Source organism: Streptomyces sp. ISL-12, from assembly GCF_018614415.1.
Taxonomy (GTDB): domain Bacteria; phylum Actinomycetota; class Actinomycetes; order Streptomycetales; family Streptomycetaceae; genus Streptomyces.
Map to the genome: position 1 here is coordinate 1 of NZ_JAGGOO010000041.1, position 85,271 is coordinate 85,271.

Annotated in this window: 73 protein-coding genes and 1 riboswitch; of the genes, 41 read left to right on the forward strand and 32 right to left on the reverse strand. The window is 72.5% G+C overall.

Features of this window, described 5'->3' with window-relative positions:
• Positions 1-13: 13 nt before the first annotated feature.
• From moaA to J7I94_RS12080, 3 genes are all read right to left on the reverse strand, one after another.
• Entirely contained in the window at positions 14-1,003 is a 990-nt protein-coding gene (gene moaA, locus J7I94_RS12070) for a GTP 3',8-cyclase MoaA (protein ID WP_215167046.1), read from the reverse strand.
• Between the two features lie 158 nt (positions 1,004-1,161).
• Positions 1,162-2,787, reverse strand: a complete 1,626-nt coding sequence (locus J7I94_RS12075) for a cation acetate symporter (RefSeq protein WP_215167047.1) — start codon at positions 2,785-2,787, stop codon at positions 1,162-1,164.
• Positions 2,784-3,140, reverse strand: coding sequence for a DUF485 domain-containing protein (locus J7I94_RS12080; protein WP_215167048.1), 357 nt, complete (start codon positions 3,138-3,140; stop codon positions 2,784-2,786). Before J7I94_RS12080 ends, J7I94_RS12075 begins: the two co-directional genes overlap by 4 nt.
• 294 nt (positions 3,141-3,434) lie before the next feature.
• On the opposite strand from J7I94_RS12080, the gene J7I94_RS12085 reads away from it, so the two are divergent.
• The 7 genes from J7I94_RS12085 to J7I94_RS12115 all read left to right on the forward strand — a co-directional run bounded on the left by J7I94_RS12085 (position 3,435) and on the right by J7I94_RS12115 (position 10,983).
• Positions 3,435-4,949 carry a S8 family serine peptidase gene (locus J7I94_RS12085; RefSeq protein WP_215167049.1) on the forward strand — a complete coding sequence of 505 codons (1,515 nt, stop codon included), beginning with the start codon at positions 3,435-3,437 and terminating at the stop codon, positions 4,947-4,949.
• 85 nt (positions 4,950-5,034) lie between these two features.
• Positions 5,035-6,045 carry a CopD family protein gene (locus J7I94_RS12090; protein ID WP_308114549.1) on the forward strand — a complete coding sequence of 337 codons (1,011 nt, stop codon included), beginning with the start codon at positions 5,035-5,037 and terminating at the stop codon, positions 6,043-6,045.
• Positions 6,046-6,151: 106 nt separating this feature from the next.
• A complete protein-coding gene (locus J7I94_RS12095) occupies positions 6,152-7,138 on the forward strand; it encodes a DEDDh family exonuclease (RefSeq protein ID WP_215167051.1) in 987 nt (328 codons plus the stop codon).
• A 114-nt stretch (positions 7,139-7,252) separates the two neighbouring features.
• Positions 7,253-7,486, forward strand: a complete 234-nt coding sequence (locus J7I94_RS12100) for a hypothetical protein (protein ID WP_215167052.1) — start codon at positions 7,253-7,255, stop codon at positions 7,484-7,486.
• A 60-nt stretch (positions 7,487-7,546) separates the two neighbouring features.
• Positions 7,547-8,362, forward strand: coding sequence for an SURF1 family protein (locus J7I94_RS12105; RefSeq protein ID WP_215167053.1), 816 nt, complete (start codon positions 7,547-7,549; stop codon positions 8,360-8,362).
• A 75-nt stretch (positions 8,363-8,437) separates the two neighbouring features.
• Positions 8,438-10,222, forward strand: coding sequence for a glycoside hydrolase family 15 protein (locus J7I94_RS12110; RefSeq protein ID WP_215167054.1), 1,785 nt, complete (start codon positions 8,438-8,440; stop codon positions 10,220-10,222).
• Positions 10,223-10,227: 5 nt separating this feature from the next.
• Positions 10,228-10,983: an SDR family oxidoreductase gene (locus J7I94_RS12115; RefSeq protein ID WP_215167055.1), complete on the forward strand. Its 756-nt coding sequence runs from the start codon at positions 10,228-10,230 to the stop codon at positions 10,981-10,983.
• Positions 10,984-11,381: 398 nt separating this feature from the next.
• Here the strand turns inward: J7I94_RS12115 and amaP are convergent, their stop codons facing one another.
• From amaP to J7I94_RS12140, 5 genes are read right to left on the reverse strand one after another with little or no spacing between them, the layout of a single operon-like run.
• The gene (gene amaP, locus J7I94_RS12120; protein ID WP_215167056.1) at positions 11,382-11,969 is read right to left on the reverse strand and encodes an alkaline shock response membrane anchor protein AmaP; all 588 of its coding nucleotides are present in this window, start codon (positions 11,967-11,969) and stop codon (positions 11,382-11,384) included.
• On the reverse strand, positions 11,966-12,616 hold the full coding sequence (locus J7I94_RS12125; RefSeq protein WP_215167057.1) for a DUF6286 domain-containing protein: 651 nt from the start codon (positions 12,614-12,616) through the stop codon (positions 11,966-11,968). The genes amaP and J7I94_RS12125 overlap by 4 nt, the downstream gene beginning before the upstream one ends.
• Positions 12,613-12,996: a hypothetical protein gene (locus tag J7I94_RS12130; RefSeq protein WP_374198379.1), complete on the reverse strand. Its 384-nt coding sequence runs from the start codon at positions 12,994-12,996 to the stop codon at positions 12,613-12,615. The genes J7I94_RS12125 and J7I94_RS12130 overlap by 4 nt, the downstream gene beginning before the upstream one ends.
• On the reverse strand, positions 12,993-13,178 hold the full coding sequence (locus J7I94_RS12135; RefSeq protein WP_215167059.1) for a hypothetical protein: 186 nt from the start codon (positions 13,176-13,178) through the stop codon (positions 12,993-12,995). Before J7I94_RS12135 ends, J7I94_RS12130 begins: the two co-directional genes overlap by 4 nt.
• Positions 13,179-13,215: 37 nt before the next feature.
• Positions 13,216-13,701, reverse strand: coding sequence for an Asp23/Gls24 family envelope stress response protein (locus J7I94_RS12140; protein WP_215167060.1), 486 nt, complete (start codon positions 13,699-13,701; stop codon positions 13,216-13,218).
• An 88-nt stretch (positions 13,702-13,789) separates the two neighbouring features.
• Here J7I94_RS12140 and J7I94_RS12145 point away from each other — a divergent pair, with 88 nt between their 5' ends.
• On the forward strand, positions 13,790-14,509 hold the full coding sequence (locus J7I94_RS12145; RefSeq protein WP_215167061.1) for a nucleopolyhedrovirus P10 family protein: 720 nt from the start codon (positions 13,790-13,792) through the stop codon (positions 14,507-14,509).
• A gap of 166 nt (positions 14,510-14,675) precedes the next feature.
• Here J7I94_RS12145 and J7I94_RS12150 read toward each other — a convergent pair whose 3' ends face one another.
• The 3 genes from J7I94_RS12150 to J7I94_RS12160 all read right to left on the reverse strand — a co-directional run bounded on the left by J7I94_RS12150 (position 14,676) and on the right by J7I94_RS12160 (position 17,805).
• Positions 14,676-15,467 (reverse strand): enoyl-CoA hydratase/isomerase family protein, encoded by a 792-nt coding sequence (locus tag J7I94_RS12150; RefSeq protein WP_215167062.1) that lies wholly within the window; start codon positions 15,465-15,467, stop codon positions 14,676-14,678.
• 146 nt (positions 15,468-15,613) lie between these two features.
• Positions 15,614-15,835 carry a helix-turn-helix domain-containing protein gene (locus J7I94_RS12155; protein WP_003976983.1) on the reverse strand — a complete coding sequence of 74 codons (222 nt, stop codon included), beginning with the start codon at positions 15,833-15,835 and terminating at the stop codon, positions 15,614-15,616.
• A 371-nt stretch (positions 15,836-16,206) separates the two neighbouring features.
• The gene (locus J7I94_RS12160; RefSeq protein WP_215167063.1) at positions 16,207-17,805 is read right to left on the reverse strand and encodes an ABC-F family ATP-binding cassette domain-containing protein; all 1,599 of its coding nucleotides are present in this window, start codon (positions 17,803-17,805) and stop codon (positions 16,207-16,209) included.
• A gap of 162 nt (positions 17,806-17,967) precedes the next feature.
• On the opposite strand from J7I94_RS12160, the gene J7I94_RS12165 reads away from it, so the two are divergent.
• Positions 17,968-18,363, forward strand: coding sequence for a VOC family protein (locus tag J7I94_RS12165; RefSeq protein ID WP_215167064.1), 396 nt, complete (start codon positions 17,968-17,970; stop codon positions 18,361-18,363).
• 18 nt (positions 18,364-18,381) lie between these two features.
• Here the strand turns inward: J7I94_RS12165 and J7I94_RS12170 are convergent, their stop codons facing one another.
• The 3 genes from J7I94_RS12170 to J7I94_RS12180 form a co-directional block, all read right to left on the reverse strand.
• The gene (locus J7I94_RS12170; protein ID WP_215167065.1) at positions 18,382-19,794 is read right to left on the reverse strand and encodes a hypothetical protein; all 1,413 of its coding nucleotides are present in this window, start codon (positions 19,792-19,794) and stop codon (positions 18,382-18,384) included.
• 208 nt (positions 19,795-20,002) lie between these two features.
• Positions 20,003-21,121 (reverse strand): alpha/beta fold hydrolase, encoded by a 1,119-nt coding sequence (locus J7I94_RS12175; protein WP_215167066.1) that lies wholly within the window; start codon positions 21,119-21,121, stop codon positions 20,003-20,005.
• A gap of 341 nt (positions 21,122-21,462) precedes the next feature.
• Positions 21,463-22,134, reverse strand: a complete 672-nt coding sequence (locus J7I94_RS12180) for a class II aldolase/adducin family protein (protein ID WP_308114550.1) — start codon at positions 22,132-22,134, stop codon at positions 21,463-21,465.
• A 256-nt stretch (positions 22,135-22,390) separates the two neighbouring features.
• Here J7I94_RS12180 and J7I94_RS12185 point away from each other — a divergent pair, with 256 nt between their 5' ends.
• The 10 genes from J7I94_RS12185 to cobI all read left to right on the forward strand — a co-directional run bounded on the left by J7I94_RS12185 (position 22,391) and on the right by cobI (position 36,197).
• A complete protein-coding gene (locus tag J7I94_RS12185) occupies positions 22,391-23,149 on the forward strand; it encodes a lysozyme (protein WP_215167068.1) in 759 nt (252 codons plus the stop codon).
• 132 nt (positions 23,150-23,281) lie between these two features.
• A complete protein-coding gene (locus tag J7I94_RS12190; RefSeq protein WP_215167069.1) occupies positions 23,282-24,580 on the forward strand; it encodes an inorganic phosphate transporter in 1,299 nt (432 codons plus the stop codon).
• A 55-nt stretch (positions 24,581-24,635) separates the two neighbouring features.
• Entirely contained in the window at positions 24,636-24,857 is a 222-nt protein-coding gene (locus J7I94_RS12195) for a hypothetical protein (protein ID WP_215167070.1), read from the forward strand.
• 311 nt (positions 24,858-25,168) lie between these two features.
• Positions 25,169-25,242, forward strand: a riboswitch (cobalamin riboswitch).
• A gap of 122 nt (positions 25,243-25,364) precedes the next feature.
• Entirely contained in the window at positions 25,365-26,321 is a 957-nt protein-coding gene (locus J7I94_RS12200) for a cobalamin biosynthesis protein (RefSeq protein WP_215167071.1), read from the forward strand.
• Positions 26,318-27,826 (forward strand): cobyric acid synthase, encoded by a 1,509-nt coding sequence (locus tag J7I94_RS12205; RefSeq protein ID WP_215167072.1) that lies wholly within the window; start codon positions 26,318-26,320, stop codon positions 27,824-27,826. The genes J7I94_RS12200 and J7I94_RS12205 overlap by 4 nt, the downstream gene beginning before the upstream one ends.
• Positions 27,823-31,479 carry a cobaltochelatase subunit CobN gene (cobN, locus tag J7I94_RS12210; protein ID WP_215167073.1) on the forward strand — a complete coding sequence of 1,219 codons (3,657 nt, stop codon included), beginning with the start codon at positions 27,823-27,825 and terminating at the stop codon, positions 31,477-31,479. Before J7I94_RS12205 ends, cobN begins: the two co-directional genes overlap by 4 nt.
• A complete protein-coding gene (locus J7I94_RS12215; RefSeq protein WP_215167074.1) occupies positions 31,476-33,485 on the forward strand; it encodes a putative cobaltochelatase in 2,010 nt (669 codons plus the stop codon). The genes cobN and J7I94_RS12215 overlap by 4 nt, the downstream gene beginning before the upstream one ends.
• A complete protein-coding gene (gene cobO, locus J7I94_RS12220) occupies positions 33,485-34,093 on the forward strand; it encodes a cob(I)yrinic acid a,c-diamide adenosyltransferase (protein ID WP_215167075.1) in 609 nt (202 codons plus the stop codon). Before J7I94_RS12215 ends, cobO begins: the two co-directional genes overlap by 1 nt.
• Positions 34,090-35,469: a cobyrinate a,c-diamide synthase gene (locus J7I94_RS12225; protein ID WP_215167076.1), complete on the forward strand. Its 1,380-nt coding sequence runs from the start codon at positions 34,090-34,092 to the stop codon at positions 35,467-35,469. The genes cobO and J7I94_RS12225 overlap by 4 nt, the downstream gene beginning before the upstream one ends.
• Positions 35,466-36,197, forward strand: a complete 732-nt coding sequence (gene cobI / locus J7I94_RS12230) for a precorrin-2 C(20)-methyltransferase (protein WP_215167077.1) — start codon at positions 35,466-35,468, stop codon at positions 36,195-36,197. The genes J7I94_RS12225 and cobI overlap by 4 nt, the downstream gene beginning before the upstream one ends.
• 14 nt (positions 36,198-36,211) lie before the next feature.
• Here the strand turns inward: cobI and J7I94_RS12235 are convergent, their stop codons facing one another.
• Positions 36,212-36,940, reverse strand: a complete 729-nt coding sequence (locus J7I94_RS12235) for a ZIP family metal transporter (protein WP_215167078.1) — start codon at positions 36,938-36,940, stop codon at positions 36,212-36,214.
• An 86-nt stretch (positions 36,941-37,026) separates the two neighbouring features.
• On the opposite strand from J7I94_RS12235, the gene cobM reads away from it, so the two are divergent.
• From cobM to cobC, 4 genes are read left to right on the forward strand one after another with little or no spacing between them, the layout of a single operon-like run.
• Positions 37,027-37,881 carry a precorrin-4 C(11)-methyltransferase gene (gene cobM / locus J7I94_RS12240; protein ID WP_215167079.1) on the forward strand — a complete coding sequence of 285 codons (855 nt, stop codon included), beginning with the start codon at positions 37,027-37,029 and terminating at the stop codon, positions 37,879-37,881.
• Positions 37,878-39,569 carry a precorrin-3B C(17)-methyltransferase gene (gene cobJ, locus J7I94_RS12245; RefSeq protein ID WP_215167080.1) on the forward strand — a complete coding sequence of 564 codons (1,692 nt, stop codon included), beginning with the start codon at positions 37,878-37,880 and terminating at the stop codon, positions 39,567-39,569. The genes cobM and cobJ overlap by 4 nt, the downstream gene beginning before the upstream one ends.
• Before the next feature lie 43 nt (positions 39,570-39,612).
• A complete protein-coding gene (locus J7I94_RS12250) occupies positions 39,613-40,518 on the forward strand; it encodes a sirohydrochlorin chelatase (RefSeq protein ID WP_215167081.1) in 906 nt (301 codons plus the stop codon).
• The gene (gene cobC, locus J7I94_RS12255) at positions 40,508-41,584 is read left to right on the forward strand and encodes an Rv2231c family pyridoxal phosphate-dependent protein CobC (RefSeq protein ID WP_215167082.1); all 1,077 of its coding nucleotides are present in this window, start codon (positions 40,508-40,510) and stop codon (positions 41,582-41,584) included. Before J7I94_RS12250 ends, cobC begins: the two co-directional genes overlap by 11 nt.
• A gap of 518 nt (positions 41,585-42,102) precedes the next feature.
• Here the strand turns inward: cobC and J7I94_RS12260 are convergent.
• On the reverse strand, positions 42,103-43,194 hold the full coding sequence (locus tag J7I94_RS12260) for an amidohydrolase family protein (RefSeq protein WP_215167083.1): 1,092 nt from the start codon (positions 43,192-43,194) through the stop codon (positions 42,103-42,105).
• A gap of 215 nt (positions 43,195-43,409) precedes the next feature.
• Between J7I94_RS12260 and J7I94_RS12265 the strand changes: the two genes are divergently transcribed.
• The 5 genes from J7I94_RS12265 to thpD all read left to right on the forward strand — a co-directional run bounded on the left by J7I94_RS12265 (position 43,410) and on the right by thpD (position 48,096).
• The gene (locus J7I94_RS12265; RefSeq protein WP_215167084.1) at positions 43,410-44,513 is read left to right on the forward strand and encodes an aminotransferase class V-fold PLP-dependent enzyme; all 1,104 of its coding nucleotides are present in this window, start codon (positions 43,410-43,412) and stop codon (positions 44,511-44,513) included.
• Between the two features lie 315 nt (positions 44,514-44,828).
• Positions 44,829-45,341 (forward strand): diaminobutyrate acetyltransferase, encoded by a 513-nt coding sequence (gene ectA, locus J7I94_RS12270; RefSeq protein ID WP_215167085.1) that lies wholly within the window; start codon positions 44,829-44,831, stop codon positions 45,339-45,341.
• A 66-nt stretch (positions 45,342-45,407) separates the two neighbouring features.
• Positions 45,408-46,679 carry a diaminobutyrate--2-oxoglutarate transaminase gene (gene ectB / locus J7I94_RS12275; RefSeq protein ID WP_215167086.1) on the forward strand — a complete coding sequence of 424 codons (1,272 nt, stop codon included), beginning with the start codon at positions 45,408-45,410 and terminating at the stop codon, positions 46,677-46,679.
• A 69-nt stretch (positions 46,680-46,748) separates the two neighbouring features.
• Positions 46,749-47,177, forward strand: coding sequence for an ectoine synthase (locus J7I94_RS12280; protein ID WP_215167087.1), 429 nt, complete (start codon positions 46,749-46,751; stop codon positions 47,175-47,177).
• A gap of 7 nt (positions 47,178-47,184) precedes the next feature.
• Positions 47,185-48,096, forward strand: a complete 912-nt coding sequence (gene thpD / locus J7I94_RS12285) for an ectoine hydroxylase (RefSeq protein ID WP_215167088.1) — start codon at positions 47,185-47,187, stop codon at positions 48,094-48,096.
• Between the two features lie 72 nt (positions 48,097-48,168).
• On the opposite strand, the gene J7I94_RS12290 is transcribed toward thpD, so the two are convergent.
• From J7I94_RS12290 to J7I94_RS12305, 4 genes are all read right to left on the reverse strand, one after another.
• Positions 48,169-49,212, reverse strand: coding sequence for an aminotransferase class V-fold PLP-dependent enzyme (locus tag J7I94_RS12290; RefSeq protein ID WP_215167089.1), 1,044 nt, complete (start codon positions 49,210-49,212; stop codon positions 48,169-48,171).
• Between the two features lie 5 nt (positions 49,213-49,217).
• Complete coding sequence (locus tag J7I94_RS12295; RefSeq protein ID WP_215167090.1) at positions 49,218-49,994, reverse strand: DsbA family oxidoreductase; 777 nt, start codon at positions 49,992-49,994, stop codon at positions 49,218-49,220.
• Positions 49,995-50,113: 119 nt separating this feature from the next.
• On the reverse strand, positions 50,114-50,722 hold the full coding sequence (locus J7I94_RS12300; protein ID WP_215167091.1) for a DUF1349 domain-containing protein: 609 nt from the start codon (positions 50,720-50,722) through the stop codon (positions 50,114-50,116).
• Positions 50,723-50,759: 37 nt separating this feature from the next.
• Entirely contained in the window at positions 50,760-51,380 is a 621-nt protein-coding gene (locus tag J7I94_RS12305) for a hypothetical protein (protein WP_251075032.1), read from the reverse strand.
• A 233-nt stretch (positions 51,381-51,613) separates the two neighbouring features.
• Here J7I94_RS12305 and J7I94_RS12310 point away from each other — a divergent pair, with 233 nt between their 5' ends.
• Together J7I94_RS12310 and J7I94_RS12315 are read left to right on the forward strand one after the other, a co-directional pair.
• Positions 51,614-53,356 (forward strand): histidine kinase, encoded by a 1,743-nt coding sequence (locus tag J7I94_RS12310; RefSeq protein WP_215167092.1) that lies wholly within the window; start codon positions 51,614-51,616, stop codon positions 53,354-53,356.
• Positions 53,357-53,511: 155 nt separating this feature from the next.
• Entirely contained in the window at positions 53,512-54,174 is a 663-nt protein-coding gene (locus tag J7I94_RS12315) for a response regulator transcription factor (protein ID WP_215167093.1), read from the forward strand.
• 3 nt (positions 54,175-54,177) lie between these two features.
• Here the strand turns inward: J7I94_RS12315 and J7I94_RS12320 are convergent, their stop codons facing one another.
• Positions 54,178-55,707, reverse strand: coding sequence for an aldehyde dehydrogenase (NADP(+)) (locus J7I94_RS12320; RefSeq protein WP_215167094.1), 1,530 nt, complete (start codon positions 55,705-55,707; stop codon positions 54,178-54,180).
• Positions 55,708-55,810: 103 nt separating this feature from the next.
• Here J7I94_RS12320 and J7I94_RS12325 point away from each other — a divergent pair, with 103 nt between their 5' ends.
• The 3 genes from J7I94_RS12325 (at position 55,811) to J7I94_RS12335 (ending at position 58,612) form a co-directional block, all read left to right on the forward strand.
• A complete protein-coding gene (locus J7I94_RS12325) occupies positions 55,811-56,584 on the forward strand; it encodes an IclR family transcriptional regulator (RefSeq protein ID WP_215167095.1) in 774 nt (257 codons plus the stop codon).
• A gap of 3 nt (positions 56,585-56,587) precedes the next feature.
• Positions 56,588-57,061 (forward strand): GNAT family N-acetyltransferase, encoded by a 474-nt coding sequence (locus J7I94_RS12330; protein WP_215167096.1) that lies wholly within the window; start codon positions 56,588-56,590, stop codon positions 57,059-57,061.
• A gap of 93 nt (positions 57,062-57,154) precedes the next feature.
• Positions 57,155-58,612: a penicillin-binding protein 2 gene (locus J7I94_RS12335; protein ID WP_215167097.1), complete on the forward strand. Its 1,458-nt coding sequence runs from the start codon at positions 57,155-57,157 to the stop codon at positions 58,610-58,612.
• Here the strand turns inward: J7I94_RS12335 and J7I94_RS12340 are convergent, their stop codons facing one another.
• The 3 genes from J7I94_RS12340 to J7I94_RS12350 all read right to left on the reverse strand — a co-directional run bounded on the left by J7I94_RS12340 (position 58,613) and on the right by J7I94_RS12350 (position 60,596).
• Positions 58,613-59,080: a hypothetical protein gene (locus J7I94_RS12340; RefSeq protein ID WP_215167098.1), complete on the reverse strand. Its 468-nt coding sequence runs from the start codon at positions 59,078-59,080 to the stop codon at positions 58,613-58,615.
• Between the two features lie 323 nt (positions 59,081-59,403).
• Complete coding sequence (locus J7I94_RS12345) at positions 59,404-59,874, reverse strand: NUDIX domain-containing protein (protein WP_215167099.1); 471 nt, start codon at positions 59,872-59,874, stop codon at positions 59,404-59,406.
• 2 nt (positions 59,875-59,876) lie between these two features.
• On the reverse strand, positions 59,877-60,596 hold the full coding sequence (locus J7I94_RS12350; RefSeq protein WP_215167114.1) for a helix-turn-helix domain-containing protein: 720 nt from the start codon (positions 60,594-60,596) through the stop codon (positions 59,877-59,879).
• Positions 60,597-60,878: 282 nt separating this feature from the next.
• On the opposite strand from J7I94_RS12350, the gene J7I94_RS12355 reads away from it, so the two are divergent.
• Positions 60,879-61,121 carry a hypothetical protein gene (locus tag J7I94_RS12355; RefSeq protein WP_251075050.1) on the forward strand — a complete coding sequence of 81 codons (243 nt, stop codon included), beginning with the start codon at positions 60,879-60,881 and terminating at the stop codon, positions 61,119-61,121.
• On the forward strand, positions 61,109-61,354 hold the full coding sequence (locus J7I94_RS12360) for a hypothetical protein (protein WP_215167100.1): 246 nt from the start codon (positions 61,109-61,111) through the stop codon (positions 61,352-61,354). The genes J7I94_RS12355 and J7I94_RS12360 overlap by 13 nt, the downstream gene beginning before the upstream one ends.
• 191 nt (positions 61,355-61,545) lie before the next feature.
• Here the strand turns inward: J7I94_RS12360 and J7I94_RS12365 are convergent, their stop codons facing one another.
• The gene (locus tag J7I94_RS12365; RefSeq protein WP_308114551.1) at positions 61,546-62,049 is read right to left on the reverse strand and encodes an SUKH-4 family immunity protein; all 504 of its coding nucleotides are present in this window, start codon (positions 62,047-62,049) and stop codon (positions 61,546-61,548) included.
• Between the two features lie 14 nt (positions 62,050-62,063).
• Positions 62,064-69,752, reverse strand: a complete 7,689-nt coding sequence (locus J7I94_RS12370) for a polymorphic toxin-type HINT domain-containing protein (protein ID WP_308114552.1) — start codon at positions 69,750-69,752, stop codon at positions 62,064-62,066.
• A 565-nt stretch (positions 69,753-70,317) separates the two neighbouring features.
• Here J7I94_RS12370 and J7I94_RS12375 point away from each other — a divergent pair.
• Entirely contained in the window at positions 70,318-73,845 is a 3,528-nt protein-coding gene (locus tag J7I94_RS12375; protein WP_215167102.1) for an FG-GAP-like repeat-containing protein, read from the forward strand.
• Between the two features lie 69 nt (positions 73,846-73,914).
• Here the strand turns inward: J7I94_RS12375 and J7I94_RS12380 are convergent, their stop codons facing one another.
• Both J7I94_RS12380 and J7I94_RS12385 read right to left on the reverse strand, forming a co-directional pair.
• Positions 73,915-74,388, reverse strand: coding sequence for a DUF3237 domain-containing protein (locus J7I94_RS12380; RefSeq protein WP_215167103.1), 474 nt, complete (start codon positions 74,386-74,388; stop codon positions 73,915-73,917).
• A gap of 14 nt (positions 74,389-74,402) precedes the next feature.
• Entirely contained in the window at positions 74,403-74,942 is a 540-nt protein-coding gene (locus tag J7I94_RS12385; protein WP_285442553.1) for a phenolic acid decarboxylase, read from the reverse strand.
• A 125-nt stretch (positions 74,943-75,067) separates the two neighbouring features.
• Here J7I94_RS12385 and J7I94_RS12390 point away from each other — a divergent pair, with 125 nt between their 5' ends.
• The 5 genes from J7I94_RS12390 to J7I94_RS12410 all read left to right on the forward strand — a co-directional run bounded on the left by J7I94_RS12390 (position 75,068) and on the right by J7I94_RS12410 (position 80,524).
• Positions 75,068-75,607, forward strand: coding sequence for a MarR family winged helix-turn-helix transcriptional regulator (locus tag J7I94_RS12390; protein WP_215167104.1), 540 nt, complete (start codon positions 75,068-75,070; stop codon positions 75,605-75,607).
• A gap of 187 nt (positions 75,608-75,794) precedes the next feature.
• On the forward strand, positions 75,795-76,373 hold the full coding sequence (locus J7I94_RS12395) for a SigE family RNA polymerase sigma factor (RefSeq protein WP_215167105.1): 579 nt from the start codon (positions 75,795-75,797) through the stop codon (positions 76,371-76,373).
• A gap of 2 nt (positions 76,374-76,375) precedes the next feature.
• Entirely contained in the window at positions 76,376-77,230 is an 855-nt protein-coding gene (locus tag J7I94_RS12400; RefSeq protein WP_374198380.1) for a hypothetical protein, read from the forward strand.
• A gap of 89 nt (positions 77,231-77,319) precedes the next feature.
• Positions 77,320-78,150 (forward strand): pectate lyase, encoded by an 831-nt coding sequence (locus J7I94_RS12405; RefSeq protein ID WP_215167107.1) that lies wholly within the window; start codon positions 77,320-77,322, stop codon positions 78,148-78,150.
• Positions 78,151-78,328: 178 nt separating this feature from the next.
• Positions 78,329-80,524, forward strand: a complete 2,196-nt coding sequence (locus J7I94_RS12410; RefSeq protein WP_215167108.1) for a family 43 glycosylhydrolase — start codon at positions 78,329-78,331, stop codon at positions 80,522-80,524.
• A gap of 2 nt (positions 80,525-80,526) precedes the next feature.
• On the opposite strand, the gene J7I94_RS12415 is transcribed toward J7I94_RS12410, so the two are convergent.
• The 4 genes from J7I94_RS12415 to J7I94_RS12430 are packed head-to-tail and all read right to left on the reverse strand — an operon-like array spanning position 80,527 to position 85,212.
• Complete coding sequence (locus J7I94_RS12415; RefSeq protein WP_215167109.1) at positions 80,527-81,639, reverse strand: chondroitinase-B domain-containing protein; 1,113 nt, start codon at positions 81,637-81,639, stop codon at positions 80,527-80,529.
• Positions 81,640-81,676: 37 nt separating this feature from the next.
• Entirely contained in the window at positions 81,677-82,849 is a 1,173-nt protein-coding gene (locus J7I94_RS12420; protein ID WP_215167110.1) for a dienelactone hydrolase family protein, read from the reverse strand.
• A complete protein-coding gene (locus J7I94_RS12425) occupies positions 82,836-84,113 on the reverse strand; it encodes a polysaccharide lyase family 1 protein (protein WP_215167111.1) in 1,278 nt (425 codons plus the stop codon). The genes J7I94_RS12420 and J7I94_RS12425 overlap by 14 nt, the downstream gene beginning before the upstream one ends.
• A complete protein-coding gene (locus J7I94_RS12430; RefSeq protein ID WP_215167112.1) occupies positions 84,106-85,212 on the reverse strand; it encodes a pectinesterase family protein in 1,107 nt (368 codons plus the stop codon). The genes J7I94_RS12425 and J7I94_RS12430 overlap by 8 nt, the downstream gene beginning before the upstream one ends.
• Positions 85,213-85,271: the final 59 nt, after the last annotated feature.

Genomic DNA, 85,271 nt, shown 5'->3' on the forward strand with positions numbered 1-85,271 from the left:
CAAACGACAGGCCCTAGCCGCCTATCGCCGACATCGGCCGGTCCGGCTGGACGAAGGACGGGTCGTCGAGGCCGGCGCCCGCCTTCTTGCCCCACATGGCGAGCTTCCAGACGCGGGCGATCTCCTCGTCCGGGGCGCCCGAGCGCAGGGCCGCGCGCAGGTCGGTCTCCTCGCGGGCGAACAGACAGGTGCGGACCTGGCCGTCGGCGGTCAGGCGGGTGCGGTCGCAGGCGGCGCAGAACGGGCGGGTGACGGAGGCGATGACGCCGACGCGGTGCGGGCCGCCGTCCACGAGCCAGCGCTCGGCGGGGGCCGAGCCGCGCTCCTCGGAACCCTCCTCGGTCAGCTCGAAGCGGGTGCGCAGCGAGGCCAGGATGTCACCGGCGGTGACCATGCCCTCGCGCTTCCAGCCGTGCTGGGCGTCCAGCGGCATCTGCTCGATGAACCGCAGCTCGTAGTCGTGCTCCACGGCCCAGGCGAGGAGGTCGGGGGCCTCGTCGTCGTTGAGGCCCGGCATCAGGACCGAGTTGACCTTCACGGGCGTCAGGCCGGCCTCGCGGGCGGCGTGCAGGCCCTCCAGGACGTCCTTGTGCCGGTCACGGCGGGTGAGGGTCTTGAAGACGTCCGGGCGCAAGGTGTCCAGGGAGACGTTGACCCGGTCCAGGCCCGCCGCCTTCAGGGCCGCCGCCGTGCGCTTGAGGCCGATGCCGTTGGTGGTGAGGGACGTCTGGGGGCGCGGGTCGAGGGCGGCGACGCGCTCCACGATGCCGACCAGGCCGGGGCGGAGCAGGGGCTCGCCGCCGGTGAAGCGGACCTCCGTGACACCCAGCGAGGTGACCGCGATGCCGACGAGGCGGACGATCTCGTCGTCCGTGAGCAGGTCGGGCTTGGCCAGCCACTGCAGGCCCTCCTCGGGCATGCAGTACGTGCACCGCAGGTTGCAGCGGTCGGTCAGCGAGACCCTCAGGTCCGTGGCCACTCGGCCGTAGGTGTCGATGAGCACGTGGGGCCCCTCCCTCGACGCGGATCGGCGGGACACTTGCGTCTCCCGACACCTGCGAGCCTACGCGACCCCGGTGACATCGACGGCGACCGGAAGCCACGAGGCGCGTGCGGGCCCCGTCGTAGGAGGCTACGACGGGGCCCGCGCGCAGGGGGTCGTCAGTGGGCGCCGGTGCCGGTCAGGGACCGGACCTCCAGCTCCGCGTACTTGCCGGTGTCCGGCTCCTCCTTGGACAGGACGGTGCCGAGGAAGCCCATCAGGAAGCCGAACGGGATGGAGATGATGCCCGGGTTCTTCAGCGGGAACCAGGCGAAGTCGACGTCCGGGAACATGGAGGTGGCGTCGCCCGAGACGACCGGCGAGAACAGCACCAGACCGACGGCGACGACCAGACCGCCGTAGATCGACCACAGCGCGCCCTGGGTGGTGAACCGCTTCCAGAAGAGGCTGTAGAGGATGGTCGGCAGGTTGGCGGAGGCGGCGACCGCGAAGGCCAGGGCGACCAGGCCGGCCACGTTCAGGTCGCGGGCGAGGGCGCCGAGCGCGATGGAGACGATGCCGATGAAGACGGTCGCCCAGCGGGCCGCCCGCATCTCCTCCTTCTCGGTGGCCTGGCCCCGGCGGATGACGTTGGCGTAGATGTCGTGCGCGAAGGACGAGGACGAGGCGAGGGTGAGGCCCGCGACCACGGCGAGGATGGTCGCGAAGGCCACCGCCGAGATGGTGGCGAGCAGGATCGCGCCCCAGGCCGAGTCGACGCCGCCGACGTGCAGGGCGAGCAGCGGGGCCGCCGTGTTGCCGGACGGGTTGGAGTCGGTGATCTCCTTCTGCGAGATGAGCGCCGCCGCGCCGAAGCCGAGCGCGATGGTCATCAGGTAGAAGGCGCCGATGATGCCGATCGCCCAGTTCACGGACTTACGGGCGGCCTTGGCGTTGGGCACCGTGTAGAAGCGGATCAGGATGTGCGGCAGGCCCGCGGTGCCGAGCACCAGGGCGATGCCCAGGGAGATGAAGTCCAGCTTGGTGGTGCCGGTCGCGCCGTACTGGAGGCCGGGCTCCAGGAAGGCGGCGCCCTTGCCGCTGTTCTCGGCGGCCTTGCCGAGCAGGTCGGAGATGTTGAAGTCGAACTTCAGCAGCACCAGGAAGGTGATCAGGATGGTGCCGCCGATCAGCAGCACGGCCTTGACCATCTGGACCCAGGTGGTGCCCTTCATGCCGCCGATGGTGACGTAGACGATCATCAGGACGCCGACCAGGGCGACGATGAGCACCTTGCCGGCGTCGGAGGTGATGCCGAGCAGCAGCGAGACGAGGACGCCGGCGCCCGCCATCTGGGCCAGCAGGTAGAAGATCGAGACGACGATCGTGGAGGTGCCGGCGGCGGTGCGCACGGGGCGCTGGCGCATGCGGTAGGCGAGGACGTCGCCCATCGTGTAGCGGCCGGAGTTCCGGAGCGGCTCGGCGACCAGCAGCAGGGCCACCAGCCAGGCGACCAGGAAGCCGATGGAGTACAGGAAGCCGTCGTAGCCGAAGATGGCGATGGCGCCGGCGATGCCGAGGAAGGACGCGGCGGACATGTAGTCCCCGGAGACCGCGAGGCCGTTCTGGAAGGCGCTGAACTGACGGCCGCCCGCGTAGAAGTCGGCGGCGTCCTTGGTCTGCCGCCCGGCCCAGACGGTGATGACGAGCGTCGCGACCACGAAGACCGCGAACAGCGTGATGATCAGCGGCCGGTGCTCACTGGCCTCGTTGGCCGCCAGGAAGAACTGCGGTGTGGTGCTCATGCGCCGCCCTCCATCCGGGACTTGATGGCCTCGGCCTTGGGGTCGAGCTTCGCGGCGGCGTGCCGCGAGTACCACCAGGCGATGAGGAACGTGGTGAGGAACTGGGCGATGCCGAAGACGAACGCGACGTTGATGTTGCCGAAGAGCTTGCTGCCCATGAAGCCGCCCGCGTAGTTGGAGAGCAGCACGTAGAGCAGGTACCAGGCGACGAAGGCGATCGTCAGCGGGAAGGCGAAGGAGCGGAAGGAGCGGCGCAGTTCACCGAACTCAGCGCTCTGCTGCACCTCGGCGAACTCCTCGGGGGAAGGGAGTCGGTGGTGCTCTTGCGAGGGGGGCGGTGCGTCGGTGGCCACGGAGTCTCCTCGTAGGACGGACATGACTGCTGTACCTATCGGTGTGGGAGCGCTGATCGTGCTCGTGCTCCCTGCCCAACGACACGGCGCGGCCCTGGGCCCGGTTCATCGCCCGGGCCACTTTCCGAAGTAACTCCCGGCCGGTCATTGCTGGCCAGCGGCTCCGGGGGATAACTTCGCTCTGCACCACCCGACATGTACCTGCCCGGACGCCCTCGGCCGGGACGGCTTTCTTCAGGGCACCCGCACCACGTGCACCGTCCGCACCACGGAAGAGACTGGAGAGTTCCGTACATGACCGCGTCTCACTCGCGTCACCGCCGCGCGCTGGCGATCCCGGCCGGACTGGCCGTGGCGACGGCCCTCGCGTTCCTGCCCAACGTCCAGGCCACCGCCGCCGAGTCCGGGTCGGCCGCCGCCGACGCCACCTCGCTCAGCTACGTCGTCAACGTCAAGCCGGGCAAGGCCCCTTCGGCCGCCGTCAAGCGCGCGATAGCCGAGGCCGGCGGCACCATCGTCACGTCGTACGACCGGATAGGCGTCATCGTCGTCCACTCGTCGAACCCGGACTTCGCCAAGAGCGTCCGCACGGCGCGCGGCGTGCAGTCGGCCGGTGCCACCCGCACCGCGCCGCTGCCCTCGGCCGCGACGACGGACGTGGGTACGCCGAAGGTGCTGAGCGCCACGGAGGCCGCCGCGGCCGAGGCCGTCGAGGGCCAGGACCCGCTGGAGCCCCTGCAGTGGGACCTGCCCGCCATCAAGGCCGACAAGGCGCACGAGAAGTCGCTGGGCAGCAGCAAGGTGACCGTCGCCGTCATCGACACCGGCGTGGACGACACCCACCCGGACATCGCCCCGAACTTCGACCGCGCCGCCTCCGTCAACTGCGTGTCGGGCAAGCCGGACACCACCGACGGCGCCTGGCGGCCCTCCGCGGAGGAGTCCCCGCACGGCACGCACGTCGCCGGTGAGATAGCCGCCGCGAAGAACGGCGTCGGCATGACGGGCGTCGCGCCCGGCGTGAAGGTCTCCGGCATCAAGGTCTCCACGACCGCCGGATTCTTCTACACCGAGGCCGTGGTCTGCGGGTTCATGTGGGCGGCCGAGCACGGCGTCGACGTGACCAACAACAGCTATTACACCGACCCGTGGTACTTCAACTGCAAGGACGACCCGGACCAGAAGGCGCTGGTCGAGGCCGTCAAGCGGGCCTCGTCGTACGCGGAGAAGAAGGGCGCGGTCAACGTCGCCGCGGCCGGCAACGAGGAGTACGACCTCGCCGCCGACGAGATCACCGACCCGTCCTCCCCCAACGACACCACGCCCTCCGAGCGGGTGATCGACCCGTCCGAGTGCTACGACATCCCGACCCAGCTGCCCGGCGTCGTCACCACCGCCGCGACCGGTGCCAAGGGCATCAAGTCGTCCTTCTCCAACTACGGTCTCGGTGTCATCGACATCGCCGCGCCCGGCGGCGACTCGACGGCGTACCAGACGCCGGCGGCGCCCGCCACCAGCGGTCTGATCCTGGGCACGCTGCCCGGCGGCAAGTGGGGCTACATGGCCGGTACGTCGATGGCGTCGCCGCACGTCGCGGGCGTCGCCGCGCTCATCAAGTCGACGCACCCGCGGGCCACGCCCGCCCAGGTGAAGGCCCTGCTGTACGCGGAGGCCGACGCGACGCCCTGCACCAAGCCGTACGACATCGACGGCGACGGCAAGGTCGACGCGGTCTGCGAGGGTCCGAAGAACCGCAACGGCTTCTACGGCCGGGGCACGGCGGACGCGCTGGACGCGGTGACCAGGTAGGCACCGGGCCGCGGGGGCGTCGGGGCGTACTCCCGGCCTGCCTCTGGACTTGCCCGGTTGTGGGATGACTGGTGAAGATCCTGAGGTGACCTTGATACGACCCGCGTCCCCGTCGGCCGGTGCCCGGGGGCGCCCGCGCCCGGGTCCCGGCACCGGCCGGGCCGTGGCCGTGCTCGCCCTCGTGGCGCTGGCCGCGCTCATACCCCTGCTCGGTCCCTCCCCGGCGCTGCACGGCACAGGGGAGGCCGAGGCGCCCGGCACCGGCGGCATCGCCCTGCTGCGCGGGGTGCTGTTCGCGGCGCTCGCCGTCCCCCTGGGCGAACTGTTCGCCGGCCGGCTGGCCCGTTCCCTGCGCGGCGCTCCCCCGCCCGTGCCCCGCAGTTGGTCGGCGCCCGCGGCCGTGGTCGGTTTCGTGGCCGCGCTGGGGCTCGCCTCGGTGGTGGCCACCGGCAACCTGGTGCCGGACGGCCTGGCCGAGATCGACGTGGGCGGGCTCTACTCCTCGCGCGACGGCAAGCTCGCGCTGCTGGAGGTCAACGCGTTCCTCGTGGCGGGCCTGTGCGCCGCCTCCGGCCGGCCGGGCACCCAGGTGTGGCCGCTGGCCGCGGTGGTGGCGGCGGAGGCCCTGCGCGCGCATCCGCCGACCGAGCCGGGCCCGCTGCTGGGCTCCGGTCTGACCCTGCTCCACCTCACGTGCGCCTCCCTGTGGGTGGGCGGTCTGCTGCACGTACTGCGGGTGCTCGGCCGGTGGCGGGGCGCGGAGGCGGGCCCGGCACTGCTGGGGCTGTACGCGCGCGTGGCGGCCGTTCTGCTGGCCGTCATCACGGCGACGGGGGTGTGCAGTTCGCTGCGCCGGATGCCGGCGGGCACGATCCTGGACCAGTTGACGGACACCGCCTTCGGGCGGGTGCTGGTCGCCAAGGTGCTCCTGGTGGCGGCCGTCGCCGCGCTGGCCCTGTGGGCGCGGATCCGGCTGGGCCGGGCGGCGGACCCGCTGGCGGCCTGCTCTCCCGCGCGCGCGGAGGTCGCCGTCCTGGGCGTGGTGGTCGCGGTCTCCGGACTGCTGACGGCGCTTCCGGTGCCGATCCGCTGGTGACGGACCCGGCGGGCGCGCGGAGTTGACGGGGTGCCCGGTCACCCCGAGGGGTGACGGGACCCCTGCGGGACGGCACTGTCAGTCGTGGCCCGTATCCTCTGGGACCATGCTCGAAGACCAGACGACGGCGGTGTCCTCCCCCACGGTGTGGCCGGCCGCGTATCCGCGGGGGTACGCGGTCGTCGACGTGGAGACCACCGGCCTGGCCCGCGACGACCGCATCATCTCGGCGGCCGTCTACCGGCTCGACGCCCGCGGCGAGGTCGAGGACCACTGGTACACGCTGGTCAATCCGGAGCGGGACCCGGGGCCGGTGTGGATACACGGGCTGACGAGCGAGGTGCTCGAAGGGGCGCCGCTCTTCCGGGACGTCGCCGAGGAGTTCGCGGCCCGGCTGGACGGGCGGGTGCTGGTCGCGCACAACGCGGTCTTCGACTGGCAGATGATCGCCCGCGAGTACGCGCGCGCGGAGCGCGAGGCGCCGGTGCGCCAGCGGCTGTGCACCATCGCGCTCTCCAAGGAGCTGGCGCTGCCGCTGCCCAACCACAAGCTGGAGTCGCTCGCCGCGCACTTCGGCGTGGTGCAGCAGCGGGCGCACCACGCGCTGGACGACGCGCGGGTGCTGGCGGAGGCGTTCCGGCCGAGCCTGCGCGCCGCGGCGGCCGGCCGTGTCAGGCTGCCGCTCCAGGAGTGCCGGCCGCTGACCGAGTGGGCGGACCGCCCTGCGCCCCGCATCGGCGCCCAGGCGGGCTCCGGCGGCTACCGGCCGACCAGTTGGCGCCCCGCCCGCAAGAGGCCCGCGTGCCCCTATCCCAACCCGGGGCGGTACGAAGACGGCAAACCGCTCAAGCAGGGCATGCGGGTCGCCTTCTCGGGTGACACGTCCGTCGAGCGGGACCTGCTGGAGGACCGCGCGACCGAGGCCGGTCTGCATGTCGCGACCAGCCTGTCCCGGCTGACCAGCCTGCTGGTCACCAACGACCCCGACTCGGGCACGTCCAAGGTGGTCAAGGCCCGGCAGTTCGGGACGCCGGTGGTGGACGAGGCGGCGTTCGGCCAGTTGCTGCGGGACGTCGAGCCGGCCGACGAGTGACTCGTACAGGCGTGTGACGTCGCTCGGGTGAATGCCGGACGAGACGGGTGAAAGCCGGGCGACTCGCCCGGCGTCCGCTCGCCCGCGCCACGGCGACGGCTCACCCTGTGGCCCATGGCGACATGTGAAGTCTGCGGCAACAACTACGGCATGAGCTTCGAGGTCCACGCGCAGGGAGCGGTGCACGTCTTCGACTGCTTCGCCTGCGCGATCCACCGCATGGCCCCCATCTGCGAACACTGCCGGGTGCAGATCATCGGGCAGGGCGTGGAGGTCGAGGGCCACTGGTTCTGCGGCGCGCACTGCGCCCGCTCGGAAGGGAGGACGGGGGTCATCGACAAGGTGTGACGGGCCCCGGATCCCGCACCCGCCTGCCGACGCCCCACGACCGAGTTGTACGGTCGTGGGGTGTACCGCTTCCTGTTGTCCCGGCAGTGGGTGATCCTCACGCTGATCGCCCTGCTCCTCATCCCCACGATGATCGAGCTGGGCTTCTGGCAGATGCACCGCTACGAGGAGCGCACCGCCCGCAACGACCTGGTCGCCGAGGCGCTGCACGCCGACCCGGTACCGGTGGAGCGGCTGACCTCCCCCGGCAAGAAGATCACCACGGACGAGCGGTACCGCTCCGTGACCGCGACCGGCCGCTTCGACACCGCCGACGAGGTCGTCGTCCGCCGCCGCACCAACGCCGACGACGAGGTCGGCTACCACGTGCTCACCCCGTTCGTCCTGGACGACGGCAAGGTGCTGCTGGTCAACCGGGGCTGGATCGCCGCGGACGGCCCCAGCCAGACCGAGTTCCCGAAGATCCCCGCGCCGCCCTCCGGCGAGGTCACCGTCACCGGCCGGATGATGCCGGACGAGACGACCGAGGCCAGCGGCATCAAGGACCTCGAAGGGCTGCCGGACCGGCAGATCATGCTCATCAACAGCGCGCAGCAGGCCGAACGCCTCGACGCCCAGGTCCTCGGCGGGTACGTCGTCCTGACCGCGCCGAAGCCCGAGGACGGCACCCCGGAGCTGATCGGCGAGCCCGGCGACGAGGACGCCGCGCTGAACTTCGCGTACGCCATCCAGTGGTGGCTGTTCTCCGCAGCCGTCCCGGTCGGCTGGTGGTTCCTGGTCCGCCGCGAGGCCCGCGACCGGGCGACGGACGCCGGGGACGCGGGGGACGCCGAGGACACCGACGACACCTCGGAGGCGGAACCGGCGGCGGTGTAGCGCGCCGGGTCCCTCGGCGGCGCGGCGGGGCGCGGCGCCTTGATTGCCGTACACCCTCCTGGGAAGACGGAACCCGTGCACTCCCGTATCGAGGACTACGCGATCATCGGCGACGAGCAGACCGCGGCGCTGGTCTCCACGGACGGCTCCGTGGACTGGCTGTGCCTGCCCCGCTTCGACTCCGCCGCCTGCTTCGCCCGGCTGCTCGGCGACGAGGACAACGGGCACTGGCGCATCGCCCCGAAGGACGCCGGGCGCTGCACCCGGCGCGCCTACCGCACCGACACCCTGGTCCTGGACACCGAGTGGGAGACCGCCGACGGCGCGGTCCGGGTGACCGACCTGATGCCGCAGCGCGACCGCGCCCCCGACCTCGTCCGCGTCGTCGAGGGGCTCAGCGGCGAGGTGACCGTGCACAGCGCGCTGCGGCTGCGCTTCGACTACGGCTCCGTCGTCCCGTGGGTGCGCCGCGCCGACGGGCACCGGGTGGCGGTCGCCGGTCCGGACTCGGCGTGGCTGCGCAGCGAGCCCGAGGTGCACACCTGGGGCGAGGACTACGGGACGCACTCCGAGTTCACCGTCGCGGCCGGCGAGAAGGTCGCCTTCGTCCTCACCTGGCACCCCTCGCACGAACCCCGGCCCCCGCTGATCGACCCGTTCGAGGCGCTGGAGCACAGCGTCGCCGACTGGCGGGCCTGGGCCGCGCGCTGCCGCTACGACGGCCCGTACCGGGACGCCGTCGTCCGCTCACTGATCACCCTCAAGGCGCTCACCTACAAGCCGACCGGCGGCATCGTGGCCGCGGCCACCACCTCGCTGCCGGAGGAGCTGGGCGGCGTACGCAACTGGGACTACCGGCACTGCTGGCTGCGCGACTCCACCCTCACCCTGGGCGCCCTGCTGGCCGCCGGTTACACGGACGAGGCGGAGGCGTGGCGCGACTGGCTGCTGCGCGCGGTGGCCGGCTCCCCGGCGGACCTCCAGATCATGTACGGCCTGGCCGGTGAGCGACGGCTGCCCGAGTCGGAGCTGCCGTGGCTGTCCGGCTTCGAGGGGTCGCGGCCGGTGCGGATCGGCAACGACGCGGTGAACCAGCTCCAGCTGGACGTGTACGGCGAGGTCATGGACACCCTGGCGCTGGCCCGGGCGGCGGGGATGCCGCCCGTGGCGCAGGTGTGGGAGCTGCAGCGCGCCCTGATGGAGTTCCTGCGCACCGCGTGGCGCCAGCCGGACGAGGGGCTGTGGGAGGTGCGCGGCGGGCGCCGCCAGTTCGTGCACTCCAAGGTGATGACGTGGGTCGCGGTGGACCGCGCGGTGCGCACCCTGGAGGAGGAGCCCGGGCTGGGCGGCGACCTGGAGGGCTGGCGCGCGCTGCGCGAGGAGATCCACCGCGAGGTCTGCGAGAAGGGCTACGACCCCGACCGCAACACGTTCACCCAGTACTACGGCTCCCGCGAGCTGGACGCCGCGCTGCTGTTCATTCCCCGCGTCGGCTTCCTGCCGCCGGACGACCCCCGGGTGACCGGCACCATCGACGCCGTCTCACGGGAGCTGACCCGCGATGGTCTGGTACGGCGGTACAGCACCTCGGGCAGCACGGTGGACGGGCTGCCGGGCGACGAGGGGACCTTCCTGGTGTGCTCCTTCTGGCTCGCGGACGCCCTGCTCATGGCGGGCCGGACCAAGGAGGCCCGAGAGCTGTTCGAGCGGCTGGCGGAGCTCGCCAACGACGTGGGCCTGCTGGCCGAGGAGTACGACCCGGTGGCCGGCCGGCAGCTCGGCAACTTCCCGCAGGCGTTCAGCCACATCGGCCTCGTGCACACCGCCCTCGCCCTGGCCGGTGCGGAGGAGGCAGGATAGGCGGCATGGATCTTGGACTGAAGGACCGGGTGTACGTCGTCACCGGAGCCACCCGGGGCCTGGGCAACGCCACCGCGCGCGCCCTGGTCGCCGACGGGGCGAAGGTGGTCATCAGCGGCCGGGACGAGAAGGGCGTCGCCGACGCGGCGGCGGCCCTCGGCCCGGGTGCCGCGGGCGTGGCCGCCGACAACGCCGACCCGGAGGCGGCGGGACGGCTGATCGCCACCGCCCGGGAGCGCTTCGGGCGGTTCGACGGCGTGCTGATCAGCGTGGGCGGGCCGCCCGCCGGGTTCGCCGCCGACATCACCGACGAGCAGTGGCAGGCGGCGTTCGAGTCGGTCTTCCTCGGCGCGGTGCGGCTGGCCCGGGCGGCGGCGTCCGAGCTGGGCGAGGGCGGGGTCATCGGCTTCGTGCTGTCCGGCTCGGTGCACGAGCCGATCCCGGGGCTGACCGTCTCCAACGGGCTGCGGCCGGGGCTGGCCGGGTTCGCCAAGTCCCTCGCCGACGAACTGGGCCCGCACGGCATCCGCGTCGTGGGCGTGCTGCCGGGCCGCATCGACACCGACCGGGTGCGTGAACTGGACGGCCTCTCCGCCGACCCGGTGGCGACCCGCACCGCGGCCGAGTCCCGCATCCCGCTGCGCCGGTACGGCACGCCCGAGGAGTTCGGCCGCGCGGCGGCGTTCCTGCTGTCGCCGGCCGCGTCGTACGTCACGGGGGTCATGCTGCCGGTGGACGGCGGGGTACGGCACGGGTTCTGAGGGGCCGTGGACGCCGACCGGCCGGGGCCGGCTGAGGCGGCTCGGCCGGCCTGTCTCTGCTGAGTCGTTCGCGCCGGCCGATTCGGCCGGCCCGGCTCGGCTGAGCCGTTTGCGCCGGCCGATCCAGCTCCCCCGTCTTGGCCGGTCCGTCTTGGCCAGTTCGTCTTGGCCGGTCCCTCTCGGCTAGTTCGTGTCGGCCGGTCCGAGCCGGTCCGTCTCGGCCGGTCCGTCTCCGTCGGTCCGTCTCCGCTAAGGCTTCTCTGCCAGCCCGATCGGCTGAGGCATCTCCGCCGGCCCGTCTCGGCTGACCCGTCTCGGCTGACCCGTCTCGGCCGGGCCGCTTCCGCCGGCCCGTCCCAGCTGAGCCGTCTCCGCCGGCCCGTCTCCGCTGCCCCGGCTCAGCTGACCCGTTCCGCCCGGTGGCCGACGCCCTTGAGACGGACCTCCGTCGGGAGGGTGTCGAGGCCGGCCGAGGCGCGGGCTCGGGCGAGTGCGCCGGTGGTGAGGGCGTCGAGGGCGGTGCCGGGGTCGACGTGCGGTTCGAGGCGGAGCCGTACCCGGGCGCGGGGTGCGCCGCGGCGCCCGGTGAGCCGTACGTCGGCCCGGTCGACGCCGTCCAGCCGGCCGGCCTCCGCGGCGAACGCGTCCTCCAGGGCCCGGCCGCGCAGCACGGCGCCCTCGCCGTCGCCGGTGTCGACGAGGACCTCGGCGAGCCGGCGGCGGCGCACCACCGCGACCAGCCACCACAGGGCGAGCAGCAGCAGGACCGCCAGCGCGGCGATGACCACCGGCCACCACCAGCCGGCCTCCCGCCATCTGGTCCGCTCGGCGTCGCTGAGCAGCACGTCGTGACGCCCGTCGTGGATCCACCAGGAGGGCGCCGGCGCCCCGAACCCGACGGCGAGCACCGAGCCGCCGAGGGCCAGCAGGACGAGGCCGGCGAGCGCCAGCAGTACCCGGTTCACGGTTCTGAGCACGGTGGTCACCCCTTCCGTCCGGGCCGCCGCACCTTCACCGACAGGCGGGGCTGCCGGGCCAGGCCCAGCCCCCGCACCGTGTCGCCGAGCGCGGTGTCCAGATCGGCGCGTACGTCGTCCAGTTCACGGAAGTGCGACACCGCGCGCACCTTGACCTTGGACCGGCGGGTGCGGACCTTCGCCGACTGCACCCCGGCGACCTCCACGGCCCGGTCGCGCAGCACCGTCGCGGCGGCGTCCCGGTGCAGTCCGGCGCGGACGTCGGGGCGGGTGCGGCGCATCGGCAGGACGGACCGCAGGCCGGGGGTGAGGGCCAGCAGGAGCAGCCAGAGGCCGAGAGCGGCGGCGATGCCCGCGCCGACCAGGACCCAGGTGTCGTCCAGGGACCGTCGCGCGAGCTGCCGGGCCAGTTCTCGGCGCCAGCTCATGCCGGGCCGGTCGGCGCGCACGGCGACGATGTCGTACAGGAAGAGACCGGTGAGGGCGAGGAGCAGCAGGGCGACGAGGCCGGCGGGCCGGCGCCGCGCCGACCAGAACCGGTGGGCCCGGCCGGTCCTCTCCGCCGGCGGTTCCGGCGGCGGGCCGGGCTCCTTCTCCAGGACCGGCGGCCGGGCGGTGCTGCCCTGGGGCTCAGCGGGCTCAGCGGGTTCGCTCATCGCGTCCTTCCCTCGGCCGCGCCGTACTCCGCCGCCGGGTGCAGCCGTTCCACCCGCACGGTGACCTCCGGCACCTTCATGCCTGTCAGCGTGCTCACCCGCTCGGCGACCCGGTGCCGTACGTGGCCGCAGCGGGCTCCGACGTCGCAGGGGTAGTCGAGTTCGAGGTGGACGCGGACCCGGGCGGCGCCGTGGCGCACCACGACGCTCGCGTGCGGGCGCGCGGCGTCCGGCGGCAGCTCGCCCACCGCTTCGCGCGCCGCCTGGGCGGCCACCTTGGCGACGACCCGGTCGGTGATCCGCGTGGCACCGCGCTCGCCGGGCGGGACGGCGTCCCCTGCCGCGCGCGGCTCAGCGGCGGCGCTGCTCACGCCGGTCACCGCCGGCGGTCGTCACGGCGGCGGAAGAAGTCGCCCAGTTCCATATCGCCCTCCAGGAACCGGCCGACGACGAAGCCGACGGCGCCCAGGGCCGCCACCAGCAGGAAGGCCCCGAATCCGCCGAAGTACCCGGCGAAACCCAGCGCCATGCCGGCGATCATGCCGACCACGGCCATGCTCATGGTGCGCTCTCCTCAGTCCGGGACGGTGCGGGCCGGGTCACTGGATCCGCGGCTCCGGCTGCTCCTCGTCCGCTTCGTCCGGCAGTTTGACGTCGCTGACCGCGATGTTGACCTCGACGACCTCCAGGCCGGTCATCCGCTCCACCGCCGCGACGACGTTCTCCCGCACGTCGCGGGCGACGTCGGCGATCGCCACTCCGTACTCGACGACGATCTCCAGGTCGAGCGCGGTCTGCTTCTCGCCGACCTCGGCCTTCACGCCGCGCGTCACGCCCGACTTGGACCCGCCGGGCACCCGGTCCCGTACGGCGCCGAAGGTGCGCGACATGCCGCTGCCCATGGCGTGCACACCCGCCACGTCGCGGGCCGCCATGCCGGTGATCTTCTCCACCACGCCGTCGGCGATGATGGTCCGGCCGCGGCTGCCGGGGTCCCCGCCGCCGCGCCTGACCGACTGTCCCTTGCCCAGGCCCTCGGCCCCGATGTCCTGTCCGGGCCGGTTGCGCTCCGTGGTCTCACTCATCACCGTACGTCCCTTCCGGTCGTCGTCCTGTGACCCACGTTAAGCGTGGTTGCGCACTCGCGCGCCAGGGATGCGGCAGGCTGGAGGAATGACGACGGCCGACCGGTGGGCACGGACAGTTCGGGAGCAGTTGGGGCTGGGCAGGTTCCTGCCCTTGGGCACTCCGGCGGACGGGGCCTGGATCGCCGAACGGGCGGCGCGCGAGGTGCTGCTGACCGCGGTGGCCGGCCTGCCGGGCGTACGCCTGGACCGGCTGCGCCTCGCGCTCGCCGACCCCGAGGCCGCGCCCGAGCCCGCCGTACCGGCGCCGCCGAGCGCCCTGCCGCCGGGGCCGCTGCGGATGACGGCCGACCTGGCGGCGACCGCGGCCGATCCCCTGCCGGTCACGGCCGACCGGGTCCGCGCCACCCTGGCCCAGGCGGCGTCGCTCCGGCTCGGCCTGACGGTCGGCGAGGTGGACCTGCGGGTGACCGCGCTGCTCGACACGGATCCGGAACCGGAGCGGCGGGCGGCTCCGCCGGAACGGCAGCCGGAGGCGGGGGCCGGGCAGGACAGCGACGAGGAGCGGGCGGGCCGGGCCGTGCTGGCGGTGGCGGGCGTGACCCGGCTGACCGGTGCGCTCGGCCGTTCCGTGCACGTGTCCGCGCCGGAGCAGGGCGCGGTGCTGCCGCGGCGGCACGTGCGGGTGGAGTGCGCGGTGGGCGCGGAGCACCGCACGGTGGAGGTGGCCCGGCGCGTGCGCGCCGCGGTGGCGGACGCGTTGGCCGACCGGCCGTCCGTGGCGGTGCTGGTGACTGCCGTCGACTGACGCGGAGTCCGGTTGTCGGGTCCGGTTGTCGGGTCCGGTTGTCGGGTGCGGGTGCGTCGTGGCTGGTCGCGCAGTTCCCCCCGCCACTGAGGGATGTCCGGCGCACGCGCCCTTCAGGGACCCGTCACTCGCGGCTGGTCGGGCAGTTCCCCGCGCCCCTGAATGCCTACTCGCCGAGCCCTGCCAGGTCCCGCAGTCGGCGGGACTGGGCCGCGCGTTCGGCGGTGCGCTGGGTTTCCAGGTCTCGGGAGAGGGCGCCCTGGAGCAGGGCCTTGGTCTCGATCACCGCGTCGCGCGGCGCGGCCAGGACGGCCGACGTCAGGTCGCTCACGGCGTCCGCCAGTTGGTCCGCGGGCACGGCGAGGCTGGCCAGCCCGCTGCGCACGGCCTCCTCGGCCAGGACGAACCGTCCGGTCACGCAGATCTCCAGGGCGCGCGCGTACCCGACCAGGCCGACGAGCGGATGGGTGCCCGTCAGGTCGGGGACGAGACCGAGCGAGGTCTCACGCATGGCGAACTGCACGTCGTCGGCGACCACCCGCAGGTCACAGGCGAGGGCGAGCTGGAAACCCGCCCCGATGGCGTGCCCCTGCACGGCGGCGACGGACAGGATGTCGCTGCGCCGCCACCAGGTGAACGCCTCCTGGTACTCGGCGATGGCCGCGTCCAGTTCGGCGTCGCTGCCGCGCGCGAGGTCCAGGAACGACGGTTCGCCGTCGAAGCCCTCGGGCGTGAACGCCTGCCGGTCGAGCCCCGCCGAGAACGACTTGCCCTCGGCCCGCAGGACTACGACCCGCACGGAGCCCGGCAGTCGCCGCCCCGCCTCGGTGAGCGCCCGCCACAGAGCGGGGCTCTGCACGTTGCGCTTGGCCGGGTTGGTCAGCGTCACCGTGGCGATCGCGTCGTCGACGGTGAGCCGTACGCCGTCCTGGTCGAGTACGGGGTCCTGTGCAGCCATGAGGCGCCTCCGATGGGTGCGGTCGGCCTGTGTGCCGTACGGAGACCCGTACAGCGCACTTAAGTGACTGCACAGTAACCACCCGGTCGGTCATACCTCCGACCGGGTGGCCACCATCGAAGAGCCGAGGGGCCGCCCGGGGTGAATCAGGCCGACGTGGCCTTCTTGCCCCGGGTCGCCCCGCCACGCCCTCGCAGCGTGACGCCCGACTCACTGAGCATGCGGTGCACAAAGCCATACGAGCGGCCGGTCTCCTCGGCCAACGCCCGGATGCTCGCACCGGCGTCGTACTTCTTCTTCAGGTCTGCCGCGAGCTTGTCGCGCGCGGCGCCGGTCACCCGGCTGCCCTTCTTCAGAGTCTCGGCCACCCGTGCCTCCTCATGGGAAGTGCGCTCTGGTTCTCCTCATGATCACCCCTCCGGGCCCTGATGGCCACCCATTCGGCAAGGTCGATGAGACAAGGTTGTGACGACAGGAGCGCGTCCCCACAAGCGGAATCACGAATTCCAAGATCTCGCGTCCGTACACCCGAACGGGTTCCCCGGCGAAGTTCCTGGTCAGAAAGGTGGAACGGCCGAGCCCCCGGGGACGGGTGACTCGGCCGTGAAATCGATGTATGACACACCTCGGTACGAGGAGATCTCACACAGATGGTGGATCACGGATCGGCCGAATGATCCATACGCCGTGGATCATCCGTTCGATCAAGCAAGGAGGACGGTCGGAGAAAAGACGACGATCAGGCCAGGGCGACGAGATCCGCGTAGTCGGCGCCCCAGAGGTCCTCGACGCCGTCCGGCAGCAGGATGATCCGCTCCGGCTGGAGCGCCTCGACGGCGCCCTCGTCGTGGGTGACGAGGACGACGGCGCCCTTGTAGGTGCGCAGCGCGCCGAGGATCTCCTCGCGGCTGGCCGGGTCGAGGTTGTTGGTGGGCTCGTCGAGCAGCAGCACGTTGGCCGAGGAGACCACCAGGGTGGCCAGGGCCAGACGGGTCTTCTCACCGCCGGAGAGGACTCCGGCCGGCTTGTCGACGTCGTCGCCGGAGAACAGGAACGAGCCGAGCACCTTGCGGACCTCGACCAGGTCCATGTCGGGCGCGGCGGAGCGCATGTTCTCCAGGACCGTGCGCTCGGGGTCGAGGGTCTCGTGCTCCTGCGCGTAGTAGCCGAGCTTGAGGCCGTGGCCCTCGACCACCTTGCCGGTGTCGGGCTGCTCGACCCCGCCCAGCAGGCGCAGCAGGGTCGTCTTGCCGGCGCCGTTGAGGCCGAGGATGACGACCCGGGAGCCCTTGTCGATGGCCAGGTCGACGTCGGTGAAGATCTCCAGGGAGCCGTACGACTTCGACAGGCCCTCGGCGGTCAGCGGGGTCTTGCCGCAGGGCGCGGGCTCGGGGAAGCGCAGCTTGGCGACCTTGTCGGACTGCCGGACCGCCTCCAGGCCGCTGAGCAGCTTGTCCGCGCGGCGGGCCATGTTCTGCGCGGCGACCGTCTTGGTGGCCTTGGCGCGCATCTTGTCGGCCTGGGAGTGCAGGGCGGCGGCCTTCTTCTCGGCGTTGGCGCGCTCGCGCTTGCGGCGCTTCTCGTCGGCCTCGCGCTGCTGCTGGTAGAGCTTCCAGCCCATGTTGTAGACGTCGATCTGGGAGCGGTTGGCGTCCAGGTAGAACACCTTGTTCACGACCGTCTCGACCAGGTCGACGTCGTGGGAGATCACGATGAAGCCGCCGCGGTAGGTCTTGAGGTAGTCGCGCAGCCAGATGATCGAGTCGGCGTCGAGGTGGTTGGTCGGCTCGTCGAGCAGGAGCGTGTCGGCGTCCGAGAAGAGGATGCGGGCCAGCTCGATACGGCGGCGCTGACCGCCGGAGAGGGTGTGCAGGGGCTGGCCGAGCACCCGGTCGGGCAGGTTGAGCGCGGCGGCGATGGTGGCGGCCTCGGCCTCGGCGGCGTACCCGCCCTTGGTGAGGAACTCCGTCTCCTGGCGCTCGTACTGCCGCAGGGCCTTCTCGCGGGTGGCGCCCTGGCCGTTGGCGATGCGCTGCTCGTTCTCCCGCATCTTGCGGATCAGGACGTCCAGGCCGCGGGCGGAGAGGATGCGGTCGCGGGCGAGCACGTCGAGGTCGCCGGTGCGCGGGTCCTGCGGGAGGTAGCCGACCTCGCCGGAGCGGGTGATGGTGCCGGCGGCGGGGATGCCCTCACCGGCCAGGCACTTGGTGAGGGTGGTCTTGCCGGCGCCGTTGCGGCCGACCAGGCCGATGCGGTCGCCCTTGGCGACGCGGAAGGTGGCGCTCTCGATGAGGACACGGGCACCGGCGCGCAGCTCGATACCGGAGGCGGAGATCACGGACAGACTCCAGGGCGGGTTGGGGGCGGGAGGGGCGGCTGAGGACGTGCCCGCCGTCTAATGCGCGAGGAGAATGGCCATGGGGCCAGTCTAACGGTGCCGTGCAACCACTTTTTCCTGCGTTGTCGGTGGCCGGTACCAGGCCACGAGGGAGTGATCGGTATGGCGGGCGGTATCTTTCCGACGTTCCTGTACAAGGACGCCAAGGCGGCGATCCGCCAGCTCACGGAGGCGTTCGGCTTCACCGAGCTGGCGGTGTACGAGGGCGAGGGCGGCAAGGTGGCCCACGCCGAGCTGGCGCTGGGCGGTGCGGCGGTGGTGCTCGGGTCGAAGGGCACCGGCAGCCGTTTCGACGAGCTGATGAAGGACGCCGGCCCGACCGGGGTGTACGTCGTGGTGGAGGATGTCGACGCCCACCACCGGCGGGCCGTGGAGCACGGCGTGGAGATCCTGATGCCGCCGACCGACCAGGACTACGGCTCGCGGGACTACCTGGCCCGCGACCTGGAGGGCAACATCTGGAGCTTCGGCACGTACGCGCCGGAGACACCGGCCTGAGACACGGGGCGGCGCCGTTCAGCTGCCCCCGGTGTGCACCTGGAAGGCGGCCCGGCGCACGGCCTTGGCCAGCGCCGGGTCGGGGTGCGCGGCGGCCAGCGCCACCAGGACCTGCACGGTCCGGGGGTGCCCGACGGCCCGTACCTCGTCCAGCAGCATCGGGACGGTGGGCTGGATCGCGGACTCCAGGTGGCGTACGAGCATCGGGGCCTCGCCGTGGTCGGCGACGGCGGCGGCGGTGTCGACCCACAGCCAGGTGGCCTCCTGGCGGGTGAGCACCTCGTGCGCGTCCTCCGGGTCGGCGCCGTCGTGCTCGGCCAGCCACAGCAGGGCGTACGGCCGCAGCGTCGGCTCGTCGGCCACGGCCCGCACGTCGGGTTCGGCGGGGGCGCCGACCACGCGCAGCGCCTCGAAGGCCAGGCCGCGCAGCAGGGCGTCCTCGCCGCGGGCGGCCTTGAGGAGTTCGGTGACGGCGCTGCCGACGGGGCGGGCGGCGAGCCAGGCGCGGTACTCGGCGCGGGCCGCGTTGGGGCGGAGCTGGGCGCAGCCGCGGAGCATGTCCTCGGCCGCCTGCTCGATGTTGCCGGCGGGGCTCTGCGCGGCCACGCAGATCTGCTCCAGCTTGACCCAGACCGCCCAGTTGCCGAGCGGGGTGAGGGTGGCCTGTCCGTCGCCGTAGGTGAGGGCGCCGACGGAGGCGAGGGCGCCGAGGGCCCAGTCCAGGAGCGGGTCGAGCGGGGTGTCGTCGTCCTCCGGCTGCTCCGGCTGCTCGGGCAGGTCCGGCCGGGGGCCGTCGTAGGGGACCTCGCAGCGCTCGGTGCGCAGTTCGGTGACGCGCTGCTGGAGGAGGTCGAGGAGCTGGGCGACGGGTACCGGTCCGGCGGACAGCTGGAGGAAGGAGAGCACCTGGGGCATGGCCGAGACGACCTCGGCGACGGCGGCGGGCTCCTGGCCGGCGGGCTCGGGGTGGGCGAGCGACCAGGCGTCGAAGAGGGCGACCCAGCCGCGCAGTACGGCGCTGTCGTCGCGGTCCCAGGCGCGCAGCCGCCAGCCGGGGCGGGCGCTGTCGCCGTGCACCTCGACCAGTCCGGCGAGCCGGGCGATGTCCCAGTCGGCCTGCACCTGAGCCGTGGTCAGGCCCAGTTCCCGGCCGGCGAGTTCGGCGGAGGTGACGGAGAGGGTGGCCTTGCCGTCGGTGGTCCCGCACGCGCGGCCGGGACCGAGGGCGGTGTCGGCCCAGCGGGCGACGCGGGCCGCGTCGGCCAGGACGGAGCGGGCCATGCGGGCCAGCTCCGACCGTGCGGGGGTGCCCTCCGGAGGGCGCGGCGCGGTGCGGCGCGGTGGCCGCTGGTTCATCGCTCTGGGGGCGGCGGCCAGGGGTCGCGGGCGGACGAGTCGGAGCCTGGAGTCGCGCGGGATACGGGACGTCACGGGTGCAGTCTTCCGGTTGACGGTCCGAAAACCCAAACGGAACGGCTCGACGGGGCACGGACAAGTCCGGTACGGGGGTTCGCGGGCCTGGAGACAGGGGGGGCCGCGGGGGTCGGGGATCCCGGTAACGGAAGAGGCCGGGAGGGGGCGGAAGGGAACGGAAAAGGTCGGAACAGGGCGCCGAACGAGCGAGAGAGCCGCGCGAGGGCTACATCAGCGGGGTCAGGAAGCGGCGCAGGGCCTCTTCGTACCTGTCGGGAGCGGCGTTCCACATCGCGCCGTGCGAGGCGTGCGGGACGGTGTGGAGGGCGACCAGGCGGGGGTGGGCGTCGGCGAACCGGCGGGAGAGCTGCCAGGGGGCGACGCTGTCGGCCGGGCCGTGGAAGACGAGGGCCGGGACGTCGAGGCGGTCGGGGCCGGCGGCCCGCGCGGAGTCGAGTCCGGTGCGGCCCTGAGCGGCGCGGACCGCGAGCGGCAGCAGCGCGCCCGGGGTGCGGCCGGCCGCGGCGAGGGCGCGCAGGGTCGTCTGCCAGTCGAGGACCGGGGAGTCGAGGACCAGCCCGGAGATCCGGTCGCGGTGCGGGGAGCGCGTGGCGGTGCGCAGGGCCATGGTGGCGCCGGTGGACCAGCCGAGCAGGACGACCTTGCGGGCGCCGTGGCCGACGGCGTACCGGACGGCGGCGTCCAGGTCGTGCCACTCCGTCTCGCCGAAGTGGCGCAGGCCGCCCGGCGGGCGGGGAGCGCCGGCGTCGCCCCGGTAGGCGAGGGCCAGGAGTGGGAACTCCAGGCGGTTGAGGAGGCCCATGAGGTTCAGGGCGTGCTCCCGGGTGGTGCCCAGGCCGTGCACCGCGATGATCCAGGTGCCGCGGGCGCCCGGCAGGAACCAGGCGGGCAGCGCGCCGAGGTCGCCGGGGACCTCGACGTCGGTGTGGGCCAGGCCCAGGGCGGTGCCCGGGTCGCCGACGTACAGGTTGGCGGTGAGCCAGGCCTTGTCGCCGGGTCCCAGGGTGCCGTGCGTGACGCGTTCGAGGCGGCGTACGACGGTGTCGGCCGGGTGCTGGGCGCCGGGCAGGACGGGGCCCACGACGGCGTGCGAGCCGTCGCCGGCCAGTCCGTACCGGCCGGGCCGCAGCGTGGCCAGGTGCCGGGTGAGGGTGATCTGTCCGGCGGCGGTGCCGTGCACCGTGAGCCGGGGCTCGGTGGGCAGGGGCCGGCCGGGGGTCGCCTTGAGGGCGGCGTCGCTGGCGAGGCGGCCGGCGGCGACGCTCGCGGCGCCGGCTGCCAGGGCCGCGGTGACGGCGGCGGTCGTTGCGGTGACGGTGCGCACAGCTCCCAGTTTCCCGGCGTGCTCCGCCGTAAGCCACCGGAAGGACGGCTCGGGGTGACGGACGGGTCACCCGCACCCGCCACCCGGCCGTACGGCCCCGGCCGTCACCGCGTCCCGCCACCTCCGGCCCGCCCTCCCGGCCGCCACCGCGTCCCGCCACCTCCGGCCCGCCCTCCCGGCCGCCACCGCGTCCCGCCACCTCCGGCCCGCCACCCAGCCGCCACAATGTCCCGCCACCCCCGGCCTCGCCGCCCCGGCCGCCACAACGTCCCGCCACCCCAGCCGCCACCGCATCCCGCCACCCCGACCCACCGCCCCGCCCAGCCTCCCGGCTCGCCGCCTCAGCCCCGCTGCCCGTAGCCGCGCAGCCGCTCCGCCACCTCCGCGACCTGCTCCTCCGTCAGCAGGGACGGGGTCAGGCCGGGGACGGCGGAGGCGGTCAGCCACAGGCGGCACATCCACTCGAGCTGGGCGGTGCGGTCGTATGCCTGGTCGAGGGAGGAGCCGTACGTGATCGTCCCGTGGTTGCGCAGGAGGCAGCCGGACCGGCCGTCGAGGGCGCGGAGCATGTTCTCGGCCAACTCGTCGGTGCCGTACGTCGCATATGGGGCAACCCGGACGGGTCCGCCGAGGGCCGCGGCCATGTAGTGCACCAGCGGCAGCGCCGGTACGAGGGTGGAGACGGCCGTCGCGTGCACGGCGTGGGTGTGGACGACCGCGCGGGCGTCGGTGTGCCGGTAGACCGCGAGGTGCATGGGCAGTTCGCTGGTCGGGACGAGCGTGCCGAGCACCTGTCGCCCGTCCGGGTCCACGCCGGTGACGTCGTCCGGCGTGAGCCGGTCGTACGGCACGCCCGAAGGCGTGACCAGCACGGTGTCGCCGACCCGGACCGAGACGTTGCCGGAGGTGCCGACCACCAGTCCGTCGGCGACCGTGCGCCGGGCGGCGGCCACCAGCGCCTCCCAGGCGCGCGCCTCCTCCGGGCGTACACATCTCCCCCGCGGCTCCCGCACGACCCCGCCTCCTCCCGGGCGTCCCGTACGCCCCAGTGGTCCCGCCGCCGACCGGCGCTGCGGCGATCCTGCCAGGCGGGTCGGCAAGCCGGGGCACTGTAGGGCGGAAGCCGGGCCTCCGGGAGGGGGCGTATCGCGGCACATCACCCCTGCTTCCCTCTTGGCCGGGGATCGGTGAGCGTTCGATGATCTTCGAGTACGCTCGGGCTGGTTTGTCATGCACGTTGCCATTTTCGGGGGAATTCCGGGGGGAATCATGGCCCGTGACCACGCCCACCTCATACCGTCCCGCCGCGGCCGGCTGCTCGCGGCCTGCGCCGCCGCGCTCGCCCTCGGCGGGACCGCGCTCACCGAGGCGCCCGCCTCGGCCGCGACCGGCCGGCCGAAGGGACACGACGTCTCGTCCCACCAGAAGACCGTCGACTTCGGCCGGGCCAGGGCGAAGGGCGCGACGTTCGCCTACGTCAAGGCCACCGAGTCGCACACCTACCGCAACCCCTACTTCGAGGAGCAGTACGACGGCGCGCGCCGGGCGGGCCTGATCCGCGGCGCCTACCACTTCGCGCTGCCGCACAGGTCCTCGGGCCGCGCACAGGCGGCGTACTTCGTGCGCCACGGCGGCGGCTGGCGCGCCGACGGCCGCACGCTGCCGCCCGCGCTGGACATCGAGTACAACCCGTACGACAAGAACAAGAAGTGCTACGGGCTGAGCAAGGCGCGGATGACGGCCTGGATCGACTCGTTCAGCGACGAGGTGAGGCGGCTCACGGGCCGCCGGCCGGTGATCTACACCACCACGCACTGGTGGAAGACGTGCACCGGGAACAGCCGCGCCTTCGCCGCGGACCACCCCCTGTGGATCGCCCGCCACGACGCGCCGAGCGCGGGTGAACTGCCGGCCGGCTGGGCGTCGTACACGTTCTGGCAGTACGACAACGCCGGTCCGCTGCCGGGCGACCAGAACGTGTTCAACGGGTCCCTCGCCCGGCTGAAGACGTTCGCCACGGGCGGCTGAGGCCGGAGGGGGTGCGGACAGGGGGCGGTGACTCCGATTCCGGACACCACCGCGCCCCTCCCAGTTCATCTTCCGTTCACCCTGGTTACCTACGTTCGACCAGCCAATGACCTCGAACGATTGCCTGGGTAAATGGAAAGCTTCTCGCTGATCCTCGCGATTGTGGTGGTGACCGCACTCGCGTTTGATTTCACGAACGGTTTCCACGACACCGCGAACGCGATGGCGACGACCATTTCGACCGGTGCGCTCAAGCCCAAGATCGCGGTGGCCATGTCCGCCGTACTGAATCTGGTGGGCGCCTTCCTCTCCGTGGAGGTCGCCAACACGATCTCCAAGGGTCTCGTCGACGAGACCGGCATCCGTCCCGAGGTCATCTTCGCCGCCCTGGTCGGCGCGATCCTCTGGAATCTGCTGACCTGGCTGGTCGGGCTGCCGTCCAGCTCCTCGCACGCCCTCATGGGCGGTCTGATCGGCGCCGCGATCGCCTCGGCGGGGGTCGGCGCGGTCCACGGCGACGTCCTCGTCACCAAGGTGCTGCTCCCGGCGATCGCCGCTCCCGTGGTGGCGGGCATCGCGGCGCTGGTCGCCACCCGGCTGATGTACCGGCTGGGCCGCAAGGCCGACGGCAAGGCCGCCGACAAGGGCTACCGCGTCGGCCAGATCGCCTCGGCCGGGCTGGTCTCGCTGGCGCACGGCACCAACGACGCGCAGAAGACGATGGGCATCATCACCCTCGCCCTGGTGGCGGGCGGCGCCCTCACCCCCGACTCCGACCCGCCCCTGTGGGTCATCCTCTCCGCGGGCCTGGCCATCGCGCTCGGCACCTACCTCGGCGGCTGGCGGATCATCCGCACCATGGGCAAGGGCCTGACCGACCTCCAGCCGCAGCAGGGCTTCGCCGCCCAGACCAGCGCGGCGACGGTCATCCTGGCCTCCTCCCACCTGGGCTTCTCGCTCTCCACCACGCACTCCGTCTCCGGTTCGGTGATGGGCGCCGGCCTCGGCCGCAAGGGCGGTGTGGTGCGCTGGTCGACGGCGACGCGGATGTTCGTCGCCTGGGGGCTGACGCTGCCGGCCGCGGCCCTGGTCGCCGCGCTCGCCGAGTGGGTCTGCGGACTGGGCGACTGGGGCACGGCGCTCGTCGCGGTGCTGCTGGTCGCGGCCAGCTTCGCGATCTGGCGGATCTCGCGGCGCGAGGTCGTCGACCACACCAACGTCACCGACGCGGAGGGCGGCGTCCCGGAGCCGGCCGGTGTGGTGACCGCCGCGGTGGCCGCCGTGGCGCCGCCCCCGGCGGGCACCCCGGCCGACGGCCTTCCGGCGACCGAGGGGCTCGCGGTGACCGACGGGCTCTCGGCCACCATCCCGGCCCAGCCGTCCGAGGCCCCCGACGCCCCGGCCGCCCGTTCGGCCGCCACCCCCGTCTGATCCGGTCCCGTCCGGACATCAGGAGAAAACCGGACATCAGGAGAAGAGAAGCACGATGAAGATCGACTGGGCAGCCCTCGGCTCCGTCTTCGGGGTCGGCCTCGTGGCCACCGTCGCCCTGGTGGCCCTGTTCACCCTCGGCATCGCCGGCCTGTCCCGCCAGGAGCGGGCCGCGGAGCGGGGCGGCTCCGCGGGCCTCGCGGTCACCGGCGCGTACGTCTGCTTCGCGGCGTGCGCGGCGGCGGTGGCGTACGGGATCTATCTGATCGTGGCCTGACGCGCCCTCCCCCGCCTCCCTTGTCGCCGCCCTGCCGGGCGCCCTACGGGTGCTTCCGGCAGGGCGGCTTCGCGTCCGCGCCCCGCGCATAAAGGACATGGCGGGCGGGCGGACCGGGGCATCTCCAGCCGGAACGGCGCATGCCGCCCGAGGGAGCGGTTTCCCGGCAAGCCGCTCCCGTGGACCGCGCGGCGTGGCAGCGGTCCCCTCCGCGGTGTGGGCCTCAGCACACTCCCCCCGTGCAGGTCAACGGCAAGTTGACGGGCGTTCTCGGCCCGTGGTGGACTTCCGGGGCCATGTACGGCGGCAGGAGAGGAAGCCCGGTGCGAATCCGGCGCGGTCCCGCCACTGTGACCGGGGAGCACTCCCCGGGAGTCAGGAACTCTCACCGCCGGTCTCGTCGAACCAGGGCGTGGACACCCTGAGTGAGGACATAACGCGATGCTCGGCTGCCGTTCGGAACGCAGGCCCGGTTCCCCCTCCCCCCGTGTGACCGGCTGAGCTCCCGTGCGTGCCGGACGCGTCTTCGCGTACGGCGCCGCCGCCGGCCTCCTCGGTGACCTGCTCCTCGGCGACCCCCGCCGCGGGCATCCGGTCGCCGTGTTCGGCCGCGCCGCCGGTGCCGTGGAACAACTGCTGTGGCGTGACCACCGGGGCCTGGGCGCCCTGCACACCGCCGTGTGCGCCGGTGGCGCCGTCGCCCTCGGCGCCGTGGCCGCCCGTGCCGTACGCCCCTGCCCCGCCGCCTCCGTCGCGCTGACCGGCGCCGCCACCTGGGCCGTGGTCGGCGGGACCTCGCTGGCGCGGGAGGCGTCCGCGATCGGGCGGGCGCTGGAGGCCGGGGACGTGGCAGGGGCGCGGGCCCGGCTGCCGCACCTGTGCGGGCGGGACCCGCAGGCCCTGGACGCCGACGGGATCGCCCGGGCGGTGGTGGAGTCCGTCGCCGAGAACACCTCCGACGCGGTGGTGGGCGCCCTGGTGTGGGGCGCCGTGGCCGGGGTCCCCGGGCTGCTCGGCTTCCGTGCCGTCAACACCCTCGACGCCATGGTCGGGCACAAGTCGCCCCGCTACCGGCGCTACGGCTGGGCCTCGGCCCGGCTCGACGACGTCGCCGGCTGGCCGGGCGCCCGGCTGACCGCCGTACTGGCCACGGCGGCCGGAGGCGACCCGCGGGGTGCCGTACGGGCCTGGCGGGCCGACGCCGGCCGGCACCCGAGCCCCAACGCCGGGCCGGTCGAGGCGTCCTTCGCGGGCGCCCTCGGGGTGCGGCTGGGCGGGACGCTGTCCTACGGCGGCCGGGTGGAGCACCGGCCCGTCCTCAACGGAGCCGAAGGACGCGCCGTGCGGGTCGCCGACATCGACCGGGCGGTACGGCTGTCCCGGCGCGTGAGCTGGCTCGCGCTGGGCGTGTGCGCGGGCGCACGGATCGTGGGAGCGCGACTGAGGAAAGGACGTACGGCATGAACGGCGGTCTGCTCGTCGCCGGTACCACCTCCGACGCCGGGAAGAGCGTCGTGACCGCCGGGATCTGCCGGTGGCTGGTGCGGCAGGGCGTGAAGGTGGCGCCGTTCAAGGCGCAGAACATGTCCCTCAACTCGTTCGTGACGCGGGAGGGCGCCGAGATCGGGCGGGCGCAGGCCATGCAGGCGCAGGCGTGCCGCGTGGAGCCGACCGCGCTGATGAACCCCGTCCTGCTGAAGCCGGGCGGCGAGCAGAGCAGCCAGGTGGTGCTGCTGGGCAAGCCGGTCGGCGAGATGAGCGCCCGCGGCTACCACGGCGGGCGGCAGCAGCGGCTGCTCGGCACCGTGCTGGAGTGCCTGGCCGAGCTGCGGGGCACGTATGACGCGGTGATCTGTGAGGGGGCGGGCAGTCCGGCCGAGATCAACCTGCGCCGGACCGACATCGTGAACATGGGCATCGCCCGGGGTGCCGGGCTGCCGGTGCTGGTGGTCGGGGACATCGACCGGGGCGGTGTCTTCGCCTCCTTCTTCGGCACCGTCGCGCTGCTGGCGCCCGAGGACCAGGCGCTGGTCGCCGGGTTCCTGGTGAACAAGTTCCGGGGCGACGTCTCGCTGCTGGAGCCGGGGCTGGAGATGCTGCGCGGGCTCACCGGGCGGCCGGCGTACGGCGTGCTGCCGTACCGGCACGGGCTCGGCATCGACGAGGAGGACGGGATGGCGGTGTCGCTGCGCGGCGCCGTCCGGGAGTCCCGGGTCACCGCCCCCGTCGGCGAGGACGTGCTGCGGGTCGCCGTCTGCGCGGTCCCCCTCATGTCCAACTTCACGGACGTGGACGCGCTGGCCGCCGAGCCGGGCGTCGTGGTGCGGTTCGTGGACCGGCCGGAGGAGCTGGCCGACGCGGACCTCGTCGTCGTGCCGGGGACGCGGGGGACGGTCAGGGCGCTCCAGTGGCTGCGGGAGCGGGGGCTGGCGGACGCTCTGCGGCGCCGGGCCGCCGAAGGACGGCCGGTGCTCGGTGTCTGCGGCGGGTTCCAGCTCCTCGGCGAGCACATCGAGGACGACGTCGAGTCGCGCGCCGGGCACGTCGACGGGCTCGGAGTGCTGCCCGTGCGGGTGCGGTTCGCCCGCGAGAAGACCCTCACCCGGCCGGTGGGCGAGGCCCTCGGCGAGCACGTCGAGGGGTACGAGATCCACCACGGAGTCGCCTCCGTGAAGGGTGGCGAGCCCTTCCTGGACGGCTGCCGGGTCGGGCAGACCTGGGGCACGCACTGGCACGGTTCCCTGGAGTCGGACGCGTTCCGGCGGGCGTTCCTGCGCGAGGTGGCCGCCGCCGCGGGCCGCCGCTTCGTACCGGCCCCCGACACCTCGTTCGCCGCGCTGCGCGAGGAGCAGCTCGACCGGCTCGGCGACCTGATCGAACAGCACGCGGACACGGACGCGCTGTGGCGGCTCATCGAGTCCGGCGCGCCACAAGGACTGCCTTTCATTCCACCGGGAGCGCCCGTATGAGCACTGTCTTGTTGTTGTCGACCGCCGACACGGATCTGCTGGCGGCCCGCGCCGCCTCCGGTGCCTCGTACCGGATCGGCAACCCCACCCGGGTCGACGTCCGGGAGGAGCTGCCCGCGCTGGTCGACGGCGCGGACCTGGTCGTCGTACGGCTGCTCGGCGGGAAGCGGGCCTGGGAGGACGGGCTGGCGGCGCTGAAGGCGTCCGGGCTGCCGACCGTGCTGCTCGGCGGGGAGTCCGTGCCGGACGCGGAGCTGATGGCGGAGTCGTCGGTGCCGGCCGGCGTGGTGGCCGAGGCGCTGCGCTACCTGGTCGAGGGCGGCCCGGACAACCTCACCCAGCTCGCCCGGTTCCTCTCCGACACCGTGCTGCTGACCGGCGAGGGCTTCGACGAGCCGCGGAAGATGCCGGAGTACGGCGTGCACGGCGACCGCCCGTACGCCGAGGGCCGCCCGACGGTCGGCGTGCTCTTCTACCGGGCCCACGAACTGAGCGGCAACACCGCCTTCGTGGACACCCTGTGCGACGCGATCGAGGCGAAGGGCGCCAACGCGCTCCCCGTGTACTGCGGTTCGCTGCGCGGCGCGGACGCCGGGCTGTACGAGCTGCTGGGCCGGGCCGACGCTCTGGTCGCCACCGTCCTCGCGGCCGGCGGCACGCACGCCTCGCAGGCGTCGGCCGGCGGCGACGAGGAGGCGTGGGACATCGGCGCGCTCGCCGACCTGAACGTGCCGGTGCTGCAAGGGCTCTGCCTCACCTCGTCGAAGGCGGCCTGGGAGGCGTCCGACGCCGCCCTCTCCCCCATGGACGCGGCGATGCAGGTCGCCATCCCGGAGTTCGACGGGCGCCTGGTCACGGTGCCGTTCTCCTTCAAGGAGCAGGGACCGGACGAGGTGCCGGTGTACGTGGCCGACCCCGAGCGGGCCGGGCGGGTCGCCGGGATCGCCGTACGGCACGCGGCTCTGGGGCACAAGGCGAACGCGGAGAAGAAGCTGGCGCTGGTCTTCACGGCGTACCCGACCAAGCACTCGCGGGTCGGCAACGCGGTGGGTCTGGACACGCCGGCGTCGGCGGTGCGGGTGCTGGACGCGCTGCGGGAGGCGGGGTACGCGGTCGACGGGTACCCCTCCGGCGGCGACGAGCTGATCCACCGGCTGATCGAGGCCGGCGGCCACGACGTGGAGTGGCTGACGGAGGACCAGTTGGCGGCGGCGCCCGCGCGGGTGCCGCTGGCGGACTACCGGGCGTGGTTCGAGACGCTCGACCCGTCGCTGAAGGACGCGATGCTGGAGGCGTGGGGCGAGCCGCCGGGCTCGCTGTACGTGGACGGCGACGACATCGTGCTGGCGTCCCTCCAGTTCGGGAACGTGGTCGTGATGATCCAGCCGCCGCGCGGCTTCGGGGAGAACCCGATCGCGATCTACCACGACCCCGACATGCCGCCGTCCCACCACTACCTGGCCGCCTACCGCTGGCTGGACCACACCTTCGGCGCCGACGCGATCGTGCACATGGGCAAGCACGGCACGATGGAGTGGCTGCCGGGCAAGGGGCTCGGGCTGAGCGCCGGGTGCGCGCCCGACGCCGTACTGGGCGACCTGCCGCTCATCTACCCGTTCATCGTCAACGACCCCGGCGAGGGCACCCAGGCCAAGCGGCGCGGCCACGCCACGGTCGTCGACCACCTGGTGCCGCCGATGGCCCGCGCCGACACCTACGGCGACCTGGCCAAGCTGGAGCAGCTGCTCGACGAGTACGCGCTCGTCTCCGACCTGGACCCGGCGAAGGCTCCGGCCGTGCGGGCGCAGATCTGGACCCTGGTCAAGGCGGCGGAGCTCCACCACGACCTGCACGTGGACGACCAGCCGGACGACGACGCGTTCGACGAGTTCGTCATGCACATCGACGGCTATCTGTGCGAGATCAAGGACGTGCAGATCCGCGACGGTCTGCACATCCTGGGCGGCGGCCCGGTCGGTGAACCGCGCGTCAACCTGGTCCTCGCCGTGCTGCGCGCCTCCCAGGTCTGGGGCGGCCAGGCCAACGCCCTGCCCGGTCTGCGGGCGGCGCTGGCCGCGCACTTCGGTCTGGTGGAGAAGGAACTGCTGGCCGAGCCCGGCGCCCCGGTGAAGGTGCCGGTGGAACTGACCGGGCTGGTGGACGGCCCGGCCAGGACCGGCGCCGACGCGATCGACCTGCTGGAGCAGCTCTGCCGGCGGTTCGCGGAGGGCATGGAGGAGCGGGACTGGACGGTGGCGGCCGTCCCCGGTCTGGTGCGGGAGGCGCTGGGCACCGAACTGCCCGACGCGGTCGCCGTGCTGGAGTTCGCCTGCGTCGAGGTCGTGCCGCGGCTCGCCCGCACGACGGACGAGATCGGGCACATCCTGCGGGCGCTGGAGGGCGGTTACGTGCCGGCGGGGCCGTCCGGCTCGCCGACCCGCGGGCTGGTCAACGTCCTGCCGACCGGCCGGAACTTCTACTCCGTCGACCCCAAGGCGATCCCGTCCCGGCTGAGCTGGGAGGTGGGGCAGTCGCTGGCGGACTCCCTGGTCCAGCGGTACCTGACGGACACGGGCGCGTACCCGAAGTCGGTCGGCCTGACCGTGTGGGGCACGTCCGCGATGCGCACCCAGGGCGACGACATCGCGGAGATCCTGGCGCTGCTGGGCTGCCGCCCGGTGTGGGACGACGCCTCGCGCCGGGTGACCGGCTTCGAGGTGGTGCCGGTGGCCGAGCTGGGCCGGCCGCGCATCGACGTCACGGTCCGTATCTCGGGCTTCTTCCGGGACGCGTTCCCGCACGTGGTGGGGCTGATCGACGACGCGGTACGGGCGGTGGCGGAGCTGGACGAGCCCGCCGACGCCAACTACGTACGGGCGCACGCCGACGAGGACACCGCCGAGCACGGCGACCGGCGGCGCGCGACGGCCCGTGTCTTCGGCTCCAAGCCGGGGGCGTACGGGGCGGGTCTGCTGCCGCTGATCGACGCCCGCAACTGGCGCTCCGACGCGGACCTCGCCGAGGTGTACGCGGTGTGGGGCGGCTACGCCTACGGGCGGGGGCTGGACGGGCGGGCGGCCCGGGGGGACATGGAGACGGCGTTCCGGCGGATCGCCGTCGCCGCCAAGAACGTCGACACCCGCGAGCACGACCTCGTCGACGCCGACGACTACTTCCAGTACCACGGCGGCATGGTGGCGATGGTCCGGCACCTGACGGGCGCGAGCCCCGAGGCGTACGTCGGTGACTCCGCCACCCCCGACCAGGTGAAGACGCGGACGCTGGGCGAGGAGACCCACCGCGTGTTCCGCGCCCGCGTGGTCAACCCGCGCTGGATGGCTGCGATGCGGCGGCACGGCTACAAGGGCGCCTTCGAGATGGCGGCGACCGTGGACTACCTGTTCGGGTACGACGCCACGGCCGGGGTCGTGGACGACTGGATGTACGAGAAGCTCAGCGCCGAGTACGTCTTCGATCCGGAGAACCGGGACTTCATGCGGAAGTCGAATCCCTGGGCCCTGCGCGGGATCACGGAACGGCTGCTGGAGGCGGCCGACCGGGGGCTGTGGGCCGAGCCGGACGCTCAGACGCTGGAGCGGCTGCGTGCCACGTATCTGGAGCTTGAGGGCGACTTGGAGGGTGACGACCAGTGACCACGACCCCGTTCCCGTTCACGGCCGTCGTCGGCCAGGACGACCTGCGCCTCGCGCTGCTGCTGAACGCCGTGTCCCCGGCGGTCGGCGGAGTGCTGGTGCGCGGCGAGAAGGGCACCGCCAAGTCCACGGCCGTGCGGGCGCTGGCGGCGCTGATGCCGGGGGTGGACGTCGTCTCCGGGTGCCGTTTCTCCTGTGACCCCGACTCCCCCGACCCGGCCTGCCCGGACGGGCCGCACCAGCCGGGGGCGTTCGAGCCGCGGCCGGCGCGGATGGTGGAGCTGCCGGTCGGGGCCTCCGAGGACCGGCTGGTCGGCGCGCTGGACATCGAGCGGGCGCTCTCGGAGGGCGTGAAGGCGTTCGAGCCGGGGCTGCTGGCCGACGCGCACCGGGGAATCCTGTACGTCGACGAGGTCAACCTGCTCCACGACCACCTGGTCGACCTGCTGCTGGACGCGGCGGCGATGGGCGCCTCCTACGTCGAGCGCGAGGGCGTCTCCGTGCGGCACGCCGCGCGGTTCCTGCTGGTCGGGACCATGAATCCGGAGGAGGGCGAGCTGCGGCCGCAGCTCCTCGACCGGTTCGGGCTGACCGTCGAGGTCGCCGCCTCCCGCGAGCCCGACCAGCGGGTGGAGGTCGTCCGGCGGCGGCTCGCCTACGACGACGACCCCGACGGTTTCGCGGCCCGCTGGGCCGACGAGGAGGCCGCCGTACGGGCGCGGATCGCGGCGGCGCGGGAGCTGCTGCCGTCGGTGCGGCTCGGGGACGGGGCGCTGCGGCAGATCGCGGCGACCTGTGCGGCGTTCGAGGTGGACGGGATGCGGGCCGACATCGTGATGGCGCGCACGGCGACCGCGCTGGCGGCGTGGGCGGGGCGGACCGAGGTGCTGGCGGAGGACGTGCGGCAGGCCGCGCTGCTGGCCCTGCCGCACCGGCGGCGGCGCAATCCGTTCGACGCGCCGGGGCTGGACGAGGACAAGCTCGACGAGACGTTGCAGGAGTTCGGGGACCAGGACCAGGGCGACGGGGACGACGATCCCGACGGGCCCGGCGGTCCGGGCGGGGGCGGTGGGCAGCCGGCTCCCGAGGACGACGGTCCGCAGGGCGGTGACACCGCCGCGCGGCCCGAGGCCGGGGAGGGCGGCGAGCCGCAGCCGTCCGGTGGCGGAGCCGGCGAGCAGCAGCCCGCGCGGGCCGCGGAGCCGTTCCGTACCAAGGTGCTGAGCGTGCCGGGGCTGGGCGAGGGTGCCGCCGGGCGGCGTTCGCGCGCGCGGACCGAGCACGGGCGGACCACCGGGGCCCGGCGGCCCCGGGGCGCGCTGACCAAGCTGCACCTGGCCGCGACCGTGCAGGCCGCGGCGCCGCACCAGCGGGCGCGCGGCCGGTCGGGGCCGGGGCTGGTGATCCGGCGGGACGACCTGCGGCAGGCGACGCGGGAGGGCCGTGAGGGCAACCTCGTGCTGTTCGTGGTGGACGCCTCCGGGTCGATGGCCGCGCGGCAGCGGATGAGCGCCGTGAAGGGGGCCGTGCTGTCGCTGCTGCTCGACGCCTACCAGCGGCGGGACAAGGTGGGGCTGGTGACCTTCCGGGGAACGGCGGCCGACGTCGCGCTGCCGCCGACCTCGTCGGTGGACGCGGCGGCGGCCCGTCTGGAGTCGCTGCCCACGGGCGGGCGCACGCCGCTCGCGGCCGGGCTGCTGCGCGCCCACGAGGTGCTGCGCGTGGAGCGGCTGCGGGACCCGGCGCGGCGGGCGCTGGTCGTGGTGGTGACCGACGGACGGGCGACCGGTGGTCCGGAGCCGGTGGCGCTGGCCGGGCGGGCGGCGCGGCTGTTCGCGGCCGACGGCGTCGCCTCCGTGGTCGTGGACTGCGAGGCGGGGCCGGTGCGGCTGGGGCTCGCCGGGCAGCTCGCGGGCGAGCTGGGCGGTACCGCCGTGACGCTGGACGAGCTGCGGGCGGACTCGATCGCCGGGCTGGTCAAGGACGTGCAGAGGAGGGCGGCCTGATGCCGCAGGGACAGCCGAGTGTGATTCCGGACGACGGTCTGACGACCCGTCAGCGGCGCAACCGGCCGCTGGTCGTCGTGCACACCGGGATCGGCAAGGGGAAGTCGACCGCCGCCTTCGGGCTGGCGCTGCGGGCCTGGAACCAGGGGTGGCCGATCGGGGTGTTCCAGTTCGTCAAGTCGGCGAAGTGGAAGGTCGGCGAGGAGAACGCGCTGCGGGTGCTGGGCGCCAGCGGCGAGGGCGGCTCCGTGGACTGGCACAAGATGGGCGAGGGCTGGTCCTGGGTCCAGCGTGACACGCACGGCGACAATGCGACCAACGAGGAGAAGGCCCGCGAGGGCTGGGAGCAGGTCAAGCGGGACCTGGCCGCCGAGACGTACAAGCTGTACGTGCTCGACGAGTTCGCCTACCCGATGCACTGGGGGTGGGTGGACACCGACGAGGTGGTGCAGGTGCTGCGGGACCGGCCCGGTACCCAGCATGTCGTGATCACCGGGCGGAACGCGCCGGAGAAGCTCGTGGAGTTCGCGGACCTGGTCACCGACATGTCCAAGGTCAAGCATCCGATGGACGCCGGGCAGAAGGGGCAGAGGGGCATCGAGTGGTGACCTCCTCCGTTCCCCGGCTGGTCATCGCCGCGCCCTCGTCGGGGAGCGGCAAGACCACCGTCGCCACCGGGCTGATGGCCGCGTTCGCCGCGCGGGGGCTCGCCGTGTCCCCGCACAAGGTCGGGCCGGACTACATCGACCCCGGGTACCACGCGCTCGCCACCGGGCGCGTGGGGCGCAATCTCGACGCCTACCTGTGCGGTGCGGAGCTGATCGCCCCGCTGTTCCTGCACGGGGCCGCCGGGTGCGACCTCGCGGTCGTCGAGGGCGTGATGGGGCTGTACGACGGCGCGTCGGGGGAAGGGGAGCTGGCGTCCACCGCGCACGTGGCCAAGCTGCTGCGGGCGCCGGTCGTGCTGGTCGTCGACGCGTCGGCGCAGGCGCGGTCGGTGGCGGCGCTGGTGCACGGGTTCGTCTCCTGGGACCCTCAGGTGCGGGTCGGGGGCGTGATCCTGAACAAGGTCGGGTCGGACCGGCACGAGGCTGTGCTGCGGGAGGCGTTGCAGTCGACCGGGGTGCCGGTGCTGGGGGCGCTGCGGCGGGCCGCGCCGGTCGGGGTGCCGTCTCGGCATCTCGGGCTGGTGCCGGTCGCCGAGCGGGGGAGCCAGGCTGTCGAGGCCGTTGACTCGATGCGGGTGCTGGTGTCCCAGGGATGTGATCTGGACGCCCTTGAAGCGCTCGCCCGGTCCGCCGGGCCCCTGCCAGGGGGCTCCGCCCCCTGGACCCCCGGGCCTTCGCCCACCCACCGCCCGACTCGGCCGACTGAAAAGCCGAGCCCCCGCGTCGCCGTCGCCGGCGGGGCCGCGTTCACGTTCTCCTACGCCGAGCACACCGAGCTGCTCGCCGCCGCCGGGGCGGAGGTCGTGCCCTTCGATCCGCTGCGGGACGAGGAGTTGCCCGAGGGGACGGACGGGCTGGTGATCGGCGGGGGCTTCCCCGAGGTGTACGCCGCCGAGCTGTCCGCCAACGAGCCGCTGCGGAAGTCGGTCGCGCGGCTCGCGGAGCGCGGTGCTCCGGTCGCCGCCGAGTGTGCCGGGCTGCTGTACCTGTGCCGGGAGCTGGACGGGACGCCGATGTGCGGGGTGCTGGACGCCACCGCGCGGATGGGCGAGCGGCTGACGCTGGGCTACCGGGACGCGGTGGCCGTATCCGACAGCGCGCTGGCCGCCGCCGGGACGCGGATGCGGGGGCACGAGTTCCACCGGACGGTGGTCGAGCCGGGGGCCGGTGCGGCTCCGGCGTGGGGGACGCGGGCGCCGACGCGGCGCCTGGAGGGTTTTGTACAGCGGGGTGTGCACGCGAGCTATCTGCACACGCACTGGGCGTCCGAGCCCGGTGTCGCCCGTCGGTTCGTGGAGAGGTGCCGGACGTCATGAGCAACACGCTGACCGGAGTGGGAGTCGGTCCCGGCGACCCCGAGCTGGTGACCGTCAAGGGGGTCAACGCGCTGCGGGCCGCCGAGGTCGTCGTCGTACCCGTGATGGACACCGGCGAGCGGGGGCGGGCCGAGGCGACCGTCCTGCACTACGTGGGGCGGGAGAAGATCCGCCGCGTGGTGTTCGCGCTCAACGAGCGCAGTGACCGGGCGCGGCGGGAGGCCGCCTGGGACGCGGCCGGGGAGACGGTGGCCGGGCTGCTGCGCTCCCACGGCTCGGTCGCCTTCGCGACCATCGGCGACCCCAACGTGTACTCGACGTTCACCTACCTCGCCCAGACCGTCGCCGCGGCCGTGCCGGGGACGGTCGTGGAGACCGTGCCCGGGATCACCGCCATGCAGGACCTCGCGGCGCGGTCCGGGGCCGTGCTGACCGAGGGGACCGAGCCGCTGACGCTGGTGCCGGTCACCGCGGGGGCCGCCGTGCTGAAGGACGCGCTGAACGGGCCGGGGACGGTCGTGGCGTACAAGTTCGGGCGGCAGGCGGCCGAGGTGGCCGAGGCGCTGCGGGAGACCGGGCGGCTGGACGACGCCGTGTGGGGGTCGGCGCTGGGGCTGGAGGAGGAGTCGATCCGGCCGGCCGCCGCTCTCGACGGCACTCCCCTGCCGTATCTGTCTACGCTGATCGCGCCCGCGCGGCGGGACGGCGGCCGGGGCGGGAAACTGTGACCGGCGGGCCCGCGCTACTCGGCGATGCCGACCACCAGCCAGATGAACCCCGCCCCGGCGACCGTGCACAGCAGGGTCGAGCGGGCGGGGTGCTCGTGGTGGGCCTCGGGGAGGATCTCGGCGGCGGCGAGGTAGAGCAGGACGCCGCCGAAGAGGCCGAGATAGGCGCCGAGGGCCTGTTCCGGGATGGTGAACAGGAGGGTCGAGGCCGCGCCGAGCACGGGGGCGCAGGCGTCGGCGACCAGCATGGCGACGGCGCGGCGGCGGGCGTTGCCGTAGAGGCTGGTGAGTGTGTAGGTGTTGAAGCCGTCCGCGAAGTCGTGGGCGATCACCGCCAGGGCGACCGCCGTGCCCATGCCGCCGCCGACCTGGAAGGCCGCGCCGATCGCCACGCCGTCCATCGCGCTGTGCCCGACCATCGCCGCGGCGGCCGTCAGGCCCACCTCGGGCGCGCGGTGACCGTCCTCCTCGGCGCCGTGCGCGGCGCGGCGGGCGGCCAGCAGACGTTCCACCAGGTGGGCCAGGAGAAAGCCGGCGACGAACAGCAGCAGGGCCTCCGGTACGCCGAACACCTCGCGGCCGGCCGCCTCCAGCGCCTCCGGCAGCAGGTCCAGGCCGACCACGCCGAGCATCAGGCCCCCGGCCAGGCCCAGCACCAGATGGCGGCGGTCGGTCACGCGCTGTGCCGTCCAGCCGCCGGCCAGCGTCATCAGGAACGCGCCGAGCGCGACGAAGACCGCCATGTGCCCTTGCTATCCGATCGTCCCGCGTCCCCGCGCGTCCGACAGCCGCAACCGCAGTAAGTATGAGTAGGAGAGGACCCGATTCCATGGCCGATGCCGATGCCCCCGCCGGCAAGGTGACCTTCGTCGGTGCCGGCCCCGGTGCCGCCGATCTGCTGACGTTCCGTGCCGCGCGCGCCATCGCCGAGGCCGATGTCGTGATCTGGGCGGCCAGCCTGGTGCAGGCCGAGGTGCTGGAGCACGCCCGGGAGGGCGCCGAGGTGCTCGACTCCGCGACGATGTCGCTGGAGGACGTCGTCGCCGTCTACGAGCGGGCCCACCGGGACGGTCTGGCCGTGGCCCGCGTGCACTCCGGCGACCCGGCGCTGTGGGGCGGCACGCAGGAGCAGCTCGACCGGTGCGCGGCGATCGGCATCGCGACCGAGATCGTGCCCGGCGTGTCGTCGTTCTCCGCCGTCGCCGCGCTCGCGGGGCGGGAGCTGACCATCCCGGAGGTGGCGCAGTCCGTCATCCTCACCCGGCTGGGCGGCGGCAAGACGCCGATGCCGCCCGGGGAGGAGGTCCGGGAGTTCGCCCGGCACGGCACGACCATGGCGGTGTTCCTGTCGGCCGCCCGCAGCGGGCAGCTGGTGCGGGAGCTGCTGGAGGGCGGCTACCCGACGGACACGCCGGTGGTCGTCGCCTACCAGGCGACCTGGCCGGAGGAACTGGTCGTGCGGTGCACGATCGGCACGCTGGAGGAGACGGTCAAGGAGCACAAGCTGTGGAAGCACACGCTGTTCCTGGTCGGTCCGGCCCTCGACGCGCGCGGCACCCGCTCGCACCTCTACCACCCGGGTCACTTCCACGGCTTCCGCAAGGCCGACCCCGAGGCCCGCAGGGCGCTGCGCGGCCGGAAGACCGACGACGCCCCCACCCGTACCGAAGGAGTCCCCCAGTGATCGGCCTTGTCTCCGCCACGGCGGCGGGTGCGGCGGCCCGCGACCGGCTGGCCGCCGCGTGGCCCGGGCGCACCCGTGTCTACGAGGGTCCGGTCGCGGACGCCGTACGGGCCGCGTTCGCGGAGTGCGAGCAGCTCGTGTGCTTCCTGGCGACGGGGGCCGTGGTGCGGCTCGTCGCGCCGCTGCTGGCGGACAAGCGGACCGACCCGGGCGTGGTCTGCGTGGACGAGGCGGGACGGTTCGCGGTGTCGCTGCTCGGCGGTCACGGCGGCGGCGCCAACGGCCTCGCCGCCGAGGTGGCCGGGGTCCTGGGCGCCGAGCCGGTGGTGACGACGGCGACGGACGCGGTGGGCGTACCGGGCCTGGACACCCTCGGGCTGCCCGTCGAGGGCGATGTCGCCGGGGTGACCCGGGCCCTGCTGGACGGGGAGCCGGTGGCGCTGCGGGCCGAGGTGTCCTGGCCGCTGCCGCCGCTGCCGCTGGCCGCCGAGGGGGCGTACACGGTGCGGGTGACGGACCGGCTGGTCGAGGAGACCGCCGGGGAAGTGGTCCTGCGTCCGCCGTCGCTCGTCGTCGGGGTCGGGGCGTCCCGGGGCGCGCCCGCCGAGGAGGTGCTCGGTGTCGTCGAGGGCGCCCTGCGCGAGGCCGGGCTCTCCCCCGCGTCCGTGGCCCGGATCGCCACCGTGGACGCCAAGGCGGACGAGCCCGGCATCGTGGCCGCGGCGCGGCGGCTCGGGGTGCCCCTCGTGACCTACCCGGCCGGGGAACTGGCCGGTGTCGAGGTGCCCCACCCCTCCGACGCGCCGCTCGCCGCCGTCGGCACCCCGTCCGTCGCGGAGGCCGCCGCCCTGCTGCACGGCGGTGAACTCCTCGTCCCCAAGCGGAAGTCGGAGCGTGCGGACGGCCGGCCGGCGATGGCGACCTGTGCCGTCGTACGGCGTCCCGGGCGCGGGCGGCTCGCGGTGGTCGGGCTCGGTCCTGGCGCCCGGGACCTGCTCACCCCGCGCGCGGCGGCCGAGCTGCGGCGGGCGTCGGTGCTGGTCGGTCTCGACCAGTACGTCGACCAGATCCGCGACCTGCTGCGGCCCGGCACCCGGGTGCTGGAGTCGGGGCTCGGCGCCGAGGAGGAGCGGGCCCGCACCGCCGTCGAGGAGGCCCGGCGCGGCCACGCCGTCGCGCTGATCGGCAGCGGCGACGCGGGCGTGTACGCCATGGCCTCGCCGGCGCTGGCCGAGGCGTCCGACGACATCGACGTGGTCGGGGTGCCGGGGGTGACGGCGGCGCTGGCGGCCGGTGCGGTGCTGGGCGCGCCGCTCGGCCACGACCACGTCTCCATCAGCCTGTCCGACCTGCACACGCCGTGGGAGGTCATCGAGCGCCGGGTGCGGGCGGCGGCCGAGGCCGACCTGGTGGTGACGTTCTACAACCCGCGCAGCCGGGGCCGCCACTGGCAGTTGCCCGAGGCGCTGGCGATCCTGGCGGAGCACCGGGAGCCGGCGACGCCGGTCGGGGTGGTGCGCAACGCCTCCCGCGCCGACGAGTCGGCCCGGCTGACGACGCTGGCCGCCCTCGACCCGGCGACCGTCGACATGATGACGGTCGTGACGGTCGGCAACACCGCCACCCGGGAGATCGCCGGGCGCATGGTGACGCCGCGCGGCTACCGGTGGCAGGAGAGCGCCCGATGACCCCCGAACCGCTTCACTTTTCCCGATTCCTTGAGGAGACGTTGTGACCACCCCGCCCGCCCTGCTCATCGCCGGACACGGCACCCGGGACGACGCCGGGGCCGAGGCGTTCCGGGACTTCGTGCGCGAGCTGGGCCGCCGCCACCCCGAACTGCCCGTCGCCGGCGGGTTCATCGAGCTGTCCCCGCCGCCGCTGGGCGACGCGGTCGCCGAGCTGGTGGAGCGGGGGGTGCGTCGGTTCGCCGCCGTGCCGCTGATGCTGGTCTCCGCCGGGCACGCCAAGGGCGACATCCCGGCGGCGCTGGCCCGCGAGAAGGAACGGCACGCCGGGATCTCGTACACCTACGGCCGTCCGCTGGGTCCGCACCCGGCGCTGCTGCGGGTCCTCGAGCGGCGGCTGGCCGAGGCGATGGACCCCGGCTGGGACCCGGCCGAGGTGACGGTGCTGCTGGTCGGGCGGGGGTCGACGGACCCGGACGCCAACGCCGAGGTGTTCAAGGCGGCGCGGCTGCTGTGGGAGGGCCGGGGGTACGCGGGCGTGGAGACGGCGTTCGTGTCGCTGGCGCAACCGGATGTGCCGGGCGGCCTGGAGCGGTGCGCGCGGCTCGGCGCGCGCCGGATCGTGGTGCTGCCGTACTTCCTGTTCACCGGCATCCTCCCGGACCGGGTCAGGTTCCAGACCGAGGAGTGGGCCGGCGCGCACCCGGAGACCCAGGTGCGTTCGGCGGACGTCATCGGGCCGGAGCCGGAGCTGCTCGACCTGGTGTGGGAGCGGTACGAGGAGGCGGTGCGCGGTGATCTGCGGATGAACTGCGACTCGTGCGTGTACCGCATCGCGCTGCCGGGCTTCGAGGACAAGGTGGGGGCGCCGCAGCAGCCGCACTTCCACCCCGACGACGACGGCCATCACCACCACGGCCACGGGCACGCGCACTCCCATGCGCACTGAGGGGACCGTGCCCGCCGGGCGCGGCCACGACCTGCGCCACCACGGCGACGCCGAGGTCCGGGGCGACGGGGCCGCGCTGGTGGACCTCGCCGTCAACGTCCGCGCGGGCACCCCGCCGGCCTGGCTGCGCGAGCACCTCACGGCCTCGCTCGGCAAGCTCGCGGCCTACCCGGACGGCCGGGCGGCGCGGGCGGCGGTGGCGGCGCGGCACGGGCTGCCGGTGGAGCGGGTGCTGCTGACGGCGGGCGCGGCGGAGGCGTTCGTGCTGCTGGCGCGGGCGCTGAAGGTGCGCCGGCCGGTCGTGGTGCACCCGCAGTTCACGGAGCCCGAGGCGGCGCTGCGGGACGCGGGGCACACGGTGGACCGGGTGCTGCTGCGCGCCGGGGACGGCTTCCGGCTGGACGCGGCGGCCGTGCCCGAGGACGCCGACCTGGTGGTGGTCGGCAACCCGACCAATCCGACGTCGGTGCTGCACCCGGCCGGTGTACTGGCCGGGCTGGCCCGGCCGGGACGGACGCTGGTGGTGGACGAGGCGTTCATGGACGCGGTGCCGGGCGAGCGGGAGGCGCTGGCCGGGCGCGCGGACGTGCCCGGTCTGGTGGTGCTGCGCAGCCTCACCAAGACCTGGGGGCTGGCCGGGCTGCGGATCGGGTACGTGCTGGCGGCGCCGGACGTCATCGGCGAACTGGAGCGGGCGCAGCCGTTGTGGCCGGTGTCCACGCCCGCGCTGGCGGCGGCCGAGGCGTGCGTGGGGCCGCGGGCCCTGGCGGAGGCCGCGCACGCCGCCCACCACGTCGCCGCCGACCGGGACCGCCTGGTCGCCGGGCTGAAGGAGTTCGCCGGGCGGGGGCTGCGGGTGGTGGAACCGGCCGAGGGGCCCTTCGTCCTGGTACGGCTGCCGGGGGCCGCCGACGTACGCCGGCGGCTGCGGGACCTCGGGTACGCGGTCCGGCGGGGGGACACGTTCCCGGGGCTGGACGAGGAGTGGCTGCGGCTGGCGGTACGGGACCGGGCGACGACGGACGGCTTCCTGCGGGCGCTGGACCGGGCGGTCGGGCGGGGCTGAGCGGGGGCGTCGGAGGGGGCCGTCCGCTCCCGAGGCCGGCAACGAGCTGATCCCGAACGCAGGGCGATTGCCGCTACCGTGCACGCGCATCCGTGCAGTTCCCGCCAGCGCTCACGAAACGCTCCCCGTGGCTCGCGGAGGGCCTCGCCGGCTCTGGTGCCGAGGACCTTGAGATCCTCAGGTCCGGCAGGCCCGGGCCCTCGCAGGCAGTTCATCGCGTCCGGGTTCTCGTCGCCCTCGGGCTCGGCCCACTCCAGTCGGACAGCGCCGCGGCCAAGCCGACGCGGTCCCTGACACGGACACGGTCGAAGCCGGGCTTCCGTGGCTTGAGGGCATCCATGAAGTGAGTGCTCGCGGGTCGCCCGCCCGGCCGAGTCCGGCGAGGTCGCGGGCGGAGATCACGCGGGCCCCGGCATGCTCGGCCGTATCGAAGTACGCCACCCGTTCGGGGACGTCGTCGCCGAGCCCGACCATCTGGTCGTACTGCTGGCGGATCAGCTTGCGCAGTCACCGGGGAGTCACCCCACGACCCGCCCGTTCACCACCACCCGCGCCGGCGCCCCCAGCACCCGCACATCCGCCCGGGGGTCGCGTTCGTACACCACCAGGTCGGCCGGGGCGCCCTCCCGCAGGGCGGGGCGGCCGAGCCAGGCGCGGGCCGACCAGGTGGCGGCCGAGAGGGCGGTGAGCGGTGGGATGCCGGCCGTGACCAGTTCCGCGACCTCCGCCGCCACCAGCCCGTGCGGCAGCGTGCCGCCCGCGTCCGTGCCGACGTAGACCGGGATGCCGGCGTCGTGGGCGTCGCGGACGGTGTCGTAGCGGCGGGCGTGCAGCCGGCGGAGGTGGGCGGACCAGCGGGGGAACTTGGCCTCGCCGCCGGCGGCCAGGTCCGGGAAGGTCGCGATGTTGACCAGGGTGGGGACGATCGCGACGCCCCGGGAGGCGAACAGCGGGATCAGGTCGTCCGTGAGGCCGGTGGCGTGTTCGACGCAGTCGATGCCCGCCTCCACCAGGTCGCGCAGGGAGTCCTCGGCGAAGCAGTGCGCGGTGACGCGGGCGCCCAGGCGGTGGGCCTCGGCGATGGCCGCCTCCACCGCGCCGCGCGGCCAGCAGGCCGACAGATCCCCGAGGTCGCGGTCGATCCAGTCGCCGACCAGCTTGACCCAGCCGTCGCCGCGCCGGGCCTCCCGGGCGACGTAGGCGGGCAGGTCCTCGGGCTCCACCTCCCAGGCGTAGTTGCGGATATAACGGCGGGTGCGGGCGATGTGCCGCCCGGCCCGGATGATCTTCGGCAGGTCCTCGCGGTCGTCCACCCAGCGGGTGTCGGAGGGCGACCCCGCGTCCCGCAGCAGCAGCGCCCCCGCGTCCCGGTCGGCCAGCGCCTGCCGCTCGGCGACGTCGGCGGGGACCGCCCCGTGCCGGTCGAGGCCGACGTGGCAGTGGGCGTCGACCAGGCCGGGCAGCGCCCAGCCCTCGACGGTACGGACGTCCCGGGCGCCGGCCGGACGGTCGTAGGAGACCCGTCCGTCGATCACCCACAGCTCGTCGCGGACCTCCTCCGGTCCCACGAGCACCCGGCCCTTCACGTGCAGCACCGCGCCATCGCTCATGCCCCGCAGCCTAATCAGCCCTCTCCCCGGGCCCGCCGTGCGGTCGGGGGACCAGTCACCGCCGTAGCGGAAGCCAGGGTTCCGGGCGTGACCGTGTCGCAACGGACGGGCTCCGGCGCGAGTCGGGAGGCATGCCGCGGTTACCCTCGACCCGTACGCCCGCGTACGCCCACCCGTACGCAGTGACCCTGTGCTGTAGTGAAGAGAGCGCCACCGTGACCAACCCCTTCCTGGACCTCCCCCCGCTGAGCGCCGGCCGTTTCGCCGCGATCGAGGACCGCGTGGCGCGGCTGCTCGGCACCGCACAGGACGTGGTGATCACGCAGGGCGAGGCGCTGCTGCCGCTGGAGGGCGCGATCCGCGGGACGGCCGGGCCGGACACCGTGGCGCTGAACGTGATCACGGGACCGTACGGGCAGACCTTCGGCGACTGGCTGCGGGACTGCGGCGCGACGGTGCACGACCTGGCGGTGCCCTTCCACGAGGCGGTGACGGCGGACCGGGTGCGGGAGGCGTTCGCCGAGCACCCGGAGATCGGCTTCGTGTCGCTGGTGCACGCCGAGGCGGCGACCGGGAACACCAACCCGGTCGCGGAGATCGGCGCGGTGGTGAAGGAGCACGGCGCGCTGTTCTACCTGGACGCCGTGGCCTCCGTGGGCGCCGAGCCCGTACTGCCGGACGCCTGGGGCGTGGACCTGTGCGTGATCGGGGCGCAGAAGGCGATGGGCGGTCCGGCCGGGGTGTCGGCGGTGTCGGTGAGCGAGCGGGCCTGGGCGCGGATGGCGGCGAACCCCGGGGCTCCGCGCCGCTCGTACCTCTCCCTCCTGGACTGGAAGGAACGCTGGATCGACGGCGGGCGCACGGCGCTGCCGCACGCTCCGGCGCAGTTGGAGATGCTCGCCCTGGAGGCGTGCGTGGAGCGGATCGAGGCGGCGGGCCCGGCATCGGTGATGGCGCGGCACGCCTCGGCCGCGGCGGCCACCCGCGCGGGCGCCCTGGCGCTGGGCGGGGGCCTCACGCCGTACGTGCGCGCGGCGCGCGACGCGGCGCCGGTCGCCACGACCCTGCGGGCGCCGGCCGGCCTGGACGCCTCGGAGCTGGTGGCGCGGGCCCTGGAGTCGAACCCGGCACTGCCGCTGGCCGCGGGCGGCGGCGCCCTGGCCAAGGAGATGATCCGGGTCAACCACTACGGGCCGCACGCGACCCGCGGTGCCGTCCGCGGCTGTCTGGACGCGCTCGGCACCGCACTGGCCGAGAAGGGTCTGCCGACCGATCCGGAAGGCGCCCACCGGGCCGCCGAGGGCGCCTGGCAGGCGTAACGGGAACTGAATTCGGGATTCCTTCGGGGAGATAATCAAAAACAATTCAGAATTCTTTCCAGGGCAGCTTCCCATATTCTTCTGCCCGCTTTCCCGAGGGCTAAACACTAAGATTTCGCGAACACTTCCGCCGGGTTACCTGATTGTGACCCGTTACACAAGCGGTCCGTTTCGCCCCATAAGTCCCGGGCAAATCACCCCAAAACCCGGGCTCCTCGCGCGATCACTCGCGCCCGCGTGATAACACATACCCTCGCCATCCGTAACCCCGTCCGGCGATGCAATTTTGAATTTCCCTGGGTAAGTTCAATTTGCATGACTGCCGCACAAGCAGACCTGCACATCGATCGCCCGAGAGTGGCGGACGGAGCCGCGCTGTGGCGTATAGCGAGGGATTCGAAGGTCCTGGACCTGAACTCCTCCTACGCCTATCTGCTGTGGTGCCGTGACTTCGCCGCGACCTCGGCCGTCGCCCGCGCGGCGGGCGGCGAGGCGGTCGGGTTCGTCACCGGCTATGTGCGGCCGGACCGTCCCGGCACCCTGCTGGTCTGGCAGGTGGCGGTGGACGAGGCGTACCGCGGTCGCGGACTGGCCGCGAAGCTGCTCGACGGTCTGGTCGCGCGCACCGTGACGGAGCAGGCGCTGACCACGCTGGAGACGACCATCAGCCCGGACAACCTCCCCTCCCGACGGCTGTTCACCTCGTTCGCCGAGCGCCACGGCGCCGCGCTGGAGCGAGAGACGCTGTTCGACGCCGGTCTGTTCCCCGACGGACCGCACGAGCCCGAGGTCCTGTACCGCATCGGCCCCCTGTCAGCGGCCCGCTGACACCGGACCCCCACCGACTTCGACTTCCCTCACCTCACCCCTCACCGCACCGAGGAGCGATTCGTCGTGACCATCACCCAGCCCGACCTGAGTGTCTTCGAGACCCTGGAGTCCGAGGTACGCAGCTACTGCCGCGGCTGGCCCACCGTCTTCGACCGCGCGCACGGCAGCCGCATGTACGACGAGGACGGCCACGAGTACCTCGACTTCTTCGCCGGAGCCGGGTCGCTCAACTACGGGCACAACAACCCCGTGCTGAAACGGGCGCTGATCGACTACCTGGAGCGGGACGGCGTCACGCACGGTCTCGACATGTCGACCACCGCCAAGCGCCGCTTCCTGGAGACCTTCCAGAACCTGGTGCTGCGCCCCCGTGACCTGCCGTACAAGGTCATGTTCCCCGGCCCGACCGGCACCAACGCGGTGGAGGCCGCGCTGAAGCTGGCCCGCAAGGTCAAGGGCCGCGAGGCGATCGTCTCCTTCACCAACGCCTTCCACGGCATGTCGCTGGGCTCGCTCGCCGTGACCGGCAACGCCTTCAAGCGGGCCGGCGCCGGCATCCCCCTGGTGCACGGCACCCCGATGCCGTTCGACAACTACTTCGACGGCACGGTCGAGGACTTCCTGTGGTTCGAGCGGCTCCTGGAGGACCAGGGCTCGGGCCTGAACAAGCCCGCCGCCGTGATCGTGGAGACCGTGCAGGGCGAGGGCGGCATCAACGTGGCCCGCCTGGAGTGGCTGCGCGCGCTCGCCGAGCTGTGCGAGCGGCAGGACATGCTGCTGATCGTCGACGACATCCAGATGGGCTGCGGCCGGACCGGCGCCTTCTTCTCCTTCGAGGAGGCGGGCATCACCCCGGACATCGTCACCGTCTCCAAGTCCATCAGCGGCTACGGCCTGCCGATGTCGCTGTGCCTGTTCAAGCCCGAGCTGGACGTCTGGGAGCCGGGCGAGCACAACGGCACCTTCCGCGGCAACAACCCCGCCTTCGTCACCGCGACCGCCGCCCTGGAGGCCTACTGGGCCGACGGCTCCGCGATGGAGAAGCAGACCCGGGCCCGCGGCGAGCGGATCGAGCAGCACCTGATCTCCATCACCGAGGAGAACCTCGCCGACGTCAAGGAGTACCGGGGCCGCGGCCTGGTCTGGGGCCTGGAGTTCCACGACAAGGACCGCGCCGGCCGCGTCGCCAAGCGCGCCTTCGAGCACGGGCTGCTGATCGAGACGTCCGGCCCGGAGAGCGAGGTCGTCAAACTGCTCCCGGCCCTCACCGTCACCCCCGACGAGCTGGACGAGGGCATGAAGACCCTCGCCCGAGCCGTCCGCGAGACCGTCTGAGACGGTTCCGCGCCCCCTGTAACACCCCGTATCACCCTGTAACACCCGAGTAGGAGGCATCGCCACACCGTGATCGTCCGTTCCTTCGACGAATTCAAGGGCACCGACCGGCACGTCAAGTCCGAGGGCGGGACCTGGGAGAGCACCCGCATCGTCCTCGCCAAGGAGGGCGTCGGCTTCTCCGTCCACGAGACCATCCTGTACGCGGGTACGTCGACGGACATGTGGTACCAGAACCACATCGAGGCCGTCGTCTGCACCAAGGGCGACGCCGAGCTGACCGACCGCGAGACCGGGAAGACGTACCACATCACGCCCGGCACCATGTACCTCCTCAACGGCCACGAGCGGCACACGCTCAAGGTCAAGGAGGACTTCCACTGCATCTGCGTGTTCAACCCGCCCGTGACCGGACGGGAGGACCACGACGAGAACGGCACCTACCCTCCCCCAGAGCCGGAGGCCTGGGGGGACCCCCAGCTCACCGAGGAGGTGTGAGGAACCCGTGACCGCGACCACCGAGAACGCCGCGACCACCGTCACCGATCTCTACCCCACCCGGGGCGTCACCGAGGTGGCCACCCCCCGGCAGGACCCGGTCGTCTGGGGCGCGCCCGACGCGCCCGGGCCGTTCGGGCCGGGCGACCTGCAGTCCTTCGAGCGCGACGGCTTCTTCGCCATCGACCAGCTCATCACGCCGGACGAGGTCGCCGTCTACCGGGAGGAACTGGACCGCCTGGTCACCAGCCCGGAGATCCGCGCCGACGAACGCTCCATCGTCGAGCCGCAGTCCAAGGAGATCCGGTCCGTCTTCGAGGTGCACAGGATCAGCGAGGTCTTCGCGCGGCTCGTACGCGACGAGCGGGTCGTGGGCCGCGCCCGGCAGATCCTCGGCTCGGACGTCTACGTCCACCAGTCGCGGATCAACGTCAAGCCGGGCTTCGGCGCCAGCGGCTTCTACTGGCACTCGGACTTCGAGACGTGGCACGCCGAGGACGGTCTGCCGCGGATGCGCACGGTGTCGGTCTCGATCGCGCTCACCGAGAACTACGACACCAACGGCGGGCTCATGATCATGCCGGGGTCGCACAAGACGTTCCTCGGGTGCGCGGGCGAGACGCCGAAGGACAACTACAAGAAGTCGCTGCAGATGCAGGACGCGGGCACGCCCTCCGACGAGGGGCTGACCAAGATGGCCTCCGAGTACGGCATCAAGCTGTTCACCGGCAAGGCCGGCTCGGCGACCTGGTTCGACTGCAACTGCATGCACGGGTCCGGGGACAACATCACCCCGTTCCCCCGCTCCAACGTCTTCATCGTGTTCAACAGCGTGGAGAACGCGGCGGTGGAGCCGTTCGCGGCGCCGGTACGGCGTCCGGAGTTCATCGGCGCGCGGGACTTCACGCCGGTGAAGTGACCGTGTGACGCACGCCCCCCGGGCCGGTGCCTCTTCCCGTGCGGTACGGGAGGCACCGGCCCGGCGGCGTCCCTACAGGGCGTTCAGCAGCCGGTCGACGTCCGCGTCCGTGTTGTACAGGTGGAACGCGGCGCGCAGGTTCCCCGCCCGGTCGGAGACCTGGATGCCGGCCCGGCTCAACTCGCCCTGCCGGTGCCCGAGTCCGGGCACCGAGACGATCGCCGAGCCCGGCGCCGCCACCGGCTCGTGCCCGAGCGTGGCCAGCCCGGCCCGGAACCGGTCGGCGAGCGCGAGGTCGTGGGCGTGCACGGCCTCCACACCGAGTTCCTCGATCAGTGCCAGGGAGTGCCGGGCGGCGGCGTAGGAGAGCAGGGCGGGGCTCTCGTCGAACCGGCGGGCGGAGCGGGCCAGTTCCTGGACCGGGCCGTAGGTGCTCTGCCAGGGGTGCTCGCCCGCGGCCCAGCCGGCGAACAGCGGGGTCAGCCCGCCCAGGTCCTCGGGGACGACGAGGAAGGCGACCCCGCGCGGGCACAGCACCCACTTGTAGGCGACGACCGCGACGTAGTCGACGTCGGCGGCGGCCAGCGGCAGCCAGCCGGCCGCCTGGGAGGCGTCCAGCAAGATCCGCGCGCCGTGCTCCCGGGCGGCGGCGCGCAGCGCGGGCAGGTCGACGAGCCGTCCGTCGGCGGACTGGACGGCGCTGACGGCGACGAGGGCGGTGTCCGCGGTGACCGACTCGGCGATCCGCTCCAGCGGCACGGCCCGCACCTTCAGGTCGCCGCGCACGTGGAACGGGTTGACCAGGGAGCTGAAGTCGTCCTCGGCGGTGAGGACCTCGGCGCCCGGCGGCAGCGAGGCCGCGATCAGGCCGCTGTAGACGGCGACCGAGGCGCCGACGGCGACCCGGGTGACGGGCACCCCGGCGATCCGCGCGAACGCGGCCCGGGACGCCTCGACGTCGGCGAACATGTCCGACGGCTGCCCGGCCGCCACGGACGCCACCGCGTCCCGCAGCGCGGCGACGGACCGGGCGGGCAGCAGCCCCAGAGTGGCGGTGTTCAGATAGACGGTCTCCGGCTGGAACTCGGCACGGACGAGACGATCGAAGCTCTGCATGCCCCCTACTGTGCGGCCCCTGCCGTCCCCCGTCCATCGTGTTCTCCGGTTCCCGGCACCGCGCAGCCGTCGGGACCGCAGGCGTCGCCGCCGTCCCCGCCGTCCCCGGCCGCCGGCGCGCCCTGGACCATGGCGAGCGGCGCCCGCGCCTGCCACGCCTGGGTGAGTGCCTGCGTGAAGACCTCGGCGGGCTGGGCGCCGGAGACGCCGTACGCCCGGTCGAGGACGAAGAACGGCACGCCGTTGGCGCCGAGCCGCGCGGCCTCCCGCTCGTCGGCGCGCACCTCGTCGGCGTACGCCGCCGGGTCGGCGAGGACCTCGCGCGCCGCGTCCGCGTCGAGACCGGCGGCGCCGGCCAGCTCGACGAGGCGTCCGTCGTCGTCGAAGACGGACCGCTCCTCGGCGAAGTTCGCCCGGTACAGCAGGTCGAGCAGCTCCGCCTGGCGGCCCCGCTCGCGGGCGAAGTGCAGCAGCCGGTGCATGTCGAAGGTGCTGCCGTGGTCGCGGCCCCGGGTGCGGTACGGCAGGCCCGCGGCGGCGGCCTGGGTGCCCAGGTTGTCCTCGCCGGCCTCGGCCTGCGCCTCGCTCATGCCGTACTTCCTGGTGAGCATCGCGATCACCGGCTGAACGTCGTCCTTGGCGCGGCCCGGGTCCAGCTCGAAGGAACGGTGCACGACCTCGACCTGATCCCGGTGCGGGAAGGCGGCCAGCGCCTTCTCGAAACGGGCCTTTCCGACATAACACCAGGGACAGGCGATGTCGGACCAGATTTCGACGCGCATCGTGATCGGCACTCCAGGTCGTACGGGTACGGAGACTCCCTCCGGCGACCGCGTGAACATTCAAGGAGCCGCTTCCATTCCCGCAGCCCCCCGCGGCTCCCCCGGCTCCCCCGGCTCCCTCAGCTGCCGTCCCGCAGATCACGCGGCCAGTGGGGCCGGTACTCGATGTGGTCGTACGTCACCACGCACCCCTCCCCCGTCGGCGACTGGGTCATGAAGCCGATCAGGGCGGCCCCCGTCTCCGTCTCGTCGCCGAGGGTGAAGAGGCGGACGAAGGTCCAGTGCTCGCCGTCCCGGGAGGCGTGGAAGGCGAAGGCACGACCGGTACGGCTCACCCGGAGCCAGACGGATCCGCCGTCGACGGTGAAGGAGTTGACGTCGTCGGAGTGGCCCCGGGTGACCACCGTGCAGACGGTGGGCACGTCCGGCGAGTACTCCAGGCAGAGCTTGGCCCACGCCCGCTCGCCCACGTGGACGTAGAGGACGCCGGCGTCGAAGGCGGCGGCGAAGCCGACCGTGACGCGGGCGATCAGCTGGAAGTCGCCCTCGGGCGCGCCCAGCAGGCGCGGCGCGTCCGAGGCCGGGTCCAGGGCCTCGTCGGTGGGCGGCACGAAACGGTCCTGCCGGGGTCCGGCCCGTCCGGTGAGGACGCCGTCCTCGTGGGACCAGTGGCCGTCGGGGCCGTAGGTGCGCAAGGGGAAGGGCAGTTCGGGGATCTTCAGGTCCATGACGGGATTCTCGCAGGCGCGCCCCGGGCGGTCCCGGTCAGCGGCCCTGGAACGCGTCCAGCGCCACGGCCTGGGCGATGGCGAGGCGCGGGTCCAGACCGGGCGCGGCCATGTCCACCACGTAGCGGTCGCGCAGCCCGAACTTCTTGTCGACCGTCATCACCGGCTTGCCGTCCGTCTCGAAGTCGAAGTGGTACGGCCACGGGAACGGCACCTGGTCCAGCGGCAGGAAGCCCCAGACGCGGCGGAAGACGGCCACGAACCAGTTGCGCTCCCGCCCGACGGCCGCGGGCGCACCCGGCTGGTCCAGCACCCACGTCGAGCGCACCAGGGAGGCGAAGAACCTCTCCTCGAACGTGCCGATGAGGTCGCCCTGGGCGTCCCGTACGTCGTAGCCGTCGCCGAGGTCGCGGAGGCTGCGGTCCCTCACGGTGAACAGGACCCGCTTCCTCGACTCGTCGGCGTAGAAGGTCGTCTCCTCCTTGAGCGAGAACCACTTCAGCTCGGCGACGGCGAGTACGTCGCCGTCGGAGCCGTCCGGCAGCAGCTCCCGCACGGTGTACCGCTGGGCCGTGAGGGCGACCTCCTGCCGCACGGTGAAACGCCCACCGGTCCACTGTCCCGCGCTGTCCGCGGTTCCGCCCACAGTCTTGCGCAAAGTTCCGCCCACAGTTCCGCTCCCGAAGCCGTCGGTTCCCACGCCGTCGCCCGTGTGCGTCCGGCGCAGCCATCGTCACCGCGCGCCCCGTCCCGGAGCAGTCTCCGTAAGTCGTCCTCGGCAACGACCAAAGAGGACAGGCGTCTTGGCGGGCCCGGCGTTCACTTTCGTCGTCCGGAGCCGCGCCGAAGGGGGGATGCGGACGCCCGGGGGCGAGCCTCTATCGTCTGCGCGTGGACGTAGCCGAAACACCCCGCACCGGCCTGTCGCTCCGTCGCCGGCTCGCCGCCGCCTCCCCCTGGCCCCGCAAGCGGATCGTCGGCGAGGCCGTACTCGCCGTGGCGCTCTCCGGGATCGCGGGCCCGCTCTACTCGACGGAGTCCGGGTCCGTGGCGCGGGGCGGCGCCCTGGCCCTGGCCGTCGCCGTACTGTCGCTGGCCCGCCGCGCCCTGCCGGCGACCGTGCTGATGGTCTCGTCGGCCCTGGCCGGGTCGGTCCTCGGTACGTTCGCGCTGCTGATCTGCGCCAGCTGGTCGGCGGGCAGCCGCATCGGGCGTCCGGCGCGCGCGCTGGCCGCGTACGCGGCCGGGCTCGCGCTCTACGTCGTTCCCGCCCTCACCGTCGCGGCCGACGACGGGCTCTGGACGTCGCCGCTGGTCACGCTCGCGCTGGGCGCGAGCCCCTTCCTGGTGATGGCGGTCGTGCCGGGGCTCGCCGCCCGGTACCGCGCCCAGCGCCACGCCCTGCTCGACGCCCTGCGCCGGCACAACGCCCAACTGGTGCGGGAGCAGGCGATGGTGGCGCGGCAGGCCCGGCTGCTGGAGCGGCACCGCATCGCCCAGGACATGCACGACAGCCTCGGCCACCAGCTCGCCCTGATCGCCGTGCACACCGGGGCGCTGGAGGTGGACCCGGAGCTGAACGACCGCCAGCGGGAAGGGGTGGGCATCCTCCGGGAGGCCGCCAGGTCGGCGATGCGGGAGCTGCGGGAGGCCGTGGGCATCCTGCGGGACGACGCGGAGGCGTCCCCGCCCGGGGCCGAGGACCCCTCGGCGGACCGCACGGCGGCCTCCGTCGACACGCTGGTCGCCTCCTCGCGGGCCGCGGGCACGCCGGTGGAGCTGCGCCGGTCCGGCGCCGAACGGTCCCTCACGCCCGCCGTCGACCGCGCGGTGTACCGCATCGTGCAGGAGGCCCTGACCAACGCCCACAAGCACGCGCCGGGCGCCCCGATCACCGTGGCGCTGCGCTACGAACCCGACAGCCTGGTGGTCGAGGTGGCCAACGGCCCGGTACCGGCCGGGGCGCCGGCCGGTCCCCCCGCGATCAGCGGCGGCCAGGGACTGACGGGCCTGCGGGAGCGGGCCCGGCTGGTCGGCGGCATGGTGCACACCGGCCCCACCCCCGACGGGGGTTTCCGGCTCGCGGGTGTACTGCCGTACGGCGCCGTCGCCGGTGCCGGTGCCGGTGACACCGACGGCGAGCGGCCGTCCCGTCCGGACGAGGCGACTTTCGTCGCCGCGGACGACGACTTCCGGGGGAAGATCGGCGGGGGCTCCGCGGGCGACGGTGGTGGCGTCATCGAACGCACCGATCCGCACAAGGAGTTCGCGACCATCATGAGCAGCAAGAAGAACGTCGCCCTGGGATGCGCCATCACCGCCGTGGTCCTCGTCGTGGGCGTCGGCGCCCTTCTGTTCTGGGGGGTGGGGAAGCTGATGGACGAGGTGGAGGACGGCGTCATCCCGGCGAGCGTGTACAAGTCGGCCCGGGTCGGCGACGCCGAGGCGGAGCTGCGGAAGAAGTTCCCGGAAGGCGGCTCGCTGCTCACCGACGGCGTGGAGAAGGACGGCCCGCCGCTGCCCGAGGACGCGGTCTGCGAGCACTTCGTGGACCAGGACGCGGACATCGTCTACCGGTTCTGCTTCCGCGACGGGAAGCTGTCCTCGAAGGAGTCCTACACGTACGAGGCGTGACGCGGCCCGCGTGCCCACGCCCCCGGCCCGCGACCGCACCCGCGACGGGATCGGGCGTCACGGGATCGGACATGGCGGGATCGGGCGTCACGGGATCGGGCATGATGGGCGGGCTCACCATCCGCTCGTCATACCGACACCGCGCAGGAGGCCGCGTGATCCGGGTCCTCGTCGCCGACGACGAACCGCTCATCAGGGCCGGCATCAGGATGATCCTCACCTCGGCCGACGACATCGACGTCGTCGCCGAGGCGCGGGACGGCAGGGAGGCGGTGGAGACCGCCCGGAGCATCGCGGTCGACGTGGCCCTGCTGGACATCCAGATGCCCGTGATGGACGGGCTGACCGCGCTGGCCGAGCTGGGCCGCGCCGCGCCCGGGGTACGCGTGCTGATCCTGACCACGTTCGGGGAACGGGACAACGTCCTGCGGGCGCTCGGCCACGGCAGCGCGGGCTTCCTGCTGAAGGACTCCGCGCCGCAGGAACTGATCCACGCGGTCCGCGCGGCGGCGGCCGGCAACGCCTATCTGTCCCCGGCCGCCACCCGGCACGTGGTGGACACCCTCGCCTCCCCCTCCGCCACCGTGCGCGGCGAGGAGGCGCGCCGCCGCCTGGCCGGGCTGACGGCGCGCGAACGGGAGGTGCTGGCCCTGCTCGGCGAGGGCCTGTCCAACGCGGACGCCGGCGCCCGCCTGCACATGAGCGAGGCCACGGTGAAGACCTACGTCAGCCGCATCCTGACCAAGCTCGACTGCGAGAACAGGGTGCAGGCGGCGCTCCTGGCCCGGGACGCGGGCCTGGAGCCGAGCGCGGGCTGAGCCTCAGCGCTCCAGCACCCCGTTGAACCGCCGGGGCAGCCCCAGCTCGTTGGCGTCCCGCAGCTCCACCGGCAGCAGTGCCTCCGGCGTGTTCTGGTACACGACGGGCCGCAGCCACCGCTCGATCGCCGTCCCGCCCACCGACGTGGACGTCGACGTGGTCGCCGGGTACGGCCCCCCGTGGTGCTGGGCCGGAGCCACCGCGACCCCGGTCGGCCAGGCGTTCACCAGCACGCGCCCGGCCAGCGGCGTCAGCTCCTCCAGGATCTCCGCGCCCCGTCCCTCGCCGGCCGCCTCGCCGGAGGACAGGTGCACCGTCGCCGTCAGGTTGCCCGGCAGCCGCGACAGCACGGCCTCGACCTCGCCCTGGTCCTCGTAGCGCACCACGACGGTGACCGGTCCGAAGCACTCCTCCAGGAGCAGGTCGTACTCGCCCTCCTGGGCCAGCTTGCTCGCCGGCACCGTGAGGAAGCCGGGGCTGACGGTGTGCTCGTCGCCCGGGCCCGGGGTCACCGGGGCGTCGACACCGGGCAGCTCGGCCCGCTCGGCGACGCCGGCGATGAAGTTGTCCCGCATGCGGTGGTCGAGCAGGACCCCGGCGCCGGTGCCGCTGACGGCCTCGGTCAGGGACTTGACCAGCTGGTCACCGGCCGCGCCGGCGGGGGCCAGCACCAGGCCGGGCTTGACGCAGAACTGCCCGACGCCCATGGTCATGGACCCGGCCAGCCCGGTGCCGATCGCCTCGGGGCGCTCGGCCGCCGCGGCCTCGGTGACCACGACCGGGTTGAGGGAGCCCAGCTCGCCGTGGAAGGGGATCGGCACGGGGCGGGCCGCCGCCGCGTCGAAGAGGGCGCGTCCGCCGCGTACCGAGCCGGTGAAGCCGGCCGCCGCGATCAGCGGGTGCTTGACCAGCTCGACGCCGGCCTCGAAGCCGTGCACCAGACCGACGACGCCCTCGGGGATGTCGTGCCGGGCTGCGGCGCGGCGCAGCACGGCGGCGACCCGCTCGGACAGGGCGGGGTGGTCGGGGTGGGCCTTGACCACGACCGGGCAGCCGGCCGCGAGCGCGCTCGCGGTGTCGCCGCCGGGGACGGAGAAGGCGAAGGGGAAGTTGGAGGCCGAGTAGACGGCGACCACGCCGAGCGGCACCTTGTAGCGGCGCAGGTCGGGGACGGGCGGCGTGGCGGTGTCGTCCGGGTGGTCGATGACGACACCCAGGAACTCGCCCTCGTCGACGATCTTCGCGAAGGCCCGCAGCTGGTAGCAGGTGCGGGCGAGTTCGCCGTTCAGCCGGACCGGGCCGAGCGCCGTCTCGGCGTCCGCGACCTCGACGAGCGCGTCCTTGGCCGCCTCCAGCTCGTCGGCGGCGGTCCGCAGGAAGGCGGCGCGGACGGTGCGGTCGGCGAGCGCCTCGCGCGCGGCGTGCGCGGCGCGGACGGCGGCGTCCACGTCCTGGGCCGTCGCCTCCACCGCGACCTGTTCGCGCTGCTTCCCGGTACGGGGGTCGACACTCCAGACTGGTGTTGCTGCCACCGCGGGTCCCTCCAGATCTAGGGACGTTCGATATACTGAACGCTGTCTCCATGGATGAATACGCTCGGAGACTATTTCCCGTCCGACGAAGGGGTCAAGGCCGATGCCGACAGGCGAGACAGGCGGCGGAGCGCAGGTCAAGTCCGCGGTGCGGACCGTCGAACTGCTGGAGTACTTCGCCGGACGCCCCGGCATGCACTCCCTCGCGTCGGTCCAGGAGGCCGTCGGGTACCCGAAGTCGAGCCTCTACATGCTGCTGCGCACCCTGGTCGACCTCGGCTGGGTGGAGACGGACGCCACCGGCACGCGGTACGGCATCGGCGTACGGGCGCTGCTGGTCGGCACCTCCTACATCGACGGCGACGAGGTGGTCGCGGCGGCCCGCCCGACCCTGGACCGGCTGAGCGACGACACCACCGAGACCATCCACCTCGCCCGCCTGGACGGCACCAACGTGGTCTACCTGGCCACCCGCCAGTCCCAGCACTACCTGCGCCCCTTCACCCGCGTCGGCCGCCGCCTGCCCGCCCACTCCACCTCCCTCGGCAAGGCGCTGCTGAGCACGTACACCGACGAGCAGGTCCGCAAGCTGCTCCCCGAGACGCTGCCGGCACTGACCGAGCACACCCTCACCGACCGGGAGGAGCTGATCGGGGAGCTGCGCCAGATCCGCGAGCAGGGCTTCGCCGTGGACCGCGAGGAGAACACGCTGGGGCTGCGCTGCTTCGGCGTCGCGATCCCCTACCGCACCCCCGCGCGGGACGCGATCAGCTGCTCGGTGCCGGTGGCGCGGCTGACCCCGGCCCACGAGCAGCTGGTCAAGGACGCCTTGTTCGACGCCCGCGACCGGCTGCTGCTGGCCACCCGGAGGCTCTGAGCGATGCGGGTGGCGCTGCGCGAGGTGCACGACAGCGACCTGCCGGTCTTCTTCCGGCACTTCCAGGACCCCGAGGCGCTGCGCATGGCGGCGTTCACCCCCGAGGACCCGGCCGACCATGCCGCCTTCGAGGCGCGCTGGAAGCGGATCAGGTCCTCGGCCGACGTGGCGCGCACGATCCTCGCCGACGGGGACGTGGTGGGCAACGCGGCGGTGTACGGGGAACCGGGCGAGCGCGAGGTGACGTACTGGGTGGACCGCGCGTACTGGGGCCGGGGCGTGGCGACGGCCGCGCTGCGCGCGCTGCTGGCCGAGGTCCCCGAGCGCCCGCTGTACGCGCGGGCCGCCGCCGACAACGCGGGCTCGCTGCGGCTGCTGGAGAAGTGCGGCTTCCGTCCCGGCGTGCGGGCGAGGGCCTTCGCGCAGGCGCGGGGCGAGGAGATCGAGGAGATCGTGCTGACGCTGTCGCGTTCATGAGACGACATGAGACGGCATGAGATGACATGAGACGACGATGAGAAATCGGGCGGGAGGGAACGATTCCCTCCCGCCTTTCGTCGTCTGAGCGGGATGAACAAGACGATCAGGCGCGCGTCGGTCTTCGCACTGCTCCTGGTGTTCGCACTGCTGGTGCGGGCCACCTGGGTGCAGTTCTACGAGGGCCAGGCGCTGGCGGACGACACGGACAACCGGCGCAACGCGATACAGACGTACGCGGGGCCGCTCGGGAACATCATCGTGGCCGGCGAGGCGGTCACCGGATCGGCGCGGACGGAGGGCAGTGACCTCGCGTACAAGCGCACGTACAAGGACGGCGAGCTGTACGCGGCGGTGACCGGCTACGCCTCGCAGGCCTACGCGCCCACCCAGCTGGAGGGCATCTACGAGGACCTGCTCAACGGCACCGACCCGCAGCTGAAGACGGTGATGGACACCGTCACCGACCAGCGGGCCGACCCGGGCAACGTGATCACGACGATCGACCCGGACGTGCAGCGGGCCGGGTACGAGGCGCTGGGCGACACCAAAGGCGCCGCCGTCGCGATCGACCCGAAGACCGGGAAGATCCTCGGGGTGGTGTCGACCCCGTCCTACGACCCGACCTCGCTCACCGACGCCAACACGGCCGGTACGGCGTGGAAGAAGCTGAACGCGGACGACGACAAGCCGCTGACCAACCGCGCCCTGCGCCAGCCGCTGCCGCCGGGTTCGACGTTCAAGCTGGTGGTGGCATCGGCGGCGCTGGAGGACGGCCTGTACGCGTCGGTGGACGAGAAGACCGACAGCCCCGACCCGTACACCCTGCCCGGCACGGTCACCCCGCTGACCAACGAGAACCCGAACGCCCCCTGCGAGAACGCCACCATCCGCGTCGCGCTCCAGTACTCCTGCAACAACGTCTTCGGCAAGATGGCCGTCGACCTGGGCCAGGACAAGGTGCGGGCGATGGCGGAGAAGTTCGGCTTCAACGACGACGAGCAGGACGTCCCGGTCCGGGCGTACACCAGCGTCTACCCCTCGGACATGGACGAGGCGCAGACCGGCCTGTCGGGCATCGGCCAGTTCGACGTGACCGCGACCCCGCTCCAGATGGCGATGGTCTCCGCCGCCCTCGCCAACGGCGGCGAGCTGGTCACCCCGCACATGGTGGCGCAGACCACCGACAGCGACGGCGACGTCCTCAAGGACTACGACGAGGACGCGAAGACGACGAGGATCGTCAGCTCCGACACCGCCGAGCAGCTCCAGTCGGCGATGCAGACGGTGGTCGAGGACGGCACCGGCTCCAACGCCCAGATCGACGGCGCCACGGTGGGCGGCAAGACCGGTACCGCGCAGCACGGCGAGAACAACAGCAAGACGCCGTACGCCTGGTTCACGTCCTACGCCAAGTCGGACTCGACGGGCGAGGAGGTCGCCGTCGCGGTGATGGTCGAGCAGTCCGACGCGGCCCGCTCGGAGGTCAGCGGCAACGGGCTGGCGGCACCGGTGGCGAAGGCGATGATGCAGGCGGCGCTGGACGACTGACTAGCCGAGCAGCTTGAGAAGCTGAGCATCGAGGAGAACACCGGGGACATCGGGCGTACCACTGAGGTAGGCGACGGTGTCCCCGGCGCGCAGCACGAAGGCCCGCGTCCCGCCGGCACTCAGCCCGACCGCCTGATCGACCCCGTCGGGCGCGGTCACGGCAACGACCTTCCCGAACTCCCGCCGCTCACCATCGACAGTCCCCTCGAACCCCTCCGCACAGGAGTCGAACGCGGCCCCGATCGCGTCCAGCGCACCGGCGGCCTGCCCGGCCCCGTACTCGGCGACCACCACCCGCACCTCGGCCCCCTCCCCCACCACGTCCCGCACCTCGACGGACGAGGGCTCACCGACGACCGCGCCGGCCAGCGCGTAGGCAAGCGGAGCACAGGCGTCCACGCCGACCGCGACCTCGGCCCGCGCCCCTTTCCCGACGCTGAACCCCTCCACGTCCTGCCCGCCGAGCACGGCACCATCCACCCCGCCCGGCCTCGCGGAGGCACTCGCCTGAACACTCGGCTTCAGCAGCCCCTCCGCGGAGTCACCCCCACCGGCGACCACGTCACACGCGGCCAGCCCTCCACACAGAACGGCCAGCGCCCCGCCCCACCCCACCCGCCGCACATCCACCGTCGCGCTCCGCTCGACCAGGCCGTATACGGCGCGGGCGGGACCCGTACGGCCGCCCGCGCTCCCGCAACCTACCGTGTCGGATCTTCGACTGGCGGGCGGCCTCACCACAGATGTCCGTGGTGGTGCGGGGTTGTTGGCGTCGTCTTCCGTCTGGCGGTTCAGCCCAAGTACGGCTTCTCGCGCTGTTCCAGAAAGTGCTGGATCCTGAGCCGTTGGGTGTGGTGCATAGGCAGTTGCTGGATCTCATCCGGCGGCACGAACCGAAGCTCGGTGGACTCGTCGGAGATCTCCAGCCGGCCACCGGTGATGCGGGCGGTGAAGCAGACGTTGAACTGTCGCCGCACTTCGCCGTCGGCGTAGGCGATGATGTGTTTTGGGTCGGTGTAGGTCCCGACCAGCCCGGTGATCTCGACGTCGAGGCCAGTTTCTTCCTTGACCTCGCGGACGGCCGTGCCTGGCAGGGAGTCGGTGAGGTCCATGCCGCCTCCGGGCAGGGCCCACAGGTCGTTGTCGCGGCGGCGCTGGAGAAGAATGCGCCCGTGGTCGTCGGTGACGACGGCGGAGGCGGCGACGACCATGCTGTTCGGCTTGGGTGCGCTGGGGTCGTCGTAGTACTCGGTGCGGACCACGGTCAGCCTTCCTCTCCTACGGGCGTCGCCGTCGCCCACACCGCGTCGAAGCTCTCGGCGTAGGTGTCGAACATGCCGCCTGTCTCGTGTCGGCGAAGATGCCATACGGGGGCGGCGTAGGCGTTGACACCCCAGACGTGTGCGTTGACGAGTTGCTGGTCGTCGACGCGGTAGAGGGAGTTGTAGAGCGTGGTGCTGTGAGTGCGGACTTCGATGCCGGGGGTGCCGGCGAGGGGCCTGTAGTGCATGAGCGCGAGGCGGCAGCGGGATTCGATGCCGTGGCCGAACCGCTCCTCTTGGCCGCGGGCTTGGACGGTGTCGCCGTCGGCGTCCCCGACCGCGACGCGGACGGTGCAGCCTTCGGCGGCACGTTCGGCGAGAAGTTCGTTCAGCCTCGGGCACGCCTCGTGGAGGAAGACGGCCGCGTAGACGAGGACGTCGATCCGTTCCCGGGCCTGGGCCATCAGGTCGGTGAACGCCGAGACCGGGATGTCGGCCCGCTGCTCGTAGAGCGCCACCAGCTCGGGACTGATGGCGCGGGCGGGGCGGGCCTGACGGAGCGCCGGCCAGAGTGCGTGCACGTCTTCTCCCAGAGCCTTGGCCGCCTGGAGGGCGGTGGCACGACGTGGGATACGCCCGAGGTTCACCCAGCGCTCGACCGACTTGGGGTCGACCTCGACCTGCTGAGCAAGTGCGGCGTACGTCCAGCCTCCCGCCGCCATGACGGCTCGTAGTCTCTCGTTCGGCACGAGTCTCCCCCTTCGCCCCAGGACGGCACCAGGGACGTTCTACACGGTGCAGGACGTCCCAAAGTGGGGTTTGGTGGCGGTTCCTTCGTCCCAGTGACCAGCGTGAGGATCGGTGCCGACCCTGCGGCGCCGACAGGCCCAGGGGCACACTTCAACGCCGCCGAGGAGCTTCACCGTGCGACTGAACGCCACCCCATGTGTTCCCGCCCTGCGACTGGACGCCCGGTCGTGCGCCGCCTCGCCGGGGTGGTCACGATGACGGTCCCCACCCCTGATGCCGACGGACACACCCTCTCACCCGATGCCGGCGCCTTGGTGGTCGACCGGCGGAGCGGCAAGGTGGGCGTGGTGATGGGGCATGCGGGGCCGTACGTGCAGCTTCGGCCGCCGCACGGTGGCCGGGAATGGGACGTGCCACCCGAGGACCTGCGCCAGCCGACTTCAGCGGAGGAGTTGAGTGCGAAGGTGGCCCTGGCCAACCGGAGGTGGGGACGGTGACCCCTCGCTCGGTCCTGCGCTACGAGACCTGGACCCTCCAGCCCGACCGCGAGCCGGACGCGGAGCCGGTCCTGTACGCGATGCAGTGTGCCGTGGACGGAGAGACCTCACCGACGAGCGAGGGCTTCACCGAACCGCAGGACTGGGTACTGCGGCACTGCGGCCAGAACCCGTCCCACCACACCTACCGGGAGATCATCACCCGGCCCTGGCGGGCCTGGCGGCAGACCTGACCCGCCCCGCTCGCCCGGGCGCCGCACCGCGCTGACCCATCCGGCTCCCGTCCCTGCCGGACGCAATTGCAGAGCGCCGAACCAATCAGACACCGCGACCCCTGTTATCCACCAACACAACAGCGGCGGCCCTCCACCGCCGTACACCCGATGCCTGTGATACTGATCATTTCTGAGGTGACGGGACCGGATTACTCCGGGGCAAGAACTCCCAGTTCGACCTCCTCGAACACTCGGGGCCACCACCCTTCTTCGTCCTCGAACACCTCAGGATCGGCATCTTCAGCGGCGGCAACAGTACGTTCCACCAGCGAGTCGTACAAGTCGTCTTCTTCATGCACACCGGAACATACGAACAGCTCCCAGATGTACAGTATCCGCTGAAGTGAATTCAATGAGGTATTCACGCGGATGAAGCTACTCTGCTCATCCGCATACCCCTTCTTCATCCACACAGAACCGTCGGTCTTGGACAGGTAGTAGCTGTTGACTCCATCCTCGAAGTCACCCAGAAAAACCAGAGGTCCCGTCGCAGGGCTCTCCGCCAGTTCCAACTCTCGGTCGGCGTTGCGCACGAACATGCGGTGCACGTCCTCCGGCAACCCCCGCTCCGACAGGAGTTCGACCTCGTCGCTGCCCAGTCCTGCCCTTCGCAAGGCCGCCACGTCATACGGTGACCACCGCACGTCACTCACAGAAAACCTCCCAATTACAACAGTCCTCGCCGGATAGCAGTCAGGCCGCGTTTTAGAGCGTTCATACCCGATCGCCTTCCCGCCCGGTCCGGACCGTAGGTGAAGCTGTATGTTACCGGCACTCCCCCTGGGGCGTTCTTCCCGAGCCATGCGCTGCAGTTCTGGTAGTCGGAGCCGCAGGGCTCTAGCTCGGTGTAAATGCCCTTCAGGCTGTCATCGTCGAGGCCCAACGCGGACCATGCCTCGATCGCCAAACGCTCGGAGTGACGGCCGGAGCTGCGTCGTACTATGTAGTCCATCGCCCCTTCCCCGTTCTCATAGGCGACGACAGCCACGTTCCTGCCGCCCGACAACCACCCGTTGTCCTTGCGTGCCTGGATAGCAACTCGGCTGAGGTTGTCACCACCGTACTCGACCTGGGTAGCACCGCAATTATGGACAAGGACAGCGGATTCGCCCGCGAGAACGTAATAGGTGTGCAGGTCGCTGACGGTCAGGTTATGAACCGTCGCCCGCTGCGCCGTCCACCGTTCGATCGCCGTGATCTGGACGTACGTGCCGGCGCTGGTGCGCAGCCACTGGCCGGTCTTCAGGTCGGTGGCGTCGATCCACTCGCCCAGTTCGGGGACCCAGAAGGGGTGTCCGTCGGTGGCCGTGACCTCGGCGGTGGTGCCGTCGGGGGTGGTGATCTCGACCTTGACCAGGTGCTTGACGCCCTCGCCGAGGATCTCGGCGGTGACCGTCTCCACGGCCGTCTCGCCGGTCTCCGGGTCGGTGGCCAGGACCTTGTCGCCGTTCTCGATGTCCTCGATGGGCTTGGTGGTGCCGTCGGCCATCAGGACGAGGGTGCCGGGCACGAAGCTGTTCGGTTTCTTGCAGCCGATGCCTTCCCCGGAGGATTCTGACGACTCCCGGGTTTTGCCCGACGACTCGTCCTTGGCCCTGGCCTGCCGCGGTTTCGGCTCCGCCTTCTTCGCCGCCGCCTTCTGCGTCTTCTGGACGGCGTTGCCCGTCTTCCGCGCGGCTGCCTTGGCCTTGCGGGTGGCCGCCTCCTTGGCCTTCTTGCGCAGTTGGGCCGCCCGTTCGGCCGCCTTGCGCTTGGCCTCCTTCGCCTTGCGGGCCAGTTCGCGGGCCTTCTTGGCCATTTCGATGATCTTGCGGGCCTTCTCCTTGGCCTTCATCCACGCGTTGACCGCGCTCGCGATCCGCGACGCCGCCTTGATGACCGAGGGGATCTTGGTCAGTTTCGTCCACGGGATCGCCTGGATGAACAGGCTGCCGCACGCCCACAGGTCACCCCGGGAGAAACAGCCGACCACGTCGTTCCAGCCGATGAAGTCCTTCAGCGCGGCCCAGCCGACCGAGAGGATGACGTCCGCCAGGGAGGTGTTCAGTTGGTTCTTCGCCCAGGCCTCCGCCGAGGCCGAGGGGCCGCCGTACTCGCTCGTGCCGCCCTCCGACGCCAGGCCGGTCGGGTCGGCGAAGGTGACCGGGTTGTTCTCGCAGTAGACGTACCCGTTCATCTGGACCGGGTCCTCCAGGTCCAGGACCGGGTCGGCGGAGAGGAAGCGGCCCGTGTCCGGGTCGTACTCGCGGGCGCCCAGGTGGACCAGGCCGCTGCTCGCGTCGTCGCCGCCGCCGACGTAGCTCCGGTGGGAGCGCCACGTCGTCGACTCGGTGCGTTCCGCGCCGAACGGGTCGGTCTTGGAGAACTTGACCTTGTTGCCGGAGGCCAGCTCCACGTTGGCGTACGCGGTGCCGTTCTGGTCGGTGATCTGGACGGACAGGGACGAGGCGCTGGTGCCCTGCGCGTAGCGCATCACCGTCGGGGCGCCCGCCTGGGAGTAGTAGCGCTCGGTGTAGGCGGGGGCGCCGGCCGCGTTGACCGAGATCGTCGACTCGCCCAGGTACAGGGTGCGTTCGGTGTTCGAGATCGCCATCAGGCGGGAGCCGTCGCCGCCGTAGACGTACGTCGTCTCGTTGTCCGGCAGCCACTGCTGGTTGGCGCCGGTGCCGCAGGTGTTCAGTTGCAGGTCGGTGCCGTCGGCCGAGTTGGACGACGGGACGTCCAGGCACTTGCCCGACGCGACGTGCTTCAGGGTCCCGGTGGCGGTCGCCGTCCACTGCTGGGCCGCCGCGCCCGTGCAGTCGGCGATGACGACCGCCGTGCCGTTCGCGGTGGCGCCGCCCTTCGGGACCGCGCACTTACCGAGGATCTTCAGGGCGCCGGTCGACGGGTCGGCCGTGGAGGCCGAGTCGATGCGGAACTTCTGGGCCTTGCTGCCGTTGCAGGAGTACAGCTGGAGCGGGGTGCCGGCCGTCGTCAGCGCGCTGGACAGGTCCAGGCACTTGTCGGCCAGGCCCTGCCAGGCGCCGGCGCCGTTTTCGCCGAAGCCGGTGATCTTCTCGACCTGGCCGTCCCAGGTCCAGGCCAGGGCCTGTTCCGATCCGTCGTACGTGCGGGTGGTCGTGTTGCCCGCGTCGTCGTACGTCAGGGTCGTCGCCTCGGTGACCTGGGCGCCGGAGACCGCCTTGTAGGTCGAGGACATGCCGGTCAGGGTGTGCGGCTGGGTGCCGTCCGCCTTGCCGTAGGTGTAGGAGGTAGTGGCGTCGGCGGTGGTGTCCAGGCCGGGGTCGTGCTCGACCAGCTTGGTGCGGTTGCCGAGGGCGTCGTACGCGTAGCTCTGCCAGTAGCCGCTGTTGGCGTCGGTGACGTTGGTCGTGCCGTCCGAGTAGCTGGGGGCGGCTGTCTCCTTGCCGGTGACCTTGCACGCGGAGGGTGCGGTCCACGCCTCGGTGAGCTGGCCCAGTGCGTCGTAGTCGAAGCACTGGAGGTCCGTGACCTCGTTCGCGCGGTCGGCGATGGAGGTGACGTTGCCGGCCGGGTCGTAGGTGTAGCTGCGGGCGTTGACGCGGTGGCCGGTGACGGCCGTGGTGTCGCTGGTCGACTCGCGGTCCACGATGGCCTGGGTCAGTTCGCCCGTCGCCTCGTCGAAGAGGTTCGTCGTCCAGACCCGGTTCGGGTTCTCGCCGCTGACCGTCCGCAGGACCTGGCCGTACGGGGAGTACGAGGTGTCCGCGGTGTACCAGTCGGTGCCGGAGGTGGAGACCGGCAGGCCGTCCTCGTTGTAGCGGACCACCAGCTTCTCGGCGGGCAGGGTGCCCACGGCGGGGAGGTTGGTCGCCTCCAGGACGCCCAGGTCCGAGTACTCGAAGCTGTAGCGGTACGTCGGCTCCAGGCCGTAGGCCATGGCTACCGACTCGGGGATGGTGATCTCCTGGCCGGTCGGCTGGTAGTCGGCGGTGTAGCCGGTGACCGCGGTGGTGTAGGCGAGGCCGTCGGTGTAGCGGGTCTGCGAGGTGGGCAGGCCGGCGCCGCCGATGAGGGTGTCGTAGACCGTCTTGGCGAGGAGGGTGCCGGTGGCCGAGCCCTCGCGCTGCTCAATGGGACGGGAGAGCTTGTCGTAGACCGTGGCGACGGTGGTGTTCTCGTCCGCGACCAGCGTGGGGCGGTCCAGGTTGTCGTACTTGGTGGTCGTCGTGCCGGTGTCCGGGTCGACCGCCTTGGTCTGCCGGCCACGGGCGTCGTACGTCCAGCTCCAGGTGTTGCCCTCGGAGTCCTCCGCCTTCACCTGGTCGCCGCGCTCGTCGAACGTGTAGGTCGTCGAGCGGTGCGCGGCGCGCAGCGCGTCCGTGAACGTGTCGACGCGGACCGTGCGGCCCAGGGCGTCGGACCAGGTGCGCTGGGCGGTGGCGCCCTCGGGGTTGATGACGGTGGAGTAGTCGAGGCCGTACTCGTTGGTGGTGGCCTTCTCCTCGGCCTCCTCGCCGTTGAGATACGGCGTCTCGGTGAGGGTGCGGCCCAGGCCGTCGTAGGAGTACAGGGTGGCGTTGGGGACCTGGTAGTCCGAGGCCAGCTCGAACAGGACCGTGGAGGGGTCGCCGACGTCGTAGTACGCGTTGTTGGTCTGGGCGATGGTGCCGTTGGCGCTGTAGAGGATGTCGGTGATCAGGCGTCCGCCGCCGACCGCCGGGTCCTGCTTCTGGCGTTCCCGGCCGAGGCCGTCGTAGATGACGGTGGAGACGTCGTAGTCGCCGTCGTCGGTGAGGGACTCGGTGGTCACCGAGACCGGCTGGCCGATGGTCGTGTCGTAGGTGAACTTCGCCGACGGGGACTCGGACGTCGGGCGGGAGGGGGCCCACATCCGGGCGGCGCGGCCGAGGGCGTCGTACTCGTACGTCGTCGTCCGGCCGTTGATGTCCTCCTCGGTGAGGGAGACTCCGCGGCCGGGCTCGACCGTGGTGATCTCCTCCTGGCCGAGCGCGTTGGCGGTCTTGATCTGGAAGACCTGGCCGTCGTCGGGGACGTACGTCGTGACGTCCTTGTTCGTCTCGTCGTTCTCGGCGATGGCCTCGGCGTTGCGGGTGACCGTGGTGCGGCCGTAGCCGTCGTAGGTGACCTCGCCGTCCTTCACCCAGCCGCCGCCGTCACCGGTGATCGCCCAGGTGGTGGTGGCGTTGCCGGTGGTGGGGGCGTCGCCGTACGCGCCGCCGTCGTAGGCGACGCGGGAGCCGTCGATCCAGTCGGCGGCGGTCGCGGTGCCGGCCTCGTCGCAGGTGCCGGCGGTGGTCAGGGTCTGCTTGGCGAGGCCGATGAGGTGCTTGGCGGTGTTGTGGACGTACGACATGACCGTGCAGGTGTCGTCGTCCGGGTTGTCGCTCGCGGGGTCGGGCGACCAGTCGTTGTACTCGGTGACCTCGGTGGGCAGGCCGTAGGTTTCGTCGTACTCCGTGGCCGTGTAGAGGACGCGGGTCGTGCGCTTGTCGTCGCCGGTGCCGGAGGACCGGGTGTAGGTGAGCGACTCGGGGACCGTGATGCGCCAGGCCTTGAGGTCGGGAATGCCTCCGGAGCGGCTGCGGGAGGCCAGCAGCAGGGCCTTCGGCTTGTCGACCGTCCGGGTCAGCCAGTCGTCGGCGCCGGCGGTGGCCGAGGCGTATGTGAGGGTCTCGGCGACGCGGCCGGTGAAGGGTTCCTTGTCCTCCGCGATGACCGCGTCGGCGGCGTCCCTGACGGTGACCGAACGGGTGCTGCCGTCGGGAAGCTTGTCGCCGTCCATGCCGCGGAAGTAGCGGGTCTCGGTCATGCCCCGCTCGGTGGACATCAGCGGGGTGTCGCTGTCGTCGCCGGTGTAGGTGCGGACCCGGGCGAAGCCGCGCCACTGGTCGTAGGTGCGGGTCTTCTTCTTGGAGAACTCCGCCTGGTTCAGCGCCCAGGCGCCGCCGTCGAGGTACTCGTACGTGGTGGTGACCGGGTCGACGCCGGTGAGGGCGGGGAGTTCCTGGACGGACTCGACGACGTACTTGTGGAACCAGTCGATGGTCTCCACGTCGGGGTCGGCGTTCCAGTACACCGGGAAGCACAGGCCGGTGTTCTCCTCGGGCTTCGGGAAGCCGCTGCCGGTCTTGCAGGCGCCGGTCGGTGCCTTGTAAGTGACGACGGTCTCGCCGCCGTACTCGCTGACGACCCGGGCGACGCGCAGCCGGTCGAAGGCGGGGTTGGGGTCGTTCGCGCCTTCCTTGACCCGGTTGGGCATGGGCTGGCTGTTGGCGAGGAACTGCACCGGGTTCAGTGCGATGGCTTCGGAGTCCGTGCCGTAGCCGGTGCGGGTGATGGACTCCAGCCAGAGGGCGGTGCCCTCGTCGGTGAGGTCGGCGGGCAGGGACTGCTGGAGGGTCCAGCTGTCCACCTTGGACAGGGCGGTGGAGCCCTGGGTGCGCTGCGTCAGGGTGGTCACCTGGGCGAGGCGCTTGCGCGACCAGAAGGTGGGGACCGGGACGTAGCACTCCTTGCCGGCGGCGCAGTACAGGTCGGCCGGGGTGTCGTACCAGATGCGGTTCTTGGCGAAGTCACCGGAGGCGAAGTTGTCGTTCTCGTCGCCGGACTTGGTGCAGGTGATGTCGCCTTCCTTGAAGCAGCGCTCGTCGACGTCGAAGGCGACCCGGGAGATCGGGTCGGCGTACGGCTCGTCCGCCTTCAGGCCGTAGTCGATGCGCTTGAGGTAGCCGCCGCGGTCGTAGGAGACGGGCGTCTTGAACTTGTTGTTCTGGGCGTAGTGGTTGGTCTCCTTCGCCCACCACAGGGTCATCGCGTTGCCGTCGGTGTCGACGACGAAGTCGAGGTTCCAGCGCCAGGCCTGGTCGCAGAAGGAGCCCGCGAAGTCACCCGCCTGGTAGCAGGGTTCCTTGTCCTGATTGCCGGCGACCGGAACCGTCAGGACCGAGTCCGTCACCGGGTCGCCGCTCGCCCAGTCGTCGTCCAGCTTGTGCTTGCCGAAGTAGTACTGGGTGCCGTCGCGGGTGGTGACCCGCCAGTACTCGCCGTCGGCGTCGCCGTTGCCGAGGCCGGTGTCCCTGAGCAGTTCGACGCGGGAGCCGTCGCCGCTCGCGGTGACCCAGGCGTCACCGTACGGGTCGGCCTTGTCGGGCAGGACCAGTTCGGTGGTGGTGCCGCCGAGGGTGAGGGTGGCGTTGTACGAGCCGAAGCAGAGGTCGCTGGTCTTCTTCTTGTTGTTGCCGCCGGTCATGTCGTCGCGGCAGGAGGTGTACGTGCGGGTGATGGAGCCCGCGTTGTACTCCCAGCCGTCGCCGATCCAGGAGGGCTGGTTGTTGGAGGCGGACGTACGGCCGTCCACGACCTGGGAGTTGTAGCCGAAGGAGACCGCCGGGGACGGGCCGCCCGGCACGCTCGGGGTCTGGAGGGTGTACGAGTAGCTGAAGCCGCCGGCATTGCCGCCGGCCGACCAGGACCCGGCGCTGACCAGCGGAGTCGCGCCGAAGTCGCCCTTGGAGCCGGAACCGGAGTCGGTCGCGAGCAGGACGGAGGAGCCGGAGCCGTCGGCGGTCGCGGCGGCGAGGGAGGCCAAGGGGGTGCCGCCGGTGGTCTTCCCGGTGCGGTACACGCCGTCCGTGACGGTGCCCTCGGTGGAGGAGGCCGCCGTGGAGGCCGTCTCCTCGGAGGTGCCGCCCGCCGCCAGCGCCTCGGTGGCCACGGTCGCCTCGATGCGCCGCTCGTACACCGGGTTGCCGTCGGCGTCCGTGCCGGTCTGCTCGACCACGTTGTCGGTGGTGACCTCGGACGGCTCGGAGCAGCCCTCGGTGTCCGGGGCGGTCAGGAAGCACGCCGGGTACTGCGCGAACGACAGCCGGTCCGCCCAGTTGGCGCCGTACAGCTCGGAGAAGTCGCTGTAGTCCAGGGCGATCACGGCGTCGCCGGTGGCCTCGGCGGGCGGGGTGACGGTGAGGGCCACGCCCTCGATCGTGGTGGCGGCCAGTTCGTCCTGGCCGGCGAGTGTGACCTGCCACTGGCCCTCCAGGGCGGCGGCCTCGGTCGCGGTGGCGGTCTCGGGAGCGCCCACCTCGACAGGAAGGGCGGTGCCGTCCTCCTGGACGAGCGGGACCATCTCTCCGGGGGTGAGGCCGGTGAGGTCCTGGGCGGCCGAGCCGCGGGCGGGGGCGGTGACGTTGCTCGGGTCGTACTCCACGGGCTGCTCGGCCTCGGCCGTGGTCAGTTCGGCGAGCTGCCCGCCGTTCTCGCCCTCGGCCTGCTCCGGCTCGGGGAGGTCGACCAGGTCGACACCGCTGCGGTCGTCGTCCGGCGGCAGCGCGTAGGCGGCGGGCAGGATGCCCATGGTCAGGGCGACCACGGTCGAACCGATGACGGCGACGCGTATCCGCGCCCGTCTGCGGCGCTCGGCGCGCGTGCGAACGCGCTCCTGCCTGCCGCTCCACGACAGTGATCCCCACACAGCGGCAGCCCCCGCGCACACAGTTCCGTCCAATGTCGATCACGAACTTTCCGGCACCCCTTCACGAAAAGTCAACAAGTCCTGGAGAGCTGGTGATCTAGGTCACATGCATAATTCCTGCGGCATTCAATAAAGGCTGTTCAGCCCGCTCAAGATGTGCGAGACCAGACCAAAGAGAGCCCAATTCACCATCAAGCAAGGGTAAATAGCGATCGTTTGACCCGACTGTCCCGTCACGTGAACCTCCTGGTCAGGCACGCAAGTTGGACACGTGGCCGAAAAAGATCGTTCCGTCGGGCGAGTCGGCGAGCAAAGACCCAAAGCCGGGTGTGGCGCAACCTCGCCGCATCGGTCATGCTCTGTGCTCGTTTCCTGGACCGACCCTTCACCACGGCCGGAGACACAAAGGGAACTCACAGAATTCCGGGGGTTTCGGAATTCCAGGGGGAGGGGACGCAGCACCATGGAACGTCGTCGCTTCGGCCTGCCCGCGTCCGGACGCGGACGGGCAGGGGTGGGCGCACTGGTCGCCGGCGCGCTGGGCGTCGGACTGCTCACCGTCCCGCTCCTCCACACGTCCGACGGCACCGACGGACGGGCCGGCTCCGAGAAGGCCGCCGCGCGTCCGCTGACCGAGGAAACCGCTCAGGAGCAGGCCGTCAGCAGGGGTGAGCGGGTGGAGGTCGGCACGCTGCGCGACGAGACCTCCGAGACCTACGCCCGCCCCGACGGGAGCTTCGAGACGGTCGTGCACGGGGCGCCGGTACGGGCGAAGGTGAACGGGGTCTGGAAGTCCATCGACACGACCTTGACGCAGGTGGCCGGGGGCGGATGGGCGCCCAAGGCCAGCGCTGAACCCGTCGTGTTCTCCGGCGGCGCCGGCGCGGGCACCGGGAACCGGGCGGCGAACCGCGGCTCCGCGTCCGCGGTCCGCCCGGCGGTGTTCACGGCCGACGGCGGGAACGCCCTCCGCGTCGCCGACGCCACCGAGGGCTACACCGCATTGGCCACCCTGACCAGCGCCGGGCACGAGATTACGCTGAGCTGGCCGGGCTCGGTGCCCGAGCCGGTGGTGAGCGGGCCCAGCGCCCTGTACCGGGACGTGTTCGACGGGGTCGACCTGATGCTGACCGCGCAGGCCGACGGCTTCAGTCACGTACTGATCGTGCACAGCGCCGAGGCGGCCGCCGGTCCGGCGCTCGCCGAGCTGTCGTACGGCCTGTCCTCCCCCGGCCTGACCTTCCACCTGGACCCGGTCACCAAGGTCGTCAGCGCCAAGGACCGCGACGGTGAGGAGTTCGCCTTCTCGCCCACGCCCTACCTGTGGGACTCGGCGGGCCGCCCCGCCGTCACCGAGGGCGACGATCCCGAGCCGACGGAGAGCGAGCCGGAGCCGGACCCGTCGTACTCGGAGGAGTCGGGGGCACCGGTCGGCGAGGAGCCGGCCGTCCCCGAGGACGGGATGGACACCGACGCCCCGACGGAGACCGCGTCCGCCGAGCCCGCACCGGCGGCATCCGGCACCACCCCGTCCAGCGAGGCCACCGAGACGGATCCCGCCGACACCGCGTCCGCCGGTCCGGCGAGCGCCGGGGAGACGGCCGGCGGCGGCACGACGGGCGTCCGGCAGGCCGCGTACGCGGACGCCGCCCCCGCCTCGCTGACGGACGAGGAGGTGTTCGCGCTCGCCGGACTCGCCGGGCCCGACCCCGGTACGCACATGGCGGTCGCCGGTGCCGCACTGACCGATCCCGGCGCGGCCTCCACCGGTCTGTCGATCACGCCGGACAGCGATCTGCTCACCGCCGAGGACACCGTCTACCCGGTCTTCATCGACCCCACGATCTACGGCAAGACGAAGAACTGGACGACGGCGTACAAGAAGTACCCCAGCTCCAGCTTCTACGACGGCGCCAACTACAACAGCGGCACCACCGAGGCCCGCGTCGGCTACGAGTCGACCACCTGGGGTCTGTCGCGCTCCTTCTTCCGGCTGGGCTGGAGCACGAACCTGAAGGGAGCCGTCGTCTCGTCGGCCACCCTCTCACTGCGGGAGACGTACTCCTGGTCCTGCTCCAGCCGTGAGATGCAGGTGTGGACCACCGGGTCCATCTCGTCCAGGACGACGTGGAACAACCAGCCGGACTGGAAGTCGGAGATCGGCACCAAGTCCTTCGCCCACGGCTACAACTCCTCCTGCCCCGACGCCTACGTGGAGTACAGCGCCAAGGCGGCCACCCAGGACGTCGTCGACAGCGGCGGTCAGACGATGACCATCGGGCTGCGCGCCACCACGGAGGACTCCGCCTACTCCTGGAAGAAGTTCCGCGCCGAGGGGGACAGCGCCCCCAAGCTGAAGATCGTCTACAACCGCAAGCCGAAGACGCCGAGTTCGGTGAAGCAGTCCCCCGGCGGGACCTGTGACTACACCACGCCGTACGTGCGCATCGGCAAGCGGGATCTCGTCCTGTCGGCGAAGTCCTCCGACGCGGACGACACCTCCACCCGGCAGGACCTGCAGTACCTGGACTTCGAGCTGTGGCGGACCGGCTACGGCGACGACAAGATCGTCGACAAGAACGCCACGGTGACCAGCACCGGCACGGCGTCGGTCACCGTGTCCAAGTCGCAGTTCACCAACGGGTACCAGTACTCCTGGCGGGTCCGCGCGATCGACTCGTCCGGAGCGGCCTCCGCGTACTACCCCACGAAGAGCCCGAACGTGTGCCGGTTCGTCTACGACAGCACCATGCCGAACGAGCCGATCGTGTCCTCCGACGACTACCCGGCCGCCGACGAGGACGGGAGCGTCTGGTCGGAGGTGAAGTTCGGGACGTCCGGCAAGTTCACCTTCGCCCCGGACGAGGACAAGGACGTCACCCGCTTCGACTACTCCTTCAACAGCACGAGCTACGACGAGAGCGAGGAGGTCCCGGCGGGCCAGTCCGTCACCCTGCCCCTGCCCCCGCCCACCGCGGGCCCCAACGTGCTGTACGTGCGCGCCGTGGACAGCGCCGGCAATCCCTCGCAGGGCACGAAGTACCTGTTCTACGTGACGCCGAGGGACTCCGCGGACGGACCGGGGGACGCCACGGGGGACGGCGTCCCGGACCTGTACGCCATCAGTTCCAACGGCAACCTGACGCTGTACCCGTCCACCAGCGCCGGAGACCTGCACGTCGGCCTGGCGGCCGGTCATGACGACGGCGTCGGTCTGCTCTCCGACAAGGACGGTGACGGCGAGGAACACCTGCCCGGCTACTGGGTGGGCGACGACGGCGCGCCCGCGCTCCTCGCGCACGGCGGTGACGCCCTAGCGGGCGACGGTGTCGGTGACCTCTTCGCCCGGATGCCCGACGGCAAGCTGTACGTGTATCCCGGGGACGGCTACGGCAGCGTCGACATCTCCCGGCGCAGCACGGTCCGGTTGCCCTCCGGTTCGCCCGACCCGGCGACGTTCGACCAGATCATCGTGGGTGACTACGACGCCGACGGCCGGGCCGACATGTTCGCGACGGGGACCGGCGGTGAGCTGTGGGCCTTCGACGGGTACACCGGCGCCACCTTCCTCAGGACGACGAAGATCAATTCGTCGGCGTGGCTGGAGCGGGACCTCGTCTCGGTCGGTGACCACGACAAGGACGGCGCCCCCGACCTGCTGTGGCGCTCCGGCTCCTCCAGCCGCCTGTACCTGCGGTACGGGGTGAAGGACAGCGCGGGCGGCTCCACCATCGCCTCCCTGTCGACGGCGGCGGCGTCGAAGACCGGGGCCGACGAGGTCTACGCCGAGGGCTGGTCGACGGCCACCGTGCCGGTGACGCACCTTCGCGGCACTCCGGACGTCAACGGGGACGGCATCCCCGACATCTGGGCCCTGTCCAGCTCGGGAAGCGTCTACTTCCACAAGGGCGGTTCCTCCGTCATCGGCAGCGGCGCCGCCGTCATCAGTTCCGCCAGTGAGTGGGGGACGACGAAGCTCGCCTTCGGGTGAGGCGCTGAGCACGTGCGGGGCGTACGGCCGCTGCCGCGCGACGAGGGAGGCGGCGCCGGGAGGCCGGCCTCAGCCGAGCAGGAAGACGTCCAGCTCCACGCTGTCCGGCCGGCGCTCGCCGGTGGCGACGAAGAGGCGTTCGTTGAGCCACGCGAGCCGGCCGGCGGCGGTGGTCAGCCGGGGGTGGCTGCGGAAGTGGATCCGCTCCGGCGCCACCTCCTCGCCCCGGACCAGGGCCGCGATGTCCTCGGGCCGTCCCGAGCGGATCCCGGTGTTGTGCACCGCGATCCGCTCGCCGCGGTCGGTCTCCAGGGCGTACCGGGCGTCCAGTTCCGTCAGGGTCGCGGTGCGCAGGACCTGGTGGTCGGCGCCGCCCGGCAGGACGGTGCCGCGCACCTCGGGCCCCTCGAAGGAGCCGCCGGTCAGGGGCACCAGCCGGCGGTGGCCGTCCGGTGCCTCGCCCAGGTCGTACGGGGCGGCGACGCGCACCGACAGGTGGGCGAAGAAGGTGAGGGGCGGCGCCGGGACGGTGGTGGGCGTCATGGTGTCACCGTCTCTCAGTTGACGCGGTCGGCGAAGCCCTCGGGCAGGCTTTCGGGGCCCACCGCGACGATGCTCTCGTCGTCCTCGCCGACGTGCTCGAACAGGGTGATGCGGGCGAACTCCGGGACGACGTAGATCGGGTAGGTGGGGCCGGCGTCGCGGAAGGCGCGCATCTCGTCCAGGTGCTCGTTCTGGTAGAGCACCGTCCTGCTCCCGTCCTCCTCGATCCAGCGCGGGAAGAAGATCGTGCCGTGCAGGACCCGGCGGCCGGGCAGCACGTTGACGACGACCGAGGTGCCGGTCGGCTCGTTCCAGGAGACCTTGTAGACGTCCTCGGCGAGCCGCACCAGGTCGACCTCCTGGTCCTTGACCCAGCGCCCGCCGACCATGCCGGTGTGGATGCGGTAGTCGATGGTCGTGGCGTTCTTCACGTACATCTCGTACTGCCAGCCGTTGGCGTACGTGTAGATGAACCGGTGCCCGGTGATGCCGGACAGGTCCTGCGGCGGAACGGGGTTCTCGACGGTGGTCGGGGCGTCGGTCGCGGTGCCCATGTGGTGCTCCTCACTCCTGCCTGCCCGCGGACCCTCCGTGCGGGCCGCGGCGCTTCACTACCAGATGATTGTGTCACAAAAACTGTTTGTCACAAAACTATCGGGGCGCAGGTCACAATGGGGCCATGAGCGACAGGGACCAGGCAGCGGGCCGGACGGACGGCCCGGACGCGGCGGGGACACCGGGAGCGGTCCGGGTGGCCACCGGACTGGGCGGACTGCTGGGGCCGCTGCGCCGGGCGGTCCTGCGCGCCACCCGCAACGCCGAGGGGCTGCCGGACCTGCCGGAGGCTCAGATCGAGTTGCTGCGGGCGCTCTCCTCGTCGCCCGAGGGCCTCTCCCCCGGCGCCGCGGCCGCCCGGCTGCGGGTGGCGCCGTCCACCGTGAGCAATCTCGTCCGCACGATGTCCGCCGCACAACTGGTGGAACGGGTCCGTCCGGCGCACGACCAGCGGACGGTGGTGCTCACCGCGTCACGACAGGCCCTGGAGCTGCTCGACCGCTACGACCGGGCCAGCACCGCCGCGCTGGTCCGGATCGTCGAGGAGATGCCCGGCTCCGACCGGGCGGCCCTGGACCGGGCCCTGCCCGCCCTGGACCGGCTGGTCCACGCACTGGAGGAGACGGACGGCGGCACGGCGGGCGGCACCACGCCCGCGCCCTGAACACGACCCGGACGTGACCCCGCCCGCCCACCGGCCGAGCGGCTCGGAGCGGTTCGGATTGGTTCGACCTGTCACACAACGTTCGGCACACCGCACGGAGTTGAGGCCCGACGCTGGTACAGTGCCGCTTCCCGACCCGGCGTACGGCTGTTCGACGTCGGGGAACCGCTGCGAGGAGAGACCGTCCGTGGGCACAGTCGTCGACGACGCCGCCTCCGTGGAGTTCCATGAGTTCTTCGAGCGTCACTACGCCGAACTGTCCCGGCTGGCCCGTCTGTTGACGGGTGAACCGGACATCGCGGACGATCTGGCGGCGGACGCGCTGCTGGCGTTGTGGCACCGCTGGGACCGGGTGCGCGCGGCCGATCATCCGGTGGCGTACGCCCGGGGTGTCGTCGCCAACCTGGCCCGGACCCGGGTGCGCAGCGCGGTGCGGGAGCGGCGGCGGGTCGCGCTGTTCTGGTCGCAGCGCGAGGAGCGGACCGAGAACCCGGACGTGGCGGCCGTGGTCGACGTGCAGGAGGCGCTGCGCTCGCTGCCGTTCCGCAAGCGGGCCTGCGTGGTGCTGCGGCACGCCTTCGACCTCTCCGAGAAGGACACCGCGCTCGCGCTGGGCGTCTCGGTGGGTACGGTGAAGAGCCAGACCTCCAAGGCGATGGCCGAACTCCAGCGACGGCTGGGCACGGAGCGGGCCGCGCTGCGGGTACGCGCGACGGCGCGGAGCGTAGGACAGGGCACCGGCACGGCCGGAGGAGGGAACCGGTGACCGTGCGCGACGGCCACGAGGAGGTGCGCGCCCGGCTGCGGGAGGCGGCCGAGGCGCATGAGCCCGACCGGGCGCGGATGCTGGCCCGGATCGAGCGCGGGATGGCCTCTCCCGCCGGTCACCCGGCGGGGGCGGCCTCCCGCGCCGGACACCGGGCGACGCGCCGGCCCGTGTGGGGCTGGACGCGGGTGGTGGCCGCCACCGCGGCGGTGGCGGGCGTCTTCGGCCTGGGCGCCGGCGCGGTCGCGCTCGCCGTCCGCGGTGAGGACCCCGCGCCCGGGACGGTCGCGGTCTCGCCGACGCCCTCGTCGTCCCCGACGCCCCCGACCGCCCCCAGTACCCCCAGCGTCTCGGCGACGCCCACCACCCCGGTGACCCCCACCGCTCCCACGGCCTCGGCGACCCCCACGCCCCCGGCGACCCCGACGGCACCCACGGCCCCGGCGGCCGGCAACGGCGTGTCGGACGGTCCGCTGTGGTCGGACGGCTCGGTCGACCGGCACAGCAACACGTTCTGGGCGCAGAGCAACGTCACGCTGAAGACGGAGGAGAGCCTGTCCGCCCTCACCGTCCGGCTGCGGATCGCCCAGACCGGCGGGGTCACCTCGGCCGGGGCGTGGCGGTCGCTGCCCGAGGAGGACTTCACGCTGACCGTCGCCGAGGACGACGGCTTCCTCGTCTACACGTGGGTGCTCAAGGAGGGCCGTACGGTCCCGGCGGGCACCTGGGTGTTCGCCGGGCAGTACGACCACGAGCGCGGCGGCCGGGACGCCGGGGACGACACCTACGCGGCGACCGCCGTCTCCGGCTCCCAGGAGCTTTCTATGGACGGCGACTTCGCACCCCAGGACGACTGAGAAAAATCCTTTCGTGAGGACGGCAACCTCTCGCCCCGGTGGCGGCGACCAGGAAACGCAAGAACGTTCCCTCACGCAAGGAACCTTTCATGACCGCACGAACCGACCAGCGCGTCCGTCACCGCCGCGGGGTCACCCGGCGCCGGGCGGTGATCGCCTCGGCCGCCGCGTTCGGCATCACCGGCGCGGCGATCGTCACCACGTCGATGCTGTCCACCGCGGGCGCCGCCTCGTCCTGGCCGACCGCCACCGGCAAGAAGGCCGTCTCCTCGACGATCTCCGTCTCGGGCACCTACGACGGCGGGCTGAAGAACTTCTACGGCTCCGGCGACCTCGGCGGCGACGGCCAGGAGGAGGGCCAGGACCCGATCTTCGAGCTGGCCGACGGCGCCGTCCTGAAGAACGTCATCATCGGCACCCCGGCCGCCGACGGCGTCCACTGCAAGGGCTCCTGCACCCTGCAGAACGTGTGGTGGACGGATGTCGGCGAGGACGCCGCCTCCTTCAAGGGCACCTCGTCCTCGGCGACGTACAAGGTGATCGGCGGCGGCGCGAAGAAGGCCGACGACAAGGTGCTCCAGTTCAACGGCGCCGGGAAGCTCACCGTGACCGGCTTCCAGGTCGAGGACTTCGGCAAGCTGGTCCGCTCCTGCGGCAACTGCTCCAAGCAGTACAAGCGCACCATCGTGCTCAGCGACATCGACGTCACGGCGCCGGGCAAGGCGCTGGCCGGCATCAACACCAACTACGGCGACACCGCCACGCTCTCGGACATCCGCATCCACGGCGACGACGACCGGGACATCGAGACGTGCGTCCGCTACAAGGGCAACAGCTCCGGTGACGAGCCCACCAAGACGGGCTCCGGGGCGGACGGCACGTACTGCAAGTTCGACGACTCGGACATCACGTACGACTGATCCCCCTCCCGCAACTCCCGCATTCCCCCTCTCGGCCGCCCGGAGACTTCTCCGGGCGGCCGGCGAGATTTTCGGAAACTTCCGTACCCGCCACGCCTGTTGACGCCCTGTTCCCCCCTGGTGACACTCCGAGGGCACCCCTCCCCTCAAAACCCACCAGACTCCGACAGGAAACGTCATGCGTCGCCACACCGCCCGCGCGTTCCTGCCCGCCGCCCTCACCCTCCTCCTCTCCCTGCTGCTCACCCTGCTCGCCGCCCACCCAGGAGCGCCGTCCGTGAACCACCCCCGCTACGCCGGTTACCTCTTCGCCTACTTCACCGGCGAGGGCACCGCCGACGGTGAGCAGATCCGCTACGCCCTCAGCCGCGGCAACGACCCGCTGCACTGGCGGGAGCTGAACGGCGGCGAGCCCGTCCTCACCTCCACCATCGGTGAGCAGGGCCTGCGCGACCCGTTCGTGATCCGCGCCCCCGAGGGTGACAAGTTCTACGCCATCGCCACCGACCTGCGGATGTACCGGAACAGCAGCGGCAGCTGGGACGAGGTCCAGCGGCACGGCAGTACGTCGGTCATGGTCTGGGAGTCCACCGACCTGGTGCACTGGACCGACCAGCGGCTGGTGAAGGTCGCCCCGGACAACGCGGGCAACGCCTGGGCGCCGGAGGCGTACTGGGACGCGTCGCTGGACGCGTACGTCGTCTTCTGGGCGTCCAAGCTGTACGCCGACGACGACCCCGGGCACACCGGCTCGACGTACAACAAGATGATGTACGCGACCACGGAGGACTTCCGCACCTTCAGCGAGCCGAAGGTCTGGAGCGACCCCGGTTACTCGGTCATCGACTCCACGGTCGTCGCGCACGAGGGCACCTACTACCGCTACACCAAGGACGAGCGGAACCCGACCTCCAGCACCCCCTGCTCGAAGTTCATCACCGCCGAGAAGTCGACGGAACTCACCGACACGTCCTACGACTTCGTCGCCGACTGCGTCGGCAGCGGTTCGATCGACCGCGGTGAGGGGCCGACCGTCTTCAAGTCGAACACCGAGGAGAAGTGGTACCTGTTCATCGACGAGTACGGCGGCCGGGGCTACGTCCCCTTCGAGACCACCGACCTCGACTCGGGCGAGTGGACGGTGTCCGAGGACTACCAGTTGCCGGCCGGCCCCCGGCACGGCACGGTGCTGCCGGTCACGCAGGAGGAGTACGACCGCCTGCTGACCGCCTACCCGGCCTCGCCGGCGTCGGTGACGGACGTGACGGCCAAGGGGCAGCAGGGGTACGCGATCGTCACCGAGGCGTCCTCGAAGGTCGTGCTGCCCATGGAGCCCGGCACCGACCCGCGCCGCCTCGCACCGAAGCTGTGGACGGCCGAGGGGTCGACCGTCAGTCCGCGCTCCGGTGCCCGCCGTGATTTCCGTGAGCCGCAGACGTACACCGTGACGGCGGCCGACGGCACCCGGCGGGTGTGGACGGTGGAGGCGGTGCCCACGCGCAGCCCGGTGCTGCCGGGGCTCACCGCCGACCCGGACGTGCACTACCTGGACGGCGAGTACTGGATCTACCCGACCACCGACGGCTTCCGGGGCTGGAGCGGCACCCGCTTCTCGGCGTACTCGTCGAAGGACCTGGTGCACTGGCGGGACCGGGGCGTGATCCTGGACCTCGGCCCGGACGTCTCCTGGGCCGACTCCCACGCCTGGGCGCCGGCGATCACCGAGCGCGACGGGAAGTACTGGTTCTACTTCTGCGCCGAGCAGCAGATCGGCGTGGCGGTGGCGGACTCCCCCGCCGGGCCGTTCGAGGACGCCCTCGGCGAGCCGCTGATCGGCAGGACCGACTTCGCGGGCCAGATGATCGACCCGGCCGTCTTCACCGACACCGACGGACAGCCGTACCTGTACTGGGGCAACGGCCACGGCTACGTCGTGCCACTCGGCGACGACATGGTGTCCTTCGACCCGGAGGCGGTCCGGGACATCACCCCGGCGGACTTCCGTGAGGGGTCGTTCGTGATCGAGCGGGGCGGCACGTACTACTTCATGTGGTCCGAGGACGACACCCGCAGCGAGAACTACCACGTGGCCTACGCGACGGGACCGTCCCCGCTCGGCCCGTGGACGAAGCGGGGGACGATCCTGTCCAAGCGGCCGGAGTACGGCATCCTCGGCACCGGCCACCACTCGGTGGTGAACACCCCCGGCACCGACGACTGGTACATCGTCTACCACCGGTTCGCCCTGAACGGCCCCGGCCGGCCCGGCGGCGACGGCACCCACCGGGAGACCACCGTCGACCGGCTGGAGTTCGCCGCCGACGGATCGATCGTCCCGGTGGTGCCGACGCTGGGGTCGGTCCGGGGCCGCTGAGGTCAGTTCATCGTGGCGCCGATGGTCGAGCTGCCCGTCGTCAGGAAGGTGGTGGCGGGCAGCGTGCCGCTGGCGGAACGGGCGTTGTAGACGGTGGTCGCGTCCGTCGACACGAAGGCCGGGGTGGCGATGCCGGAGTCCCAGTTGTTGCCGGCCGAGACGACCGAGGAGCCCTTGCTGACCGAGCCGCTGCCGTTGCTCACGGCGAGGTTCTTGCCGAGCCGGGCGGCGGAGGTGGCGAAGTAGTAGCCCCACTTGGCGTTGGCGTAAGCCGTGGTGCGGTTGATGACGATGGCGCCGGTGTTGGAGTTCTCGGTGAAGCCGTTGCCCTGGTTGTCCCAGGCGGCCGAGTTGTTGACGACGTGCGCGACGACCTCGCCGTCCCCGCCCAGCTTGTAGCCGTTGCCGTCACCCGCGAACGCCGAGTCGGACCAGCGGTTCTTGCCGTTGCCGAAGGCCCAGGTGTGCTCGACGGTGACCGGGGAGGAGAACGACCAGTAGTCCAGGCCGTCGTCGGAGTTGTTGAACAGCCGCGCCCCGGTGATGAGGTTGCCGGTCCCGGAGCCGTACTTCACGGCGATGCCGTCGGCGTTCTCGCCGTGGTTGGCGGCGTCGTAGTGGCCGTACGAGTCGAGGTTGCGGACGGTGTTGTTCACGGTGCCGTCGCCGGTCAGGGTGAAGCCGGAGTCGCCGCCGTTGATGGTCTTGATGTTGTTCCAGTTGGTGCCGGTGCAGGACGTGCAGACGACGGCGCTGTCCGGGGAGTTCTGGAAGGTCATGTTGGAGACGTTCCAGTAGTCGGCGGTCAGCTTGAAGATCCAGTCGCCGTCGGGGAGGTCCGAGCCGTCGATCTTCACGGTCTCCGAGCCGTACGCGGTGAGCGTGACCGGCGCCGAGGAGGTGCCGTTGGCGGTGGACTGGAGGGTGGCGGTCGGGTAGTAGGTGCCGCCGCGGACCTGGATGACGGTGCCGGCGGTGGCGTTCTTGATGGCGTTGGACAGGTCGGTCACGTTGCTGACGACCACGGTGGCGGCCTGCGCCTGGGTGGGGAGGGCGGCGACGCCGGTGCCGAGCGCGAGTGCGGCGACGGCGGTGAGAGCGGTGCGACGAGACATGGTGTGCGGGTCCCTTCTCGTGCGGGTGGGAGGGGGATCAGAGGACGGAGTCCAGCCAGGCGAAGACCTCGTCCTGCATGGGGGCGGTGAAGACGTGGCCGACGCCCGGCCAGAGGTCGGTGCGCAGCCGGTGTCCGGCGCGGCGGGAGTCCCAGACGGCACGCAGCTTCGCGTAGGCCGCCGCCACGCCGTCGGGGGTGAACAGGGTGTCCCGCTCGCCGTCGACGAAGAACATCGGCCGGGGTGCGGCGATGCTCGCCACGTCGGGGATGTCCAGGTGCCGGGCGAGTCCGGGGTGCAGCATGTAGTACGCCGACTGCCCGCGCAGCGTGTTGTTGCCGGGGACCATCATCTCCTTCAGGCCGGTCATCCAGCAGACGCTGACGGCGGCGGCGATGTCGTCGCTGAGGGCGGCGGTCTGCCAGGCCCGGTAGGCGCCCATCGAGAAGCCGACGGCGGCCACCCGCCGGGCGTCGACGCGGTCCAGGCCGGCCAGGAAGCCGGCGGCGCGGGCGTCCTCGCGGGCCATGAGCCCGGCGAGCGAGGAGCCGAGGTTGTAGAGGTTGGCGGCCAGGGCCTGCTGCTGTTCGTAGGTGACGGGGCCGCGGTCGCCCCAGCCGAGGGCGTCCAGGCACAGCACCACATAGCCGCGCCGGGCCAGTTCGTCGCCGACGAACCGGCCGTCGAGGAGCTTGTCCGCCCACGCCTGGGCGGAGGCGAGCCGGGTGCCGTCGTCCCAGGGGGCCCAGGGCCGGACGCACTTCTCCTTGCCGATGTCGAACTTGGCGCCGTGGTCGTGCAGCAGCAGTACGGCGGGGAAGGGCCCGGTGCCGTGCGGGGTGAGCAGGCTGCCGCGCACCCGGGTGTGGCGGGTGAGGGAGAGGGTCACCGACTGGCGCCGGTAGCCGTCGCCCTCGGGTCCCTCGGTGAACTCCGGGTCGTACGGGGTGCCCTGCTGGTCGTCGACGAGGAGGTGTTCCTCGACGGTCCTGCGGGCGGTGCGCCGCCACGCCCGGAAGTCGCGGACCGGCGAGGTGCCCCAGGCGAGCGGGAAGCGCAGCTCGTCCTTGAGGGCCTGGTGGAAGTCGGGAAGGTTGCCGCCCACCAGGTCCTCCGCCCGTGCGGTGCCCGCGCCCGTTCCGGTGAACAGCGCGGCCGTGGCCGCCCCCGCCACGAAGGTGCGGCGGCCCAGGGGTTCACGGGCGGTCATGGGACCTCCCGGTGCCGGCGTGCCGCAGGACGTACCGTTCGACGGCGTGGGCGGAGGTCAGGGCCCGGTGGTCGTAGACGTCGGCCGGGTCCCAGCCCACGTCGTCGGCGAGGCCGAGGCCGCGCGCCACGGCGTCCAGGTGCGCGGGGCGTCCGTTGAACCAGGACCCGGTGTCGTGGAACGCCGTGGCGCCGTAGTCGGCGACGGCGAGCGCGGGGGTGCCGTGCGGGTAGGCGAAGACGTTGCGTTCGGAGAAGACCGCCGACTCGACGCCGGCGCCGAGCGCGTACAGCGTGTCGTCCGCCCGGCCCCGGTAGACGTTGTTGACGACGTGCACCTGCCCGAAGCGGACGCGCGGGGCGCGCTGGGTGATGCCGGTGAAGAGGTTGCGGGCGAAGGTCACCTTCAGATGGCCGCGGTCCCGGTCGCCGCGGCTGTCGCCGGAGCCGATCAGCAGCGCCTTGTCGTGGTCCTCGAAGCGGCTGTCGGAGACGGTGATGAAGTCGGAGCCGTCCTCGATGTCCAGCACCCCGTCGTGCCGCTGGACGTGTTCCCCGTGGAAGCCGGTGGGGGCCTCGCGGTCGGGGAAGCGTCCGTCGGTGAAGACGCAGTGGTCGATCCAGATGTGCGTGCCGGTGATGACGGTCATCGCGTCGAACCGGGCGTTCCAGTTGCCGTTGGTGCCGTCGTCCGGGGACCAGCTGGTGAAGTGGTCGACGGGCGCTTCGAGGCGGAGGTTGCGCACGACGATGTCGGTGCCGGTGTTGACGGTCAGGAAGACGCCGAGCAGCGAGGCGCCGTCCCCGGTGCCGACCAGGGTGGTGTTGCTCTCCACGGTGAGCTGGATCTGCGCCTTCTCGTTGTTCGACCCGGTCTGCCTCAGCTGCCGCTGCCGCTTGCAGTAGTCGTGGCGGGTGTCGGACCAGGTGGTGCCGTCCGCGCCGAAGCAGGACATGTACCGCGTGAGGTCGTAGCCGGGGGCGTAGTCCTGCTCGCCGAGCGACGAACCGTCGTCGGCCTCGTGCCCGTCGATGGTGCCGGCCACCCGGATCACCTTGGGGGCGGTCGGGTCGCCGTCGTTCGCGAGGGCTTCCTTCAGCTCGGCCCGGTTGTGCACCGTCCAGGTCCGGCCGCCCGCCCCGCCGGTGGTGCCGGGACCGGTGGCGGCCCAGCCGACGGGTCCGGGGGCGGCGGCCGAGGCGGGGGCCGAGGGCAGCAGCAGGGCCGCGCAGGCCAGCAGCGCGGCGGTCGCGGCCCTACGCACGGGGCCGCCAGTCGCCCAGGTAGGCCGCCTTGGTGTGGGCCGCGGCCTCGGCGCGGGTGAGCTGGGGCCGGTTCTCCGGGACGGTGACGGCGGCGCCGGGGCCGGTGTTGCGGTACTCCCGGAAGCGCTGGTCCTGCCAGGGGTAGGCGTCGCGCATGTTGGCGTACGGGGCGACCGCGTCGATGCCGGCGCCGAGGCGGGTCTCGCGGACGGTGAGCATCGGGCGGGCGGTGGTGTCGGAGCTGGGCACCCAGGGGCGGGCCAGCTTGTAGTAGCCGTCGGGGGCCTCGCTGCTGATCCGGCTGCCGGTCACCAGGTAGCCGCGCGGGTTGGCGCCCGCCGTGGAGGGCGCGAAGACGAAGCCGTACGGCGCCGCCGCCAGGTCGGTGCGGACCAGCGTGCGGAAGTGGCAGTGCTCGTACACCGCCGTCGCCCGGCCGAAGACGAAGTCGACGTCGCCCTCGACGTAGCAGTGGGCGTAGTACTGGCGGGCGAAGAAGGTGAGGTCGCGGGTGTCGGCGTACAGGGTGTCCTGGTGGCCGAGGAAGCGGCAGTGGTGGAAGGCGGAGCGGTCGCCCTGCACCTTGATCGCGACGGCCTGGGTGCCGGTGTAGTCGGGGTTGTCACTGCGCAGCCAGTCGTTGGCGAAGGTGATCCAGCGGGCGGTGAAGCCGTCGGCGGCGACCGTGGTGGTGGCGGAGCCGCTGGTGCCGTAGGTGCCGGAGCCGTCGGGCCTGGGGGTGCCGGCCGCGTTGTCGTAGACGATGACGGTGTCACGGGGGTCCTCGGAGGCGCCGATCCAGGTGGCCTCGGTGCGGGTGGCGTCGACGGCGACGGTCTCGCGGTAGGTGCCGGGGGCGAGGACCAGGGTCCGGCCGCTGCCGGTGGCGGCGGTGACGGCGGCCTGTACGGAGGTGAAGTCGCCGCGGCCGCGCGGGTCGACGTACAGGGTGCCCGGGGTGAGCCGGGCGGCCGGGGAGCCGTAGCGGCCGAAGGGGCGGCTGCCCGCCGTGGCGGGGGCGGCGGCGAGGCCGAGGGCGGCGCCGGCGCCGGCGGTCGCCAGGAGGAAGGCTCTGCGGGAGGGGACGGGGCGGGACATGCGGGTGCTCCTTCAGAGGCGGGTTCTCGAAGGGGGATCTCCGGTGGGGGACCTCCGGT

Excerpts from the sequence above, each read along its gene's own strand:
- J7I94_RS12405 (WP_215167107.1), top strand. The coding sequence starts at position 77,320 with ATGACCGCACGAACCGACCAGCGCGTCCGTCACCGCCGCGGGGTCACC.
- J7I94_RS12325 (WP_215167095.1), top strand. The coding sequence starts at position 55,811 with ATGCCGACAGGCGAGACAGGCGGCGGAGCGCAGGTCAAGTCCGCGGTG.
- cobC (WP_215167082.1), top strand. The coding sequence starts at position 40,508 with ATGCGCACTGAGGGGACCGTGCCCGCCGGGCGCGGCCACGACCTGCGC.
- J7I94_RS12300 (WP_215167091.1), bottom strand. The coding sequence starts at position 50,722 with ATGGACCTGAAGATCCCCGAACTGCCCTTCCCCTTGCGCACCTACGGC.
- J7I94_RS12430 (WP_215167112.1), bottom strand. The coding sequence starts at position 85,212 with ATGTCCCGCCCCGTCCCCTCCCGCAGAGCCTTCCTCCTGGCGACCGCC.
- J7I94_RS12295 (WP_215167090.1), bottom strand. The coding sequence starts at position 49,994 with ATGCGCGTCGAAATCTGGTCCGACATCGCCTGTCCCTGGTGTTATGTC.
- J7I94_RS12165 (WP_215167064.1), top strand. The coding sequence starts at position 17,968 with ATGGCGGGCGGTATCTTTCCGACGTTCCTGTACAAGGACGCCAAGGCG.
- J7I94_RS12385 (WP_285442553.1), bottom strand. The coding sequence starts at position 74,942 with ATGGGCACCGCGACCGACGCCCCGACCACCGTCGAGAACCCCGTTCCG.
- J7I94_RS12145 (WP_215167061.1), top strand. The coding sequence starts at position 13,790 with ATGACGACGGCCGACCGGTGGGCACGGACAGTTCGGGAGCAGTTGGGG.
- J7I94_RS12140 (WP_215167060.1), bottom strand. The coding sequence starts at position 13,701 with ATGAGTGAGACCACGGAGCGCAACCGGCCCGGACAGGACATCGGGGCC.
- ectA (WP_215167085.1), top strand. The coding sequence starts at position 44,829 with ATGACTGCCGCACAAGCAGACCTGCACATCGATCGCCCGAGAGTGGCG.
- J7I94_RS12195 (WP_215167070.1), top strand. The coding sequence starts at position 24,636 with ATGAAGATCGACTGGGCAGCCCTCGGCTCCGTCTTCGGGGTCGGCCTC.
- J7I94_RS12355 (WP_251075050.1), top strand. The coding sequence starts at position 60,879 with ATGACGGTCCCCACCCCTGATGCCGACGGACACACCCTCTCACCCGAT.
- J7I94_RS12190 (WP_215167069.1), top strand. The coding sequence starts at position 23,282 with ATGGAAAGCTTCTCGCTGATCCTCGCGATTGTGGTGGTGACCGCACTC.
- J7I94_RS12415 (WP_215167109.1), bottom strand. The coding sequence starts at position 81,639 with ATGTCTCGTCGCACCGCTCTCACCGCCGTCGCCGCACTCGCGCTCGGC.
- J7I94_RS12290 (WP_215167089.1), bottom strand. The coding sequence starts at position 49,212 with ATGCAGAGCTTCGATCGTCTCGTCCGTGCCGAGTTCCAGCCGGAGACC.
- J7I94_RS12125 (WP_215167057.1), bottom strand. The coding sequence starts at position 12,616 with ATGAGCGAACCCGCTGAGCCCGCTGAGCCCCAGGGCAGCACCGCCCGG.
- J7I94_RS12330 (WP_215167096.1), top strand. The coding sequence starts at position 56,588 with ATGCGGGTGGCGCTGCGCGAGGTGCACGACAGCGACCTGCCGGTCTTC.
- cobI (WP_215167077.1), top strand. The coding sequence starts at position 35,466 with ATGAGCAACACGCTGACCGGAGTGGGAGTCGGTCCCGGCGACCCCGAG.
- J7I94_RS12100 (WP_215167052.1), top strand. The coding sequence starts at position 7,253 with ATGGCGACATGTGAAGTCTGCGGCAACAACTACGGCATGAGCTTCGAG.
- J7I94_RS12095 (WP_215167051.1), top strand. The coding sequence starts at position 6,152 with ATGCTCGAAGACCAGACGACGGCGGTGTCCTCCCCCACGGTGTGGCCG.
- J7I94_RS12075 (WP_215167047.1), bottom strand. The coding sequence starts at position 2,787 with ATGAGCACCACACCGCAGTTCTTCCTGGCGGCCAACGAGGCCAGTGAG.
- J7I94_RS12350 (WP_215167114.1), bottom strand. The coding sequence starts at position 60,596 with ATGGCGGCGGGAGGCTGGACGTACGCCGCACTTGCTCAGCAGGTCGAG.
- cobM (WP_215167079.1), top strand. The coding sequence starts at position 37,027 with ATGGCCGATGCCGATGCCCCCGCCGGCAAGGTGACCTTCGTCGGTGCC.
- cobN (WP_215167073.1), top strand. The coding sequence starts at position 27,823 with ATGAGCACTGTCTTGTTGTTGTCGACCGCCGACACGGATCTGCTGGCG.
- J7I94_RS12085 (WP_215167049.1), top strand. The coding sequence starts at position 3,435 with ATGACCGCGTCTCACTCGCGTCACCGCCGCGCGCTGGCGATCCCGGCC.
- J7I94_RS12375 (WP_215167102.1), top strand. The coding sequence starts at position 70,318 with ATGGAACGTCGTCGCTTCGGCCTGCCCGCGTCCGGACGCGGACGGGCA.
- J7I94_RS12335 (WP_215167097.1), top strand. The coding sequence starts at position 57,155 with ATGAACAAGACGATCAGGCGCGCGTCGGTCTTCGCACTGCTCCTGGTG.
- J7I94_RS12420 (WP_215167110.1), bottom strand. The coding sequence starts at position 82,849 with ATGACCGCCCGTGAACCCCTGGGCCGCCGCACCTTCGTGGCGGGGGCG.
- J7I94_RS12410 (WP_215167108.1), top strand. The coding sequence starts at position 78,329 with ATGCGTCGCCACACCGCCCGCGCGTTCCTGCCCGCCGCCCTCACCCTC.
- J7I94_RS12380 (WP_215167103.1), bottom strand. The coding sequence starts at position 74,388 with ATGACGCCCACCACCGTCCCGGCGCCGCCCCTCACCTTCTTCGCCCAC.
- cobO (WP_215167075.1), top strand. The coding sequence starts at position 33,485 with ATGCCGCAGGGACAGCCGAGTGTGATTCCGGACGACGGTCTGACGACC.
- J7I94_RS12135 (WP_215167059.1), bottom strand. The coding sequence starts at position 13,178 with ATGAGCATGGCCGTGGTCGGCATGATCGCCGGCATGGCGCTGGGTTTC.
- J7I94_RS12205 (WP_215167072.1), top strand. The coding sequence starts at position 26,318 with ATGAACGGCGGTCTGCTCGTCGCCGGTACCACCTCCGACGCCGGGAAG.
- J7I94_RS12390 (WP_215167104.1), top strand. The coding sequence starts at position 75,068 with ATGAGCGACAGGGACCAGGCAGCGGGCCGGACGGACGGCCCGGACGCG.
- J7I94_RS12115 (WP_215167055.1), top strand. The coding sequence starts at position 10,228 with ATGGATCTTGGACTGAAGGACCGGGTGTACGTCGTCACCGGAGCCACC.
- J7I94_RS12150 (WP_215167062.1), bottom strand. The coding sequence starts at position 15,467 with ATGGCTGCACAGGACCCCGTACTCGACCAGGACGGCGTACGGCTCACC.
- J7I94_RS12185 (WP_215167068.1), top strand. The coding sequence starts at position 22,391 with ATGGCCCGTGACCACGCCCACCTCATACCGTCCCGCCGCGGCCGGCTG.
- J7I94_RS12235 (WP_215167078.1), bottom strand. The coding sequence starts at position 36,940 with ATGGCGGTCTTCGTCGCGCTCGGCGCGTTCCTGATGACGCTGGCCGGC.
- J7I94_RS12260 (WP_215167083.1), bottom strand. The coding sequence starts at position 43,194 with ATGAGCGATGGCGCGGTGCTGCACGTGAAGGGCCGGGTGCTCGTGGGA.